94 protein-coding genes and 2 pseudogenes (1 of these 96 only partly in view) are annotated in these 115,343 nt (G+C 46.1%); 38 read left to right on the plus strand and 58 right to left on the minus strand.

What is annotated here, in order from left to right; all coding sequences use genetic code 11:
* On the minus strand, nucleotides 1-927 hold the 5' portion of the coding sequence (locus FFM79_RS05700; protein WP_137642512.1) for a mannitol dehydrogenase family protein. 690 nt of this gene lie to the left of the window's left edge; only the first 927 of its 1,617 coding nucleotides appear in the window; its start codon is at nucleotides 925-927; its stop codon lies off the left edge, out of view.
* A 177-nt stretch (nucleotides 928-1,104) separates the two neighbouring features.
* On the opposite strand from FFM79_RS05700, the gene FFM79_RS05705 reads away from it, so the two are divergent.
* From FFM79_RS05705 to uxaC (FFM79_RS05720), 4 genes are all read left to right on the plus strand, one after another.
* Complete coding sequence (locus FFM79_RS05705) at nucleotides 1,105-1,770, plus strand: GntR family transcriptional regulator (RefSeq protein ID WP_137642513.1); 666 nt, start codon at nucleotides 1,105-1,107, stop codon at nucleotides 1,768-1,770.
* Nucleotides 1,771-2,015: 245 nt separating this feature from the next.
* Nucleotides 2,016-3,581 carry an MFS transporter gene (locus FFM79_RS05710; RefSeq protein WP_137642514.1) on the plus strand — a complete coding sequence of 522 codons (1,566 nt, stop codon included), beginning with the start codon at nucleotides 2,016-2,018 and terminating at the stop codon, nucleotides 3,579-3,581.
* 28 nt (nucleotides 3,582-3,609) lie between these two features.
* The gene (locus FFM79_RS05715) at nucleotides 3,610-3,978 is read left to right on the plus strand and encodes a hypothetical protein (RefSeq protein ID WP_137642515.1); all 369 of its coding nucleotides are present in this window, start codon (nucleotides 3,610-3,612) and stop codon (nucleotides 3,976-3,978) included.
* Nucleotides 3,979-3,984: 6 nt separating this feature from the next.
* Nucleotides 3,985-5,400: a glucuronate isomerase gene (gene uxaC, locus FFM79_RS05720; protein ID WP_137642516.1), complete on the plus strand. Its 1,416-nt coding sequence runs from the start codon at nucleotides 3,985-3,987 to the stop codon at nucleotides 5,398-5,400.
* A gap of 253 nt (nucleotides 5,401-5,653) precedes the next feature.
* On the opposite strand, the gene FFM79_RS05725 is transcribed toward uxaC (FFM79_RS05720), so the two are convergent.
* The 3 genes from FFM79_RS05725 to FFM79_RS05735 are packed head-to-tail and all read right to left on the minus strand — an operon-like array spanning nucleotide 5,654 to nucleotide 8,461.
* The gene (locus FFM79_RS05725) at nucleotides 5,654-6,502 is read right to left on the minus strand and encodes a sugar phosphate isomerase/epimerase family protein (RefSeq protein WP_137642517.1); all 849 of its coding nucleotides are present in this window, start codon (nucleotides 6,500-6,502) and stop codon (nucleotides 5,654-5,656) included.
* Nucleotides 6,503-6,536: 34 nt separating this feature from the next.
* On the minus strand, nucleotides 6,537-7,403 hold the full coding sequence (locus FFM79_RS05730; protein ID WP_137642518.1) for a sugar phosphate isomerase/epimerase family protein: 867 nt from the start codon (nucleotides 7,401-7,403) through the stop codon (nucleotides 6,537-6,539).
* 35 nt (nucleotides 7,404-7,438) lie between these two features.
* Complete coding sequence (locus FFM79_RS05735) at nucleotides 7,439-8,461, minus strand: Gfo/Idh/MocA family protein (RefSeq protein WP_137642519.1); 1,023 nt, start codon at nucleotides 8,459-8,461, stop codon at nucleotides 7,439-7,441.
* A 252-nt stretch (nucleotides 8,462-8,713) separates the two neighbouring features.
* Here FFM79_RS05735 and FFM79_RS05740 point away from each other — a divergent pair, with 252 nt between their 5' ends.
* Nucleotides 8,714-9,595 carry an AraC family transcriptional regulator gene (locus tag FFM79_RS05740; RefSeq protein ID WP_137642520.1) on the plus strand — a complete coding sequence of 294 codons (882 nt, stop codon included), beginning with the start codon at nucleotides 8,714-8,716 and terminating at the stop codon, nucleotides 9,593-9,595.
* A gap of 58 nt (nucleotides 9,596-9,653) precedes the next feature.
* Here FFM79_RS05740 and FFM79_RS12845 read toward each other — a convergent pair whose 3' ends face one another.
* Complete coding sequence (locus FFM79_RS12845; protein WP_137642521.1) at nucleotides 9,654-9,917, minus strand: DMT family transporter; 264 nt, start codon at nucleotides 9,915-9,917, stop codon at nucleotides 9,654-9,656.
* A 5-nt stretch (nucleotides 9,918-9,922) separates the two neighbouring features.
* Here FFM79_RS12845 and FFM79_RS05750 point away from each other — a divergent pair.
* From FFM79_RS05750 to FFM79_RS05770, 5 genes and pseudogenes are all read left to right on the plus strand, one after another.
* Nucleotides 9,923-11,097 (plus strand): annotated as a pseudogene (locus tag FFM79_RS05750) (IS256 family transposase).
* A gap of 636 nt (nucleotides 11,098-11,733) precedes the next feature.
* On the plus strand, nucleotides 11,734-12,237 hold the full coding sequence (locus FFM79_RS05755) for a DUF536 domain-containing protein (protein WP_033609920.1): 504 nt from the start codon (nucleotides 11,734-11,736) through the stop codon (nucleotides 12,235-12,237).
* 2,048 nt (nucleotides 12,238-14,285) lie between these two features.
* Nucleotides 14,286-17,090, plus strand: a complete 2,805-nt coding sequence (locus FFM79_RS05760; RefSeq protein WP_137642522.1) for a cation-translocating P-type ATPase — start codon at nucleotides 14,286-14,288, stop codon at nucleotides 17,088-17,090.
* Between the two features lie 59 nt (nucleotides 17,091-17,149).
* Nucleotides 17,150-17,404, plus strand: a complete 255-nt coding sequence (locus FFM79_RS05765) for a hypothetical protein (protein WP_137642523.1) — start codon at nucleotides 17,150-17,152, stop codon at nucleotides 17,402-17,404.
* A 56-nt stretch (nucleotides 17,405-17,460) separates the two neighbouring features.
* Nucleotides 17,461-17,916: pseudogene (locus tag FFM79_RS05770) on the plus strand (replication initiation protein RepA); the annotation flags it as partial.
* A gap of 358 nt (nucleotides 17,917-18,274) precedes the next feature.
* Here FFM79_RS05770 and FFM79_RS05775 read toward each other — a convergent pair.
* From FFM79_RS05775 to FFM79_RS05795, 5 genes are all read right to left on the minus strand, one after another.
* Nucleotides 18,275-19,444: a relaxase/mobilization nuclease domain-containing protein gene (locus tag FFM79_RS05775; RefSeq protein WP_137642524.1), complete on the minus strand. Its 1,170-nt coding sequence runs from the start codon at nucleotides 19,442-19,444 to the stop codon at nucleotides 18,275-18,277.
* Nucleotides 19,426-19,779 carry a plasmid mobilization protein gene (locus FFM79_RS12730; protein WP_170177393.1) on the minus strand — a complete coding sequence of 118 codons (354 nt, stop codon included), beginning with the start codon at nucleotides 19,777-19,779 and terminating at the stop codon, nucleotides 19,426-19,428. The genes FFM79_RS05775 and FFM79_RS12730 overlap by 19 nt, the downstream gene beginning before the upstream one ends.
* A gap of 467 nt (nucleotides 19,780-20,246) precedes the next feature.
* Entirely contained in the window at nucleotides 20,247-20,516 is a 270-nt protein-coding gene (locus tag FFM79_RS05785) for a helix-turn-helix domain-containing protein (RefSeq protein WP_001748276.1), read from the minus strand.
* Nucleotides 20,503-20,874 carry a type II toxin-antitoxin system RelE/ParE family toxin gene (locus FFM79_RS05790; protein ID WP_001748275.1) on the minus strand — a complete coding sequence of 124 codons (372 nt, stop codon included), beginning with the start codon at nucleotides 20,872-20,874 and terminating at the stop codon, nucleotides 20,503-20,505. Before FFM79_RS05790 ends, FFM79_RS05785 begins: the two co-directional genes overlap by 14 nt.
* Nucleotides 20,875-20,925: 51 nt before the next feature.
* Entirely contained in the window at nucleotides 20,926-21,513 is a 588-nt protein-coding gene (locus tag FFM79_RS05795) for a site-specific integrase (protein WP_039098794.1), read from the minus strand.
* A 76-nt stretch (nucleotides 21,514-21,589) separates the two neighbouring features.
* Between FFM79_RS05795 and FFM79_RS05800 the strand changes: the two genes are divergently transcribed.
* Both FFM79_RS05800 and FFM79_RS05805 read left to right on the plus strand, forming a co-directional pair.
* Nucleotides 21,590-21,868, plus strand: coding sequence for a type II toxin-antitoxin system Phd/YefM family antitoxin (locus FFM79_RS05800; protein ID WP_003586674.1), 279 nt, complete (start codon nucleotides 21,590-21,592; stop codon nucleotides 21,866-21,868).
* The gene (locus tag FFM79_RS05805; RefSeq protein ID WP_056986335.1) at nucleotides 21,868-22,224 is read left to right on the plus strand and encodes a type II toxin-antitoxin system YafQ family toxin; all 357 of its coding nucleotides are present in this window, start codon (nucleotides 21,868-21,870) and stop codon (nucleotides 22,222-22,224) included. Before FFM79_RS05800 ends, FFM79_RS05805 begins: the two co-directional genes overlap by 1 nt.
* A 122-nt stretch (nucleotides 22,225-22,346) precedes the next feature.
* Here FFM79_RS05805 and FFM79_RS05810 read toward each other — a convergent pair whose 3' ends face one another.
* The gene (locus tag FFM79_RS05810; protein WP_017866851.1) at nucleotides 22,347-22,805 is read right to left on the minus strand and encodes a hypothetical protein; all 459 of its coding nucleotides are present in this window, start codon (nucleotides 22,803-22,805) and stop codon (nucleotides 22,347-22,349) included.
* A gap of 265 nt (nucleotides 22,806-23,070) precedes the next feature.
* Here FFM79_RS05810 and FFM79_RS05820 point away from each other — a divergent pair, with 265 nt between their 5' ends.
* The gene (locus FFM79_RS05820; RefSeq protein ID WP_137642526.1) at nucleotides 23,071-24,246 is read left to right on the plus strand and encodes an IS256 family transposase; all 1,176 of its coding nucleotides are present in this window, start codon (nucleotides 23,071-23,073) and stop codon (nucleotides 24,244-24,246) included.
* Between the two features lie 35 nt (nucleotides 24,247-24,281).
* Here the strand turns inward: FFM79_RS05820 and FFM79_RS05825 are convergent, their stop codons facing one another.
* From FFM79_RS05825 to iolG (FFM79_RS05850), 6 genes are all read right to left on the minus strand, one after another.
* Nucleotides 24,282-24,605, minus strand: a complete 324-nt coding sequence (locus FFM79_RS05825; RefSeq protein ID WP_137642527.1) for a DMT family transporter — start codon at nucleotides 24,603-24,605, stop codon at nucleotides 24,282-24,284.
* Between the two features lie 79 nt (nucleotides 24,606-24,684).
* Complete coding sequence (locus FFM79_RS05830; RefSeq protein WP_137642528.1) at nucleotides 24,685-26,097, minus strand: sugar porter family MFS transporter; 1,413 nt, start codon at nucleotides 26,095-26,097, stop codon at nucleotides 24,685-24,687.
* 39 nt (nucleotides 26,098-26,136) lie between these two features.
* Nucleotides 26,137-27,174, minus strand: a complete 1,038-nt coding sequence (locus tag FFM79_RS05835; protein WP_137642529.1) for a Gfo/Idh/MocA family protein — start codon at nucleotides 27,172-27,174, stop codon at nucleotides 26,137-26,139.
* A gap of 22 nt (nucleotides 27,175-27,196) precedes the next feature.
* Entirely contained in the window at nucleotides 27,197-28,249 is a 1,053-nt protein-coding gene (locus tag FFM79_RS05840; RefSeq protein WP_137642530.1) for a Gfo/Idh/MocA family protein, read from the minus strand.
* 59 nt (nucleotides 28,250-28,308) lie between these two features.
* The gene (iolE, locus tag FFM79_RS05845; RefSeq protein ID WP_137642531.1) at nucleotides 28,309-29,214 is read right to left on the minus strand and encodes a myo-inosose-2 dehydratase; all 906 of its coding nucleotides are present in this window, start codon (nucleotides 29,212-29,214) and stop codon (nucleotides 28,309-28,311) included.
* Nucleotides 29,215-29,232: 18 nt separating this feature from the next.
* The gene (iolG, locus tag FFM79_RS05850; protein WP_137642532.1) at nucleotides 29,233-30,264 is read right to left on the minus strand and encodes an inositol 2-dehydrogenase; all 1,032 of its coding nucleotides are present in this window, start codon (nucleotides 30,262-30,264) and stop codon (nucleotides 29,233-29,235) included.
* A gap of 370 nt (nucleotides 30,265-30,634) precedes the next feature.
* Between iolG (FFM79_RS05850) and FFM79_RS05855 the strand changes: the two genes are divergently transcribed.
* The 5 genes from FFM79_RS05855 to rihA all read left to right on the plus strand — a co-directional run bounded on the left by FFM79_RS05855 (nucleotide 30,635) and on the right by rihA (nucleotide 35,903).
* Complete coding sequence (locus FFM79_RS05855) at nucleotides 30,635-32,104, plus strand: sugar porter family MFS transporter (RefSeq protein WP_137642533.1); 1,470 nt, start codon at nucleotides 30,635-30,637, stop codon at nucleotides 32,102-32,104.
* Between the two features lie 47 nt (nucleotides 32,105-32,151).
* Entirely contained in the window at nucleotides 32,152-33,177 is a 1,026-nt protein-coding gene (gene iolG, locus FFM79_RS05860; protein WP_137642534.1) for an inositol 2-dehydrogenase, read from the plus strand.
* Nucleotides 33,178-33,208: 31 nt separating this feature from the next.
* A complete protein-coding gene (locus FFM79_RS05865) occupies nucleotides 33,209-33,673 on the plus strand; it encodes a heme-degrading domain-containing protein (RefSeq protein ID WP_137642535.1) in 465 nt (154 codons plus the stop codon).
* A 24-nt stretch (nucleotides 33,674-33,697) separates the two neighbouring features.
* Complete coding sequence (locus FFM79_RS05870; RefSeq protein WP_137642536.1) at nucleotides 33,698-34,630, plus strand: NADP-dependent oxidoreductase; 933 nt, start codon at nucleotides 33,698-33,700, stop codon at nucleotides 34,628-34,630.
* A gap of 337 nt (nucleotides 34,631-34,967) precedes the next feature.
* Entirely contained in the window at nucleotides 34,968-35,903 is a 936-nt protein-coding gene (gene rihA, locus FFM79_RS05875) for a pyrimidine-specific ribonucleoside hydrolase RihA (RefSeq protein ID WP_137642537.1), read from the plus strand.
* A 94-nt stretch (nucleotides 35,904-35,997) separates the two neighbouring features.
* Here rihA and FFM79_RS05880 read toward each other — a convergent pair whose 3' ends face one another.
* From FFM79_RS05880 to uxuA, 3 genes are all read right to left on the minus strand, one after another.
* Nucleotides 35,998-36,744, minus strand: a complete 747-nt coding sequence (locus FFM79_RS05880; protein WP_137642538.1) for a TerC family protein — start codon at nucleotides 36,742-36,744, stop codon at nucleotides 35,998-36,000.
* Between the two features lie 187 nt (nucleotides 36,745-36,931).
* Nucleotides 36,932-38,227, minus strand: a complete 1,296-nt coding sequence (locus FFM79_RS05885) for a glycoside hydrolase family 28 protein (protein ID WP_137642539.1) — start codon at nucleotides 38,225-38,227, stop codon at nucleotides 36,932-36,934.
* 88 nt (nucleotides 38,228-38,315) lie between these two features.
* Nucleotides 38,316-39,389, minus strand: a complete 1,074-nt coding sequence (gene uxuA, locus FFM79_RS05890; RefSeq protein WP_137642540.1) for a mannonate dehydratase — start codon at nucleotides 39,387-39,389, stop codon at nucleotides 38,316-38,318.
* Nucleotides 39,390-39,606: 217 nt separating this feature from the next.
* On the opposite strand from uxuA, the gene FFM79_RS05895 reads away from it, so the two are divergent.
* A complete protein-coding gene (locus tag FFM79_RS05895) occupies nucleotides 39,607-39,792 on the plus strand; it encodes a hypothetical protein (RefSeq protein ID WP_137642541.1) in 186 nt (61 codons plus the stop codon).
* A gap of 237 nt (nucleotides 39,793-40,029) precedes the next feature.
* Here the strand turns inward: FFM79_RS05895 and uxaC (FFM79_RS05900) are convergent, their stop codons facing one another.
* From uxaC (FFM79_RS05900) to FFM79_RS05920, 5 genes are all read right to left on the minus strand, one after another.
* A complete protein-coding gene (gene uxaC / locus FFM79_RS05900) occupies nucleotides 40,030-41,451 on the minus strand; it encodes a glucuronate isomerase (protein WP_137642542.1) in 1,422 nt (473 codons plus the stop codon).
* 12 nt (nucleotides 41,452-41,463) lie between these two features.
* Nucleotides 41,464-43,041: a tagaturonate epimerase family protein gene (locus tag FFM79_RS05905; protein ID WP_137642543.1), complete on the minus strand. Its 1,578-nt coding sequence runs from the start codon at nucleotides 43,039-43,041 to the stop codon at nucleotides 41,464-41,466.
* Nucleotides 43,042-43,243: 202 nt separating this feature from the next.
* Nucleotides 43,244-44,248, minus strand: a complete 1,005-nt coding sequence (locus FFM79_RS05910; RefSeq protein WP_137642544.1) for a LacI family DNA-binding transcriptional regulator — start codon at nucleotides 44,246-44,248, stop codon at nucleotides 43,244-43,246.
* A 372-nt stretch (nucleotides 44,249-44,620) separates the two neighbouring features.
* On the minus strand, nucleotides 44,621-46,261 hold the full coding sequence (locus FFM79_RS05915; RefSeq protein ID WP_137642545.1) for a mannitol dehydrogenase family protein: 1,641 nt from the start codon (nucleotides 46,259-46,261) through the stop codon (nucleotides 44,621-44,623).
* A gap of 18 nt (nucleotides 46,262-46,279) precedes the next feature.
* Nucleotides 46,280-47,557 carry a glycoside hydrolase family 28 protein gene (locus tag FFM79_RS05920; RefSeq protein ID WP_137642546.1) on the minus strand — a complete coding sequence of 426 codons (1,278 nt, stop codon included), beginning with the start codon at nucleotides 47,555-47,557 and terminating at the stop codon, nucleotides 46,280-46,282.
* A gap of 290 nt (nucleotides 47,558-47,847) precedes the next feature.
* On the opposite strand from FFM79_RS05920, the gene FFM79_RS05925 reads away from it, so the two are divergent.
* The 4 genes from FFM79_RS05925 (at nucleotide 47,848) to FFM79_RS05940 (ending at nucleotide 52,695) form a co-directional block, all read left to right on the plus strand.
* Entirely contained in the window at nucleotides 47,848-48,693 is an 846-nt protein-coding gene (locus FFM79_RS05925; protein WP_137642547.1) for a sugar phosphate isomerase/epimerase family protein, read from the plus strand.
* 43 nt (nucleotides 48,694-48,736) lie between these two features.
* Entirely contained in the window at nucleotides 48,737-50,284 is a 1,548-nt protein-coding gene (locus tag FFM79_RS05930) for an MFS transporter (RefSeq protein WP_137642548.1), read from the plus strand.
* 41 nt (nucleotides 50,285-50,325) lie between these two features.
* Nucleotides 50,326-51,450 carry a glycoside hydrolase family 88/105 protein gene (locus tag FFM79_RS05935; protein ID WP_137642549.1) on the plus strand — a complete coding sequence of 375 codons (1,125 nt, stop codon included), beginning with the start codon at nucleotides 50,326-50,328 and terminating at the stop codon, nucleotides 51,448-51,450.
* Nucleotides 51,451-52,170: 720 nt separating this feature from the next.
* Complete coding sequence (locus FFM79_RS05940; RefSeq protein ID WP_137642550.1) at nucleotides 52,171-52,695, plus strand: GNAT family N-acetyltransferase; 525 nt, start codon at nucleotides 52,171-52,173, stop codon at nucleotides 52,693-52,695.
* Between the two features lie 207 nt (nucleotides 52,696-52,902).
* Here FFM79_RS05940 and FFM79_RS05945 read toward each other — a convergent pair whose 3' ends face one another.
* The 4 genes from FFM79_RS05945 to FFM79_RS05960 form a co-directional block, all read right to left on the minus strand.
* Nucleotides 52,903-53,139 carry a hypothetical protein gene (locus FFM79_RS05945; protein ID WP_137642551.1) on the minus strand — a complete coding sequence of 79 codons (237 nt, stop codon included), beginning with the start codon at nucleotides 53,137-53,139 and terminating at the stop codon, nucleotides 52,903-52,905.
* 142 nt (nucleotides 53,140-53,281) lie between these two features.
* Nucleotides 53,282-53,737 (minus strand): YueI family protein, encoded by a 456-nt coding sequence (locus FFM79_RS05950; protein ID WP_137642552.1) that lies wholly within the window; start codon nucleotides 53,735-53,737, stop codon nucleotides 53,282-53,284.
* 76 nt (nucleotides 53,738-53,813) lie between these two features.
* Nucleotides 53,814-54,836, minus strand: coding sequence for a sugar kinase (locus FFM79_RS05955; protein WP_137642553.1), 1,023 nt, complete (start codon nucleotides 54,834-54,836; stop codon nucleotides 53,814-53,816).
* A 70-nt stretch (nucleotides 54,837-54,906) separates the two neighbouring features.
* A complete protein-coding gene (locus FFM79_RS05960) occupies nucleotides 54,907-55,737 on the minus strand; it encodes a discoidin domain-containing protein (RefSeq protein ID WP_137642554.1) in 831 nt (276 codons plus the stop codon).
* 519 nt (nucleotides 55,738-56,256) lie between these two features.
* Here FFM79_RS05960 and FFM79_RS05965 point away from each other — a divergent pair.
* The 5 genes from FFM79_RS05965 to FFM79_RS05985 all read left to right on the plus strand — a co-directional run bounded on the left by FFM79_RS05965 (nucleotide 56,257) and on the right by FFM79_RS05985 (nucleotide 63,466).
* Complete coding sequence (locus FFM79_RS05965; RefSeq protein ID WP_170177394.1) at nucleotides 56,257-57,876, plus strand: heparinase II/III domain-containing protein; 1,620 nt, start codon at nucleotides 56,257-56,259, stop codon at nucleotides 57,874-57,876.
* A complete protein-coding gene (locus FFM79_RS05970; protein WP_137642556.1) occupies nucleotides 57,849-59,372 on the plus strand; it encodes an MFS transporter in 1,524 nt (507 codons plus the stop codon). The genes FFM79_RS05965 and FFM79_RS05970 overlap by 28 nt, the downstream gene beginning before the upstream one ends.
* Before the next feature lie 14 nt (nucleotides 59,373-59,386).
* Nucleotides 59,387-60,520 carry a glycoside hydrolase family 88 protein gene (locus tag FFM79_RS05975; protein ID WP_137642557.1) on the plus strand — a complete coding sequence of 378 codons (1,134 nt, stop codon included), beginning with the start codon at nucleotides 59,387-59,389 and terminating at the stop codon, nucleotides 60,518-60,520.
* Nucleotides 60,521-60,532: 12 nt separating this feature from the next.
* Nucleotides 60,533-62,371, plus strand: a complete 1,839-nt coding sequence (locus tag FFM79_RS05980; protein ID WP_137642558.1) for a DUF2264 domain-containing protein — start codon at nucleotides 60,533-60,535, stop codon at nucleotides 62,369-62,371.
* 120 nt (nucleotides 62,372-62,491) lie between these two features.
* The gene (locus FFM79_RS05985; protein ID WP_170177395.1) at nucleotides 62,492-63,466 is read left to right on the plus strand and encodes a LacI family DNA-binding transcriptional regulator; all 975 of its coding nucleotides are present in this window, start codon (nucleotides 62,492-62,494) and stop codon (nucleotides 63,464-63,466) included.
* Nucleotides 63,467-63,540: 74 nt separating this feature from the next.
* Here FFM79_RS05985 and FFM79_RS05990 read toward each other — a convergent pair whose 3' ends face one another.
* From FFM79_RS05990 to FFM79_RS06005, 4 genes are all read right to left on the minus strand, one after another.
* Complete coding sequence (locus FFM79_RS05990; RefSeq protein WP_137642560.1) at nucleotides 63,541-64,650, minus strand: glycoside hydrolase family 88 protein; 1,110 nt, start codon at nucleotides 64,648-64,650, stop codon at nucleotides 63,541-63,543.
* Nucleotides 64,651-64,751: 101 nt separating this feature from the next.
* Nucleotides 64,752-66,056 (minus strand): MFS transporter, encoded by a 1,305-nt coding sequence (locus tag FFM79_RS05995; protein ID WP_225424390.1) that lies wholly within the window; start codon nucleotides 66,054-66,056, stop codon nucleotides 64,752-64,754.
* Between the two features lie 21 nt (nucleotides 66,057-66,077).
* Complete coding sequence (locus tag FFM79_RS06000; protein WP_137642561.1) at nucleotides 66,078-67,943, minus strand: DUF2264 domain-containing protein; 1,866 nt, start codon at nucleotides 67,941-67,943, stop codon at nucleotides 66,078-66,080.
* A 17-nt stretch (nucleotides 67,944-67,960) separates the two neighbouring features.
* Entirely contained in the window at nucleotides 67,961-69,097 is a 1,137-nt protein-coding gene (locus FFM79_RS06005; protein ID WP_137642562.1) for a glycoside hydrolase family 88 protein, read from the minus strand.
* 183 nt (nucleotides 69,098-69,280) lie between these two features.
* Here FFM79_RS06005 and FFM79_RS06010 point away from each other — a divergent pair, with 183 nt between their 5' ends.
* A complete protein-coding gene (locus FFM79_RS06010; protein ID WP_137642563.1) occupies nucleotides 69,281-70,234 on the plus strand; it encodes a helix-turn-helix transcriptional regulator in 954 nt (317 codons plus the stop codon).
* 82 nt (nucleotides 70,235-70,316) lie between these two features.
* Here the strand turns inward: FFM79_RS06010 and FFM79_RS06015 are convergent, their stop codons facing one another.
* The gene (locus tag FFM79_RS06015; protein ID WP_137642564.1) at nucleotides 70,317-71,360 is read right to left on the minus strand and encodes a family 43 glycosylhydrolase; all 1,044 of its coding nucleotides are present in this window, start codon (nucleotides 71,358-71,360) and stop codon (nucleotides 70,317-70,319) included.
* 16 nt (nucleotides 71,361-71,376) lie between these two features.
* Entirely contained in the window at nucleotides 71,377-72,567 is a 1,191-nt protein-coding gene (locus FFM79_RS06020; RefSeq protein WP_137642565.1) for an MFS transporter, read from the minus strand.
* Between the two features lie 189 nt (nucleotides 72,568-72,756).
* Here FFM79_RS06020 and FFM79_RS06025 point away from each other — a divergent pair, with 189 nt between their 5' ends.
* Nucleotides 72,757-73,623: an AraC family transcriptional regulator gene (locus tag FFM79_RS06025; RefSeq protein ID WP_170177396.1), complete on the plus strand. Its 867-nt coding sequence runs from the start codon at nucleotides 72,757-72,759 to the stop codon at nucleotides 73,621-73,623.
* A 60-nt stretch (nucleotides 73,624-73,683) separates the two neighbouring features.
* Here the strand turns inward: FFM79_RS06025 and FFM79_RS06030 are convergent, their stop codons facing one another.
* The 4 genes from FFM79_RS06030 to FFM79_RS06045 all read right to left on the minus strand — a co-directional run bounded on the left by FFM79_RS06030 (nucleotide 73,684) and on the right by FFM79_RS06045 (nucleotide 80,515).
* A complete protein-coding gene (locus tag FFM79_RS06030) occupies nucleotides 73,684-75,366 on the minus strand; it encodes a polysaccharide lyase family protein (protein WP_137642567.1) in 1,683 nt (560 codons plus the stop codon).
* A 22-nt stretch (nucleotides 75,367-75,388) separates the two neighbouring features.
* On the minus strand, nucleotides 75,389-77,194 hold the full coding sequence (locus FFM79_RS06035) for an SGNH/GDSL hydrolase family protein (RefSeq protein ID WP_137642568.1): 1,806 nt from the start codon (nucleotides 77,192-77,194) through the stop codon (nucleotides 75,389-75,391).
* A 2-nt stretch (nucleotides 77,195-77,196) separates the two neighbouring features.
* Entirely contained in the window at nucleotides 77,197-78,876 is a 1,680-nt protein-coding gene (locus FFM79_RS06040) for a polysaccharide lyase family protein (RefSeq protein ID WP_225424392.1), read from the minus strand.
* Between the two features lie 79 nt (nucleotides 78,877-78,955).
* Nucleotides 78,956-80,515, minus strand: a complete 1,560-nt coding sequence (locus FFM79_RS06045) for an MFS transporter (RefSeq protein WP_137642570.1) — start codon at nucleotides 80,513-80,515, stop codon at nucleotides 78,956-78,958.
* Nucleotides 80,516-80,873: 358 nt separating this feature from the next.
* Between FFM79_RS06045 and FFM79_RS06050 the strand changes: the two genes are divergently transcribed.
* On the plus strand, nucleotides 80,874-83,051 hold the full coding sequence (locus FFM79_RS06050; RefSeq protein ID WP_170177397.1) for a helix-turn-helix domain-containing protein: 2,178 nt from the start codon (nucleotides 80,874-80,876) through the stop codon (nucleotides 83,049-83,051).
* A gap of 595 nt (nucleotides 83,052-83,646) precedes the next feature.
* On the opposite strand, the gene FFM79_RS06055 is transcribed toward FFM79_RS06050, so the two are convergent.
* From FFM79_RS06055 to FFM79_RS06065, 3 genes are read right to left on the minus strand one after another with little or no spacing between them, the layout of a single operon-like run.
* On the minus strand, nucleotides 83,647-84,627 hold the full coding sequence (locus FFM79_RS06055) for a hydroxyacid dehydrogenase (protein ID WP_137642572.1): 981 nt from the start codon (nucleotides 84,625-84,627) through the stop codon (nucleotides 83,647-83,649).
* Nucleotides 84,628-84,649: 22 nt separating this feature from the next.
* The gene (locus tag FFM79_RS06060) at nucleotides 84,650-85,978 is read right to left on the minus strand and encodes an enolase C-terminal domain-like protein (RefSeq protein WP_137642573.1); all 1,329 of its coding nucleotides are present in this window, start codon (nucleotides 85,976-85,978) and stop codon (nucleotides 84,650-84,652) included.
* A 39-nt stretch (nucleotides 85,979-86,017) separates the two neighbouring features.
* The gene (locus tag FFM79_RS06065) at nucleotides 86,018-87,352 is read right to left on the minus strand and encodes an SLC13 family permease (protein WP_137642574.1); all 1,335 of its coding nucleotides are present in this window, start codon (nucleotides 87,350-87,352) and stop codon (nucleotides 86,018-86,020) included.
* Between the two features lie 255 nt (nucleotides 87,353-87,607).
* Here FFM79_RS06065 and FFM79_RS06070 point away from each other — a divergent pair, with 255 nt between their 5' ends.
* Entirely contained in the window at nucleotides 87,608-88,534 is a 927-nt protein-coding gene (locus FFM79_RS06070; protein ID WP_137642575.1) for a LysR family transcriptional regulator, read from the plus strand.
* A 123-nt stretch (nucleotides 88,535-88,657) separates the two neighbouring features.
* On the opposite strand, the gene FFM79_RS06075 is transcribed toward FFM79_RS06070, so the two are convergent.
* The 6 genes from FFM79_RS06075 to FFM79_RS06100 all read right to left on the minus strand — a co-directional run bounded on the left by FFM79_RS06075 (nucleotide 88,658) and on the right by FFM79_RS06100 (nucleotide 96,017).
* The gene (locus tag FFM79_RS06075) at nucleotides 88,658-88,966 is read right to left on the minus strand and encodes a helix-turn-helix domain-containing protein (protein WP_137642576.1); all 309 of its coding nucleotides are present in this window, start codon (nucleotides 88,964-88,966) and stop codon (nucleotides 88,658-88,660) included.
* A 27-nt stretch (nucleotides 88,967-88,993) separates the two neighbouring features.
* Nucleotides 88,994-89,299, minus strand: a complete 306-nt coding sequence (locus FFM79_RS06080) for a helix-turn-helix domain-containing protein (RefSeq protein WP_137642577.1) — start codon at nucleotides 89,297-89,299, stop codon at nucleotides 88,994-88,996.
* 313 nt (nucleotides 89,300-89,612) lie between these two features.
* Complete coding sequence (locus tag FFM79_RS06085; RefSeq protein ID WP_137642578.1) at nucleotides 89,613-91,139, minus strand: extracellular solute-binding protein; 1,527 nt, start codon at nucleotides 91,137-91,139, stop codon at nucleotides 89,613-89,615.
* Nucleotides 91,140-91,252: 113 nt separating this feature from the next.
* Nucleotides 91,253-92,215 (minus strand): alpha/beta hydrolase, encoded by a 963-nt coding sequence (locus FFM79_RS06090; RefSeq protein ID WP_137642579.1) that lies wholly within the window; start codon nucleotides 92,213-92,215, stop codon nucleotides 91,253-91,255.
* A gap of 48 nt (nucleotides 92,216-92,263) precedes the next feature.
* Nucleotides 92,264-93,484 (minus strand): MFS transporter, encoded by a 1,221-nt coding sequence (locus FFM79_RS06095; protein WP_137642580.1) that lies wholly within the window; start codon nucleotides 93,482-93,484, stop codon nucleotides 92,264-92,266.
* A 115-nt stretch (nucleotides 93,485-93,599) separates the two neighbouring features.
* Nucleotides 93,600-96,017: a glycoside hydrolase family 2 TIM barrel-domain containing protein gene (locus FFM79_RS06100; RefSeq protein WP_137642581.1), complete on the minus strand. Its 2,418-nt coding sequence runs from the start codon at nucleotides 96,015-96,017 to the stop codon at nucleotides 93,600-93,602.
* A gap of 122 nt (nucleotides 96,018-96,139) precedes the next feature.
* Here FFM79_RS06100 and FFM79_RS06105 point away from each other — a divergent pair, with 122 nt between their 5' ends.
* Nucleotides 96,140-97,120 carry an AraC family transcriptional regulator gene (locus FFM79_RS06105; protein WP_137642582.1) on the plus strand — a complete coding sequence of 327 codons (981 nt, stop codon included), beginning with the start codon at nucleotides 96,140-96,142 and terminating at the stop codon, nucleotides 97,118-97,120.
* A gap of 448 nt (nucleotides 97,121-97,568) precedes the next feature.
* Here the strand turns inward: FFM79_RS06105 and FFM79_RS06110 are convergent, their stop codons facing one another.
* A complete protein-coding gene (locus FFM79_RS06110) occupies nucleotides 97,569-98,555 on the minus strand; it encodes an AraC family transcriptional regulator (protein WP_137642583.1) in 987 nt (328 codons plus the stop codon).
* A gap of 225 nt (nucleotides 98,556-98,780) precedes the next feature.
* Between FFM79_RS06110 and FFM79_RS06115 the strand changes: the two genes are divergently transcribed.
* From FFM79_RS06115 to FFM79_RS06125, 3 genes are read left to right on the plus strand one after another with little or no spacing between them, the layout of a single operon-like run.
* A complete protein-coding gene (locus tag FFM79_RS06115; RefSeq protein ID WP_137642584.1) occupies nucleotides 98,781-100,484 on the plus strand; it encodes a glycoside hydrolase family 3 protein in 1,704 nt (567 codons plus the stop codon).
* 16 nt (nucleotides 100,485-100,500) lie between these two features.
* Nucleotides 100,501-103,314 carry an alpha-L-rhamnosidase gene (locus FFM79_RS06120; RefSeq protein WP_137642585.1) on the plus strand — a complete coding sequence of 938 codons (2,814 nt, stop codon included), beginning with the start codon at nucleotides 100,501-100,503 and terminating at the stop codon, nucleotides 103,312-103,314.
* A gap of 20 nt (nucleotides 103,315-103,334) precedes the next feature.
* Nucleotides 103,335-104,888, plus strand: a complete 1,554-nt coding sequence (locus FFM79_RS06125; protein ID WP_137642586.1) for a glycoside hydrolase family 43 protein — start codon at nucleotides 103,335-103,337, stop codon at nucleotides 104,886-104,888.
* 273 nt (nucleotides 104,889-105,161) lie between these two features.
* Here FFM79_RS06125 and FFM79_RS06130 read toward each other — a convergent pair whose 3' ends face one another.
* The 7 genes from FFM79_RS06130 to FFM79_RS06160 form a co-directional block, all read right to left on the minus strand.
* Nucleotides 105,162-105,569 carry a PTS sugar transporter subunit IIA gene (locus FFM79_RS06130; protein WP_137642587.1) on the minus strand — a complete coding sequence of 136 codons (408 nt, stop codon included), beginning with the start codon at nucleotides 105,567-105,569 and terminating at the stop codon, nucleotides 105,162-105,164.
* On the minus strand, nucleotides 105,562-107,322 hold the full coding sequence (locus FFM79_RS06135; protein WP_137642588.1) for a glycoside hydrolase family 35 protein: 1,761 nt from the start codon (nucleotides 107,320-107,322) through the stop codon (nucleotides 105,562-105,564). Before FFM79_RS06135 ends, FFM79_RS06130 begins: the two co-directional genes overlap by 8 nt.
* Before the next feature lie 11 nt (nucleotides 107,323-107,333).
* Nucleotides 107,334-108,482, minus strand: coding sequence for a glycoside hydrolase family 88 protein (locus tag FFM79_RS06140; RefSeq protein ID WP_137642589.1), 1,149 nt, complete (start codon nucleotides 108,480-108,482; stop codon nucleotides 107,334-107,336).
* An 82-nt stretch (nucleotides 108,483-108,564) separates the two neighbouring features.
* The gene (locus FFM79_RS06145) at nucleotides 108,565-109,044 is read right to left on the minus strand and encodes a PTS sugar transporter subunit IIB (RefSeq protein ID WP_137642590.1); all 480 of its coding nucleotides are present in this window, start codon (nucleotides 109,042-109,044) and stop codon (nucleotides 108,565-108,567) included.
* 17 nt (nucleotides 109,045-109,061) lie between these two features.
* The gene (locus tag FFM79_RS06150; protein WP_137642591.1) at nucleotides 109,062-109,859 is read right to left on the minus strand and encodes a PTS system mannose/fructose/sorbose family transporter subunit IID; all 798 of its coding nucleotides are present in this window, start codon (nucleotides 109,857-109,859) and stop codon (nucleotides 109,062-109,064) included.
* Nucleotides 109,852-110,643, minus strand: a complete 792-nt coding sequence (locus FFM79_RS06155) for a PTS mannose/fructose/sorbose/N-acetylgalactosamine transporter subunit IIC (protein ID WP_137642592.1) — start codon at nucleotides 110,641-110,643, stop codon at nucleotides 109,852-109,854. The genes FFM79_RS06150 and FFM79_RS06155 overlap by 8 nt, the downstream gene beginning before the upstream one ends.
* Nucleotides 110,644-110,657: 14 nt before the next feature.
* On the minus strand, nucleotides 110,658-111,362 hold the full coding sequence (locus tag FFM79_RS06160) for a GntR family transcriptional regulator (protein ID WP_137642593.1): 705 nt from the start codon (nucleotides 111,360-111,362) through the stop codon (nucleotides 110,658-110,660).
* Nucleotides 111,363-111,563: 201 nt separating this feature from the next.
* Between FFM79_RS06160 and FFM79_RS06165 the strand changes: the two genes are divergently transcribed.
* Together FFM79_RS06165 and FFM79_RS06170 are read left to right on the plus strand one after the other, a co-directional pair.
* The gene (locus FFM79_RS06165; protein WP_137642594.1) at nucleotides 111,564-112,178 is read left to right on the plus strand and encodes a hypothetical protein; all 615 of its coding nucleotides are present in this window, start codon (nucleotides 111,564-111,566) and stop codon (nucleotides 112,176-112,178) included.
* 17 nt (nucleotides 112,179-112,195) lie between these two features.
* On the plus strand, nucleotides 112,196-112,738 hold the full coding sequence (locus tag FFM79_RS06170) for a plasmid pRiA4b ORF-3 family protein (RefSeq protein ID WP_137642595.1): 543 nt from the start codon (nucleotides 112,196-112,198) through the stop codon (nucleotides 112,736-112,738).
* A gap of 350 nt (nucleotides 112,739-113,088) precedes the next feature.
* On the opposite strand, the gene FFM79_RS06175 is transcribed toward FFM79_RS06170, so the two are convergent.
* Nucleotides 113,089-114,048 carry a sugar kinase gene (locus FFM79_RS06175; RefSeq protein ID WP_137642596.1) on the minus strand — a complete coding sequence of 320 codons (960 nt, stop codon included), beginning with the start codon at nucleotides 114,046-114,048 and terminating at the stop codon, nucleotides 113,089-113,091.
* Nucleotides 114,049-114,182: 134 nt separating this feature from the next.
* Nucleotides 114,183-115,178 carry a LacI family DNA-binding transcriptional regulator gene (locus tag FFM79_RS06180; RefSeq protein ID WP_137642597.1) on the minus strand — a complete coding sequence of 332 codons (996 nt, stop codon included), beginning with the start codon at nucleotides 115,176-115,178 and terminating at the stop codon, nucleotides 114,183-114,185.
* Between the last annotated feature and the right edge of the window lie 165 nt (nucleotides 115,179-115,343).

The raw sequence follows: 115,343 nt of genomic DNA on the forward strand, positions 1-115,343 counted from the left end.
TTTATCTAGCGCTGGCCGGCCATTTGGAAAACTATCTTCAATTACGAGGTAGTGGGTAACTTCCGTATTCCCAAACGGCGCAATGTTAGTGTGCTTAGCAGTATGGATAATGTCCGTATCGTCAAAACCACTATCCTTTAAGACCGTTGCGACTGATTCAGCTGGGTTAGGCGTAATCCGGTCAATCATGCTCCATGGGAAGCTAACCATTTCTGGATTTTGTAAGTAATCCACGAAATCTTGACTAACCGTTCCGTTAGCTAACCAACCCTTAGCAATGGTTAAAACGCCCTCTTCGAAGCGCTTCCCATTTTCAGAGAAGTTATCCGTCGAAACCATCGCGATTGGTAACTTACCCGCGTTAAACCGGGCTAACAATAACCGCGCAATCGCACCCATGTTAGTGGCTGCGTTTTCTGGGTCGCCAGCAATGTCCGCTTGGGCCGCAGCGTTTAAGTTGCCGTTAACGTCGCGTAAGGCGTAGCCCTTTTCAGTAATGGACATCGTTACAAATTGTAAGGATGGTTGTTCAAATACCTTCTTTAACTTGTCCCAGCCAGCTACGTTGGCTTTATTGTAATAAATTGCATCCGCAACACTTGCAATCAAAGTCTTGTCATAATTACCCGCTTCGTCCATGACAACTTGTAAGAATCGGTTGTCAAACGGTTCGTAAGCTTGTTCTACAACGCCATCATCGTAGGTTTCAGCAACAACTACACCAGCTTTAAGTTCGCCAGCGTCTAATAATTCTTGGGCAATCTTAGCATGGAAACAACGGAATAAGTTCCCACCACCAAAGTGAACCCAGACCGGCGCGTCCGCAGCCGCCTGCTTTACTTGTTGTTGATCAAATTTCGGTACCGCGATCCCCGCTTCTGCAAAAGCCTTTGAATCACGACGGTAATCATCTGTTAAGTGCACCATTGTGGTATACTCCCTTCAAGGATTCTTTTTTGAAATACTAATATATCAGTTTGCGTAATCACTGTATCACGGAATGAATCCGATTACAATCCTTTATTTCAATCTGTGACTACTTGGTCAAAATGATATACAATTAAATTATTAACGAACGAAAGAAAGCGCACGAGGATATCTATTATGGTTGAAGTATCGAGTTATCAAGACGAAGCATATATAAAAATTCGGGATAAAATTTTACGCATGAAATTCATTCCGGGCGAGCGAATCAATAAAAAGGCGCTCCAGAAAGAATTATCAATTGGCGCAACGCCCATGCGGGAAGCCTTCCTGCGGTTAAGTCGGGAAGGGCTCCTATTAGTGCGCCCACAAAGTGGTACATACGTTAGCAAAATTAGCATTGACGAAGTTTATCAGGCGCGCTTTGTTCGCGAGAGCATTGAAAAACTTGTTATTGCCGAAGCAATCACCCGCCTAACCTCTAAAGACTTAGACGAGTTTAAAAAGATTATTGCGCTCCAAGAACTTTACTTAAAATCTGGAGATTATGATCAATTCTTCAACTTAGACGAAGCCTTTCACCGAACTTTCTACAAAATTGATCACAAAGAATTCGTTTGGCAATGGCTTCAAGTGGTTAACCTACAATTCAATCGTTTCCGGTACTTCCGCTTGGAGGAAACCGATCTCGATTGGCAACAAATTTGTGACGACCACCGGGCCATCGTTAAAGCAGTAGCGGATAAGCGGACGCAGCGAGCCGAAACCGCCATTAGTCGGCATTTGCACATGGTTGATGAAGACATCAAGACCGCCCTGAAGCATCACCCTGAATATTTTGAATAACTCCTCACAAAATATATTAATATTTTTCTTTCACACAATTTAAATTCATTATAATCACTGCCGTTCCGCGCTTGAACGGCTTTTTTTTGCGGCTTTTTCCAAAAAAGTATGTGCTTTTATGTACAATCACTAATTGACTTTACAAACAAAAAGTTTAAAATGTAACCGTATTCAAATGTACTAATATTTCAGTTGTGCAAGTTTGCGATTACTTTTACACGTTATTGACGGAAGGATGATTCTGTATGAAGAATACCCGCTGGGTATATACCCCGAAAAAAATTAACGTGAAACGTGGTGTGGCCTACGGGCTAACCGACCTTATGGGTGGCGGTTGGAACAACATCGTTTCTGGGGTTATTTTTGCTTATTTAACACTATCAGTCGGACTCAACCCAGCGATGGCTGGGGCAATCACTGGGATTGCACGGATTTTTGATGCCATCTTTTCATTAGTCTTCGGGACCGTCACGGATGGTTTCTATAAAACTAGATTAGGTAAGAAATATGGTCGGCGGCACTTTTGGATGTTAGTCGGATTAATCGGGTTTGCGGTTTCCTTCTTAGCTTTCTGGGTACCAGCGACCGCAATCTTCGGTCCTGGTCACGATTTCTTCTACTACTTAGTTGTTTATACGTTAACCGAAATCTTTGTCGGTATGATTTTGATTCCTTGGGAAACGCTACCAACTGAAATGACTAGCGACTATACCAAGCGGACCATCTTATCAGGTTCGCGGATGTTCATTTCAGCTACTGGGACTTCACTCGTGTTCTTCATTTTAGCAATTTTGCAATCATTACCGAGTGCCCAAGCTAAAAAGAACGCCTACTTATTTGCCGGGATTCTCTGGACCATTTTGTTCGTTGCCGCTATTTTCATTTCCTACCGGATGACTTGGGAACGTCCATTAACTCAGAAATTCCTGAACGAACTTAATTCGCGGCCAAAATTAACGGTTGGTCAATACATTAAAAAGACCTTACACGATTACGGTCAAACGTTTACCAACTCCGCATTCCGGAAACATTTAGCTATTTATATCTTCTCGTTTACTGGTAAAGATTTCTACGCAACCTTATTACCAACCTTTATCATTGTCTGCATCGGTATGGCCTCCAACATTCCATGGGTCTTAAACGCCTTTGCCGTCTTCGGGATCTTATCAACGTTACTTGCTGCTAAATTAATGATTACCCACGGACCACGTTTCTTATACAGTGTTTCCTACATTGGGATTATCATTGCTTTAATCGCATACGGCTTGACTTACTTCTTACACATTAAAAACCCGATGACCATTTTGATCATCATTACCATCGTTTACCAACTTTCTCGTGGGATTCTTGAATTCGTTCCATGGAACGTTTTCCCATTCATCCCCGATGTTGATTACATCATGACGCGTGATGACAAGGCCGGGACTTATGCCGCCGTAATGACTTTCTTCCGGAAATCAACTGGGGCGCTTGCAACTTGGCTTGCCGGGATCTTACTTAGTGAACTAGGTTACGTTTCAACCGCAACCACTCAAGCTGCCGGAGTCACTGACCGGATTGCTTGGTTATTCATGATTGCGCCTATGGTTCTTATTTTTATCGCGTTAGCCGTTTCTTGGGGCTTCAAGCTCAACCGTAAAACTCACGATGTTTTACAAAAAGAAACTAAGCGGTTGGAAAACGGCGGTTCCAAGAAGGATGTTACGCCAGAAGCTAAAGTCGTTGCCGAAGAATTAACTGGACACCCTTACGAAAAACTCTGGCCTAAGGAAACTTACGAAGAGCTCGAAACGGAACACTCTAAAAAATAGTTGATCAATTCTAAAGAGGTGAACTTCATTGTCTGAGACAACACTCATTATTTATAACCAACCTAAGCAACAATTGCTTAACTTACCCGCAACCCAGGCAGCATTAACCAACGCCGATTTAACAACCATTGGCTTAGGCGCCGCCGTTGATTTAAGTCAAACGGCTACGGATGAGAGTTTTGCATTGGTTTATGACGGCTCAACTTGGCGTTCCCAAACCTATATGGAATGGGAAGACCTGCGGATCAACGAAGCGTTGGTCGCCGTTAAAGCCAATTACTCCGAAGCGACACAAAAAGTGCTAACCCGCTTCGTTGCTAGTATGGATGTTAAGTACCAAGGTAAGAAATCTTGGGTCGAATTATTAACTGAACTTGGTCAAGAAATCGAGGGATAATTTATTATGACTTTATTAAACAATGACTTTCTATTGAAGACGGACGTTGCCAAAAAGCTGTTCCACGAATACGCAGAAAACCAACCAATCATTGATTACCACTGCCACTTGGAACCAAAAGAAATTTACGAAAACAAGAATTATGCTAATATTTCGCAAATCTGGATCAACGAAGGCCTGTACGGTGACCACTACAAGTGGCGCCTCGAACGCGACCACGGGGTTCCCGAAGAACTAATTACCGGCGACGGCGATGACTACGAAAAGTTTGTCGCTTGGGCTAAGACGATTGACGATTCATTAGGCTCTCCACTCTACGAATGGTCACACCTTGAATTACGGCGTTTCTTTGGCATTAACAAGCGCTTAAACGCTTCAACTGCTAAAGAAATTTGGGATGAAGCTAACGCACAATTACAAACACCTGCCTTCACTCCCCGGGCGCTGGTCGCACGTTCAAACGTTCAAGTCGTTGTTACAACCGACGCACCTGAATCCGATTTAAAGTATCACGCCCTCCTCGCCAAAGAAAACTTGGCCTTTAAGGTATTACCAGGGATGCGTCCAGACGATGCTTTTAACATTAAGGCTGATAGTTTCGCCGACTACATGCAACGCCTAGGTAAAGCGGCAAACGTCACCATTGATAGTTTCAAGACCTTGACGGATGCCATGGCTCAGCGCGTTCAATTCTTTGCTGATCACGGTGGTAAAATTGCCGACCTCGGCTTGAACTCGTTCTACTACGCCGAAGCAACTGATGCCGAACTAAACGCTATCTTTGCTAAGGGCTTAGCTAACGAAGATTTGACCGCTGACGAACTGAACAAATATACGACGGCCTTAGTCGAAGTCATGATGAAGCTCGCACAACAACACGACTGGGTCTTACAATACCACGCCAACGTTGCTCGTTCCCAAAACAAGCCAATGTTTGACAAGATTGGGCCAAACACCGGTTTTGATTCCGTTGGGACTCAAGCAGACCTGACTGAACAAATCCGTAAGCTCTTCTACGACGCTCAGGCTAAGGGCATCTTACCAAAGACCATCTTCTATTCACTCAATCCAAACGATTGGATGGCCATTGCAACGTTATTGGGTAACTTCCAAGAAGGCCCAGTTCAGAAGATGCACCTTGGTGCTGGCTGGTGGTTCAACGATACCCGTGATGGGATGGAAGACCAAATGAAGCTTTACGCGAACGTTGGTATGTTCCCGAACTTCTTAGGTATGTTAACGGATAGCCGTTCCTTCTTATCCTACCCACGTCACGAATACTTCCGTCGGGTTCTTTGCGACATCATTGGCCAATGGGTCGAAAATGGTCAAGCTCCTGACGACTTGGAATACTTGGGTAAAATTGTTAAGCGCATCAGTTACGAAAATGCGCGTGACTACTTTGGCTTCTTGAAAGCTTAATTCATTAATTTACAGACAGACTAGTAAAGGCCGGTAACCCCCACTTCGGAGTTGCCGGCCTTTTCATTCCTAAAATCCAAACAACAGATCAAGATTTACATATCCATAGAATTACTCTAGATAAACTGATTGAATATAATCTCAGGGCGTTCCGTTACAGTACAGAAACACGACCAACTATATTTATAACCCTTACAAATATAGCCAGCCGCGTTTCAACATTTTATAAATACTCTGGTGCCCATTAATTAATTTAGCTTTGAACTAACTTAACACTATTTAATAGTTCAGATTTAACTTTAGTCAAATCCCACTGTTTTAAATCGTCTGAGAAGGGTTCGAAAGCATATAGTCCCTGATAACCTGCAGCCTCAATAATTTTTGCCCAATCTGCCGACTTCATAATATCTTTAGGGTCAAGCATGTAACGGTCTTGGTCGTCAAGTGCCTCACGCGCCTTGCTACCCATAACTGCACTTAGATGAACTAAGCCAATGTAATTGACATTGACTTTATCATTAAATTGCTGAGGTGTCACACCAGCAAGATAATAATGGAAGGTGTCGGCTACTAATGTAAAATTATCAACGCCAGCCTCATCAATCACTTTCTGGCCTTCCCACGGTGTTCTCAACGTACTGTCAGTGAAGCCAAGTGGTTCAATTAAACCGTCCACGTTGTATTGCTTTAATAACTTAGAATAATCTCGTACATTGGCAACAGCATCTGCTTGACGCTGAGTCGAGCTTCGATGGTCTTCCGTAGAGCGAACTGGGCAAAAAATAATTTTCCCTAAGTTTAAGCCCTTAGTCATTTCTAACATCTCTTTTAACGATGCTAGATTTTCATCAATCATTTGTCGATTATCCATATTACCAATAGCGTTAATTGTTTCAATATGAACATTGTTATCAGTTAATAATTTTTTGACGTCATCACTCGTCATATGATCTAAAATTGACTTGTTGTCAGGTGCGCCATACAAATCATTACGAACCTCAATGCTCTTAAGTCCTAACTTCGCAACCGCCGGAATAGTTTCTGACAAGGAAATTCCGGGCGCAGCTTTACGGTTTAAACAAAAACGATCAGTTGCAATCATTAGTTATGCCTCCTCTAACTAAATATTTTTTTAATCAGTCTAATCCCAGTCCTTTTTTAATCGTAGGCAAAGTCTGGTCGTTTGACCATTCCACTTTATCCGGCCATGCAAAGACGTTATTCGTGACAATTCCATCAAAGTGAATGTCCTTCAGGGCCTTATACATGGCGTCAAAATCAACTTCCCCTTCACCGGGATTTAAGTGTTGATGAATTGTAACCGGAGCAGCAGGTGGGTTAATAATATACCGTAGTCCAAAGTTGCTCTTAAAATTCAACGTATCTGCAATTAAAATGTGGGTTAAAACATCCTTACTATTCATAATTTGTTTGGTAACATCACCGACACCATCATCTGAATAGAAGGCGTGCGCAGAACACCAAACTTGAGAAACCCAATCTAAATCTAGAGAGCGAATTAATTTCGCCGCTTCATTACTAGATTCAATAAAATCATTCGGATGTGCTTGTATCTCCAACTTAATATGATTCTTTTCAAATTCTGGAATTAATTCTTCCATAGACTTGTACCATTGTCCTTCGGAAGCCACTGGATTATACTTATCGCCAGAAAATTCTGTGTTTAGTGTATCCACACCAAGTTCAGAAGTGATTTCAATCGTTCTCTTCATATTACGAACAGCGGCCTGCCGTTCTTGTTCATCTGGTGATGACCACTGTTGAACAGGTAAAACGGATGAAATTTCTATACCTGCATCGCGACACCATTTTTTAACATTGTTAATCATGCCAGTATTAACTTTAGGATACTGGTAAAACCAAATAAAATCTTGCCGCGGTGATAATTCCAAGTACTTGTACCCTAAACGGGCCGTCTTTTCAATCATTTCATGAAATGGCGTATTATCACGAAACATTGATGGATCATAAGCTAACTTCATTAAAATCCCTTCTCACAAAAATATATTTATGTTAATTAATCGTTATACATTGCTGGCTTGTTAGCTGGTAGCTTAATTGAAACACGTTCCGCATTATTATCACGTGACTTAGCTAGTGCATCACAAGTAACCATGGCAACTAAACCATCCCATGATGACGGACCCGTAACTTTATTTTGTTGAACATCATCTACCCAGTTCTGTAATTCATGATCATAAGCAACTTTGAAGCGTTCCGTACAATCAACAGGGATTTTAATTTGACGCTTCAAATCATTTGTTTTAACAGAGGTAACTTGTGGTGATTCAAGATTAATAATACCGTCTTCACAAACCACACTACAATTGATGTCATAACCAATCCGGTCATTAACAAACACTTCAAGGTCAATATGAACTCCTGACTTAGTATCCAAGGTAATAATCTGTGGATCATGCAGCTTGGAGTGCGTATATTTTGTTTGTTTCTTTGGTAAGAAAGTAGTCCCAGATTCGTAATCTTCCCCTAGTAACCAATGCAAAACATCAGCTTCATGAATCGCTGTTTCAATGATTGACATTGAAGTATCATAAGTTTCATCAACGGCTGTATTCCGGTGAGTAGCATGAATCAGTAGTGGTTCACCATATTCATGACTATCAATCGCTTGTTTCATTTCGATGTAGCCAGGGTCGTAACGACGCATGAAGCCAACTTGAACTAGCCGCTTGCCACCCTTAACTTCTGCATCGATTATTTTTTGACAACCTGCAGCAGTTAACGTTAATGGCTTTTCACAAAAAACAAACTTACCAACTTCAATTGCATGGATGACAAATTGTTCGTGCGTTTCGTGTGGGCGCGTAACAACCATAACAGCATCAATATCAGGTGAATCAATCAAATCCATACCATTATCAAAAACCTTAGCACCGTATTCCTTAGCATATTTCTCTGCGAGGTCTTTCTTTAAATCTGCCACCCCGCCTAACCGAGCGCCATTCAAACGAGTTGCAACCCGTTTAACGTGATCTGATCCCATAAATCCTAAGCCAATAATACCGATTGATAAAGTCATAATTAAAAACCTCCTAGTTCATATGTTCTTCATTTCACAATTAGAATACATCTAGAAAGCGCTATCATCAATGTACAAACATGTTAAAAATTTGTACATTACAACACTATTTAAAACGTTGATATATTAGCATTTAGATTATAAAATGTAGTTAAATATGTATATATTAACTTTAAACATTAGTAAAAATAGAAATCAGCAATTCCCAAAGATTGTGATTGTTATTTTTAATTAAACAAGGAGGCAATTATCATGAATGATTTTTCTGAATATATTCCAAATAACGAACAAGGCATGCACTGTTTACAAGGGCTCTATTTTAATAATCCTTCTAATAAAGCTAAGCAACTTTATTTTTATCCATTGTGGGCTGGAGAATACTTAGTCAATTATCCCTACCTTATCGACCGTCAATATATGAATTCCTTTATTATCTTTCTAATAAAGCGTGGCAAATTATCTTTTACTTTTGATAACCGTCATGACTTTATAGCCTCAGAAAACTCTGTAGTAATAATGGATTGTAAGCACCGCAATCACTATTTTGCTAATACATCATGTCAGTTTATCTTTTTCCACTTCAATGCTATTGATGCGCAAATGCTTTACGATTTTATTACGAAAAAAGGGATTAATTGTTTTAATGCTACCGACACTATTCAGCATCTCATTAATCAAATTTTTAATCTTCTAAAAACTCAATCATTTTCTGAACGCGAGACCACATTTTCTGAATTAATTTATAAATTACTCATCTCGTTAACAACTATTTCCGATACCATTCCAATGGATCACTCTGGATTAAAAACAACACCACCATTAATAACACAGGCTCTTGAGTACTTAGAGAAGCATTACAAAGAAAAGGTGACCATATCTACTCTTTGCCAACAATTATCTGTTAGCCCGACTCTTTTATCAAAACAATTCCACACTTATACCGACAGTACAGTCCACAGTTACCTGACCTCTGTTCGAATACTACATGCTAAAAAAATGTTAACGACTAACCCGGGACTAAGTATTTCAGTTGTGGCTGAAAAATGCGGATTTCACGACACTTCACACCTTAATAAGGTATTCAAGAAGGAAACTGGAATGACTCCAAGTAAGTTCAAGCAAATTTGTTTCTAAAATTTTATTTGCAATATTAGATTTTCAAATTTTAAATTAATCATCAAGTAGATATTACCTATTTTTTCACTAATACGACTCCTAAAACTAATAAGCAAACACCAAGAAGCCGACTTGGGCTTAATTCAACGCGATCAGCACCAAATAAGCCAAAATAATCAATTATAAGCGACATTATCAATTGACCACAAATAAATATTGTAAAAAAAGGAGAGCGTAAAATATCTTGTGTAAATGCATAAAAGATTTCTGAATTGTATAGAAATAGGGAATGCCTTCCCTTATGATATTTAGTAACCACAGAAAACATCACAGGAGGCATTCCCCATGAATGAACTTACCACAGAAATTATCGCTGCACTAGCCCAAAAGCAAGATTTGGACGAAGTTTTTCGTCACCACCTCGAAATTGCGATTAACCAGCTGCTTCAAACCGAATTGGTAGAGTTTTTGGGTTACGAACGCTACTCATACGCTGGGACTAACACTGGTAATAACCGCAACGGCAGTTATGAGCGCTCGTTTGATACGAAGTACGGCCAACTTAACTTAACCATTCCTCGAGATCGCAATGGCCGGTTTAAAAATCATACCTTGCCAGCCTACGGTCGGCACAGTGATAATTTAGAAACAACGGTCATTCAGTTGTATACCAAGGGAATTACCACTGCTGAAATTGCCGAACTAATTGAGAAAATGTACGGTGCTCACTACTCCAAAGCCACAGTTTCCAACATGACAAAGCCGTCAATGAACAGGTTCAAGCTTTCCAGCAACGTCGACTGGCTTCACAATATGCGGCCATCTTCTTAGATGCCACTTACTTGCCGTTAAAGCGGGATACCGTTCAAAAAGAAGCCGTTCATATTGCGATTGGCATTCGTCCAGATAGTACGAAAGAAGTGCTGAACTACCAAGTGGCGCCAACGGAATCGACTGGAATCTGGACTGAACTGCTGGGAACCTTGATCAAGCAGGGCGTTAAAGATGTGCTGTTGTTTGTGGCCGATGGGTTAGTTGGTTTGGATGAAGGCTTGAATCGGCATTTCCCTAAAGCCAAACGACAACGTTGCCTGGTTCATGTTGGGCGGAATCTGATGAACAAAGTTCGCGTAAAAGACCGCAAGGCCGTGATCAGTGACTTTAAACAAGTTCATCGGGCCGCCAACCGTGAAGCAGCCGAACTGAAACTGAATGAGTTCGCCAACAACTGGCATCAGACCTATCCCAAATTAATCAAAGATCTGCTTAAAATGCCGAATTTACTCACTTTCATGGACTTTCCACCAGCTATCCGGCAATCACTATACGCCACTAACCTGATTGAGAACTTTAATAAGCATCTCAAGCGCACCACCCACCGCAAAGAACAATTTCCAACGGAAGATTCACTGGATCACTTCCTGGTTTCTCAGTTTAATGTTTATAACGAGAAGTCTCTGAAGCGGATCCACCGAGGGTTCAAAGGACTCCAGGACACCTTGGAAGCATCATTTATTTAAGTTAGATACATATTATATGTACGAAGACATTTCATTTACACAAGATTCTTGACGCTACCAAATAACCAGAGTTATGTATTAAAAGATGTAAAAGAAAAAGGAAAATCAGAAGGTTGGGTTGAAGATTAAACGAATCCTAACTATTTAATAACTTTACATTTCGAAAGAAATTAATTAGCTTAAATACTGATACCACAGTGTTTTGAATTGACACTATAAAAATAGTGTGATAAATTTTAGACAGATAAAAGGCCGGTACGCTAATACCGACCTACATGGACTGCTTCAAAGGCAGTGACTAATTACAGATAGACTAAGCTACCCTATAACTCGCCAAAGTTATAAATAGGGTAGCTTTTTTTATTTGGTTTTGTTGTCTCGATAAATTTGGTAAGCAAGTCTTGCGACTGCTAGACCAAACCAACACCAAGCTAACATGGCTGAAAACCTTTCCTAGTATGGGTGCAGTATATTGCATACGCACCACCACCTTTCAAGCAAAAACAGCCACTACCCTTAAAACTCTCCACGATAGAATTATATCATATGTTGAGAGACGTGTTCTAAGCCCTCGTTCAGTGTTGAAATGGTATAATCTATCATAGTGAACATTCAAAAACGTTAGGAGAACGATTCATGAACAACAATGAACGATTATATAAAATATCTGAAATAGCTGATATTGCAAAGGTTAACAAAACTAAAGTGTGGCGGTACATTCGTGATAATAACATTTCAGAACGTTCAATGAAAGGAAACGCGAAACTATATTCCGAACACACTAAAGACGTTATTATAAAGGCGTTTTCAAGTGAATCCGTTCACCTTGCAACTGAAACGAAAGCAGATACGTCACGAATATTGCTTGAACAAATAGACATTTTGAAGGGCGAACTTGAACGAAAGAACGATCAATTAGATAAAATGCAGTCATTACTTGACCAGCAACAACAACTCAACTTGTCTACCAACCGTCAAAATGAAAAGCTACTCGATACCACTACGAACAACACCCCTTCACAGGACGATAGGCCTCTGCAAAACGACGATACAGACGTTTTAAAACCTACCGAGGGTAATTATGAGGGGAAAGAAACTAAGACGCCTAAAAAGGGCTTATTCGGCTGGCTGAGACGTTAAAAATACCCCTTTGTCATATTATCGGCAAAGGGGTATAATACTGTTTGTAACTAAATTAAATAGACAAAAAAATTCCCTCGGGGGCTAAGCCGGGGGAACACGTAAATCATTCAAGGTTATGTGTTCATTCTACCTACTATTGTAAGATTTTTCAAGTAGGTAGAGTTGAATTTTTCTGGATCACGGGGGAGCCAAGCCCCGTTACTAGAGTGGCAACATTCTAGCCAAGCCAACTAATCTTACCTTTCGGGGACTGACAGCCGGTTAGCGGAGCTAATGAAACAAGTCGACAGGTCAAGTGAGAGCCGCCGCTATAAACTCCCACTAGGAATTAATCTATACTTGTATTTAGGTTAGTTCCGAACGGCGGCCCCACGCACGGGGCGGGCGGTAAAGCAGTACGAAAGTACAGGGCTATTACGCAAGGCCAGTGATCCAAACAACTAAAAATAAATGATTGCTGGCACCTATAAAGGGTGCTTTTTTTATAGGCTAGATTAGTTAGGCTAATCTACAAGCGCAATAGTAACAATACAAGTGTTTTTACGTGACGGTGATTCGTGACGAACAACAAAAAGTTTTCTTCTTCGCAAAACAAGGGGAAAACTATATCCCGCTCAGGTTCAAGCGTTCTGAACAGCAAAGGGCAAGCGCACTAAACTGGTTTGACCTTGAGAGTTAAGATCACGTGGTTGCGTGCAGATAGGTTAAACTAGGGTGTTATTAATGTACTAATCGTCACGTAGACCACAAAACGTTAAGAACTAACTACTAACGATAGACACACTATTAATATTATATAGTCTCAGCCTAGGCGGGTTCTAAGCCGACATGTTTCGGACAATTATACATGAAACGTCATTATCACAAATTAACTTATATACGTAGAATAATAAACTTTCACAAATGTAAAATACTGGTATATTAACATTTACAAATTTACTCTATTTTCACAAAGTATCGTTATCGTATGATATCGGTAAATATATAGCTTGCTATCGTTGATATAACAAGGATTTACACACTTCACAAACTTTAGCTTTTAATACTAAGCGTTATGTTAACTTGATTGAATTGAGTGGCTGCACCGAGCTTTCATAGTGCTATACTGTAACCGTGTTGACATGACACGCTACTTTCATTTTTGAAATGGGTGTAATTGATCTGATTTGACACGGATTAATTCTTTCTAAAAGTATGTGACCTATCATTAATTTGATAGGCCTTTTTGTGTGCTTATAAGAAACCTAATCAGCTTTATACGCTAAAAGGTGTAAAAAACTAGTTAAAAGCTGTTAATTCCTTATGCTCCCACGCTTTGTTCGTCCGCTACCATTGACAGCAAACAGTTAGTTTTTCTGAATCTTAACAAGAATTTAGCGGCTATGTTCTTGTTAAGGGCCTTATTTTTCGTTTTTAGCGGTTTTGAGACTGTTTATATATATTTATACCAAAGCAAAAAGAAAAAGCCCTCAACAGGCTCTTAGAGGGCTAAATAACGAAGCCAGGACGATTAATAATATCTTCTTGTCTTTTTTTCAAAATATAAGAAGCTGTCTAGTATCTGCTGCTGGCGATTAAGCTGACAGTGCTGCTAGCCTGCGGCGCCGGTTACGTCCTGGCAGGCGACCACCCCCACAAGCAGTCGCGCGCTGAACGCTAGTCGTAACAGCGTCAGTAACCTTTTACCGCAAACAGCGGCGTCTTCGCGCTCCTGCGCAGGAGCCACTGTTTCGAGTTCAAATCACCGCTCTTTCTCTACTTCGCCTTCCTCCTCAATAGCAAAGGGTCCCCCGCTTATAGTTCATCTCCTTGCTCAGTTTTGCATTTAGCACGAGCATTGTTCACAGTTTAGCGACTAGAAAACGTGCACGTTGCCCACGCCACCGGCGGCCCGGGCCAAATCTTTTGACAGCAACATTAGGTATCCTTTAAACTAGCAATAAAAGGTAACTAATTCAAAAAATTCGGTTGGGCGGTGCTCAAGAAAGCTTTCTCGGGGAGGAAAGCGATTCTTGGGTGCGGCCTTTTCTTATTGGAGGAAACTTATGACCCCTTACAACGAACACAAAGCAGATGTCCTAAAGCGCTTGGCCACCAGCCGGCAAAGCGGCCTCACCAGTGAAGAAGCACAGGCCCGGCTCACCCAGCATGGCCCCAACGCCTTGGCCGCCAGCAAGCCCCTACCAGCCTGGCGCCAGTTTTTGGCCACCTTGAAAGAACCTTTGGTGATTATTTTATTCATCGCCGTGCTATTGGCTTGGGCCAGCGCCGGCTATGACTTCTTCGTGCGCCACGACCCCAGCCATGGTATGGCGGCAGTGTATGAAAGCATTGCGATTCTGCTGCTGATTTTCGTTAATGCCGGCCTCTCCTTCTGGCAAGCCAAAAGCGCACAAAAATCCCTGGACGCCCTGAAGGTGATGGCGGATCACCACGCCAAGGTCCTGCGCGATGGCGACTGGCTGACGGTGCCAGCCACCGAGCTGGTGCCTGGCGATATTGTCAGTGTCAAAACCGGCGACTTCATCGAAGCCGACGTTCGCTGGCTCCATGTCGCCGAGCTGCAAACCAACGAAGCCCACCTCACCGGCGAAGCGGAACCTGTGCAAAAACAAACCCACGCATTGGGCGCTGACGTGCAAATCGGTGACCGCACCAACATGGGCTTTTCTGGTGCGACAGTGACGCATGGTAACGGCCTCGGGGTGGTGGTTGCGACCGGCATGCAAACCGAGCTGGGCAAAATCGCCACCTTGCTGGATCAAGTCAAGGACAAAAAGACCCCGATTGAACGCACCATTGCGAGCCTGACCACCAAACTGATGATGGTGGCGATGGTGATTGTGGCGTTCACGTTGCTGGTGGAGCTCTTGAAAGCCTATCAGCAAACTGGCAGTCTCTCCTTCGCTGCGCTGGCCGAATCCCTCTCTACGGCGATTGCCTTGGCGGTGGCCGCGATTCCCGATGCGCTACCGGCGGTGCTGTCAATTGTGCTCACGGTCGGGGCCACGATGCTGGCCAAAAACAACGGTCTGATCAAGTCCCTGAACAGTGTGGAAACCCTAGGGGCCACCAGCTACATTGCCTCAGATAAAACTGGTACCTTGACCAAAAATGAAATGACTGTCACCCGGTTTTATGCCAATGGCGCCAGTTATGTAGTGGAAGGCGACGGCTATGAACCAGTAGGCGAAATCATCCCTGATGACGAAGCCGACACCCCCGGCTTTTCGCGCTTCATGATGGCCGCTGTCCTGAATAACGAAGCGGCGATTCAAACCGACGACGAAGGCCGCAGCCGCCCGTATGGCAACCCCACCGACGTAGCTCTGGTAGTGATGGGCCACAAATTTGGTATCGATCGCGATACGATTTTGAGCAAAGACCAGGCGCAGGACATCGACATCATTCGCGAACTGCCGTTTGACAGCGACCGTAAAATGATGAGTGTCGTCATTAAAGATGGCGACCAGTATCAGGTGCTGACTAAAGGTGCGCCAGACGTGATTTTAGCCAAAACTGATGCCATTCTGGACCACGACCAACTCGTAACATTGCCAGCTGGTCAAACTGCGGTAGAAGCGCAGGTCAACCGCTTTGCCGAACAGGCGCTGCGGACGCTGGCGGTGACGCTGCGTGACATCGACGAGGATCTGGCGTTGCATGGTAGCACCGCTGAGCTTGAGCAGCACCTGACCTTACTAGGCATTGCCGGCATCATTGACCCGCCGCGGCCGGAAGTGCGTCAAAGTGTGACCACCTTGCACCAAGCCGGTATTCAGGTCGTGATGATCACCGGCGATCACGCAGTCACCGCCCGCGCGATTGCCTTAAAGCTGGGCATTGTCACCGACCCTAGCGCCCGGGTAGTGGAAGGCAAGCAGCTGGAAGCCATGACCGATGAAGATTTGTTCCGGCTCGCGCCAAGCATCCGCGTATACGCCCGGGTGTCGCCGGAGCACAAGCAGCGCATCGTGCGCGCCTTGCAGCAGCATGGCGAAACCGTGGCCATGACTGGTGATGGCATCAATGACGCGCCAGCCTTACGCGCTGCTGACATTGGCATTGCCATGGGCATTAATGGCACCGAAGTCACCAAAGACGCCGCAGATCTGATTTTACTGGATGATAAATTCACCACCATCGAGCGCAGTGTCCGCGCCGGCCGCACCATTTTTGGCAATATCAAAAACTTTATGCGGCATGAGTTAACCACCAATGTCGCCGAGGTGTTGGCGCTGCTGTTCGGCGTGCTACTGATGACGCAACCCGTCGGCCAAGTGTCGGCCACCACCCCAACATTAACGGCGCTGATGGTGCTGTGGGTGAACATGATTTCCGATGCTTTACCGAGCTTTGCCCTCGGCTATGATGTGCCAGAAGCTGACCTCATGAACCAGCCGCCGCGCAATGTGAAACAATCCATTTTGCATGGCATGCTCGGGCGCATCTTCCTGCGCGGTATTGTGATGGGTGGGCTCGTGTATGTCGCCTTCATCTGGGCTGCCAGTCAAGGCATGAGCGGCGCAGAAGCGCAAACCCTCGCCTTTTTGACCCTGGTGTTTGGCCAGCTGTGGCATGTGTTCGACGCGCGTAGCACCCGCACTTTGTTCGCCCGCAACCCGTTTGAAAACTATCAGTTGCTGCTGGCAGTGGCTTTCGCGGCGGTGGCTTCATTACTTGTCACCATCATGCCGTTCTTCAACGAAGTGATGGGGACCGCGCCACTTTCTAGCACGCTGTATGCTGCGGTAGTCTTTATCCCGGCGCTACCGACCCTCATTTTGTCTGGAATCAAAGAACTGTGGCTGCGTTGGCATCGCCCGCCGGTAGCCCCAGAGCATGATTAAAGATTGTTTTTTCGTGCCAGATTGCCTACAATCGGGGTAACCATATCGAGGTGAGCCAGTTGAATGTTTATCATGCGCTGAAAATGATTCAGATCGAGCACCAGCCCCTCAATCATCGCCAGGTCGTGATCACCGATGAAAACGGCAAGCCGCTTTCGCAGCTGACCGATCTACTATGTGATTGTCTCAGTAAAATCGACCTTTTCGTTGATTTGCCCAGCACCGACACGGCCAGCGATGTCATCGATGACCTGCATTTACTGACGCCCTTGCCGAATGACGTGCTGGACGAATACCAAAAAGTCCTCGATTAGCCGATTTGAAGTGCCCTACAATTGTTAGACAAGAAGTCTAACGATTGTGGGGCATTTCTTGCACTAACTTTTCACCAGCTGAAATTGAAACCCAAAACCGGGATTTAGTAAAACATGCTGACGAGTTTTTAACCGATCCAGAAAGTGGCTGGGAAGTCTTCTTAGAACCCGAAGCCATTCAACTGCTCAGTTTCTGGTGTCGAACACCACAACAAATGCGACGCTTTATCCGCATCATTTTGAATGCTAAAAACAACCTCGAAAAAGAACATCAAGCCTTAGGAGTCAAAATTAATTTAGGTGACGATACGCTTAAACCACTGATAACTAAGACCTTGAGAAGATACTTTAACGTGCTCAGAAGTAACGAGAAGCATGTTAAGGACGTGGAAAACTATTTGTACGGGACCATGACGAATCTGTTCGGTATTTACTGGAATAAACTAGCTGGGGCTAAATATCGGGCGCAACACTCAGAAGAATTCAAAAATCAAGGGGTCATTTCAGATTAGCTCTAAAATCGTTTCTCAGCCGTTTTAGTTAACTGGCATATAAATACACCAGAGCTGATTTAAAATGGCTTAGAAACGATAAATATAGCCAATAATAAGCGAAAAAATACGCTAATTGGTTTCAAAATCCTAAATTCATGTCAATAAAACGCCAATTTGGTTTAACCCTGAAATAAAATTGTCAGCAATTGAGGACGCGGAAACCTGAAAGCTTAACTTGAACTAACCGAAATACTTGGTCAATAACCAGAAAATAAGGCCTGTCAGAATACCAGTCGGGATCACAGCCAGCAGATAATTCTTAATTTCATACCACGAGAACCGCTTTTTCGTGGTTTGTAACTGCTGATCCATTTGATCAGCGACTTGGGCCATCGTCTCTTGAATGGTCTGGTTCACTTGGTCGCTGAGTTGGCTGAGGCGCTGGTTGTTTTTGGCTTGTTCGGTTTGAATTTGTTTGAGCGCGGTCAGATTTTCCTGACTGATCAGGTTGGTCTGCTTTTGGAATGCTGCGTAGGCGCTTTGTAAGGTCTGTTTTAATTGGGCTTGCGAGCTGGCGTTGCTGCTGTCTAAGTTGTTTAAGGTCGTCTGAAACTGTTGGTTGACTTGTTGGGCGGTCTGTTCGATCTGATGAAGTTGTTGATCGAGGGACGTTTTGGCTGTGGCTTGCAGTTGAATCTGAGTGCCCTGGTAATTCCGGAGTTCGGCTATGGTCTGATTGAGCTGGGTCAATTGTTGGGTTAACGGTTCGTTCTGGTTGCTGGTTGGTTCTTGTTTGGTTTTGTCGGCTTGCCAACTCATTAAAAATCGTCTCCTTTTCATAATCAAGCCCGAGTTTGGTTCCCCGAGACTTGTAATTGGTCCCTAATAGCTGATAGGTGAGATTTTTGCCCCGTTCCCATACTTTAACTGCCTGTTGTTTCAAGTCGTCCTGAAAGGCCTGAAAATCGCGAATCAGGGGGTTCTGCATGGTGTGATCGACGGCTTGGCGGATTTGATCTTTCCAAGTGGGCTGCTGTTTAGCCCGGAGCTTAATTTCGGCCATTGAGCGTTTCTCGTGACGGTTAGGATCGGGCCGGGTGACCATTAAGCCATGTTCCTGGCACACTTGATCCGTGATGTGGACTAAGTGATCGCGATATTGGTGCCAATTACCGTGCATTTTTTGCCCGGTTTCCAGGTTAATCGCGCCAATGACGGCATGGACGTGTAACGAATCGGTATCGGCATGTTCATAAAGGGCCACCTGTTGATTGGGATAGGCTTTGGCATAAACTTCTTTGGCAACGGCTAAAACCGTTGTCTGATCATGAGGATCTTGCGGATTAAATTCCAACGGGCTAAAGGCAATCCGGCTGGCATACGCTTGGGTTTTACCAGGATTGCCATAGACGGCCCGCACTTGTTTAAATTCGCTTTTAGCGTACTGAATATCTAAATTGAGGCCATCTTTTTTGATGGCTCGTTTTTCAGCGTAATTGACTAACCTAGATGCACTGGTGGAACGTTTTATGTGAGTTGTTGCCATACGCGTTGCACCTCGTTTTGTAAATCCTTTAATGCTTGGGGATCGATTTGACCACCTTGATTAGCATGATGGGCCAATTGATTAAGATTACCGCCAATTTTAGCTAACTGATGAGTGATGTTCTGGGCATCTTGGGCAGCAATCTTAGGGGCAACTAAGCGCGCCCCCTGGGCCTTCTTTTTGACAAAAGCCGGCACGGACAGATTTAAAGTTTGCGCGGAACGCACCAGCTTTAAATAGTCCGGTTCACTCACCCGAAAATTAATTTGTTTGCTAGCCTGACGATGAACCTGAGTCGTCTTTTTTGTGCTAGCCAGATTTTGTGGTTCGTTCACAAGTCCCACCTCCGTTGCCCTGCGGGCAAAGTTATTCGAGATATCAAAAGTCGGATCAGCCGTCGGCTGATGACCTCCTAATGATAATCGAATAATAGAGGGTTGGCAAGCAACCCGCATGCTAGCCACAAGACTACGTTTGTGGCAGCTGCGGTGCTTGCAAGGGGGACAGCTAACGCTCCCCCTTGACCCCCAAGTTCGCTGTGCAATGCCAAAAGTGGTTAGCCGATTGGCTAGCCACTTTTTGTCAAAGCTTCGCGTTTTTACTCAAAATTGCTATCGGAATTTGAGTAAAAAAGTCTTCCAGACAGGGGCTGTCGGCCGAATGATTTTGCATCATGAGCATGCCTTCAGCAGTAGCCTTTCAGGCGGAGTTTTGCGCAAACGGCGCAAGCTAATTTAGCTTGATCAAAAAAGCAGCAGTTGATTTAATCAACTGCTGCCAAATACCTCTTTAAAGGTCTAACTTATTGAGTAAATTCAATTTTAATTGTTTTACCCATAGCATGGGCAATTTCAGCTAGTTTATCAAACGTTACATTATCGCCACGTTCGATTCTAGCAATGGTGGATTGAGGGACGTTTGCTCTTTCAGCTAAATCGGCCTGAGTTAGGCCAGCTTCTTCACGAGTATGATACAACGCTAAGGCACTGGCAGATTTTTCCTTGTCAGCATGATAAGCTTCAGCAAACTTAGGGTCTTTTAATTCCCGGGTTAAGATATCATTGATTTTCATTTTGACTATCCTCCCATTCAGTTCGTAATTCAATCGCATGTTTAATTTCAGCGGGTGGTGTTTTTTGTGTCTTTTTGGTAAACCCATGGGTAATCACATATTTTGGTCCCTTAACGTGAAAGTATAATGCCCGTTGAATATTACTGGATACCTTACTTCTTAATTCATATAAATTTTTAGCTGATTCTATTTTTTTAACCCAAGTCATGCGTTGAGCGACTAGTAAACCTTGATCCTGCGTATCTGTAATCACTTGCAGTAATTTAGCGCGATCTTTAATTGGCAGTTGCTGTAACCATTCATCGAATTCATCATGACCATTGGGACGTTTGTAAGTTTCAAATTCTGGCTTTTCCATATTTGAATTATACCATATATATTATTATTTTAAAGTTATACGCTATTGCATTCAACCAAAATCAATTTGATCTAGCATCGTTTCAGTACTAGCCTGGTCTAAGCCTAAATAAGCTAAAGTCATTGCTTCACTGGAATGATTGAGCAAATTCATGACCAAACCAATATTATAATTAGATTGTGTGTAGACGCGATAAGCCCCGGTTTTGCGCATCGTATGAGTACCCAGATAATTAATTCCTAACAGATCGCCAACCTTACTCATGATTTTGTAAAATTGTTTTTCTGTAATATGGCGCTCGGGGTGTTGAATGGAAGGAAAGAGCCATTCAGAGGCTAGTCTATGATCAAGTAGCCATTGACGGTACAATAAGAGCTCTGTTTGAACTGGTTTAAGATACAAGGTATTAGGCTTACCTGTTTTTCGGTCGTGAATGAACGCATTTTGTTTAATAGAACCGTCCGGATTAAAAATATCGGTTTGTTTTAAGCGCATGACATCACTGACTCGCAACAGTGTCGCTTTACCAACTTGAAAAACTGTATAGTTACGCCGGCCAGCTTTAAAGTTGTTGAGTAAGGTATCTTGAACCTCTTTGAGAACGTTTGAATCTTTGATGGGTAAGACAACTTGTTGCATAGTTTTAGCTCCTTAAAAAATTGATTTTTAGTACAAATTAAAGTACAATATTAAGTACAATGAAAGGGTGGTAAATATGACATTAGCACTAACACAGAGCGATTTTCGCGCTAACCTAAAAAAATATTTAGATCAAGTTAATGACGAAGACGAAACCGTTTATATTGCTCGTTCAAATAGTCGCGCAGTAGCCATCGTTTCACAAGAAAAAATGGACTGGCTAGAAAGAGCATTAAAAGCTAAAGAAGGTTCGTTAGAATATGCAATTGCACGTGATCAGTTAATTAAACGCCATGTTTTACCTGACGATGAAATTGTTGAATCAGATGATGATTATTGGGGTCAGTTTAAATAATGAAAAAACTAAGATTTAAACCACGTGCAACCTTTAATGCTGATCTAAAACGGTTAGCCAGTTTAGACCAATCTATTATTGATGAAGTTCGAGCAGCCATTGACCTGTTGCTTGAGCAACAACAATTACCATCAGAATTTGAAGATCATGAGCTTAATCGGCGAATGAGCGGTTATAATGAATTTCACTTACGAGATACCCCGAAAAACAAAACACCAAGCGAAACTAACGATGTCCTGGTGGTTTATACGATTGATAAAGATGAATTAGTCTTAATTGGCATTCGAGTCGGATCGCATGATCGTTTATTTCCTGGTCAAAATCGTTCCAAAAGGTATCGAAAAAATGACGAATAAGAGAAGTCATTTATACCATATAAAAACAAATAACCCCCAACATCTACATTATAGATATTGAGGGTTATTTTAACAATGATTTTGAGGGGCGATTTGTTAATAATAGACCCTAAAATGATTATTTAAAGTGTTGTGAAAGTTAAGATTCCTAATAAGAAACAGCAAGCACAAATACCATAAATAGAAATAGTCTTGTTTCTTTTTTCTTTATCTGTAATCTTTAATGCGTGGTCATACTGTATCTTTTTCCTTTGTATTGTTTGGTTTTTTAAAAGTTCCATAAAAAAAGCAAAGAATAATGCAAAAAAACCAATGGAATCTGTAAATCCAAGCATAGAAAAATCTCTTTCAAAAATAGCAGTATAAATACCAATTGTAAGACTAATTAATGCTAAGGCTCCAAATAAGAGGCGGAATTTATTAAACTTTTGAAAAGTACGGTAATGTTTTCCATATAAAATTGGTAGTCTACCAAGCTCAATAATGCTTGTTTTTTTTCTTTTTTCTTTTTTTGTAGTGTAAAGATAAGAAATTAAAAAAAACAACGTTAAAAGTAACAATAAATCAATAAAAAAGGTCATAAGAAGTCTTCTTTCATGGATTAAACAAATTTAGAGAACATTTTTTATAATTTTCTCATAAGTATAAAAAAAAACAAGGATTCTTTTGAATCCTTGTTTTTAAGTTTTAAGCGGCTATAGCCAAAGCTAGTATACCTACAAATATAATGAGAGCGTAAAATATCTTGTGTAAATGCATAAAAGATTTCTGAATTGTATAGAAATAGGGAATGCCTTCCCTTATGATATTTAGTAACCACAGAAAACATCACAGGAGGCATTCCCCATGAATGAACTTACCACAGAAATTATCGCTGCACTAGCCCAAAAGCAAGATTTGGACGAAGTTTTTCGTCACCACCTCGAAATTGCGATTAACCAGCTGCTTCAAACCGAATTGGTAGAGTTTTTGGGTTACGAACGCTACTCATACGCTGGGACTAACACTGGTAATAACCGCAACGGCAGTTATGAGCGCTCGTTTGATACGAAGTACGGCCAACTTAACTTAACCATTCCTCGAGATCGCAATGGCCGGTTTAAAAATCATACCTTGCCAGCCTACGGTCGGCACAGTGATAATTTAGAAACAACGGTCATTCAGTTGTATACCAAGGGAATTACCACTGCTGAAATTGCCGAACTCATTGAGAAAATGTACGGTGCTCACTACTCCAAAGCCACGGTTTCCAACATGACTAAAGCCGTCAATGAACAGGTTCAAGCTTTCCAGCAACGTCGACTGGCTTCACAATATGCGGCCATCTTCTTAGATGCCACTTACTTGCCGTTAAAGCGGGATACCGTTCAAAAAGAAGCCGTTCATATTGCGATTGGCATTCGTCCAGATGGTACGAAAGAAGTGCTGAACTACCAAGTGGCGCCAACGGAATCGACTGGAATCTGGACTGAACTGCTGGGAACCTTGATCAAGCAGGGCGTTAAAGATGTGCTGTTGTTTGTGGCCGATGGGTTAGTTGGTTTGGATGAAGGCTTGAATCGGCATTTCCCTAAAGCCAAACGACAACGTTGCCTGGTTCATGTTGGGCGGAATCTGATGAACAAAGTTCGCGTAAAAGACCGCAAGGCCGTGATCAGTGACTTTAAACAAGTTCATCGGGCCGCCAACCATGAAGCAGCCGAACTGAAACTGAATGAGTTCGCCAACAACTGGCATCAGACCTATCCCAAATTAATCAAAGATCTACTTAAAATGCCGAATTTACTCACTTTCATGGACTTTCCACCAGCTATCCGGCAATCACTATACTCCACTAACCTGATTGAGAACTTTAATAAGCATCTCAAGCGCACCACCCACCACAAAGAACAATTTCCAACGGAAGATTCACTGGATCGCTTTCTGGTTTCTCAGTTTAATGTTTATAACGAGAAGTCTCTGAAGCGGATCCACCGAGGGTTCAAAGGACTCCGGGACACCTTGGAAGCATCATTTATTTAAGTTAGATACATATTATATGTACGAAGGCATTTCATTTACACAAGATTCTTGACGCTACCAAAAAAAGACGCATAGCTAATCTTTTTGGGGATGATAATCATTGCAGAGACAATCAAAGCACTCAGAATACCACCCGTCCAGTTCCAAATGTGCCCATCTGATAAAGTAGGATGACGTATGCCGTCTTTTTCTAATGCAAATGCTAAAAGTACCATTAAAATTGCCCCAATAAAATTACTAATTGCCCCACTTAGATAAGTTGAATTTAAATCTAATTTCAGTTGTGAATTAATACCGCTCTGTATGGGTTGCATTAAACCAGCTAATATTGATAAGAGTAGAAAAAGGGCAAATTCCATGTTAATCACTTTCTTTCTAAAAAATCTCCAGTAGATTAAATCCTACTGGAGATCAGTGTACTGTTCTTAAAACATTGAGTTAACGATCATACTTGTTTCTAAAATATTTTTCAACATCTTCAAGTGGCACACCCTTAGTTTCGGGAACGCGCAATGCAACAAATATTATACCTAATACACAACATGCAGCAAAGATATAGAATGTGTTTGACATATTCCACTCAATTAATACTGGAGATAATAATCCAACCACAAAGTTACCAATCCAAAGGACAAAGATTGTGATTCCAGTACCTATTCCACGATACCGTTGTGGGAAAATTTCTGAATTAATTAACCATGTAACTGGTCCTAAAGTACCTTGGAAGAAAATGATATATAAATAAACTAGAATAACAATAGTAATGCCGGCCCAACTTGCATCTGGAGCTGTTGAATGAATAACCCCAGCAGTGACTAGAGTGATTCCGCAAATCGTCAATCCTGCAAATTCAAGTTTTCTACGACCAAGCCAATCAATCGTAAACATTCCAAGAACCGCCCCCACAATTGACAGGAATCCGTTCCCCGCATTTAGAATTGCAGCAACAGTAGTATTAAACCCTGACTCTTGAATAATTTTACCGCCGTAATACATAATGGAATTAATGCCTGCAAACTGTTGAATAATTCCTAACATCGATCCAGTAATTAATATTTGAACAACCCAACGTTTACTAACTAATTCTTTAAAAGTAGCCTGTTCAGCATTCTGTTCTTTATCAGCTCTATCTTTCTCTTTGATGTCTTCCAGCTCAGAATCAACGCTTGCTGCAGCACGAATTTTACGAAGTACTCCAAGTGCCTTATCCATCTTTCCTTGCGACACTAACCAACGTGGTGATTCTGGAATTAAATACATGCCTAACCAAAGAATAATTCCTGGAATGGTACCTAATCCAAGCATCCACCGCCAAATAGCTGCGTTTTGTGCACCAAGTGGCGTTAATGCAGCATTGACACCAAATGCAACAAACTGACCGGTCACAATCATCACTTGCGCAGTCGTAACCATTTTTCCACGAAGTTCAGTTGGCGCAACCTCAGCGATATACACTGGAACGTTTGCAGAAGCTGATCCTACGGCCAATCCCAAAATAAACCTAAAACCAATTAGTACACTAATATTTGTTGCAAAAGCACAGCCAAGCGCACCTACAGCAAAAATAATTCCTAAAATGGTTAGAATCTTTTTACGACCAATTTTATCAGCTAACGGTCCACCGATAATCGCGCCAAATGCGGCACCAAGAGTCAATCCGGAAGAAACAATTCCTTGCTGAAAAGCTGTTAGGTTTAATTGTCCTTTTTGTGCCATAAATTCAAGCGAGCCATTGACAACACCAGTATCGTAACCAAATAATAACGATCCCATTGTTACGATAATTGTTGCTAGCCAAAGAAAACCAGCATGGTTGTTCTTTGAATTTTCATTTTTCTCACTAACGTCCATGTTTAAAGCCTTCTTCCTTCAACAGGTAAATTACCTATTTTATAAATTAATCTCAACCAATTCACCCGTATCAGCAGACTTTTGACAAGCCTTAGCAATTTTTAAAGCTTTAATACCATCGTCAACAGTTACTTCTGGCTGAGTTCCCTTTGAAATATTATTAATGAAATCTTGTACTTCATCCGTAAATGCTGTATCAAAGCGCTCACCAAAACTCTGCAAGGATGGGCGTGTTACACCATTTTCATTGAAAACTGTGACACGATTTAAATCAGGATGTTCGCCAACTCTTAACCAGCCATTTGATCCCATAATTTCAAGTTCTACTTGATTGCCATGAGCAGCATGTCTGCCTCCGATTAGTGTCGCAATTACACCGCCATCCATCTTTATCTGAGCAACGCCGGTTTCAGATTCACCAATATCTTCTAATTGCGGTGCTGCTAAGTTACTAGTTAATCCATATACCTGAACAGGTTCTTGCCCACTAATCCAGCGTAACAGATCAACATCATGGATATTCATATCAACGAAAATACCACCAGAATCTGCCTCTGTAGCGAATTTAGTAAAGCTTTCCATTCCAGAGATTGGATCAATGCCATATCCGCGCATATAAATCACATCACCAATACCGCCTTCATCAACAATTTTCTTAGCGTATTGATATGATTCATCATATCGGCGCATAAAACCACTCTGAAAAATCTGGTTAGGATGCTGTTTGATGACTTTGGCCATCTCATCTACTTCTTTAAAGTCAAGACCAAGCGGCTTTTCACAAAAAACATTCAATCCGGCATTCATAGCATAGATGGTCATTTCGGGATGAAAAGGCGTTGGAGCAACAATAAAGATTGTATCGATATCCTCTTTTTTAATCATTTCTTTATAATCTTTATAAGTAGACTCAATACCCAAGTCATCATGCGCCCATTGCAACTGATCCTCATCTAATGCGCAAGCCGCAATTAAGTCCACGCCCTGGATCTTTTCAACTAAGTGTCGCGCATGCCGCGATCCTAGTCTTCCCAACCCAATAATTGCTGCTTTGACTGTTTTGGTGTCTGTGATCATTTTCGTAACCTCCTAACTAAGCTTATTCCGTTACAGATTCTGCTTCTTGATAAAATGCTGGCGTTTCTGGGAAATCAAGGTCTTGCTTTGCACCATCTTCAGCTAATGATTTCAATGCAGCATCGGCAGTAACGGCAGCAATATAACCATCCCATGATGAAGGACCAACTGGTGATTCATCTTTCGAAACATGGTTAATGAAGTCGCGGAATTCAATGTCATAAGCACTTTCAAAACGAGCTTTCCAGTCTGTAAGAATTGCAGTACTATATTGAGCATTTAGCCGAGTTGCAACTTGTGGTACCGTTGGTAATTCTAGAACTCCTTCTTCACCAATAACATCACACTTGATATCGTAACCATATTGGCAACGAACAAAGACTTCATTAATGATATTGATACCAGTCTTTGTTTCAATCATAACAATTTGCGGATCTTGAATTTTAGCATTTTGCACATGACGAGTTTGCTTTGGACTGAACACCCGAATATTAGCGTACGTATCATTAACTAGCCAGTGATCAATATCGATTTCATGAATGGCCGTTTCAATAATTGAGCGAGATGAATCGTATTCCTCTGGTTGAGTTTGGTTATAATGGCGTTGGTCCATCATTAACGGCTTACCAATCACACCATCATCAATCATTTTTTTCATTTGAACATACTCAGGTGCATAGTGACGCATGAACCCAACTTGAAGCATCCGCCGACCGAGCTTCTTTTCTGATTCAATAATGTCTAAACATTGCTTGGCGTCTAATGCAAGTGGTTTTTCACAGAATGTAAATTTACCGGCCTTTAATGCTGCCATTACAATTTCGTAATGTGCCTCATTGCTAGCTGTACATACCACTACCTCAACATCAGGATCATTAATTAAATCATGATAATCATCATAATCCTTTGCAGATAGCCCTAACTTATCCAGAGCCTTTTGTGCTTTTCCCGGAACAATATCACAAACTGCTGTTACATCTACATTGGCAATCGTTTTTGACAAACGATGCATATGATCAGAGCCAATAAAACCAATACCAACAATACCTACTTTTGTTACATGTGATTCAGTCATAATAAACAAGCCCCTCTTTATTTGTATTTATAAAATGTTTGCATGTTTCTAAATTAAAATTATTTACCTTCAATAACGTGTTCTTGAATATATTTGTGGGCAATTTGAGCCATTTCAAGTGGATTAGCTTTAGCTGGATCCTGTTCAGCTTCTACTACAATCCATCCCTTATAATTATTAGCAACTAACTTATCAAACACCGGCTTAAAGTCTAAATCGCCATCACCAGGTACCGTAAACATCCCATTTAAGAAGGAATCTTGGAAAGTTAAGCCTTTTTCACGGCATTCCTTTTCCTTGTTACGACGAACGTCCTTAAAATGAACGTGAACAACCCGATCAATGTGGTCATTAAGTAATGACATATAATCACCATCAGAAACGGCGATATGGCCTGTATCATAAAGTAATCCAACTAACTTAGGATCGGTATTGGCCATCAAACGATCAGTTTCTTCTTTAGTTTGAATCCCAGTTCCCATGTGGTGATGATAAGCTACTTTAATCCCATACTTAGCTGCGATTTCACCATAATGGTTCAAGCCCTTGCAAACTTCATCCCACTCCTTATCGGTGAAGTGCGGTTTATCAGTGAAAATATCAGCAGTATCTGAGCGTTGAATTGTATATGTTTGTTCAGAAACAACTGCAATCGGTGCATTTATGGCATGTAAGTATTGACAATGTTTTTCAAAAGCTTCGCTCGCCTTTTCAATTCCATCCCGAATGATAAAACTACTGAACCACTGACCTGCAATGTGTAAATCACGTAATTTCAATTCATAGTTCAATTCATCTGGACCTGGGAAGAAGCCACCAACCTCAGTGCCTTGGAACCCAGCAACTACGATGTCACTTAACAATTGTTGTAAGTTATTATCTTTCCCAATTGAAGGAATATCATCATTCCGCCAACCAATTGGAGCAATTCCCCATTTAATATCCTTTTCAATGTTTGAACTCATTTTCATAACCTCCTAGGTTTATTTAATATCCTTCACTTTAACTGGTCTCCCAGTATCTAACGATTTTTTAGCGGCTTGGGCCAATCGAATTGCCCTAATACCGTCTTCAAATGTACATTCGACTTCATGGTTCCCTCGTACTGCATCTAAGAATGATTCAAGCTCATCTTTATATGCGTCAATATAGCGTTGCAGGAAGAAGAACATTGGCTTGTCACCGCTTACAGAATCCTTTCCAGCAAACGTTGTAGTACTGTCATTAACGTTATCTGCGTGAGCCATCCCTTTAGAACCAAACAATTCGATTCGCTGATCATAGCCATAAACTGCTTGACGACTGTTATCGATGACACCCATCATGCCGTTCTTAAAAGATAAATTGATAATCGCTGTATCAATATCCCCAGCTTTACCAATTTCTGGATCAACTAAAACGTTCCCAGTAACAAATACTTGATCTACTTCGGCATCGGTAATGTAGCGTGCCATATCAAAATCATGAATAGTCATATCCATAAAAATCCCACCAGAACGCTTTACATAGTCCATCGATGGTGGCTCAGGATCACGGGAAGTGATTTTTAGGATTTGCTCATCGCCAATGTCCCCATTAACTCGATGATCAACAATCCGGCGAAAGTTCTTATCAAAACGGCGGTTGAAACCAACCTCAAATTTAACTCCACATTGTTTTACAACATCAAGCGCTTTCAAGATTTCCTTATCATCAAAGCCGACCGGCTTTTCGCAGAATATATCTTTACCTGCTTTTGCTGAATCAATTGTAAATTGTGGATGTAAATCAGTTGGCACACAAATTAGAACAGCTTGTACATCTGGATCTTCTAAAACCTCGTGATAGTCTGTAACAATATTTTGAGCCGCTTGATATTTTTCTTTCCAGTTATCCGTCGCAATTAAGTCACAAACATATTTAATAGTCACGTTCGAAATACGCATTAAATTTTTATAATGAACATTTCCTATACGTCCCATCCCAATAATACCGATTGTGATATTTTCGCTTGTGATATTATTACTTTTATCCATGTTGATGCCCCTTCCTGTATGATTTTGTTAGGTGAGCAATCACTTGTGAAATAATCACGCTATTGCGATATTTAGATTGATTTCATGCGCTCAGCTCATCGCCTTGTTCGCTTAAAGAATAACCGGTATCACTGACATTGTCAACCCAATAATAAATGTTTTTTTGAAAAATAAAACGCTTACTTCAAAAGCGTTGACATTCACAATCGCTAGTGAAATAATAGCAACTGAATTCAAATAATGCTTTGCTCACACAATAACTTTTGCAAAGAGTAAAATCATTTAGGCCGTGAATTACATCATCAATGTTTTTATATCGTTATAAATAAAAGTAGACATAGTTGATTGTTTTAATTTGGGAGGGATGATCATGTCCGAAAATAAGTTGGTCAAAGATGACCATACTCTACTGGTGAAAACGTCTACTGACGATGGGGTCAACCAGAAGGCTGGAAAAAATTTAAAAAATATTGCTCTGATTTCAACGCTAGGTGGTTTACTCTTCGGAGTTGACACAGGGGTTATTAACGGTGCAATTGGGTATATGGCTACACCGCAGGAACTCAATCTTTCATCTAGCAATGAAGGCTTAGTTACTAGCGGAATTACATTGGGGGCTGCATTTGGAGCTGTCTGGGCCGGTCGTTTATCTGATCGAATCGGTCGAAGGCGCCTACTCAAATATTTGTCAGTTTTATTTTTCTTATGTACATTGGCCTGTGCGGTTGCGCCCAACGCAACGCTTATGATTATCTTCAGAGCATTACTCGGACTAGCCGTCGGCGGTGCTTCCGTAATCGTACCGACCTACTTATCAGAAATTTCAACACCCGATATTCGAGGACGACTTGTTACTCAAAACGAGCTAATGATCGTTAGCGGTCAATTACTAGCCTTTATCGTTAATGCCATCCTTGGTAATTGGTTTGGGCACGTCTCACATATTTGGCGTTACATGATTGGCTTCGGAATGATACCAGCAATTCTCCTATTCTTTGGGATGTTAATTGTTCCTGAATCACCTCGTTGGCTTGTCATGGCCAATAAACTAGACGATGCCTTAGAGGCTTTAAAACGCATTCGTCCCAAAGAAAAGGACTGCAAAGACGAAATTAGCCAGATTCAAGATACCTTAAACCAAGAGAGCGAAATTAAACAGGCTACTTTTAAAGATTTAACTACACCCTGGATTCGCCGCCTAGTCTTTATCGGGATTGGACTAGGGGTCATGCAACAGTTTATCGGTATCAACATTATGATGTATTATGGAACTACCATCCTAACACAATCCGGGTTTGCACATAATGCTGCATTAATTGCCAATATTGGTAACGGTGTCGTCTCAGTTATTGCTACCTTTATCGGCATGTCAATAATGAATCGCGTCAATCGGCGCAGCATGCTAATGTCTGGAATTATCGGTACAACGGTTTCACTGTTGTTAATTGTTCTGATATCCGCATTTTTAAGTGATAGTCCTCAATTACCAATTTTCGTTGTATTATGCACGATGATGTTTCTTGGATTTTTCCAAGGTTTCATTTCGCCACTGGTCTGGTTACTCTTATCAGAAATCTTTCCACAAAATTTGCGGGGACTTGGCATGGGAGTTTCGACTTTCTTTCTCTGGTTTGCCAATTTCTTAGTTGGCTATTTCTTCCCAATTTTATTAAACAACGTTGGGATGACACGGACCTTCTTAGTCTTTGTTGGATTTAATATTCTTTCTTTTGTTTTCGCCTACAAATGTGCTCCTGAAACTCGGGGCAAGTCACTTGAATTAATTCAAATGGAATTTAAGTATGGCGAAACTTCTGGTGTTCAGCCAGAAGATAAATAATTTGTGTATAACTATTTTAAAAATATTACTAAAGGTGGTTTTAAATTATGGAAAAAGTACATGCAGGTATTATTGGTTTGGGACGCGCTGGTCAAATGCACCTAAAGAATTTGATGACTATTCCCGAAATTGAAATCGAACAAGTTGCAGACGTCTTCATCGAAAACGTTTCTGAACATTTAAATGACATTGGTATTACCAATCAAACTCGTGACTATCACGATATTTTAAATAATCCTAAAGTAGATACCGTTTTCATCTTTACTTCAACAAACACTCACGAAGAAATTGTAACCGCTGCCGCTAAAGCCGGGAAAAATATTTTCTGTGAAAAGCCACTAAGCATGAATACAGTAGAAGAAGCTAGTCTAAATGTTTTACGCGCCGTTAAAGAAGCCGGTGTGAAACTTCAAATCGGATTCAATCGTCGTATGGATCCACAATTCCGGAATGTCTACGAAGGCGTCCGTAACGGTAAAATCGGCTCACCGCAAGTTGTTAAGATTACTTCTCGCGATCCTGATTTATTACCACACGACTTAATTCAACGGATTGGTGGCTTACTATTCGACTTTACTATGCACGATTTTGATATGGCACGTTACATGATGAATAGTAACATCTCTGAAGTTTACGCTAAGGGTGGTACTTTAATCGATCCGACCTTAAAGGACATCGATGATATTGATACACTGGCTCTTGTTCTTCAGTTTGAAAACGGGACCTACGGGTTAATCGATAACAGTCGTCGTGCAGTTTACGGCTATGACCAACGGGTTGAAGTCTTTGGCTCTGAAGGTATGCTAAAAGCTGAAAATGTAAGTAATAGCACCGTTGAACTTTACAATAATAAGAACGAAGAATTACAAAAGCCACTACCAATTTTCAAAGAACGCTACCATGAAGCCTACATTGCTGAAATGCACGCTTTTGTTCGTTCGATTCTGAAAGATGAACCATTAGTGGCCGAGGGACGCGATGTTATCATGGCACAACGGGCCGCTGTTGCAGCTAAGAAATCCATTGAAACTGGATTACCGCAAAAAGTCGATACTTCATATCCATTAGAGTAATAACTAATTTACTGAAAGAAGGAACTATTTAATGCTAACGACTGAAGAAATTACCCAACAAGAACAGCAAGCTTTACTTTCACATTTCAACTTGGCCGACGTAGCCCCACTCGTAGAGAGCCTACGTGAAATTGGTCAGGAAGACTTTGAAAAGGTTTGTATCCTTATCACCATTAACAAACGAGAAGTTTTCTTCCGCGCCGGCACACAAACAACCCACGAAAACAATTTATGGATTCAAAAAAAATCGAACGTCGTTGACGCGTTCGATCATAGCTCCTTATTTGAAAAGGCTGTTTATGCAGATGACCCCGATAGTTTCTATAAAGGTAGTGGTTTAAGTCCAAAAGACTTTGCCATTGTCGGTGGCGGATTCCCAATTGGTATTAAAAATACTGGTATTATCGGAAGTCTAATTGTCTCCGGCCTAACGGACGAAGGAGACCATGAATTAGCATACAAAGCTTTGCTAGACTTGAAAGCACAGCAAGGTTAACTTTAAATTTGGGGGGGGATAGATTTGAAAGCCTTTGGATTTAATCAATATGGTAATTCTAACGTCATGGAAGAACTAACACTCCCAATGCCTAAACTAGGTCCAAACGAAGTACTAGTTAAAACTGACGCATTTGCCATCAACGCTTTTGATATTGCCGTTCGTAATGGTCAGTTTCGTAATAGCGTAACCATGCTATTTCCAACTATCCTTGGAACCGATGCCGTGGGACGCATTGTTAAACTTGGATCTAACGTACATGATTACGACTTAGGTGATGACGTTCTAGCCCGTCCTGGAATGGGAACTTACGCTGAATATTTCAAAGTTTCAATTGATCACTTAGGCTTACGACCAAAAAAGTATGATCCATATGAAGCCGCGGGGCTCCCCCTTTCTGGAATTACTGCGTACAATACTCTCGTCCACATTGCTCATGTCAAACAAGGGCAAACTATTGCAATCCTTGGGTCTTCCGGCGGAGTTGGCTCGATGTTGGTTCAAATGGCAAATGCGCTGGGACTTTATGTAATTGGTACCGATGCAGAATGCGCTCGAGAAACAGTCATAGGACTCGGTGCATCGGAGTTCGGTGGATACGATACTGAACGCGTTAGCGAAAAATTTGCTAATATGGCTGATATTTTAATTGACGCAACCAATGATGGTGCTGCTTCCGCAGGCTTAAGCATTGTCAAAGCACACGGAATTTACGTTTCCCTAACTAGCCTTCCTAAGGATCGTAAGCAAAAGCCATCCGTAAATTACAAACAAGTTATTCCTAGAAAAGAATACAGAGATAGTGATGCATTTGCAGCTATGTATCTGATGATTCAGAATGACCAATTGCACGTTTCAATTGACCATTTAGAATCGTTCACTCTTGATGGTATTAGAAAGGGACAAAACCTAGTCCAGGCCGGGAACCCTGATGGAAAAGTGATAGTAACACTTTGATTGCACGTCTTCTAGCAAGTATCTAGACTATCTTAAAACATGCAAGTCTTTTAGCACTCACAACACTCATGAGTATCATTCACATATCACCGATTTCTTATATAAACCACCTACACAACTCAGCGCTTTATTAATTATTAAAAGCGTTTTATAATAGTAGTATTAAGATTGATTCCTAATAGCCGGGAATGTCCACTGGGCTTCCTGACTAATGCCTAAAGAAGCTGGGAGTTATCTTTGAAATCTAGTTCAATTTAACGACAATCCGTTAATCTGAATTCGTTTAAAAAGATAGCTACCTGCTTCTATTTTGTTATATTCATTGGAGCTGATAGAATTGGAAGATATTATTTTAGATTGTGATCCTGGCCACGATGACGCCATTGCACTGATGATTGCAGTGGCGTCCCCGTACATTAATTTGTTAGCGGTTACAACTTCTGCCGGTAATCAAAAGCACAGTCAAACTTTGCGCAACGCCATGTCGCTACTAACCCTTATGAAGCGTCAAGATATTCCGGTCGCTTCTGGCAACGCCAAGCCGTTGACTCGCGACCTAATTTCCGGAGTTAGCATGCACGGTATCACTGGGCTCGACGGGGCCACCCTACCTAATCCAGATTTTTTCTCACAGGGAATCCCTGCTACCGAATTAATGGCTAAGATACTGACAGAACATAAGCAGAAGGTAACACTCGTCGTTACAGGGCCGTGTACGAATATTGCCCTGCTTCTTTCTGTACATTTCGAATTACGCTCTGCCATCAAGCAAATTGTCATTCTTGGCGGAGGAATGGGACTGGGTAACTGGGGACCAACAACCGAATTTAACATTCAAGTTGACCCAGAAGCAGCGAAAATTGTGATGGAATCTGGTATTCCAATTGTTTTAGCTCCCCTAAACGTTGACTTTGAAGCTCAACTATTACCTGAGGAGATTGAAAGCATTCGAAAAATTGGTAACCCAGTTGCCGATGTTATGGCCGGACTTTTAGATTTTTACGGTATGTCTTTTGACCATGAAAGATGGAACTTTAAAGGTGTTCCGCTTTACGACCCTTGCACTGTTGCGTGGCTCATCGACCCATCTAGATTTGAAAGTAAAAAATGTAATGTAGCCGTTGAGACCCAAGGCGAGTTAACTGCAGGTGAAACCGTAATCGACTATTATCACATTACTAATCGTAAGCCTAATGCTAATGTATTATTCCATATCGATCGAAAGTGGTTTGCAGACCTCGTCTATAACAGTATTGAATTCTTTAATAACTAATCATTATTAATTTGTTTTTACCATTAATGTATAAGGCAGGTGAACATCTTATTCGTTAAAGATGTTCACCTGCCTTTTTTAAGAAAATTCAATTTTATTTCGTCCGCTTCTTCGCCCGCATAAAATGCACGATAAACGTCGCCGCAAACGCAACCAGTACAAAAATACTAAAGAACGTATTTGAGACTTCAATGCCAATTGCTGGAATACTCAACCCTAATTTCAGCGCGATGAACCCAATTAAAACGTAGGCCATTACCAGAAGTTCTGGAATCTTCTTTAGCCAAACAATCATAATCGAAGCTACGAAGCGCATCGCTAAGATCCCAATCATCCCACCAAGTAGGACAATTACCGGATTATCGTCAAGTGCCAGCGCCGTTAAAATCGAGTCGATTGAAAAAACGATGTCGAGAAAGATAATTGCCGCTACCGTTCCCCAGAAGGATTTTGGCTTTACTTTAGCACTGCCCTTAGCGGCACTACCGCTTCGATTAGCACCCCGATGACGCTCGTAAAAGAAATGAAGCGACATCCATAACAAGTAGCCGGCCCCAAAAGCTTTAATTACCCAGAACTTGATTAAATAGCTCCCAATCCCGATGGCGATAAACCGGAACACGTATGAGCCCCACAGGCCCCAGATTAACGCGGCGTTTTCCTTCTTACGGTCCTTTAAACTCGACGTTTGGGCCGCTAAGACCACGGCATTATCAACGGATAACAGGCACTCCATAATGGCTAAGATGAGAATAGTCATTAAACCACTGGTTGTCATCACTGCGGCGTGCCAATCCGCCGCTTCAAAAAACGGTGCATATAATTTAACTAGTAAATGCACTTTGGGCCTCCTTCTTAATTACAATGAGTTCACGCGGATTCTCAGTTAATTGCGCTTATTTTCGCTTGCGTTTCTACCATTTTTTACAATGGGTTTGTTAACATTCTATCACTAATTACCAATCAGACGAACCCGGTCGACCAAAAAGCCCCCGCATCCGCGAGGGCTTCTTTAGCACTATTAACAACTACCGCGTATCAAATTTTTCCAACGCTTGGTCGTTGGCTTTCTGAACAGAAACGTAAACTTTATCGAATAAAAGGTCTTCAACCGCAATCAGGTGACCGAATTCTGAAGCCGCCAAGTGGCAATCTTCAAAGCGAATGTTTTGCATCGGCTTCTCTGGAAAGGCCTTCAGGTCAAACGCCCGGGCTTCCTTGGCATAGTCCGCATCAAGCGTTGCCGTGACGTTTCGAACCGTAATATCACGGACCTGCGTCTTCTGTAACGCCTCCGGAATTTGATCAGCAACCGCCGCCCACATTGGTTTCATATCGGGCGTAACCGCCATCGTCTTCTTATTATACTGGGTATGCCAGTTCATCAACCACGAGAATGGGAATTGAACGTTATGCATCTCCAGGTGCTCCGCCACGATATCCCGAATCACGCCGCCGCGGTCAGCCGACGACTTCATCCGGAAACCACAATCGGTATTCAAGAACGTCATGTGGTGAATGTGAACGTCATGAACGCCCGCAGAAACTTCACTCCCAATCGTCACACCGTAGCCAGAATGAACGACACAGTGGTCAATTTCGATGTGCGCGGCCGGCCGGTTTACCCGGTGGCCGTCACCATCTCGGCCCGACTTAACAACGATACAATCGTCACCACAGCTGAGCTCACAGTGGTGCACCCGGACGTTGGTCGACGAATCCACGTCGATACCATCCGTACTTGGACCGTTATTCTCTTTGACAATCAGATGACTAATATCAATTTGATCACAATAAGTGATTTGGCAATTCCAAAAACCAGACCGCATTAGTGTCAGGTCGCTGACTTGGCACCGCTGCGACTTATAGAGCAGAATCTCACGCGGCCGCTTTACTTCGTAGTCGACGATCCAGCGCAGATTTTTGGCATCGTACACCTTTCGTTGACCACCCTTTTGATCAGTTCCCCAATAACGCGCCCACCAAATGGGGCCTTGGCCGTCAATCGTGCCGGGACCGTCAATGGTTACATTTTCGGCCTCCAGAACGTTTAAAATAGCAGCCGGCCAGGTCATTTCGACCCCGGCCACCCGGGTCTCAATCTCACGATACTGGTCGAGTTCAGACGCACCCAACAACGTTGCCCCGGCTTCAAAGTGCAGGTGGGTGTTGCTTGCTAGGAAGAGTGACCCGGTCAGGTAGGTCCCCGCTTCCAGCACGAGTGTCGTCTGTTCGGCCGCCGCTTGATCCAGTGCCTGCTGGAGAATGGCGGTATCTAGGGTCTGACCATCCGCGTGCGGATGAAATTGGCTGATTGTTAGCATAATCGATACACCCCTTCAAAAATGATTGTTCAACTTTTCGGAGGTACTTAGCGTGACTGTTCAGTTCTAATCGAAATTCTCTTTGCGGTTAGTCGTTCTTTTCAAGTGCTTCCCAGAGACCGTTCAAGTACGCGATCCCTAAGGCCCGGTCGTACAAACCGTAGCCGGGACGACCATTTTCGCCCCAGATATCACGGCCGTGATCCGGACGAATGTAGCCGTCGAACCCGCTATCGTGGAGCGCCTTCATAATTTCATACATGTCTAACGAGCCTTCTGAAGACAAGTGGGCCGCTTCGTGGAAGTCACCCTCGTTACCCATGAATTTAATATTACGGGCATGGACGAACGGAACCCGGTCCTTCTTAACGAATTCGCGAATTAATGCGGGTACGTCGTTATTCGGGTTTTCGCCCAGGGAACCAGTACAAATCGTGAAGCCATTGTAACGGGATTCATGTAACTTTTCAATCGTTAACATGTCTTCGCGGTTCTTGTAAATCCGTGGCAAGCCAAACAATGGGCGTGGCGGGTCATCCGGGTGAATCGCCATTCGAACGTCACATTCCTCGCAAACTGGAATAATGGCGTCTAGGAAGTACTTGAAGTTTTCGGTTAACTTCTTCGCGTCAACGTCCTTATAAGCGTCAAATAAGCGCCGAACTTCGGCCAACCGTTCTGGTTCCCAACCAGGTAAAACGTAGCCATTCGAATTTTCTTGAACTGAACGGATAATGTCTTCGGGGTCCCCCTCGACAAACCGGTGTTCAAACGCCAAATCAGTCGAACCGTCTTCGAGTTTGAAATGTAAGTTCGTCCGTACCCAGTCAAAGATTGGCATAAAGTTGTAACAAATGACCTTAATGCCGTACTTAGCTAAGTTACGAATCGTTTGCTTATAGTTTTCAATATATTTGTCACGCGTTGGTAACCCAATCTTGATGTCATCATGAATGTTGACCGATTCGATGACTTCCAACTTGAGGCCCGCGTCTTCAACTTCTTTTTTCAGGGCCGCAATCCGGTCTTCTGGCCAAACTTCGCCTACCGGAATATCAAATAGTGCCCCGACAACTTGGGTCGTGCCTGGAATTTGACGAATATCTTGCAGACTAATTGAATCTGAGTTGGATCCATACCAACGGAAACCCATGTTTTTCATTAGAGTCACTCCTAGTTTTTATAATTAGTTGCATTGGAAATGAATTGCTTAACTTTCAAACTGCGAAAAGCTTACGAAAGCGCTTTAAATCAACGTTAATCGTACCAAATTTATATCATTCTCAATGTAACCGGTTGTAATTGATGAAATAATTTGACCTTATTTTCATAACGCGATACGATGTTCACGGTAACATAAGAGGAAAGAGGAATTTAGAATGAACGTATTTAAATCAATTATCGCTACAGTTGCAACGGTCGCAGTTTTAGGTGGTGCCCTTTACACCACGGCAACGGCCGCTTCCAAGACGACGCCGGTTCAAACCACGACGACTAAGAACACGACTAAGCTGCCTTCACTTTACAGCCGTTTGATCCAAAACCAAATCGGCCCGTTGCAATAAGCTGGCTTTAATCATTAACAGGAAATCCTGATTATCCCCCTGGGGGTAGTCAGGATTTTTTTGTTGATGTACTGCGTTAAACTGCCATTGAGAAGGGCGGCTTTCCTGCCTTATGGCCGAAACGTGTTCGGTCCGGCTGACGCCTGTGCCTACTACGCTAAGGGCACAATGCCAAAGCCCGGCATCATGCCCTTAGCTAGGTAGTGCTCGGCATCAACCCGCCGGCCCTCACACTCTTTATTTTTCAAAAAACCCAAAATACCGGTAAGCATTATTGTAAGCAATATCCTCAATCACCGGTCCAAGCACCTTTTCATCATCCGGTACCCGGCCCTTTTCTGCCAACTTACCGTAGAAGTTGCACAATACCCGACGGAAATACTCATGCCGCGGATACGACAAGAAACTCCGCGAATCCGTCAACATGCCTACGAAGTTCGGCAACAAACTTTGTTGCGCAAAAATCCGCAACTGCTTGTCCATGCCTTCCGCCGTATCGTTGAACCACCAGCCAGCACCGAGTTGTAACCGTTGCTGACCACCCTCTTGAAACGCCCCCATCATGGTTGCTAGTTGCATCCAATCGTTGTCGTTCAATGAGTAGAAAATACTCTTCGGAATATCGTGGGTTAACTGCATCTTGCTGTACAACTTCTGCATCTCACCCGCAATGTCCGGCTGAGTCCCAACCGCATCGTAACCAGTATCTGGTCCCAACTGGTCAAACATCGGCTGGTTCAAATCCCGAATCGAGTTAATGTGGAATTGCATCGTCCAGTTAAACTGTTTGTTCAGCTTCATCAAGCCTTCCAGCAACATCGTAATGTACTGGTCGTGCTCCGTCGCCGTCAACGGTTCGTTTTGAATCCCCTTCGCCACAATGGCGTCCAATTCCGCGTCACTGGCCTCAACGAAGTGGTAAGTCAACAGTGAATGGTCAGACAAGCGACCACCGTTCTCGTTAAAGAAGGTGAACCGTTGCTTGAGTGCCGCTAGCACGTCCGCAAACGTCTTGATCTCAACGCCCGCGATGGCACCCAATTCCTTCAAGTACGCCCCGAAGCCGTCCCGTTCAATCTGGATCAACTTATCCGGCCGCATTGCCGGGAGCGTCTTAAAGCCGTTTTCCGCTTCGTCGGCTTGAATCAACTTATGGTAATGCAAGTCCGACGCCGGGTCATCCGTCGTGCAAACCGCCTTCACGTTCGAGTTGCGGATCAAGCTCCGCGGCTTGAAGTCGTCGGTTTGTAACAACGCGTTCGCTTTCTTCCAGATGGCTGGCGCGGTCGCCCGCGTCAAGCGTTCATCAATGTGGAAGAAGCGCTTTAGTTCGAGGTGGGTCCATTCATAGAGCGGATTGCCGAGCGACTTTTCAATCGTTTCGGCCCACGCGAGGAACTTTTCGTACTCGTCACCGTCACCGGTGATCAGTTCTTCGGGCACCCCGTTAGCCCGCATTAGACGCCATTTATAGTGATCGCCATACGTACCTTCGTTGAGCCAAACCCGGGTGATATTCGGGTAATTTTTGTTTTCGTAGATCTCTTCCGGATTCAAATGGCAGTGGAAGTCGATGATGGGCATCTTTTCCGCGTAATCATGGAAGAGCTTTTTTGCCATTGAGTTTTCTAGTAAAAAATCTTGGTCTAAAAACGCCATCCTACTTACCTCCTACTGAATCGTGGGTTCGTACTTCGCTTGAACTTCGGCCTTGGTCTTCGCTAAGCCTTGTAACAAGTCTAAATGTTCCGCAATGTGCGCATTTAAGTACTTGTCGTAAAGCGCCTGGTGATCCTTCAAAATCTTGAAGAAGCGGTCGCGGTAAACGTAGCGGTAACTCTTTTGTAAGTTCAAGATTGACCCGTACATCGTGTGGAGCACTTGCCGGGCGTCGTCGTCACTCAATAGGGTCATGACGTTGTCCGTGTTAATCGTTTCAGGCTTTGGTGCGGTACCGTCAGTTTGAGCGTTGAAGACGTAGAAGGCTTTAACGTCGTCCAAGTTATCGTAGGAGAACTTGTAGAGTTCAACCATTAACTTCGGATCAACGTGGGCAATCACGCGAAGCGCTTCCAACCAGTTCGTGCCGGCGGTTTTAACGTGCCAGCCATGTTCCTTAGATAACCGACCGATAATTTCGTAAACTGACAGTTTGTCGGAACCAGAATGGATACTCAACTTGTAACCAAAGTGTTCCGCAATGGCTTCATGAACCACGTATTCGCGTTCGAAGCGGTCGATGTCACCAATGTAATCGATGGCCTTTTGGAATTCACCGTAGAACTTCGGGGCCAGCGTTTCGGGCGTGATTCCCTTCCGGTGTAATTCGTTCGCGAAGAAGTAGTGGTTGGCCGGTGTCGTTGGCACGATCGTTTCGTCCATCGAAATTTCGAAGTCCAAGTTGTACGGTACAACGAACTTATGGTAAATAAATTCAGCGTATTCCACGGCGCCAAAGAAAATCAGAACGGACTGTTCGACGTCCTTCTTACTGAAGTGAACGGACGCTTGGTCACTGATTTGGAAGTCCTTGTCGAGGTAAGTTTCGTTGAAATACTTAACCAGGTCAACGTCGAGGGCGTTAAACTTCGCGTCCAATTCGTCATCGGACAAGTCCGCAATTTCGTTATGAATCTTTTCCGTGCAATCCAACGTAATCATTGAGCACCCGGCCTTAACGGCGTAATCCACTTCGTGTGGGTTCTTAACGTGGTCCCCATCGGCAGCCCAGCCGTCGGTGTAGCCTTCTTCAAAGACGGCCCAGCCGGCATCCAAAACAACGTCAGTTTCGGTCCGGTTCGTTAATAGTAATTCCCGAATGGATTGTTGGGCTAAAACGGGCATGATCCCGCGACCCTTGAACAACCGTAAGTGGGCGTTTGAAGCGTTGCCAAGCCGGTCGCCCAGGCCAAAGGTATACTTGTAGCCGTGCCGTGAAGTTGGCTTAACCCAAGCAAACCGCTTAACCAATGCGTGCCAGTTCGTTTCGTTTAAGTCGCCAACGACTAAGGTCTTGTTAGCGTCCTGAACGCTTTCGCGGGCGTCGAAGTCAGCAACTTGCGCACGGTCTTCGTAAACGACCAACGACTTCGCAACTTGTTTGCCGTTTGCTTCGTGCAAAATAAAGTAAACGTTCTTGCGATCAACCTGAATCGATGGTTGGTAAACGGCCGCATCACTTAAGTTCGTGTAATCACCGTTTGCAGCTAAAATTTCATGAACATCTGTAACTAATTGTTGTAGTTCCATGTGAATTCCCTCCGATTTGATTCTTCACACTATTATGTTCTGGCACAAAGCCGGATTAATTTTTTAATTAACCCGTTAAACGCGCTGGCTTTACGGGTGCGTTTAACGAGGTTTTTCTAATGGTAAGCGCTTACCATCTGAACATTAATAAGTTTATCACAAATTTATGCACACGTTAACATTTTTTGGCAATAAAAAGAAATTACTTGCGTAACCTCTTTACTGAATCGCGGATAATCACCGTCGGATCAATGATTCGCTGTTCAACCGGTTGGTCGTCCCCCGTCAACTGTGCCGTCAACGCGGCCACCCCCGCTTGAACAATTTCATCGGTCGGCTTCCGAACCGTCGTCAACCTTGGCAACAAGTATTGGGCGTGGCTCATATCATCATAACCAATGACTGAAATATCAGCCGGTACTTGGTACCCCAAATCTTGGCAAGCCCGAATAGCACCGACCGCCATATCATCGTTGGTCGCAAAAACGCAAGTCGGAATTGAAGCCGCACTTAAGATTTCGCGCATCGCGTTGTAGCCACTTTCGGGTAAGTAATCACCAGCCCGCCGCCATTCAGGCTTAGTTACGCCGTTTTTAGCAGCTAAGACGTCGTCAAAGGCCCGTTCCCGGTCAACCGCCGACACGAACCCGGCTGCCCCGGAGATAATCCCGAATTCATGGTGGCCCATCCGCACCGCGTATTCCACGAGCCGCTTGGCCCCCAGGTAATCATCCGGCGCAAAGTTCGACACGTCCTTGCGGTCAATCCGCCGGTTCAAAACGACCAGTGGTAAGTGCCGCTGCATCAACGTTTCAATGAACGGGTCATCGGCACGTGACTGACTAACGACGATCGCCCCATCGTACTGTTGGCGCGAAACGCCGGCCTTACTGAGCGCTTCAATGCTATCGAGCGACAGCGAGTAGCCGGCGGGCAAGGCCGCCTTGGCCCGGTTGATCACGTCAACTAAGAAACTCGGGGAAGTCCCGTTTTCAAGTTCCGAAAAGAAGACCCCAATTAAAAATGAATGTTTTTCAACGAGGCCCTTAGCGTTTAAGTTGGGCACGTAGCCCAGCTCGTCGGCCAACTCCTGAATGCGCCGGCGCGTCGCCTCCTTGACTAATGGACTGCCGTTCAGCGCGCGCGAAACCGTCGTGTGTGAGACGTTGGCACGTTTGGCAATCGTCCGAATCGTTACTTCTTCCATGTTACTTCCTCCGTTTTAGCTTACTTTAATCGTTGACCCAGCGTTCAAAATCGCGGGTATCCTTGCCATGATAGCGCCTGCTATCAACCCCTTTACTCTATCACATGTCCGCGGTTGCGCCTATTTGAAAAAAAGACTTTCAACCGCAAAAGCGGGCTAAAAAGGGGCAATGGCAAAAGCCAAAGCCCCCAGTGAGTCTTCGAATGAGAATCGTCGAAACGTGCTCCAGACCAACTGACGCCTGCGCCTGCTACGACAACACCCCAACGCAAAACGCGCGTCGTGCCGTTGTCTAGGCAGTGCTCAGCATCAACCCGTTGGTCTTCCACACTCTCCGAATAATTTGTTCGTAACTGCCGTTATCTGCTTAGCTTAATCGCGGACCACTTGCGCGTGATCAGCCAACGCCTGCTTCAAGGTCGCCGTAACCGCCCCCGTACCAGCAATCATCTGCGTGAAGTACGCTTCGATTTTTGGTGCTAACCCGGCGGCAACGAGGTCCACACCGAAGATTGACGCGTTCTTTAAGACTGGTTGCAAGTGCGCGGCGACGTCGGTTGGTTGACCAAGCTGAATGTCAGCCACGTGCTTTTGGAGGTCAGCCAACAGCGGGTCGGGACTCGGTGTAAAGGCTTGGCCGTCGTCTTGAACCGCCATTAAGTAGCGGAACCAAGCCGCAATGACTAGCGGAATAAATTCGAGCTTTTGTGGATCTAATCCGGCCCGTTCTTGATAGTGTTTGATCGTAACGCCATAGCGAATTGCCATCTTTTGGGACGTATCCGTAGCGATTCGTTGTGGGGTGTCCGGGATGTACGGGTTCGGTAACCGTTGCTGTAAGAGTTGGTCGATAAAGGTCTTCGGGTCAATCACCTTCGGATCGGTTACAACCGGTAAGCCTTCTACGTAGCCAATTTGCTTCAATAATTTAACGAGATCAGCGTTTTGCAATTCACTTGCGATCGACTTATAGCCCAGCACGTTTCCTAAAATGGCTAGGGCCGTGTGCAGCGGGTTCAAGCAGGTCGTAACCTTCATTTCGTCAGCGTCGTTAACGGTCGCGCGGTCCGTCACGATCACACCGGCATCTTCAAACTTCGGCCGGCCGTTTGGAAAGGCGTCTTCCACGACCAGGTAGTGGACTGCTTCAGTATTAGTGAACGCGGCAATGTTGGTGTGCTTAGGAGTGTGCAAAATTTCGCTATCCTCAAAGCCCGCCGCGGCTAATTTGTCACCCACTACCTTGGCCGGGTTTGGCGTAATCCGGTCAATCATCGATAACGGGAAGCTGATTTTAGTTGGGTCTTGTAGGTAGGCTAAGAAGCCGTCGTCGACAAAACCGTTACTTAACCAGCCCTTAGCAATCGTCAAAACGCTATCCTTCAACCGGTCACCGTTTTGCGAGAAGTTATCGGTACTAAGCAACGCCAACGGTAACTGGCCGTGTTGGTAACGGCCGTAGAGTAAGGCCACTAAGCCGGCCATGTTGCCCTTCGGCGCCTTCGGACCAGCCACGATGTCGGCCTTTGTCAAATCGTTTAAGTCTCCAGCACCCGTCCGTAAGTTGTAGCCCTTTTCGGTAATCGAGAAGGTCACAACTTGTAACGACGCCTGTTCAAAGATGGCGAACATCCGTTGCCAGTCAGTTGGGTGGTCGGGACTAAAGAAGTGCGCTTCGGCCACCGACGCAAATAGTTCTTGCTCAAAGTTGCCGTCCGCCTTTGTGATCACCCGCAAAATCCGGTGATCGTACGCGTCATAAATATCCTTAACGACGTCTTCATCGTAGGTTTCGGCCACAATGACGCCCGCGTCTAGTTCGCCCTTTTCAATCAACCGGTTGGCGATCGCCGCGTGGAAGGCTCGGAACAAGTTCCCGCCGCCAAAGTGAACCCAGCGGGGGTGCGCCTGCGTGTCCTTTTTCAATTGAGCTTGGTCGTAAGTCGGCACCTGAATGTTGGCCGCCTGAAACGCGTCGGCCTGCGTTAAATAGTTATCCGTAATTTTTACCATTAGTAATGACTTCCCCTCTTAATTTTTGACCAATTGGTCGTTATTGCGTTCGTTGTAATAAAAGTCGCTGGCACCGCTAACCTGTACGTTTTGTAAACTGGCGTGGGCGGTGTTTTCGATGAAGACTCCGGCTTGGGCCAATTCGGGTGCGTCGGCAATCATCGCGGGTGCTTCTGGTTGCGCATCGGCACTGAGGCTAAAGTGGGCGTCACTCAAACTGACACTCTTAATTGGCATCTCCGGCAGGCCGTAAATAAAGGCGGCGCAGGAGCGCACGTTAGTCGCAAACAGGTGGCTAAAGCTCAAGTTTTCAAACTGCGGCGTCCGTTCGTCGACCGGCAACTGGTCCTTGGTCCAAACGTACGGTTCGCCCCCGTGCGGGCCACAGAAGTAGTAGGCGTTGACGATCAGCGGGCACAGTACGTTATCCATGACGATGTTGGTCACCATGATTTCGCTAATCTTGCCACCCCGACCGCGCCGCGTCTTAAAGCGAATCCCGCGGTCCGTGTCTTGGAAAGTACAGTTCGTGATGGTGACGTTGCGAATATCTCCACTCATTTCACTACCGAAAACCACGCCGCCGTGACCGTGGCTCATGTTGCAGCCACTAATAATGATATTTTCGCAGGCAATCGCTTCGGCCGCTTCCTCGGTGCCGGCCTTGATGGCGATACAGTCATCACCGACGTCGAAGCAACAGTTCGTGATTCGAACGTTGCGGCAGGATTCGGGATCCAAGCCGTCGGTGTTCGGTGAATTCTTAGGATTAATCACGGTCGTACCGTTGATCCAAACGTTATCACAGTCAAACGGGTGCAACGTCCAGGCCGGTGAATTCGTGAAAGTCAGCCCGTCAATCACGACCTGCTTAGAATGTTCAACTGAATATAGGTACGGACGTGGATATTCTAATTCGGCTTCGTGATTCTCAAAGCGTTGCCACCAGCGGGCGCCTTGCCCGTCAATAATACCGTCCCCCGCTAACTTAACGTGGGTCAGCTGGTTCCCGTATAAGCAGGCCCGATAAACCAAGCGGGTCGCGCCTTCCCAACGGGACTTAACGGTTGGGTACAAGTCGATTTGATTACTAAACTTCAGCCGGGCCCCCGCCTCTAAGTAGAGGGTCAGGTGACTCCCTAATTGGAGGGAACCGACTTCGTAGTCGCCGGCTTGTAAGGTTAATTGCCCGCCACCCTGCGCCACGAGGGCGTCAATGGCTTGCTGGATGGTCGCGGTTCGCGTTGCAACGTCAAGGTCGGCAACGGCCGCTGACGTGATAATACGTTCATTCATTGTTCTAGCCTCCCAAAAAAGAAAACGTTAACATTTATAGTTTCAGCTTAATAAAAAACCGTTAAAAGTCAAGATTCTTTTAATCTTGTAGCTCGGTAAACATGATTTATAACCGCTATAAATCAACGTTTATTCCACTTTTTTATATTTTTTTGCTAAAAAACATTGTATTTTGTGAAAAAATGAGATAATCTCTATGTAAGCGCTTAATTAATTAACTTTTTGGCTTTTAAACATCTGAACGCTCATCAAAATGCACACGTGTACATTTAAGAAAGGAGGTCTTCCACGTGTTAAATCTTCGGCTTGGCATTCGGGCGCATGATTTACCCGCTACGTCGCTCGACGAACTGCTCACGCAGGCCAACAAGTATCCCTTTACTAACTTTCAATTTGCACCACTCAAGTTAGCCGCGCTTGGCCTGGGTGACGTCCGGTTAACACCCGGTTTAGCTACTGCCATTTACAGTAAGATGCAGCAACACCAACTTGACGTTTCCTTATTAGGTTGCATTACAAACTTGGCCCATCCGGACGCCAACGTCCGCGAAGCGGAACTCAAGCGCTTCGAAAACTTCATGAGTGTGGCCCGCTACTTCGGTAACGCCATCGTCGCCACTGAAACTGGCAGCGTCAGCCCCAATGGCCGGACACTTGCGAACTTCGAAGAGCCCGTTTTCGAACGCGTCGTTAAGTCGACCGCCCGCCTTGCTCGGACCGCTGAAAAGCTCGGCGTCCTCTTCGCGATTGAACCCGGTGATAACCACCCGATTCATGATCTGAAAACGACCCGCCGCCTATTTGAAGCCGTCGATAGCCCGAACATGAAGCTTGTCTTTGATCCCGTTAATTTGATCACCGCTACGAATTACCAGCAGCAAGACCAAATCATCGATGCGTTTGTCCAAGAATTCGCCGACAAAATCGTCGCGGTTCACTTAAAAGATTTTGCAATTATTGACCAACATTGCCATGTTTGCGCCTTTGGTCAGGGCCAGTTGCATCGTGAACGGTTCATCAAACTCATTGCCAGTCAGTTCCCACACCTATTTTGTACCTTCGAAGGAATTCGACCGGCCGAAATTCCAACCGCCCTCACCGAGTTACAACGGTGGGTCGCGCTTGATACGTTTTAATTCAATTTAGATTGTTTTGTTAAACGAAGGAGGAACACCTATCATGCAAAATCAGACTTCTGCACCTGCTCCCAAGAAGCATAAAATCACGTTACTCACTCGACTCGCTTATGGGAGTGGGAACTTACTTGGTAGTGGGGCCCTCGGGATCTCCGGGACCTGGCTACTATTCTTCTACACCACTTTCTGTGGTCTTCCAGTTGTGCAAGCCGCGTTAATCTTCTCAATTTCAACTTACTTAGACGTTATTTTGAACCCATTGATGGGGTTCATCACCGATAGTTTCTATAACACCCGCTTAGGGCAAAAATTCGGTCGGCGGCGGTTCTTCATCCTCTTAGGGATTCCGCTGATGCTGATCTACCCAGCCCTTTGGGTTACCGGGATGAACTTCTTCTACTACTTAATTTCATACATTTCATTTGAAATCACTTATACGATGGTCATGATCCCTTACGAAACCTTAGCCGTTGAAATGACGGATAGTTTCGACGAACGGACTTATTTAACCGGTTTCAAAGCAATGTTCGGTAAGGTTGCCAACTTTATCGCCGCTGCGTTACCAGGGGTCTTCTTCACCTTACTTGGTAAGAACTCGCCATACTCATTCTTAGCAACTGGTGCCGTTTACTGTGCGATCATGTTAATCGCCTTAACGTTCTTATACTTCAACTCATGGGAACGTCCCGCTTCCGAAGTTGCTTCAGAACACGTTGAAAACATCTGGGAAGGTTTCAAGAAACTCTTCATCGATATCTTCTCAACCTTACGTTTAAAGACTTTCCGGGCCCACTTAGGGATGTACCTCTTCGGGTTCGGTGCTGAATGGCTGTTTACCGCGACCTTTACGTACTTCATCGTCTTCGTATTGGCACGGCCTTCAACCTTAGTTTCTGAATTGAACAGTTTCAGCAGTATTTTACAATTAATCTCAACCGCAATCTTCATCGTAATCTGTGCGAAGAAGGGCTTCACCCGTCCATTTAGTTTTGCCTTAGGGATTGTTATTACGGCCGTTATCTCATACGTCATTATTTACTTCTTCCACATTCCACACCTCACTTGGTTAGTCGTTGCCGTTACGGCCGTCTTCGGGATTGGTACCGGTGGTGTTTACTACATTCCATGGACCGTTTACACCTTTATGGCCGACGTGGACGAAGTTGTCACGAACCGGCGGCGTGAAGGGATCTACTCCGGTGCCATGACGATGGCCGGGAAGTTAATCCGTGCAACCATCGTCTTCATCTTAGGGGTTGTCTTAGCTGCCTTTGGTTTCAAGGAAGGTGCTTCCGTTCAACCACAAAGTGCCGTAAACGCAATCGTCGGTGTCTTAATTGTCGGTGTTATTGGGTTGGCTCTCTTAGGTCAATTCTTCTCTAGCCGGATGAAGTTGGACCACCGCACCCACAAGATCATCTTGGACGAACTTGACCGGATTCATGCTGGTGGTAAGAAGGAAGACGTTACCCCAGAAACGAAACAAGTTATCGAAGAATTAACCGGCTTCAAGTACGAACAATGCTTCGGTAATAACAACGTTGGTTACCAAGAAAAGAAGCATGAAAACCACACTGCTTCGCAAGCATAGTTAGCCCGTCATTTAGACAAAATCAATTAGGAGTGATAGTTGTGTATCGTCAATATGGAGACTTACAAACCGATTGGCCAACCAAAGGCGCCCAAACCATGCTCAATCGGGAACCCGAAATGAACTTAAAAGGTAAATGGGAATACGAAGACGGCTTGATGCTAAACGGCATGTACGCCATTTATAAGACGACCCATGAAAAAGCTTATTTTGATTATATTAAGCACAACATCGATGAATTTATCGATGATGAGGGTCACATCAAATCGTACCACCGTGACGAATGGAGCCTAGACTTCATCAATAACGGGAAGGCCGTTTTAGACCTCTACGATGAAACCCACGACCCGAAATACAAGGCCGTTGCTGACCGTCTTTATGATCAACTATTAAGTCAGCCCCGGACTGATATCGACGTTTTCTGGCACAAGCAAATCTACCCGAACCAAATCTGGTTGGATGGGCTGTACATGGGCTCCGTTTTCTACGCCCGTTACCAAAAGACGTTCGGTATTACCGACCACTTGGAGGACGTTGTCCACCAGTTCCTAGGTGCTTATAAGGCGACCTACGATGAAAAGACCGGCCTTTGCTACCACGCAACCGACGTTAGTCGCAAAGCCTTCTGGTGTGACCCTGAAACCGGGCATTCTCCGCACTTCTGGACTCGTAGTATTGGTTGGTTCGTCATGGCGATTGTCGACGTCATGGAATACTTACCAGCCGACCTGGATGGCCGTGAACAAATGCTCAGTAACCTCCGCGACTTGCTGAAAGCGCTTCGCAAGGTCGCTGATCCAAAGACTGGCCTCTGGTATCAAGTTACCGACGAAGGCGACCGGCCAATGAACTACTTGGAATCCTCTGGGAGTTTAATGATCTTAAACGCCATTGCTAAGGGCCTTCGGATGGGCTACTTGGACGAAGCTGAATGGTCAGACTTCCTGAAGAACGGCTTTGAAAACGCCCTGCAACAATTTATCTCGGTTGACCGCCACGACTACGTCAACGTCAACAAGATTGCCCACGTCGGCGGCTTGGGTGGTGCTAACAAGCGTGATGGTTCCTTCGCTTACTACATGAGCGAACCAATCGTCGTCAACGACCACAAGGGTGTCGGTCCATTCCTCCTGCTCGCTAATGAAATGCGCCAGCGATTGAATTAATTCCTAACCAGTTATCGTCAGTCGCTGGTTCAGTCAAGTACTGACACACTTCCTTCAATAACGGTGCCACCCGTCTATTGAACGACGTCCGCTCCGGATTTTTCCGGGCGGACGTTTTTGTTATAACCGACACTACTTTTACAAATACGTCTTTGTACCAATTAGTGCTGACCTTGCCGCCAGCAGCGGGTGTCACAGGTTGGCTGGAACACTGCGGTCATCGATTTGAGCTCACTCAGAAGCCCACTGAGCAATCTCAAATTCGAGCCTTATTCTAAGCCGGAAGAACCCCACTTCCGGCCAAGAATAATTTCGCAGTTGAGCCATGGTGACACCCGCTACTGGCTAAACTGGCTCTAATACTAAGTACCGTAGCTCACTTTAGTAAATCTCAGTTAGTAAGCTTTCTTGAAGGACAGCTTACAAAACCGCCCTGTACCAGCGTCTAATGAGCTTAGACCTGTAAATTGCCAAGCCCAGCATACCCGTGACTACAATACAGCTCAAAACATTCTAGCTAAAAGCTTTGATAATTAGCCCGTAAGACTCGTTTACGGGCAATCGCGTCTCTAAAGCACATTGTGGTCATTACGTCGTCAGGCGTGGTGCTTACAAACCCTTGATTTTAACCAGGGGTGGTTGGGTTGGACAAGCGCTTCCATATCCGTCATACTTAAGGTGAGTTGGTACGACTATTACTATTCATAAGGAGCATACTAAATGCAAATCAAAACGATCCAACCGGCTGACTACGACGCCGTTGATCAGTTAGTTCACGCAGCTTTCAGCCAAACCGAGCACGGCTACGACGGTGAGGTCGAACTCATCCACGCCCTGCGCCAGGACCCCGCTTACCAAGCCTACTTGGAAGTGGTCGCCTTCGACCCCCTGCAACGTCCAATTGGGGTCGGTTTACTGAGCCCCATCACGATTGGCGACAGTCCCATCACGGGCTTAGCCCTAGCACCCCTCGCGGTTGATCCCGCCCACCAAAAACAGGGTGTCGGTCGCCGTATCATTCAAAAACTCGAACAACGCGCCCGGATTTCTGGCGGGGCCTACATTAGCGTGCTCGGTTGGCCAGACTACTACGGTCAATTCGGTTACCGACCCGCAAGCGCGTTCAACGTGCAAGCGCCTTGGGATGACGTCCCTGAGGACTACTACCTACTTAAACCGTTAACTCCAAGCGGCTTAGAAGGGATTCACGGAACCGTTGGCTACTTGCCCGCGTTTCAGAACTAATTTTTAAACCAAAAAGCCCCAGTAACGGCCAATGATGGCTGGTACTGGGGCTTTATTAATCAGTCTTTTAAGAGGCACGAACGCATCACCGCACTATCTACCTGCTTGCGGCAATAATCAGCCTGTAAAAGCGCTACACTATCGCTACGTTACGCTACAAAAAGACGCCCCACAGCATCGCTGTGAGGCGTTTCATTTGGCGCTAGCTTAGTACATCTTAAGCTGGTCGAGCCCTTTCATTAAGAGCGCAAAATCATCAGTCTTCGAAAACTTCAATGATTCGCTTTCTAATTTATTGAACTTTTCAATTAAAACGTAGGCTGCTAAGTAACGCTTCAAAGCGTCCTTGCTGGCCCGAGTATCGTCTTCAGCCTTTAAGTTTGAGCCGCTAACGACGGCGCGTGCAAATTTATCTGGGTTGATTTGAATTTTTTGTTTTGCCATGCTGTACTCCTTATTGTTAATAGTTCGGTCTAAAGCAACAGCATCTATCATAGGCAAAACCAACCCGCGCTGTCAATCCTAATATAACTAATCAATATAAAAACAATAACGTTGTCGTATATATTGAATACTGTTTTAGGAATTAGCGGTTGAATAACTTTGCAAAAAAGCCTTGTTTGGGCTGCGACGTCTTTAACATCAACGGTTCCGGAAAACGTTCACAAATGTCGATGGTCGGAACCTCGACCGCCGATGTGGCGCACAGTAAGACGGCGGCGCTATTTCGTTCACAACGATAATAGCGATCATTGCGAATCGCAAACTGGGTTTGAAGTCGCTGGGCCAGGGCCACGTAGCGACTAAGAATATCCGCATCAAGTTTACCGTGAAACAGTAAGTACCGTTCCGGTTGCCGTTGGAGTTCGTAAGTCAACTCGTTTGAAAAGTCCCGGCGCAGGGCCTGCTCAAACGTAATTTTTAAATCAATTCTCTCATAAAAAGTGCCTAAACAGCGGTGCTGCTCATCAGGATGCAGTAACGGCATCCCCCACAACGCAGTTTGAAGCCGTTGTTCAAAATCGCGATCATTATTAGCCATTGGCGCTACCTCATTTTTAGCTGAGCACGGGGTGCTTGCATTCACTCGTAACGAACGTCACTTTTTATTGCGAAGCTTAGCGATTCATTGCGGAACCGCCGTCTTGCATGATGCTCCGAATTTCTGGTTCACTGACCAGATTCAAGTCACCACTGACCGTCAGCTTCAAGACGCTGGCTGCAATTGCGTAGTCGACTTGTTCTTGACCATCGAAGTTGTGTAAGAAGCCGTGCAATAACCCGGCCCCAAAGGCGTCCCCACTGGCAACCCCTTCGTAGACGTGTAATTGGTAAACGGCACTTTCGTAGAACTTACCGTCCCACAATAATAATGCGGACCACTTGCTGTCTTCAACGGAGTTAATGTTCCGCAAAATACTTGCAACGGTGTGGCAGTTTGGATATTGATCAACCACGGCCTGCATTCCGGCTTTGAAGCTATCCTTTTGGTCGATTCCGTGGCGCATATCACCGTCAAAGGCTTTGATTCCTAAGCTGGATTCGAAGTCTTCGTCGTTCGCCAAGACAACGTTAACGTAAGGCATCACTTTCTTTGAGAAGGCTTGCGCTTCTTCGGGAGTCCACATTTTACCCCGGAAGTTGGTGTCAAAAATCACGGTAATCTTGTGATCCTTGCAGTACTTCACAGCGGTCAGGATTGCGCTTTGTAATTCAGTTGAAATCGCAGCGGTAATCCCTGAGAAGTAGAAGTAGTCGACGCCGTCAAGGATGCTTTCCCAGTCGAATTCAGCGGCTTTAGCCGTTGCGAAGGAACTCCCCGCCCGGTCGTAAACAACGTTGGTTCCCCGGACACTAGCACCCTTTTCGAAGAAATAAATCCCTAACCGCGGGCCGCCACGGTGCAGTTTACTGGTATCGACACCGAATTTACGGAGGGTGCCAACCGCTGAGTCACCAAGTAGGTTTTCTGGAAATTTGCTGACGTAAGCGGATTCATCACCTTGTAACGCAAGGGAAACCGCGACGTTTGCTTCCGCACCGCCGTAAGTTGCTTCAAATTGATCTGATTGTAAAATTCGTTTGCTTTCACTTGGTTTGAGCCGAAGCATCATTTCACCAAAGGTTAATACTTTCATCAAGACACATCCAATCTAATTAATAAATACGCTTATGATATATACACTATCATAACCTTTTTCAAAAGCCGCGTTAAGCCTTATTGTAACCGTATACTTCAATTTGCGTGAGTGCTAAAAATCTGGCACTGTTTGCGGCTTTTTTCAAATTATTCAATACTATTTTAGTCGTTCGCCGTGCTGGGAATGTGAACGATTGCAAATCAGCCGTATCAACGGTCTTAAAGTCCATCGTTTCGCCGTCCGAAAAGCCAATTGTTACTTGGTCCCAGAAGCCGTCATGATCCCATTCAAGCCGGTCATGCCGTAAGAGTAACTTCACACAGTCAACTTCAACTTCCCGACCGAAGTCAATCGTTAAAGCGGCGTCCGCCTGTTCGTGAATGCCCCACGAACCGTACGGATAAGAACCGTGTGAAATGTTAGCGAGTTTACCGTCAATTGCGTTTGACGCTAAGAACGTCGGGTTCGTCTCCGCGGTTACGTTTGAGACCGCGTGCGGATAAACGCCGGTATCGACAGCTTGGTCGTGGGGGTTCAAAGCCAAATTGCGATAAGCTTTGATGTCCGCTTCCGAAGCTTTCCGCACCATAATACAATGCCGCTTGGACGCAAACGCCGTATCAATGTTGCGCTTATCCGGCGCAATCGTGTAAATCCAATGTTTATGTGCCATATAAACAAGGGTTGGCGCTAGCGTTTCGTCAAGCTGCACCCAAACGTATTGGTGCGCCTGATCCAATTTAACTTGAATCTTTTCGCCCGGCTGCCAAGTCATGTCCTTAATGCCGAGAACGGCTAAGTCCCGTCCAGTGGTCATGTAAGGCTTCACGATCTTGTCATAAGAAAAGACGCCGGTTTTGACGTGGTTATCTTGGTCTAACAATTGAATCGTAATATCCATATTACTTATCTCCTCTAGATGAAACTAGCCCGTATAATAATACTAATATCCAGTTTACACGGTTATTGGGATTTGAAAACCCTTTATTTTAGTAAATTTTTTCAACCACTTTTTTACTTAGTGCTATTTAGCCATAATTGCCCCTAACCAACACCCATAAAGACTATTCTTTTAGCTTGAAACACCTATTTTTATTACTTAAAAAGGGATTTAATTACTAAAAAAGCCTACGCCAATTTCGTAATCCAATTCTTTCAAAGCCTTATGTAATCAGGATAAAAGGCGGTATACCAATCATATCAACAATCGTGGATGCCTTATCTTTTATCAAAAAACGGCAAAAATGTAGTTAGCTAAAATTATTTTTACTTAATCTATTTACTTTTTAAGTAAAAATAATATAATAACGTTTGTAAACGTTTACAACTGATTTGAGGTGTATCCATGAATAACTATTTCAAAACTACTAATGTTCCGACTAGTAATGTTCAAAATCTAGTTAATGAAATAACATCGGTTGTGCAAGAGTCAGTTAACCAACCAATCCCACCAATTCTTGAAGCTGCTGATTACTTACAGTTCAAAGTTGACGGTGACCGGACTGCCTTTGAGCATCGTTATTTTGAACGTCGCAAATTATTAACTTGTTATACACTCTACTTACAACATAATTTCGACGAACCAGCATTTCATTACTTTGAGCAACTCATTACCTCTACGCTTGACGAAGTGTCGTGGTGCCTCGCTGCTCATTTAAACTATGATCATTTTGAATATGCTACCAAACACACGATTGACCTGTTCGCGGCCGAAACGGGGCAAACGTTGGTCGAAATTGAAACCATCTTTAATAAACGCCTATCCGTTGAGCTGCGGGATGCGATCAACCAGCAAATTGATCAGCGCTTAATTCAACCATTCCTTTCACAAGTTTGGGACTGGGAAACCAAACAAAACAATTGGAATTCAGTTTGTTCGAGTTGTATGGGCATCATTTTCCTATTAACACCCGAACTTAGCAACCGGGCACAATTATTGGACCGTATTAATCATAACTTGATCATTTACCTTGACAGTTTTGGTCAGGATGGTATTTGTACTGAAGGTTTGGAGTATTGGACCTATGGCTTTGGCTATTTTATTTATTACTTTGACCTTTTAAAGGCTTCTCAATCATCGGTCCCCTTCGACCTTCAGCAAATTAAACAAATTGCGGCATTTCCGGCAAGAATCCAACTGGCGAATAATGATTTCGCTAACTTTTCGGACGTTTCCGCTGACCAGCCAATTGCAACCGGTATCTTAGCTTACTGCCAGCAGCATTTTGACACGGCAATTCCAGTTGTTAAAAACGTTAGCCGCCTTGGCTTTGACCATTGTTTCCGCTACGCTCACGTGAGTCGTAACTTGTGGTGGTCAGATTTTAAAGCCAGCACCTTGCAGCCATACCGACACTTTTTTAAAGATGCTCAGTGGTTGATTGATCGCCATTCCGATTGGACCGTCATGCTTAAAGGCGGTAGTAATCAGGAGTCACACAATCACCGTGATATTGGTGAAATCATCCTGAACATTCATGGTCAACGCATCTTAACAGATATGGGTGCACCAATTTATAAAGACGGGTACTTTGGTGCGGAACGTTATCAAACCGTTCAAGCACAAAGCGCCTGGCATTCGGTGCCTTGTGTTGATCAACAAGAGCAACTGGACTCGGTAGAACGGGCAACCGTTGATACCTGTGACTTAAAACAAGCCGTTAATTTTCAACTAACGCTTAACAACGCGTACGGTCATGCCGTAACTCGTCATCTTAGCACTGATGAACACACGTTAAGATTAACGGATACCTTCCCAACCGTTAGGAAAGTTACCGAACATTTTGTGTTCGCTACCGAACCAATTCTGGTTGAAAACGGGTGCCTAGTGCCACTAGCCAATTCTCAACAAACGGTTTATTTCAACTGGACCGATGCATCATCATCCGTAACTAAAATAACCGTTCAGAATCACATTGAACAAAATGAAACATATTATCGATTGAATATTAACCTTAAAGAACCAATTTTTGAATTATCCATTCATTTAATAGGAAATCAGGAGGCTCAATCATGCAAACGCAAAAGCCAAGAAAATTAAAATGGTTTAACATCGCTGGATACGGTGCTGCCGATATTTTTGGTAACGGTGCCTTGACCGTTGCTTCTACTTGGATGTTATTCTTCTATACCAGTGTTGGGGGATTATCTCCTATCGCTGCCGGATCTATTCTCGGGATTGCCCGGGTCTGTGATTCCTTCATTAGCCCCTTAATGGGATACTTAACCGACCACTTTGGTAACACTTGGCTTGGTCGGAAATTCGGTCGCCGGCGGTTCTTCTTACTAGCAGCCGTTCCACTAATGTTTATTTACGTTATTATCTGGATTGCTCATATGAACTACCTCTTCTACTTAGTAACTTACTTACTAATGGAAGCCTTTACAGCAATGGTTATGATTCCATATGAAACCCTTGCTTCAGAAATGACGATGGATTATGACGAACGGACCAAAATGACTAGTTCCCGAATGCTCTGGGCTGCGATTGCAACCTTTCTCGCATCCTGGTTACCAGGTCGCTTCTTTGCCATCTTTGGTAAGAGTAGTCCTAAGGCTTTCCTCGCCAATGGTATTGCACTCTCGTTAATCTTTATCGTTACTTTACTTATTACTTACTTCACCACTTGGGAACGTCCAAACAATGCCGAAACTGACAATGTTCAAGAAAAGAAGGCTAAGAGTCAAAGTAACGGCGGTGCCTTAACTGGCCTCTGGCACGCATTAAAAGATATGGGTTCTGTTTTCCGTATCAAGAGTTACGCCTTACACTTGATTATTTATCTATTTACCTTTACCGCCCGTGATATTATCGGTGCAACTTACGTTTACTTCGTTGTTTACGCGATCCAAAGTAACTCAATTCAAGCGTCAAACTTGTTAACGTTCGGTTCAATTATCGGGATTCCTTGCAACCTTCTATGGCCTAAGATCATGTCTAAACTTGGACCTAGTCGGATGCTCCGGGTTATGTACATTATTATGTTTGGGACCACTGCTGCTTACGGGTTCTTATACTTATCACCACTCGTTGGGACTGCCCAAATCTTAATCTTTATGTACGTTCTACAAATTACTTGGGGGATTTCAAATTCCGGTACTGGTTATGTTCCGTGGACTGTTTATACCTTCATGCCTGACGTTGACGAAATTGTTACCAAGGAACGTCGTGAAGGTGTCTTCGCCGGAATCATGACTTTTGCTCGTAAGACGACTTCTGCTTTAGCACCATTCTTAACTGGGATTGTTCTTGAAGGTAGTGGCTTCGTTGAAAATGCGAGTCATCAATCCGCACACGCCTTAGATGGTTTAGTTCTCTGGATGGTCATTGGTGTCGGTGTCTTATTACTCGTCGCAACTGTCGCAACGTTCTTCTTCAAGCTTGATAAGCAACATCATGAAATCCTAGTTAACGAAGTCAACCGTCTCAAGAACGGTGGCTCGATGGCTGATGTTGAACCAGAAACGAAGAAAGTCGTTGAAAACTTAACTGGCTTCAAGTACGAAAAACTTTGGGGTCACAATAATTTACTATAAAAGTAGGTGTACGCATGACAAAGTGGTCATCAGAACTTCAAAATTCAATTAATCAAAAAGTTAAATCCATTAGCCAAACCATTGGCGATCGCTTTCCCCATGCTACTAATGCAGATGGAAACTATCAATTAGAAAAACCGCAGTGGTGGACTGCGGGATTCTGGCCAGGAATTCTCTGGCAAGTTTTCCAAACCACTCACGATGAACAACTTAAAGAAATCGCCATCCGTTGTGAAAAACAACTCGCAACCGTTTTGCAAGACCCTAACAAGGTTGATCATGACGCTGGCTTTATGTGGATGCTTAGTAGCGTGTATCAGGATCAATTACTGCACGATGAAACTGCTAAAACCCACGCACTGTTAGCAGCCAATCTATTAGCAGCTCGCTTTAACATCCGTGGTAACTACCTTCGCGCGTGGAATGCTTGGATTGGTCGCGAAGATAATACCGGGACGGTCATTATTGATAGTGTCATGAACTTACCGCTCCTTTACTGGGCAAGTGAGGTCACTAACGACCCCCGCTTTAAGCACATTGCAACTGCACATGCGGATACTATTTTGCAACACTTTGTCCGTGATGACGGTTCCGTTCACCATATGGTTATTTTTAATGCTGAAACTGGCGACGTTGTTGAAAAGCTTGGCGGTCAAGGGTTCGCCGAAAACAGTTCTTGGTCGCGTGGTTGCGCTTGGGCCCTGTACGGTTTTGCATTGGCCTACAAATATACCCATGCCGAACGTTTCTTAACCGCCAGCATGAAGGTTGCCAATTACTTCCTAATGCATACCGAAACAACAAAAATTGCGCTCTGGGATTTCAGAATTCCCGCAAATACCGCTGAACAGAAATATGATTATCCGGATTCATCCGCAAACGCCATCGCAGCTTGCGGTTGCCTCCTACTAGCTGATTTAGTTACGCCTGAAGAACACGACTTCTACTACCAAGGTGCCGAACGATTAGTCACCGACCTAGTTGAACAGGCCTCTGCGCTTGATGATCCTAATTGTCAGGGGTTAATTAAACACGGTACTGGGCATTTTCCAGAGCAAAAGAATCTCGACGTGTCCTTAATTTATGGCGATTACTTCTTCGTTGAAGCCGTCAATACTTTAAATCACGTTCAAACATTACATTGGTAAGGAGAATCTACAATGACTGAATTATTTAATCATGAGGTCGCCGTAAATCCGATTAAAACTAAAGCTGATGTTGAAAAGGCGTTAATCGACCTTTGCCGACCGATGTTAAAAATTATCCAACAACAAATTCCTGGTCGTGTTAGAAAAGGGACCAGTGGTTCTGTTTATACCGAAGACAAACGCCAAATCGAAGGTTTCCTGCGGCTCTTATGGGGCCTAGGTCCATTATTCAAGGACCCCCAAAAGATTAAGCAATACCCCGAATTATATCAAATGGCAACCGAAGGGATCCTAGCAGGAACTGACCCAACAACCGCCAGCTTCTGGGGCGCTGATTTAGCCGATTACGACCAATTATTTGTTGAAATGGGCTCACTAGGTGCATTCCTAATTGAAACTAAGCCGAGCTTCTGGGATACGTTAACCGCTCAGCAACAAAAGAATATCTATCAATGGCTAGATCAAATTAACAATAAGAAGATTCCACATACTAATTGGCTGTTCTTCCGGGTTCTCGTCAATTCATTCTTTAAGACCGCTGAGCAGCCCGTTGATCAAGCACTATTTGATCACGATCTAAAAGAAATCAACGATTATTACCTAGACCATGGTTGGTATTTCGATGGCTATATTAATCAAATCGATTACTACATTCCATTTGCCATGCACTATTATGGTTTGTTGTATAGCCAATTAATGGATGATTCTAAAAACAGTCCCCTCTTTAAGAAGCGGGCAATCCTGTTTGCAAATCAATTCAAAAACTGGTTTGCAAACAACGGGGCTGCGTTACCGTTCGGTCGAAGCCAAACTTACCGCTTTGCACAATCCGCTTTCTGGGACGTTTTAGCGCTGACTGGCCTTCAAGTACCAGGACTCAGTTTGGGCCAAATTAAACACTTAGCCTTAAACAACTTGCGCTACTGGTTTAAATTACCAATTTTCAGCACCGATGGTCTGCTCACTGTGGGTTACGGCTACGACAACTTAGTTATGGGTGAAGGTTACAACGCCCCTGGCTCACCTTACTGGGCTTTAAAAGACTTTATCCTACTAGCCATTCCTGACGACGCACCATTCTGGACGACGCAAGAACAAGCGGTTCATTTTGATGATAAGCAGTTACAACCTGAACCACGGATGTTGCTTGTGCACGGCGATCATGGCGACGAACTCCAGGCCTTCACCGCTGGTCAACATTCTCATGAACACGCTCACGCCGCTGCCAAGTATGAAAAGTACGTTTACTCGACAACCTTTGGCTTTAGCGTTCCTAAGGGGCAAGTCATGCTTAAACAGGGTGCGTTTGATAGTACTTTAGCCATATCAGAAACGGGCTTGAATTATCAAACCGTCTATGGTTATAAAGACTATCAAATCCACAAGGACTACGTTTATGCTGATTGGCAACCATTTGATGACGTTGAGATTAAGAGCTACATCGTCCCGTTCTATCCATGGCATATCCGGATTCACCAAATTAAGACGGGCCGGCACTTATTCTTAGCGGACGGCGGCTTTGCTACCCCAACTAGCGGCACTGCTCACGAAATCAAAAATGGGGTTTACCAACAAAATAACGTTGGTCTAGTTGGTGCCGTTAATTACCAAGGTGACTTAGTACCAGAAATGTTGACCGTTGAGCCTAACACCAACATGCTCTACCCACTGACCACCATCCCAACCTTAACGGGTGAAATCGATCAGGGTGAACATACGTTGATTGCTGGCTTTGTGGGTAGTCCAGCTTTGAAGACTCTCAAGGCAGCACCAACCGTTGAACTACAAGGTAACACGCTCACCATGCACTACCTTGATACCACTAGAATCATTGAATTAAAAGAAATTTAGTATTAAGTCAATTAACGCGAACATATTTTATCCATCTAGTTCAATAATATGGCTTATACTCTGAGTAAGGTATATCATTATGATATATCTTATTTTTATCTATTCGGAAAGAGGTATGTTGTGACAACTTTAAATGATATCGCTAAAGTAGCGCATGTCTCCGTAGCAACCGTTTCACGGGTTCTTAGTTATGATAAGTCGATGTCCGTTTCAAACGAAACCCGTAGCAAAATCTTTGAATTAGCTGAAACATTGAATTACACGAAGTACAAAACCAAAAACGAGCGCGTCAACGGCACCATCGGCCTCGTAACCTGGTATTCGCGTGAAGAGGAACTAAGCGATCTTTATTACCTATCCATTCGCTTAGGCATTGAAAATTATCTGCAACAAAATGGATTTCTAATCCAATACATTTCCCCACAAAAAATCGATGTAAAAAGTAAACACTTAACCGGGGTCATTGCAATTGGTAAATTTAGCCACCAAGAAATGCAACACTTGTCAGACATGTACCAGCAAATCGTGTTTATCGGCTGTAACAGCCTTAAAGTTCACCGAAGCTGCGTGATGACAGATGTTGAATGCGATTTTCAGGCTCTTCTTCAAGACGCCCTGTCTAAGTTCGACGCCAGCCGAATTTTCCTGTTAACCGGAAAAGAATCGACTAACGATCAAACTGAAATTATCCAAGATGAACGCGTCTTGCTGTTTGAAAAATACCTTAAGGGGACAACCAACGTTTATCAACAACACTTTACGGCTAACTCTGGCTATCAACTAATGACTGATATTTTAGACGCACATGATGCCTTACCACAAGTAATCTTTGCCGGTAACGACGCCATGGCAATCGGCATCATTAAAAAGTTATTGGAAGCCAATATAAAAGTTCCAGAGCAAGTTAAAGTGATCGGTTTCGATAATATTTCAATTGCGCAGTACGCAGCCGTTCCGTTAACGACCATCGACGTTAAAACAACGCAGATGGGAGAAATGGGCGCTAAATTATTGTTAGAAAATCTAAAGGCTACTCAGCCCCTAATTCAAAGAATTACCGTTGGCACAGAGCTTGTGTCTCGCCAATCTTATTAAGCGTTTAAAGCACGCTATTAATTAAAAACGACGATTAACCGCACCCAGTGTGATTAATCGTCGTTTTTTGATGTTTACCATAAAAATAAGGCTTGTCCTTCTAATCGCAACAGTGCTTCCGTAAAAAAGTAGTCTGAATAAATTAATGGAACTTCGTACGTCGCTGGCCGGTGGTAAGCCTCAGTACCGCCCCCGATAATTCCATCTTCAGTTGTTTGCCAGTTAGCATACTGGTCAGCCGTGGCCATCAGAATAGACTGAGCTGCTGACCGGTACGGCTTCTCCTCGGCACTAGGTAACCAGTCTGCTAGTTCCAATAAACCGCACGCCGCAATCATCCCCGCACTCGTATCTACTAATTTTGGGACCTTGGGTGCTCGGAAGTCTGCTAACGGAATATAATGATTGAGCTGACACTGCGCAATAAAGTAGTCAGCAATTCGCTGAGCCACAGCTAAATACGTTTGATCACGTGTATGCCGATAGGTAAGCGCAAAGCCATAAATCCCCCACGCTTGACCCCGACTCCAGGCCGAATCTGCTCCCACACCCTGACCGGCTAACTGAGTCAAAAAGCGGCCAGTTTCCGCATCAAAGCTTGCAATATGACCAACTGAGCCATCCGCACGAACCAAGTACTTCGCAACGGTCTTCGCATGGCGGTCGGCCATCTTCGCAAACCGCGGATCTCGGGTTTGCTCACTAGCCCAATACAAAAGTTGAATATTCATCATACTATCAATGATGACCCATCCCGGTTGGTCATTCCACGATACCAAAAAATTACCGTCAACGTTGAAACGCCCCGCTAATAAATTTGCAGCGTGTAGTCCCGTTCGCTGAGCTTGCTGATCACCAGTTACTTTGTAATGTGCGACCGCGGTTAACAACCATAAAAAACCAACATCATGATGAATATCCCGAAAGGTCGCCAAAGCATCATCTAACCGTTTTTCTTGAAAGATTGCGGCTTCACGTAGTTCTAACTTGCCCGTGTAGTTAAATAGCTGCCAGAGTAAGCCACCCCAAAAGCCATTTGCCCACCAATCGCTACCGCGCTCTAGCATAACGTCACTATAAAAGCCGTCATACGGGATATACGGCGTTTTTCCGTCTAATCGTTGATTCTCAGCCGCAACCTTCTCCATGACGCGTTGCAGCGTTGTTACGACCCAATTATTCATCCCGATTTCCTCCTACATTAAGCGAAAAGACCCATCTTGTGAGTCGTTTCAACAGAATCGTCTCATTCTAAGATGCGTCTTTCCTTATCAAAATTCAAGTTCTATTTAACCGAGCGAATGGCAGAAATGAGTAGCCCACCAATCACTTCCATGACAACTGAGAAGATGAAGATGGCTTCATAACCTAGCTCCGTTACAATCACTGAGGCCACTAACGCGCCCAGCATTTGGGCACCAGTTACCCCTAAATTGATTAGCCCTAAATCCTTACCAGCCGTTTCAGCGGATGGCAATACATCTAAGTTTAAGGCTCCGTCAACCGAATTATAAATCCCCGTCCCCATCGCGGCTAACACACCATATACGTACATCGTCCACGGATGAGCATCAAAAAGTGGGAATAATGCGGCTAATCCCAGTAAATAAGTGGCAATTGAAACGGGCAGCTTAACGCGTCGTAATTTATCTGCTAAAATCCCTGAAACCAGTGCGAAAGTTAGGCCGATAAAAAGCATAATCGATGAGAAAATTGAAATTGCTGCACCGGCCGATTTATCACTCATCATCATGTAATCAGTGAAAATATACAACAGATACGTCGTAATAATCGTATGTCCAAGCACCATGAAGAACTTCCCAAACAAGGCTAAGTAATAATCACGAGCCCCCTTTGTTGGTAACGAGAAATGGTGAACCATACTTTCCTTATCCAATTCCACTTTAGGTTCATCCATATTAGATTTTTCACCTGCTAGTAGAATGTGAACAATCATCAGTACCACGGCAATCGCGGCCATAACGTACAGTCCGACGCGAACATCACCTAAGAACTGGGCAGCTAAAATGGCAAACAATTGCGGAACAATTGTCCCCCCGACCCCGTAGAAGGTCGAAATCGTTCCCCGCCACTTAGGGGCAATTCGATCTGAAATTTGAGCATAAATTGATGCGGCAACGGCATTTTCAGCAGCCGCCGTAATGACCCAAATAACAATAATGGCGATAATTGATTGAATATTAGCAATCGCAATCAATGATAAAGCGGTTACAATCGTTCCTAAAACGATATAGGGCTTCCGCTTCCCCCAGCGCGTTCGCGTAACATCTGAAAACGCACCAAACATTAAATTTGCAATGGCAGCCGTTAGTGATGAAACCATACCTAAAATCCCAACGGCCCAGACCTTGTTTGCAGAATCAATTTGACTAAATAATTGCGGTAACAGCGTACTCCGCGTTGATGCCACGGGACCAATCCAAACGGCTGGCGACATAAACATCGAAATTGCGAATGCAATTGGTAATTTAGGTTGCTCCTCGTCTTTAACTTTAGCATTAATTTCTGGTTTCTTCTTTACCGCCGCCTTAGCTGCGTTTGTGTGTTGCTTTGGCTGATTGCTCGCCATGAAAATCCACTCCTTTCAAAACTAACTTAATTTAACTGTGACAATGTCTGCGCCTAATTGGATTTGAGCGTGATCAACGGTTAGCGTTACTTGGGGTTGTTCATCCCAACGCTCTTGCCCATAACTAGTTTCTTGGTGTGCGTAAACTCCCGTTACTAGCCAATGCTCCCCAGGTACCAACTTAGTTTGCCGGCCTGGTAACGCCACTACTTCTGGAGTCATTAAATTCGTGTTCGGAAAACCACCAATTGAACAATCCGCTTGCTGTGAATTTCCCAATAAGTCAACGATTCCAGAAAATCCACTTGGACCACTAAACGTACTTCCATGTGCACTCGTTTCAAACTTTCCAGGCTCATCCGGTGAGTTAGCAACACCAAAACCAGTCTCATAGGCTAACGTTGGCTGTTTAACGGTTACCCGGTGTAATCGAATTTGCCATCCCGCTAGGCCTACTAACCAAGTTCGAACGTTCATATTGTCATTAATCCGCCAAGTCGATGCGACCCACTGCTTCGTTTGAACCACATCAGATACATTATTCCGACTGTAAAACATTCCCGGTTCAACAACATCATGACCACCCCGGTTAGCGACCATCGTTGTATCACAAGTTTGGAGCCCTAACATCGAATCCATCACGGCTTCTTCTTTTAATTGGTTTTCGCGTGGAACTGAAAAGCCAAATTGACTAGAATACGCAAATTTAAAGTATTTTTCATTCGTTAGAGCGTGATAATTAGGGCCTGGCTGGCCCGCGTTGAGTAAGATGCTATGGCCCTTATCACTCATCGCTAACAGGTGCGGCGCTGCCAACAGTTTCGTTGGCTGACTGACTGACAACGGTGCTTCTAACGTTCGCCAATACGGGTCATCTGCTGGTAATGCTAATAACAAGAAAATCTTATTTGACCAGTATGGTGACGTTGGGCTGTTATAAGGCTCAGTCATCAGCAACTGCGCGTAGCCATAACCTAACGTTAGTAAGCCACTTTCATCAAAAATAGGGCGTTTGAACCACCACCGTAAGTTCCGGTTAATAATTCCTTTCATTTCAGCCGTTTTTTCCGGCCAAACATGGCCGTAAACCATCGCAACCCAAAATGCTACGGCCGCGTAGCGATACGTTAAGCTCCGACCAAATGGGACGTTAGCCCCATCCGCTGCAAAGAACGTAATAAACTGGGTTGCAAATTCTCGCGCACGTTTTCTAAAAACGGCACTCTGCGGATCATCAGGCAATAACACACTGTACAAAATACCGTAATATTGAAACGCAAACGGCGTATAATAATCCATCCGTCCACGAGCGCTATCTTGATACCAGCCATCTTGGACGTAACAGCGTTCAATTTTAGCCATTGCCGCTTGAACATCCGCTTGCTCTGCCGCAGTTAAACTAACTCCTAGTTGATCTAAAACATGATAAATCAAGATTTTAAAGAACTGCCAATTACCATCGGAACAACCATGGGCAAAAACCTGTCGTAACCAAGTCGCAATTTGATGTTGTTGCGCCGAATCGTAGGCCTTCCAGAGCGCATGCTGGTGGTGCCAAAGTGCAAACGCAATCGGCGGCATTTCAACCATTCGTTGATCGCGGTCATGTAAGTTGCCCCAGTAATCGGGACTTTCAGGATCCGTGCCTGCTAAGATACCGGCCTTAAGCTCCGCTTGCCAGCTAGCATCTAGGCGGTTAAACGCAGGACCTGCACCCCATAATAACCTTGCAAAACCTTCAACTCCCGCAATCCGGGTTCCATAACCAACTCCCGAAGAGCCAAACATGATGCGCGCCTTACCGTGATAGTGTTGCCGTAACGGCTGATTAATTTGCTCAAACAAATTCTGATAATCAATTGCCGTATTTAATTGCATCTGTGTCATCTAACGCCGTCCCCTTCCTAATAAATCGTTAAATCTAAGTTTAAGAAACGCAGAAGCGCCTCCACATAAAATGTATCGCCGTAGATAATCGGTACTTCCCGGTCGCTCGCCCGATGATACTTTGCCGATCCCTTAGTGACTAGCTCATCATGAGCCGTATCAAAATCACAAAAACGTTCAGTTAACGCGACTAGCATCCGATAAGCTGCTCCTTGGTACAATGGGCGTTCAGCCATTGGCAAATATTTCACCAATTCCAACAAACCACAAATTGCTATTGCCGTTGCCGTGGTATCATAATAAATTGGCGTTGCCGGGGCCCGAAAATCAATTAAAGATACGTTTCCAGTTGCAGCAACGTTAGCGATAAAGAATTGAGCGGCCGCTTTCGCCTTTTGCAGGTATGCGGTTTGATGATTATTTTTATAAACTAACGTTAACCCATAGAGCGCCCACGCTTGTCCACGGGACCAGGCCGAACCTTGACCATATCCTTGACCACCAAGATTGCCCTTGAACGCACCCGTCACCGGATCAAATACGGCAATATGATTACTGGATCCGTCTGCACGTAGGAGCGCTCGCGTGGCCGTTTGGGCATGGGCATTCGCAATCTGGGCAAAACGCTGATTACCCGTCTCCTGCGTTGCCCAATACAATAACCCCAAATTCATAAAACAATCTACGATTACTTGCCCCTGCTGTTCAGCACCGTTCCAAGCAACGAGGTAATGCCCCGCCGGATTATAGCGTCCAGCTAATAACAGTGCTGCTTTTAATCCGCGCTTTCGCGCCCGCACGTCACCCGTTAGGCGGTAATCTGTGACCGCTGCATTTAGCCACATAAAACCAACATCATGATCTAATTCATCAATCCTAACTAACGCATCATCAAGTCGCCGCTCAATCTGACGAGCAAGTTGCTGATAACTAGTTTGCTGAGTTGCTGCAGCAAGCTGCCATAACGTGCCGCACCAAAATGCATTTGTCCACCAAGTTGGATGCTGTTCACCAAAATCTTGGTACCGATGATTAGTGGCAATGTATGGCTCAGTTGCACCGATTCGCTGGCTCGTAATGGCTAACTTTGCTTGGACACGTTGCCAAGTGGCTTGTATGAATTGTTGTTCAGTTTTTGTTAAGTCATATTTCATTGAGCTTCCTCCAAGCAATATCGAAAACGTTTTCTTTACTCATTCATATTATCGATTTCACGAAGCCGACTATAGACAGATTCTGATAAATTGTGGTACAATTTCAGCCAAAAAGGTAAGCGTTTACGTATTCAGATAAAACAATGCACTTATTTTATACTAAATCGAAGGGGATGACCCACTTTGCCCGGTATTTTTAACTTTCCCTATTTACAAGTAACGGACATCTTGAACATTTCTGAACAAGACTATCCATTAAATCAATCCAATCGCTATCAAAAAAATGACACCAACTTATTAGTCTACGTTAAGCGCGGTCAGCTGCTTATCCGCAATCAGCGCGATTTCATCTTAAATCCACATGAATTATTAATTCTGCCCACTGATGAGCCGCTCACCCTAACAGCTACCGTTCCCCACACGACTGCGCTTCAGCTTATTTTTCAAGCAACTTCTAAGCACTTAACAGCCTTATACCGGCGAACCTTTACCTTTAATGATGAGCCACTCCTAACAGCAATTCATTCGGAAAGCCAAACCATTTTAGACCTGCGTCGCCGTAAACCCGAAATGTCCTACGACATGGAAATCGGTGAATATTTCATCGCGACAAGTGCCTTATTATACAGTCGAGCAACGGCACTACTCGTCAAGCTTTGCCAAATGGAAATCAAGAATCGACTACCGCAAGCCATTCGGCTAAAAAAAGCCGAACCGCAAACCGCCCCCGATCCAGCTGCGGTCCAGACTCAGCTTCACTATGCACATGCAACCTCTGGTGCACTCTATAAGCAACTGCTCGTTAACCAGATTATTGCTTACATGAAACTAAATCTCGAAAAACCGCTAACGATTGAAAAAATCGCCCAAGAATTCTTACTCGGTAGCTCCAACCTCAAACGCATTTTTAAAGCCGAAACTAGTACAAGTATCATGGCTTATTTCAGAACACTTAAAATGGCACGCGCTAAGGAACTAATTACAGAACACCATCTAAACTTCACCAAAATCGCTGCTAAGCTCGGTTTCAATTCGGTTCACCACTTCTCGGCAGCTTTTAAAAATTACACTGGTATGACACCTTCGCAGTATTATCAACGTGTCCGTCCTCAAGAGGAGCCGCGTGAGCAACCTTAATTATCTAAGGGCGCACAAAAAACGCCTTCCGATACCTTGGAAGGCGTTTTTATATTATTCAAATTCCATATAATCAATCTTATTATTCATAATCATCCAAAGACCATTCATCATGCCAGTCAATATATGGACGATCACCGACAAATCTAATTGGCAACCAAACATAGTCTGCAATTGATGTATTGGCAACGACAACATCGTCCAGATTATCCGGACGCGTATCTTTCATCTCAGGATTGAAAAATTGTTCAAATGTTTTAGCGTAGTCCTCATACTTTCTATCCATTTCGTTTGGTAACCAGCGATCCTGACAAGCAATGTACAAATCCTTTTTACCTTGTACTTTAAATACCGATGTCACTTGCGAATAATATGACGTTCTAGTTGTATCTTGAGGACTCGGATTTCCTAACACCGTGTATGGGCCATGCCACGTATCGGCAACCGCAACTTCTGACGGACTTGGAAAGTATCCCGTAGTGCCAGAAGTAAGTAGATAATGCTTATAATTACGAACAAAATGTGCAGTTGCTTCACGAACATATGGTGGGAATTTATGTGGAAAATGAGTTGAATAATACCCCGTTAAATCTGTATAGTCATCCGTTAAGTCAGCACAAATGGTTTCTGAATGAACCCGTTCAAAATAATAGTACCCCTTACCATCAGGAGCAACGGCTAAATCAAAGTCGCCCGCACTCATTCCTAATGGCGAAATATCTTCATTAACAATTGTGTACGGTCCAAGAATGCTATCAGCAGTTAAAACCGTTTCAGTTTGAGTATCATCTTTGTGCATTACCTTAACCCAGCAAACATATTTCTTAGTCTTTTTATTATAAATAATATGTGGTCGGTCCATTTGGTTCTTGTAGTAAAATGGTGATTCTGGATCGTCCGTATTAGCCGGAATAATAATTCCTTCACTCTTCCAATTATATAAATCTTGTGAACTGTAGCAACGGACGCCCCATTGCCAAATTCCATTTTTTCCATCCGATTTTTCTTTATTTTCACCATACCAATAATAAGTACCATCAATATACATCACGGAACCACCGTGTGCCTGAATCCGATTGCCATCTGTATCTAGCCAAACTTGACCTGGCCGAAATGAGTTATACATAGTTAAGATCTCCTCTTTAATTTAATTTTTTATTCAATGAGTTTTTATTTGCGTGCAGCATGTGAACCAATACAATCACTAAAACAACTGTCCCAACAACACCACTAATAATTAATGCAGCTACTGGTGTTTGAACGCCGATAACCGTTCCAATACCTTGCTGAATATACGGTGTTAGGAAAACGCTGATATTAATGAACACTAATGCCAAAGAATTACAAAAATTAGTTAAATCTCTTGGACATAATTCAGAAACTCTCAAAAACATGTACGGCGATAGGAACGTAAATGAGGCCGCCATTACAATAACCAAAGTTCCCGTGAAAAGTAGATTATTAGACAACGTAATCAAAACACTACTTGCACTTAAAATGAATATGAATAGCGGAAACATCTTTACGCCAAGTATTTGATGAACTTTACCAAACAAAACACCAACAATCATTCCCGTTAGAGATGTAAAACTTAAAATAAAACTAGCTGACGTTGCGGAACCATAACCCGCATCAGTAATAAGTAAGGCTAACTTAGTCATTAACGTCATAAAAATAAACTGCATGAAAAACATTGCAAAAAAGAAAGCATATGTTTTAGCACTTAACCGTTTTAAGTTTTTAACTATACTTATCTTTTTATTCTCCTGTTGGATATCCATCCTTGGTAAGAACAAGATAACCAACATAAGAACAATCAAGAGAATGAAATAAGTTAAAAAGCTAAAGCGCCAACTTATTTGTAATAACACACCTGCTAGCATCGTTAAAAGTGTACTTGCAAGATTGGAAACCGTCCCAATAAATCCGAACATTTGTGCTCGCTCATCACCATCATAAAAGTAAGATACAATACTGTATGACAGTGGATTTAATAATCCGATCCCCGCACCAAACATGAATCTGCAGACTAAAATTGCATATATACTATTCATGAAAACTGGTAAAATACCAGAAATAAACGAAACTAGCAATCCCAATGCAGCTGTGTTCTTATAGCCAATTTTTTTCGTTACCACTGGGCTAATTGCAACAAAAATCAAAATTGCTAAACTTGGTAAAGTCGTAATGGACTCAATCAGCGACGACGCAACCCCTGGAAAGCTTTGTCTTATAACCGGAATTGCTCCAGAAATAACGCCAGCGGCAGTCGTATCTATAGAAATCCCAAGAATCGAAGCTTTAAATATAAAACTATGTTTATCTTTTGTCATATTCTTGTCCCTTCTACATTGATCTATTAGGCCTAATGCATCCGTAAGTTGTTACCGCTTACATTTAATAATGTTACCATCAAAAAAAATAAAAATTAGTTATTAAATTGTCGTAATATTATACTTATATTTAGATTTTTAAAGAAGTAAACTATGAGTATAGGATTTCGTAGCTTTTGGAGGATGTTTATGACACAAACTGAACATAACGCAACCAATATTCATCACGAACTAATTAACTTACAACCAAACGTTCCGTTTAAAATTTATCTTAGTGATCAGCACCCTCGCTCAGTCAATGAATCATATATACTGCCGCACTATCATGCTGATATTGAAATTATTTATTTATTAAAGGGAACTGTAAATATTTACGACGATAATAACTTAACGGAACTACACACTGGTAGTGTGTACATTGTCAATTCCAACTCCATCCATTCAACATCTAGTTCGTCGTCCCATATCACTAACTATGTATTGCAAATTTCGTTTGATTTTCTAATGAACTTCATCCCCGATTTTCCAAAGTATCATTTTTTGATTAATAACGATGACACTATTGTTTCAAAACTCAAAAAAGATATTTCGTTAATTAATCAGTTTCACAATAAAAATAATAATGACAATTCCTATCTAATGAGTTTGTCCTCATTGTTTGATTTGATGTACATTCTAACTAATAATTTCGCTACTCAAATTTCCTCGAAAACGGCCCAAAAAACTGCCAAATATCACCAAAGAATTAGTACGGTGATTGGTTACATCGAAAGTAACTATTCTAGTTCGCTATCTTTAACAGACGTCGCCAATCAGATTCATTTATCACCAGCCTATTTTTCCCATTTCTTTAAATTACAAATGGGAATGACCTTCTATGAATATTTAACAAACGTGCGCATGAAACATGTAGAAAGCGAGCTAAAAAATACAAACAACGAAATACTTAAAATTATGGACAATTGCGGATTTACAACCTACCATCAGTTCAGAAAAGAATTTTATCAACGCTTTAATATGAGTCCCTCTCATTTTAGAAAATCAGCTATTCATTAAATTACATTTACACCAAAAAACGCCCGAGCCTAACTCGGACGTTTTTGCTTTCTCCTAATTCTATTCCGAACACGTCAACAAAATCGTATCATACATCATGTAACCGCCCTGCACCGCAAATGACAGGCGGTTACGCCCGTCGCGGCAGGCCCCCGCCGGCAGCTTCAGCTCCCAGAGGTGGTAACTGCCACACTTCAAAGCGTTGCGGTAAACCGCGTTATCGTCCAAGAAAGTCCGCTGGCCGAGTGGGTGGCCGTTCAGACTGACCGCTAACATTGGATCGCCGTGACCACGGTCGTTTTCGTGGTCGGCGACGCGCTTGCTAGCGCCGGCAAGCGCTACCACCAGCGTTAGCGGCTGGTCGGTGGCGACGGCACCAAACTGGACGTCCCAGGTACCACGTTCGCCCTGAATGCTGTACCAATCCTGCTCCGGTTGGCTCTTCCCGATTTCATAAACGAGGTGCCCCGGGGTCAGTTTGCGCCAGGTACTGTTCCGCAGGGCCTGCGAGAATTGGAATGGCACGGTCGTATGATTGGCCGGACCAATTTGCCAAAGCACCCGCCGCTGCGGCACGTTCCAGGTGATTGGTGGGAGCGTTTGGTCGCCAGCTTTTACCGTGACCTGGCTGGTAAAAGTGCCCGCAAGCGCCCCCTCCAAGGCGTAGGCCGACAGGGTATACTTGCCCGGCCGAACGTGTTTCAGCGCAAACAGCCCCTGCTCGTCGGTGTCGCCGTAATAAATGTAACCGCCAGACGCCTTATCGAAGGTCGTAGACCCCTGACTCAAAATGACCTTCAACTTAATTTTCTCCCCAGAGGACAGCTTCAACTGACCATAGACGTCCCCGCGGGCCAGCGGGTACAGGTCCTCCTGCATCCATTCGGCCGGCCAGGCGGCCTGTTGCCGTTGGGCGTACTGCTTCGCATCCGCCAGCTTATCGGGCCCGTCGTTAATGTAGACGTGCCATGGGCCGTACAATTTTTGCCAGCCCGGCATGATTTGAAAGTCGCCGGTCCCGAGGTGGGCACCGTTCAGGTAATTCAATAAGATCCCGTCATAGTGCACCATCAGTTCCTGCTTAAGCGGACCACTCGGATAATATTCCGTACTGCCTGGCACGAACCAGAAGCCGTATTCCGGGCCAAAGAAGCCCCAAAACGGATTGTCGGCAAAGAAGTCGGCGTAATCGTACTTGGAATACACCTTCGAGTTGGAATAGCGCTCACCGTTAGGCATCTCGTAGGTTTCGTCCTGCCACTTTTTAAACTGGTTCGTATAGTTACTACTTGGTTGCAGACCAATCCGCGCCGCCGTGTAACTATTCGGGAACAACCGCGGATCTAGCCGGTAGACCGTCCGCATCTCGTTAATCGTAAACGGGTGCTGTGAATTGCTAGTTGCCACCACGTAACCCGCCAATTCGGCGTCTTCCGAGCGCATAACCAGGTGATAAGCTAAGCCCAACTGGCTCTGATCATCAATGAAGGCTAGGTGCTTACAAGTGGCACTATCTTCGACCACTTCGACGCGGTTAAACTGCGGCGCCCGCGACTTCAAATCCTGGTGATAGTCCAGGTAAAACGAGTGGTGGCGGTCCGGGTCGACCACGTTGCCGTCTAAGTGTTCAATTAAATTTCGCCCGTGGTAGGCCAGGTACTGGGCCTTACCGTTTTGATCTAAGGTGAGCGTCATCGCCCGATTTTCAAAAGTATAACGTCCGTCTTCGTGTTTTAATAACATTTTTGATCATCACTTTCTGACTTTACTTGACGATGACCGCCTTGCTAAACAAGCGTTGGTTCAGTTCATCGTCCTGGCCCGCAATTTGGACCAACCAGACGCCGTCGTGCGGCGCTTGGTAACTGTGGAGCTGATCGACCTGGTTCGCGGGAATTTTGCCAAGTAGTTGCTTTTCATGGGTCCGCTGACTAATTAGGTAGACCCAGTAGCTGGTCACGTGTGGGTGCGCGATGAAGCGCAGTGAGAAGCCGACGTGCTGCGGGTCGGTCTCGCGGTCGACTTCGTAAACGTTGATGCCGGCGATTTCCGGCGTTTCGACGGCTTCACTCGTCAATGGCACTTGAATAACGGCACTCGCCAGCTCGTGACTCCCCCGATAAGCGCAAACCCGGTAAGTCGGGTTCTGGCATGGGGTTTCGTCGAGAAAACTAGGTTGAAGCGCGGTAAAACCGACCGCATCCGCCCCGTAACCCGTTCGCTGAACCCGATAAAAGTCCGCGTTCGTGACTGGTTGCCAGCGTAAGCGCACGTGGCGCTTTGGTTCGACCTCCGCACTCAGTTCGCTGAGCACCTTGGCCGCATCGGCGACCGGCGTCAATTGGTAGTCCGTCTGCAACTTGGCAAACTGCTCCGCAACTAAGCGGGCTAAGACGTGGGCGCCGTAACGGTTGAAGTGGGTATTATCGTGCACCCCACCCGGAAAGCCCGGGTACTGCCCGGCCGCAAACTGCATGTAAAGCGCCCGCCCGACGTCGGGCCCCATTTCGGTCAACACGTCGGCCGTCAGTTTGCCTAAATCGATACACGGCAACTGCCGTTCCTGTGCTAACTTCAAGACTTGTTCCCGGTACGGGCCAAAACCGATATGGCCGACCGTGCCATCGAATTTGTGCTGCGACGGCGGTGTAACGAGGATCGGGTGCGCACCGCGGGCCAAAGCGCTATCCACGAACTGGTTGAGATAGTTCGGGAAACGCTCCGGCGCGATGTAGCGCATTGGCCGGTAACTAGTGGCGTCGTTGTCGCCAAATTGAATCAGCAGGTAGTCGTTGGGCCGTAAGCCGGCCGCTAAACTTGCCAATTTACCCTCCGCGATGAATGACCGCGCACTGCGACCACCAATCGACTTATTTAAAATCGTGAATTTACCATGCTGGTAAATCCGCGCTAACGAGTAGGTCGCGTGGGCGTCCGGCGTAATCACCGCCTGCCCCTGCGGGAAGAGTGCGGCGGAAAGCACCGCCCCCCAGCCGGTTTGCGGGTACTCCGCCTGCGTATAGGTCTGGGCCGTTGAATCCGAGGCAATCACGACCCGCGGGTACGGCGCCGCGGCCAACGGCTGGCGCGTCATTGTCAGCGCCGTTAATTCAAAGCAACCGCCCGTTTCCGGCGCATCCAAATTCATGAAGGTCAAATCGAGCTGCGCCGTTGTTAACGCAACGTCGAGCGTGACGGTTTTTGCTTCGGTTCCCGCTAACGTAAAGGTAACCGTTTCGAGGTCGTTCACGATCGCCGTATAGGTCTGCGCGCTGGCTACCGTGTTTTGCAATCGCAACTTCAATTGATAGTTTTGCGCTTCGGCGGCTATTACCAAGTGGGTGCCCTGATAATAGGTAAAGGTCCCGACCGTGGCCGCGTCTTCGTTCAAGGCCGGGCACTGTTCGACCAACGTCTTAAAGTGTAGTTGCGGTTGGGCGCCCTTTTCCGGCACCGCCGGGGTCACTTCCCGCTTTCTTAACTCATAAACCTCACCGTGCCACGCCCCGCGCTGCGGATAGCGGTACGTTTTTAATTGGGCCCGAATGGCCGCTGCGTCTAACGTGGTCATGGTTAGTCACCCGCCTGTTCTAATTTGATCGTATCGTACATTAAGTAACCGTCAGTCTTGATGGCCAAAATATTTTTACCGGAATGAATCTGGTTAGCCGCCAATTCAATCGTCAGCAGGTTGTAATTCCCGCCCCGCACGGCTGAACGGTAGCCGGCACTGTCATTAATTTCGTAATAGTGGGTCGCCGCCGTCTGGTTGTTCAAGTCGACTTCGACGCGGGTCCCCATCGGTTCGGTCATAATCTTTTTGGTGACCGCGGCAAAGGCAATCGTGAGCTTAGCGGGCTTGTCCGGGTCTAACTGCCGACCGTTGAAAATGATCCGCCAAACGCCCCCGTCATTTTGGAGGTAATACCAGTCGTCGCTCGGTTCGCCAACGTGGTACGTTAAATTGTTAGGCACGAGGTCCTTCCAGATATGGTTCCGTAATTGGTCACTAAACTTAAACCCATCGGCGGTGTGGGTGCTGGTCCCGATTTGCCAAATTAACTTAGCGTGGTCGGTCGCAATGTCCAAAGCCCCGAGGTCGTTAGTGCCGGCCGCGACGGACTGGTCGTCCCAGTGGTAGGTCCCAACTAGCCGGCCGCCCTTGGCGTAAGCATAGGCGGTGTAGTTGTCCGGCCGCACGTTGTTAATTTCAAAGTGCCCCTGGTCGTCAGTTTCAGCGTAGTAAATGTAGCCGGTTCGCTGGCGCATGAAGGTTTCGCCGTTTTGGCTCGGTTGCGCCAAAACAACTTCGTAGTGGTCCTGCGGTGTTTGGCCGTCCACCGTCACTTGCCCGCTCGCCGTGCCAAGGGCCAACGGATAGTTGTCATCCTGAACCCACTGGTACGGCCAAGCCGCCTGTTCCTGCTTGACGCGTTGCTTAACGGCGGCCAGTGGGTGCGGTTGGTCGGTCACCAGCACGCACCATGGGCCGTAAAACTTATGCCAATCCGGGTCAACTAGGGTGTCACCGGTCCCAAAGTGGGAAGCGGTCAAGTAATTTAAAATCAACCCGTCGTAGTGCAACAACAAGTCCTGATTAAGCGGCCCACTTGGGAAGTAACTGCGGTCAGTTGGAATGAACCACAGCCCGTACTTCGAACCGTACTGACCCCAGAACGGGTTCTCGCTCAGGTAACCCGCGTAATCGTACTTCGAATAAATGGCGGAATTGGAATAGAAACTACCGTCGGTCATCCGGTAGGTTTCATCTTGCAGCTTTTCACCGGTCATCATGTGCGCACTACTTGGTTGGTGCCCAATCCGTTCGGAGTTATAACCGATATTAAAGAGGTCGTGATCCAAGCGGTAAACCGTCCGCAATTCTTGAATCTTTAAGGTTTGATCCGAATTGTTCCACGCTTCCACGTAACCGTAAATGGCCTTGTCGTCACCGCGGACAATTAAGTGGTAGCGCAAGCCCAGGTCACTTTGATCATCGGTGTAGGCCACGTGCGCAATTTCTGGCGTATTTGCAATGACTTCCATCTTAGTAGGCCGCATGTTCACGGTCTTACTATTCATGTGGTAATCCAAGTAGAAACTGTGATCCTTATCGGGGTCACGCGGTTCGCCGGTCAGGTTATTTAACAGTTCTTGACCATCCAACTTTAAACTACCGACCATCGCTTTAGCGGTCAGTTCCACCTCGAGGTGGGCGTTTGTAATCTTGGCCGTCATTTTATTCGTTGTCATTTTTAACAAAATAATCGCTTCTTTCTAAATCAGTCTAATAATCAAAAAGGTATCGCCGTAGCAATACCTTTTGATGAAACTATGCTTGAGGATGGGGCGTGTGGTTAATAGTATCTTGTTTCTTTGCACGCTTACCTTTACCTAAATTGATAATGTTGTTATGACCCCAGCACTTTTCATAAGGTAGCCCAGTTAATTCTTCAACAATGGTCTTGGTCTTTGGATCAACGTCGTCCATGTTACCGCCATTCCGGAGACGAACCACTTCGTCCAAGAGGATCTTGTGGTTTGGAACCGATAATTTGAAGCGGTATGACAAGAAAATACCGAGTAAACAGAAGACAATTGGCACAATCGTGTAAATAATTAACAATGCGTTGACCGTAGTTGCGGATTGGGTGGCTGATTTTTCAGCGAAGCCGGTTGCCGCTAAGACGGTCCCAATTAAAATGGTTTCAATCGAACTGAAGATAACGTCCAAAGTGGAGTTAACACCGGAGTATTGACCTTCACGACGCTTCCCAGTTACGATTTCGTCAACGTCCGGGATGTTCGTAAAGATAAATTGCGTTGAGTTAACCACCCCAGTTTTACCGAAGTTCAAGCAAATCGTCAAAACAATGAACCATACGGCTAAGTGGTCCGGACGGAAAATCGCAATGGCTAACATCCCTAACATTACGGCAATCGTACCCCAGCTACCAATCCGGTAAGTGAAGGGACCATCCGTCTTCTTGGTCAACCACATGTAGAATAACAGGAAGCCGATCCCGAAGATGAACCCAACTGAAGTGGAAACCGCAACGTCGGATGATTGGAGTAACAGCACGAAGATAATGAAGTAAGTGTTAATGGTCCCTAACAGCGAACGGAACATTTGTTCGCATAGGTACATTCCAAGGTAGAGCCGGTAACTTCTAACTTTGATGGTCGACATAAAGTTCCAGAAAACTTGAACTAAGTTTTGACCAATCGACAGCTTTTCTTTGAAGACCGTGGATTCGTCAACGGGCCGTTCGTAAACGCTGAAGTAGAAGACAATCAGTAAGACGAAGGAAATAATGTCGTAAACAATGGCTAAAGTGAAGTAAGTGCTCCAGAGCTTGTCGCCCAAGAACTTGAAGAAGTAGACGGAACCAAAGGCTGCCAAAATTCCTGAAAAGGCGGCACCAATTTGGTTACCGGCAACTAATTGCGCCCGTTCGCCAGAATCTTCAGTCATTTCTGACATGAAGGTCAATTGCATGGTTGAAACCATTGGTGACAAGATGAAGTATGCCAAGAAGAAAATGTAGTAAACCGGCGTACTCATGCCTGGAATCCATAACGTAATGAATAAGAGCGTTTTGATGGGGATCCCAATAACCAGCATGGCTTTCCGCCGACCAAACTTCTTACCGAAGCGAGTTTGATATAACCGGTCGGACATGTACCCGTAAATGGGGTTGATAATCCCGCCGACGATCTTCGACAACGTGAAGAGGAAGGTAACGGTTACTAACGGCATCCCGATGAAGGTCGTATAGTAAAACATCAACCAGGTGTTAATCATATATTCTGCAAATTGCGCTAATTGGAAACAGGAGAATCCAATTTTATTGAACCAACTTAATTTTTTATGTTCAGCTTTCGCATCCATGAATTTCACTTCTTTCTAAGTATTGTTAACGCGTCTCCCCCGCTGAATGGGGAAATTATTAAACCATATTGCCAGCCACCTCACTAGTTTGTTTATTGGTAAACATATGGTTGAAGTTGTCTCACAACCGCAACCGTTTCTGCCGGGTGAACCTGACGCAGGTCCGCCTTATCAAGCACAAGTTTATTATTAATCGCACTTTAAATTTCCACAATTAGACTTTCTTGCCGATTTATTGGGTGCGGTTACTTCGTCTCAATTGTTCTTGATTTCACATATTTCCCGGGAAATAATCTGTAAGCGCTCACATTATTCTGTTACAATGGACGTATTCGAGTTGGCGAAAGCGGGGACCAAGATGCACCGGTTACTAGTTAAATGGACGTTCAAACGTAAGATGATGGCGGTTGGTGGGTTAATTATTCTATCAATCTACTTAATTGTCATTGCCTTTAACTTATTGCTACAAGGACCGATTCAAAATCATTTGATGAGTCAGTCCGCCACCAGCATCAAACGCCAAATTCAAACAGCCAACACCCAGGTCAGCAACCTCGAAACGTACGCCTACACACTTAGCACCGCGCTAAACGCTAATCAGCTCCCCGCGTCGCTTCAAACCGTGCCGACGAGTTTAGCGCCGTTGAACCAGGCCAGTAACCAACTTTTCCTATTAGAAAACGATTCAACCTTAATTAACGCGGCGGTAATCTTTGTCGCGACCGCCCACCCCTACGTGATTAATTCCAGTGGGACCAGTCAGAACACCCTCTCGACTTACCAGCCACTAGCCCAAGCCAGTCAAACTCGTCAGTGGCGCTACTACCATCACCAATTATTCCTCCTGCAACCGGTTGGGAGTACCCAAAGTAACCGCCAAGCCACCCTGATTATTCAAGTGGCGACTGACAAACTGATCAGCCGCTACACCCCAACCGTCGGGCATAACCACTCGTCGCTAGTCGTGGCCGGCCACCAGCCGTTTGGCGACGACCTCCGCAAAGTCTTACCCGCCGCTAAGAAATCAGTGGTGTGGTACGGCAACCGCCGTTATCGGGTCTTGAAATACCAGGTCAGCCACCTCGGTCAAATTTGGACTTACTATAGTTTGCTCTCACTCAGTAACATCTTCGACGCGATCAGTGACGTTTCAATTTGGATCATCATCATTAGCTTCATCGTTTTCGGGCTCTTCACCGCCCTCGTCATTTGGTTCCGGCAAAACTTCTACACCCCGGTCCAAACGATGATGCGCTTGGCGGGGACGCCGACCGATGAACTACAAGCCCTGCAATACCAGTGGGAGCGACTCCTCAATCAGCAAAGTACCGCCGCCGTTACGGCCGCTCAGGACAAAGAACGCCTCCAAACCAACTTTCTCGTGCAGGCGATTCAGGGACGGTTGGCCTACCTCGGCACCGCCGAAATTGACCAAAAGGCGCACCACCAAGGTTTGGCGTCGATCACTAGCAACCCGGTCTGCTTTATTCGGATTCAAATCACCGATACGATCAGCCCGACCAGTCACCGGGTCACCGACGACCCCAACCTGGCCAACTTTATGTTCAACAACGTCGTCAGCGACCTCGCTAAGCAGCACCTCAAATCCGCTTATACGATCGATAACGAAGAACACGCGGTCACGCTGCTGACACCGGCCGTCGATGCGGGCGTTTTGCATCAGTTTTACCGCCAAGTCAGTGCCAGTCTGAATCACCTGCTGGCCCGCTACGTCACGGTGATCATCGGCATGCCCGTGCACGACTGGGCCCAGTTAAAGCCCGCCGCTAACCGCATTCAGGCCGCCGCCAGCTACCAGCAGTTGCGGTTGGCCAATCAAGAACTCCTCCTGGCAACGATTGATGTGAACACCTTTAATGTCCACCTACCAATTGCCGATGTGAGTGAAGCACAGCTCTTAACCGCGCTCAAAAATCTGGACGCTGCGCCACTGGCGCCCGCGCTTGACCGCTTATTAGCGAATTACTTTGAAGCGCAGCGCCCGCAAATCGTTCTCTTTAACAGCCTTGAAAAATTGTACTTCGACGTCCGGAACTTAATTCAAAACTACGGCTTACCACTCGCGGCCTTGCCGACCGAGCAGGAGCTACTCGCCAGTGCCGCGCCGCTTTTCCGTCAAGCCGACCTCGCACAACTGATCAATGCGAGTTTGTTGCAGCCGACCCTACACCTTTTGCAGACGACCCACCAGCAAACGGCTCAGGAAAAGATGCAGCGCATTCTCAGCTATTTAAAGGCGAACTTTAGCGACCCGACGCTGTCACTGGAGCAGACTGCCGACCAATTCAATCTGGACAGCTATACGCTCAGCAAGGTCTTTAAGACGCAAACTAATACAACCTATACGGATTACTTGACCGGGTTGCGGCTCAATTTTGTCAAGGAGGCGTTGCGTAGTAGTACTAAGTTAATTAACGTGATTGCGACGGAGGCGGGCTATCAACCGAGCTATTTCAACCGGGTCTTTAAGCAGCATTTTGGGATGACGCCGGGGCAGTATCGGAAGCAGGCGTGAGGGAAAGAGTGTGAGGCCCAGCGGGTTGGTCTGAGGATTAGCCTAGCCACCGGCATTACGTGGGTTGGGCGTGGTGCCGGTGGCGTAGCTAACCGCAGGACCATGCTGGGCCAAACACGTTTCGACTAGATTGCAGAGGAGCGCCGGATTAGACCTAAGACACTGCCTAGACAGTGACATGACGCGGGTTTGGCGTTGTGTCGCTGTCGTAGCAGGTACAGGCGTCAGTTGGTCTGGAACACGTTTCGGCTAGGCCGCAGAGGAGGAACGAACTCAAACCATTGCCTAGCTAAGGCGTTATCGCGGGTTGTGCGATGGCGCCTTAGCGTAGCAAGCGCAGAGGTCAGCTGGGCCAAACACGTTTCGACTAGATTGCAAAGGAGTGCCGGATTAGACCTAAACTTATAACGTAGACAACCCAATTCAATTTGTTAATGCTTAATCGCTTCGATTGATACTAATCTGCTGGGTATTTTCAGCTTTCACATCCACATCCGTGGAATAAATAAATAGTGTCAATCGCCATAAAACAGCGATTGACACTATTTATTATTTTAAATTTTCGGGTTTTACCCCAAATTGTTTGTCACGTCGATTAATGCTTAATTTTATCGTAGTTAACCGTAAATTCGGGTTCCTTACCGTTTGCATAATCGATTACGGCTTGTGCAGCTCCCTTAGCAACCGCGCGCATTGCTTCAACCGTCGTTCCACCAATGTGCGCCGTCAGAATAGCGTTCTTAGCAGTAAACATTGGGTTATCGGCTTTTGGCGGTTCAGTCGCAAAGACGTCCAGTGCGGCGCCGGCAATCTCACCAGCGTTAAGCGCAGCGGCCAAGTCCCGCTCGTTCACGATACCACCACGCCCCGCGTTAATGACGAAAGCAGTTGATTTCATTTCAGCTAACTGTGTCTTACTAATCATGTTTTTAGTTTCCGGTGTTAGTGGCATGTTGACTGAGATAAAATCGCTAGTCCGATAAAGTTCATCAAGGTCGGTCATCATTGGAATGTCAGCTTTCTTAACGTACGGATCGTAAGCTACAACGTCCATCCCGAGTGCTTGCGCTAAGCCCTTGATTACCCGACCAATTCGACCTAGACCGAGAATAGCGAGCCGCTTACCACGAACTTCGTGACCGTTTAAATCATTTTTAACGGCTAGTCCTGGTAACGAAGCCCCCTGTTCATTGGTAATTTTACCCGCTTGAAAGGCGGCATTCGACTTCAAAATTCGCCGACTCAGAGTCAAAATTTGGGTAATAACGTATTCGGCAACTGAATAGGCATTGGCCCCGTTAACACGGGCAACCAGCACCTGGTGTTTAGTGGCATCGTCAATATCGACGTTATCCACGCCAGTACCCGTCCGCGAAATAATCTTTAACTGGTCTGCCTGGTCGATGACCGCGTTCGGCAATTTACTGGAACGTAGGATCAAGGCGTAAGCCCCCTGAATTTCTTTCGTCAACGTTGCCTCGTCAACACCAGACGCCACTTGGACGTCGAACCCGGCCTTAGTCAACATATCACTAGCCGTCTGATCAATTTTTTCACTAATTAATACTTTTTTCAATTGGTGCCAGTCCTTTCGAAAATTAACGCACAAGTGCCGGACGCTTTGGATCAAATTTCCAACCAGGGATTAAGAATTGCATGGCCGCCGCGTCATCACGAGCACCTAAGTGTTTATCGATGTACAACTGGTTTGCTTTCTTAATCGCATCCAAGTCGATATCGATTCCGAGCCCTTCGTTGGTTGCCGAAACCTTAACTTGACCATCACGAATTTGGTAAGGGTTCTTGGTCAAGTTTTGACCGTCTTGCCAGATCCAGTGCGTATCAATATCAAAAACGTCACCAGGGGCAGCGGCAGCAGCGTTCACAGCCATCGCTAATGAGATGTCAAAGTGGTTGTTAGAGTGAATTCCCCAATTCAACCCAAATTCGGAACAAAGTTGCGCGACCCGAACGGCCCCTTCCATCGTCCAGAAATGCGGATCAGCTAACGGAATCGAAACGGCGTTTAAGGCAATTGCGTGTGACATTTGCCGCCAATCGGTATCGACCATATTTGTCGCCGTTGGCATGTGGGTCTTCTTCTGGAATTCAGACAAAATTTCACGACCAGAGAAGCCGTCTTCCGCACCACACGGATCTTCAATGTAATGGAGTACGTCCTTCATTTCATCCGCATACTTCAAGGCTTCCTTCAATGACCAGCCACCGTTTGGATCCAAGTCTAATTTGGCATCTGGGAAGGCTTTATGGAGCGCCTTCATCACTTGAACTTCGTCTTCACCTTTTAAGACACCGCCCTTAAGTTTGAAGGTCTTGAAGCCGTAGCGATCGTAGGCCGCCTTAGCTAATTTCACAATTGAATCCGCGTCCATTGCTGGCTTACGGCGTAACTTACCCCAGTCATCCGAGTTATCATCGTTTTGCAAGTAAGGCAAATCCGTTTTGTTGGCATCACCAACGAAGAATAAGTAGCCTAACACACCAACGTTTTCTCGTTGTTGCCCATCACCCAACAAAGCAGCAACGGGAACGTGGAAATGCTTCCCAATCAAATCAAGAAAGGCCGTTTCAACGGCAGTTACGGCGTGAATCATCTTCCGTAAATCGAAGGTTTGGTTACCACGACCACCGGCATCTAAGTAACCAAACTTAGTCCGCATATTTTGCAAGATACCCTTGTATTCGCCCAACGTTTTACCAATCACTAAGTCCTTTGACTTTTCCAAGATATCGGTAATCGCTTGACCACCAGGGACTTCACCAACCCCGACTTGATCCTCATTAGTCGTTAGCACAACGATATTACGGGTAAAATACGGGCCGTGCGCCCCACTTAAGTTCAGTAACATGCTGTCATAACCCGCAACGGGATAAACGTCCATTTTAACAATTTTTGGTGTACTCATTTTAATACGCTCCTTTAATAAATAATTAGCAGTTTCAAGTTAACGGAATGCACCTAGTGCCAATCCAATTAGTGTCCAAGCGATACTTAGACCCCAAATTGGCAACATGCATTTCTTAATAAATTCTGGTACTGTGATGGCATCGCCCGTCATGTTAGTCCCAATGTAAATTTGCGGTTGGGCAATCGGAGTTAACATCGCTCCCATATTCATGAATAGCGTAACAACCACAATTTCACCAGGTACGTTGTAGGCTTTCATGATTGAGATTACGATTGGTAGCAAAACGTAGTACCAAGTATCGTTGGTGAACAGGAACATCAATGGCGTTGAAAGTAGCGCGATAATGATGTAGACCCACGGACCAAGTGATGACGGAATGACGTTGAGTAAGACATTGACCATTGCCTTCATCATGCCACTGTACTGCATGACCCCGACAACGACCCCAGATAATAGAATTGTTGGCATAACCGGCATCAGCGACTTGGCGTACTTTTTTAATAGTTTATTTTGCATTTTAATGTTCGGGTAATTGTAAGCAAACGCCACGACTAACCCAAACGCGAAGACGTAATAAGACGGAACGGTCGGAAACGCAACCAGACAAAATACTAGAAAAATCGTGAATAGGACGTTTATCCAGAACAATTTTGGCCTAGCAAGTTCGGGATCGTCGTGAATACTTTCGGCAGCGTCCTGAGTATTGCCATCATCCGTAACCGCTTCCCCGGACTTCTTATTCTGGTGCTGAATCCGTAAACCAATAATGATCGCAATCACAAATAATAAAATTGTGAAGACAACCTGAGTCGGAAACATTCGTGAAAACAGGCTAATCGGACCACCCTTCACTTCGGGAACCAATGAAGCCGCCCGTAACATCCGTGAACTCCATGGTACATCGAAGGTGTTGATCACCCCGAGAGTCGTAAAGAACATCAGTAGCATCGGACTCATCTTTAACTTCTTATAAAACGGTAACAAGAGTGGAATAGCAATAATATAAATTGACGTTATGCTGACGTCCAGGCCAACAATCATAGCGACCAAGATGGTCAAGCTCGTCAAAACTGGCGGCGTAATCGTGACGTGCCGTAAAATCTTACGGACAATCTCGTTAAACAGTCCAGTATCCGCCATCATCATGAAATATGGTAGTGAGAATAACATGATCAAGGCAACTGGTGTCGTCATCCCAAGTCCCTTTTCGAGCGCGTTACCAAGGGCAGTCGGTGACATCCCGACCAAAATCGCCCCAATAATCGGGACAACAGAAAACGCAAACATCGTGCTGACTTTCTGTTTCAACAAGAGATAAATAATGATAAACATCATCAAAAAACCGATTAAAGCAATGTATGAAGTGCTCAAGCGAATCACCTCCGTGCAATCAATTTGACATTGAATTATAATGAGCAAGCGTACTCAGACAAATTCTGGCCGTAAGCCTTGCGGTGTGACCACCGCTTAATGAATTAGTGAGCATGTGTCGGTAAACTAGTTTGCCTTGTAAAAACGTTTTCAATATCATTGTAGGTAGCTAAGCCGGATCTGAACAGTGACTAAATGGACCCCAGCTGAACCGATTGTTCATTTCAACACAAAATTGATGGGAGAAAAAACACTATGGAAACCACGAAATTAAAGACTTTTCTCGCAATTGCCACCTATGGTAGTTTTAAAGCTGCCGCTGATAAATTATTTCTTTCACCACGAGCTGTCTCCAAACAAATGAACCAAATTGAAGCCGAATTGGGAACGACCCTATTTACCCGTGAAAAAAACAATACCGAATTAACACCGATGGGCAAACAGTTTCTAGTCAGTGCCCAGGACATCGTCAACAGCTACAACACAGCGGTCAACCGGATTGCGCTCGAAAAGCATCAAAAAAATAGCAACCTCCAAGTTGGCTTTTCATCCGCCAACCAGGCGCTACTATTACAAGAACTATTACGTGATTTTGTGAACGATCACCCCAAAATCAAACTAACTTTCAAGGAAGAAAACGGCCAGCGCTTAGCTGATCACGTTTCCGACGGATCACTAGACTTCGCATTAACGCCGACCTACGACAAAACATTGAGTTTAGAAGACGCCAACCTCTACTCACAATCAATTGTTAAGGGCAACCTAGTCGTTGGCGTCAGCCAGTTAAATCCCTTGAGTCAGCAAGATACTTTTGATTTGCACCAACTGGGATCATTAAAAATTCTCTATTATAGTCCGACCGATTCGAACTTTCTTCAAAATATCTTTATGGAAAAATTCGCTGATCAGATTGACCGTGACCAAATTCGCCGGGTCGCTACCTTAGAACAACGCGACGTACTAGTCGCCTTTAACTACGGTGTCGGCTTTTACCCGAGCGTTTTCTTAAAGCGGGAACGTACCAACAATCCATTAATCACCTACTTACCAGTGGCGGGTGTCAGTAACGCCGCCTATTCTGCGGATGTTATATATAATCAGTACAATGATAAGGCCGCGCTTAAAACCTTTTTGAACTTCTTAGCAGATTGGCTCAAGCAGCACCCGGCTTCTAGTAATTAAAAAAATTGGGTGCAAAGCCTTCGAATCTAAAATAAGCGGACTAGAAAGTACGCATGCAAATACTGCATATTACGGCGTAAAAAAGCGTTGGCTCAAACGAGTCAGCGCTTTTCTGAATCATATTCAAACCAGTAACTGCTTCACACTCGGTTGCTTGTAGAGCACTTCTAACAACCGCTCCGCAACCTTACTAGGATGAGAGCGGCCGGCTTCCCAGTCCTTGATTGTCCGGAGCTTAACCCCCATGACAGTCGCAAAGGTCTCTTGGTTAAAGGTGAGCGTTTCGCGCAGCTCACGAATTTCACGGGGTGAAAACGCGGGCTTGTCTGTAAGTTTAACGCGATTGACAGTCATTCCCGTATAATCACCATCCTCAAGGGCGGCCCGCATCTCTTCCAAGCTCCGCTCCAAGTCCGTCTTTTTTTCAGCCATTTTTAAAACTCCTTCCTAAGTTAACGTTTAAATCAGCAACGTTTTCACACTCGGTTGCTTGTAGAGCACTTCTAGTAACCGCTCCGCAACCTTACAAGGATGGGAACGTCCGGCTTCCCAGTCCTTGATTGTCTGGAGCTCAACTCCCATAACAGTCGCAAAGGTGTCCTGATTAAAGGTGAGCTTTTTGCGTAACTCGCGAATTTCGCTTGGGGTAAAAGCGGGCCCGTCCGTAAGTGAACGCCGGTGGACGGTCACGTGCGAATAATCACCGTCAAGCGCTGCTAAGAGTTGCTCTGCGCCGATTTCGATATCAGATTTTTTGTGTGCCATGTTGTTCCACGCTCCCTCTAAATAAATTAACCACGGTTTCAATTTAAGTTGTTTGTGACGCTCTATATTTATTATTAATATTATATCATTTTTTCTATTATTAACCATCTTTTACGCGTTTAATACAAAATAGGAAGAGTGTGAGGCCCAGCGGGTTGACCTTGAGCATTGCCTAGCTAAGGCGTTATCGCGGGTTATGCGATGGCGACTTAGCGTAGCAAGCACAGCGGTCAGCTGGGCCGAACACGTTTCACCGCACTTCCCCATAAAAATAAGGCTCGAAGCAACCGCTCCCAACCTTAATCCATCAATTCTATTCACTTGACCGCTGCTGATTCAGCTGACTATACTCACGAATAACTTGCCGCCCACCTGCATCAAGCCACTTATCAATCGCCTGCTGCCACTGCTGGTCGTCAATTTCACCAGCCATGTATTGCACCTGAGCATCCGTAATAATTTTATCAAGCACCGCCCCGTTGCGCGAATAGGTGGCCGACACGTACGGCGCCGCTTCATTATTCACGGCATGCTTTTGATCTGCCGCCATTGTCGCATAGCGTTTATCCGCAATTGGTTGTAGCGTTTTTGACACAATGCGGTAGGCCTCGTTGTTGGCATTCACGCCCGTCTTGACTTGAGAAATCGCAATCGTATCGTTTGTAATTTCTCGGTAGCGTTTTGAACCCGGTTTCAACGGTGTCCCGTACTGCCGGTCATCCGGATCGACCTTAAAGTTTTGGTTAGCAATCCCGTTATTCATCAACACTTGGCCCTGCTTACTGTCCGCCTGGTCCAGAAACTTTAAAATACGATTCAATTCGGCCTTCGTTTTAACACTCGCCTTCGGAATCGCCAACAAACCACTGTAACCACTCGTCGCCCAAGAATGCTGCGTGGCCGAAGCACTCGCCTTTAAGTTCCCCGTGAAGGCGTAAATTTGCTTGAGTTGCTGGTCATTCAAGCGCTCACTTAACTCGGCCATCCCGTAAGCGGGCTGAATGAAGCTCCCGCCACGTTGATTAATAAACGACGTAATCAGACTATCGGTCGAAGTCGCAAAATCGGGATTAATGTAGCCCTTTTGGATGGCTTGACGGAACCACTTCAGGGACTTCAAATAGGCCGGCGACATAAAGGCCGGGTACAACGAACCGTCCTTCCGTTCACCCCAGCCATTGGGGGCGCCTAACCAGGTCGCTACAATTTCCCACGGGGCTCCGTTATTTAAGCCGTACCATTTATTGACTAACATCCCGTACGTATCATCCTTGCCGTTTCCATCCGGATCATCCTCAGTGAACGCGCGCATCACGTTCTCCAACTCCGGTAACGTCGTTGGCGTCTTGAGCTTTAATTTTTTGAGCCAGTCCTTCCGGAGGGTCACCGACGCGCGCATAATGTCACGCGAGCGGTAAATCCCATAAATTTGGCCGTTAATGCTCGAGTTACGCAACACTTGCGGGTTGGCCTTCGCCAAATTAGGATACTTCTTCAAGTACTTCGTTAGGTTCCAAAATTCGCCCGACTTAGCGTACTTAATGAAGCTGGCGTCCTTTTCCTTAAAGACAATAATGTCCGGCAACTGGCTCGCCGACATCGCGACGTTGACCTTATCACTATACGAGTCATTGGTATACCAGCGAAAGTTTAGGTGCGTCTTGGTCATCTTTTCTAGCCGCTGCGTTACCGGCCCCTGCTTAGCGGGGGCGTTACTCGTTAAGTACGGCGCCATGATGGTAATCGTCGGCTGCTTGGTCTGCTTAGCCGTTCGCGCTGAACAGCCACTTAGTAATAGGCCGCCCAGTACGACCACGATTAATTTAAACCACCGTTGCATTGCCAACGCCCCTTTCGTCTACGTTTAACGATAAACTAAAAAACCGCTTTTTGAAAGCGGTTTTAGTCAAGTCAATAATTATCATTACTATTACCAAGGAAAAACGGTGGTGGTTACCGCAATCCTTGTTGCATCCGTTCAAAGTCTGACAACGCCGGCAAATGCAGCGAAAGCCGCTTGGCAAGCCAGCCGGTGCAAGCCGTCATCCACTGCGCCACGTCCGGTTTGATTTGCGACCGCGACTCACTGCTTGCTTGGGTGGCCAAGCTTAAGCCATGCGGGCCGTCTTCAAACACGTGCAACTCATATGGGACGTGGTGCGCGGCCAACGCAGCCGCCATCCGTAGCGAATGCCGACTTGAAAGGAGCTGGTCGCCAGCCGTTGTCCAAATAAAACACGGTGGCGTTTGATCCGTTACTTGGCACGCTGGACTAATCTTGGTGAGGGTGGCATCGTCCGGCTCAGCTTCACCGACTAGCGCGACGTTCGACGCCTTAATAAAAGCCAGGTCCATCGGGTCGGCTTTATGCTTCAAGTCTTCCATAATCAAGTGGTAGTCCGTCAACGGATAGCCCATGATAACGGCCAACGGCTTTAATTCAGCTGGCGTCACGTTCAGATAGTCCGTCAAGATAGGCTGGTTCCAATTAGTCGCGTACAGCCCAACGTTGTTACCGCCCGCCGAGAAGCCACATAGTACCAGTTGGTCGGGATCAACCTGCCAGTCCTGCGCGTGATGCTTAACCGTCAGCACGGCCCGCCCTAAATCTCTTAGAGCATGCGGGTACAGCCGATCAGCTTTAACGGGTAAGGGCTTCGATAAGTCTGGAAAGCTCAGGGTCCCGTCTTGATAGACCGTGTAGCGTAACACGAAAGCGTGGTAGCCCAACGCATTAAACTGAAGCGCAATTGGCTCCGCCTCCCGATCTGAGCAACTAAAGTAGCCGCCACCGGGACAAATCAGCACCGCGGGTCGGGGCTTACCCTTCACCGTTTCCGCAGAATCAGCCAGTAAGTACGCCGTTAGGGTGACGTTCGGATTCTGTTCGTCCAGTTGAATTTCTTTAATTTGCATTTGCGTCTCAACCTTTCTTATTAATCCGCTTACATTTTTCTTTGGCCGTTACGCGCCTTGATTGACGGGGCTTTGACCATGGCCGCTTTTGCGGTTCCGGCTAATTTTTTCAATCCGGGAACCGAAGCGGGAAATAAAGAGTAAGCCAGCCGCAGCCACGCTAATTGCGATTCCAGCAATGAAGGAAGCGCCACCAGCACTAATGTTAGCAACCGCCAAGAGAACTGGGGTCATCACACCAGCAAACGAAGTCACCAGCGTATTCATCGCAATCACAACTGGGAATTGCTTTTGATTAGCTAAAATCGATAATTCATATGGCACCGTTGCATTGACCATCACGATTCCCATTCCGGAGAACATGTTCCCAATGACGTGCATAACGGGGTTAGCGAAGAAGACCACGAAGACAAATGAGAGGGCAAAGGCGATAAAGCCCCAGGCCATCGTATCTTGGCGAGTCAGCTTCCGGAGATAGGTCAGGCCAAACGCGGTCAAGATCCCACCGACGTTGCCAATGGCGGTAACAATCGCAGTATAGGCCGTCCCGTTACCCTTCGCAGCTAATAGAATCGATTGGTTTGACATGAAGATCATCATTGCTAACGAAGTCACAAAGGTAACGAGGAGGAGCACGTAAACGTACCCGCTCAAGCCTTTAATGCTACTAAGAAAACTCGTTTTTTCATTATTGGCGGCTTTATTAGTCAGTTTAGGACTCTGTGGCACCATGAAGTACACGACAAGGAAAATCACAACGGCCAGTAGGTAAATCCAGAATAAGTTGCGCCAGTTTGCGCCACCTAACACCCCGCCAATCGCGGTAAAGGCCATCATCCCAATGTTATTGAAACCAACGGCCCAGCCCATGACGGTTGCCCGTTGTTCACCTTCAAAGTGTTCTTGAAGTAATACGGGGCCCACGTTACTGATTAAACCTAACCCAAAACCCATGGCAACCATGCAGGCCAAAATCATATTTAAGCTACTATTGAAGAAGACTGGTAGCAACCCGCTGACCGCTACGAACGCAACGGACAGTAGCCCAATGTTTTTACGAGTGATCTTGTAAGTTAACCAAGTGAAAATTAAGGTCGCAATCAATTGGCCTAATTGGGGAATCGTACTTAACATTTGGACCTTTGAAATTGGTTCGTCTGGGAATGATTTGCTGATGGCGGCAATCGCTGCTCCAACCACGGATCCGGACATTAACAATAGGTTCATACTCAGGATTCCGAAAGCCAGTGCTAATTTTTTCTTCGTCATAATCTGCGCGTCCTTTCGTTTTTTTAATTATGTTTGCGCTTTCATTCAACAATTAAAGTATATGGTGAATGATTTCACTCCACCATATTCAAAAATCACTTTCACTATGTCTATTTCACTGGTGCACAAATTCCGTTTGTAAGTGGGCCCGCAACTGAGTCGGCTCGTTTTGACTGTTTGCACGGAGGATGACCAAGGCGTGACCGTTAAACAAAGTGACTTGGTCAGCTTGACTTAACTGTAAGTTAGCCGGATTCCCATTACCCGTGGCAACAAATTGACCAGCTAAAATTTCAAGCTTCACGCTATCGTTGGCCGTTGCGACTGGTTGATTAGCCGCATCCAGGGCGGTTAACCGGTATAAATCAGTCGCGTTTCCGTTAAAAATCCGCTCAACCGCAACCTTAACGGCCGGACCACTGGTGATGCGTTGATCCTGCGCCACAACTTGGTTAGCTTGATAAGCAATGACCGTCAGTGTGCCCGCTTCGTATGGGACCTGCCAGTTAACTTGGCAATCTTGAACCGTTTTACGGCCATAACTGTGGTCATTAACCAGTAGCTCTACTTCGGCCGCGTTGCTAAAAGCGCGCACCCGCGTTTGACCATCCGCCGTCAATTCCAATCCAGTTTGGTTCCAGTGCGGCATGACGTGGACCATCGGTGTCTTAGTCCAGTGAGCCTGATAGTAGTAATAGTAGTCCTTAGGGAAACCGCATAGGTCGGCGATTCCAAATTGGGAACTAATCCCGGGCCAACCAAATGGCGACGGTTCACCGTAGTAGTCAAAGGCCGTCCAAAGGAAGACCCCGCCCATGTACGGGTGAGCTTGCAGGTACGCCATCACCGTTTCTGGGGTGGCCGTACCACCAACGCCGGGGTCGCCCGGCTGCCGCTTGCCTGGTAAAACCATCGAATATAGCGAACCAAAGTTATTAGTCTGGCACTGGTCACCATCATCTTGGTAGACGCCCCGCGTTGAAAAGTAGGAGGCGTTTTCGGTACTCATCATTGGTAAGTCGGGGTAGTGTGCTTTAATTAGCTTCGCCCCCGGACCCATGACGCCGGCTTCGGGATAGTTCACCCCGAGAACGTCCAAGTTAGCGATGTATTCTGGATCAACCTTTCCCTCTGGTGTTAATAATTCGGCTGAAATCACGAGGTGTTCGTGGTCCAACTGCTTAATCGTCTGAACGAGTTGTTTCGCGATGCGGCTCCCAACCGACGTATTGCCACTCACTTCTTCGTTGGCAATTGACCAAAAACCGATTGATGGGTGCTGGCGACTCTTACGCACCATCCGCTTCAAATCAGCTAAGCGCCACGGCGTACTTTCCAGCAAGCGGTTCTCGTTAATTACAATGACCCCGTACCGGTCACAAGCCCGGAGCAGTTCTTCGGCCGCAAAGTGGTGGGTACTACGCCAAGCGTTCACACCCATTTTCTTCATTTGTTGAACCTTGTAGTCCACGATATCTTGGTCTAAGGCGATTCCGACGCCCGCAAAGTCTTGGTGTTCACAAACACCGTGTAATTCGTACGGTTGACCGTTTAAATAAAACCCAGTCGTCGTATAATCAAACGTATGAATCCCGACAGTTTTGACCACTTCGTCACCGTCAATTTTAAACTTAGCGGTGTAGCAATCGGGATGTTCCGGCGACCACAGCTTAGGCGAATCCAACTGGAACGATTGTTCAAATTGAACCGTCTGTTGTGGCGCAATTGTTTGCGTTTCAAACGCCAGCGCTTGGCTGGCTATGACCAGTTGTGGCTGGACCGTTACGGCCGCGGCACTGTTATTTTTAACCGCCACTTCCGCTTGCATGGTTGCGTTGGTCGCATTGATTTTTTGTGTATAGACGTAGGCCCTGTCTGGATCTAACGCCACTAGTGGTTGTGCTTCCAACCAGACCGAACGGTAAATACCCGCACCCTCATACCACCAGCCTTCAGGACCAGTGGTCGTATCCGTCCGCACGAGTAAAACGTTCGTCCCTTCGTTGCCATAACGCGCCATCGCCGTCACATCAAACTCAAAGGCCGTGTAACCACTATTGTTATGCCCGAGGTAGCTGCCATTCAACCAAACGTCCGCCATCCGCATCACGCCATCAAAATGTAAAACGTAACGTTGATGCTGATAACCAGCCGCCGGCAAGTCAAACGTGCGGCGGTAATAGCCAACCCCGTCCGGTTTGGACCCACTCATTAAATTTTGCGGGTCGTTGACGTAGGGCTGCGTCATTTTCCAATCGTGTGGAAGTGTTACTGTTTGCCAGTCGGCATCGACCGTACTCGTTAAGTCCGTTCCGGCCAGATTTCGCAGGCCCTGTTCAACGTGGCCTTGCGAAATCAACTTTAAGAAGTGGGTGCCCCCCGGGCTCACGGGTACCCGCGCTCCCGCTTCATCCGGCATGGGCGCCGTTAAACCGCCAAAGGCCTGCGCCTTCTTAGCCGTTTTTAAGACCGGGGTTGCCAATTCGCCCCGATGAAAAAGCCAATTTTGATTTAAATTAATTTTTGTATGCATGCTCGTCAATCCCTTCGATAAGTTCAGTCTACTGAAATTTAGGCTGTGCTATAATGCACATAAACGACATTTAGAAACCGCTTACTGTAATTTTCCAACTTAGCACGAAAGGAGGCAGTTCCATGACCAATTCCGCTTTTGACGACCTCACTAAACGAACGGCTACCGACGACGCTGAAATTACAACGCACGCGCCCATGGCCATCTTTTATAAGAAAAGGGTTACCGCTCAAGTCTTGTACACCCAGGTTCAGGCCGGGAACGTCACGACCTTTGAAGCCGCGGATTATCAAGAAATGCACCGCGACCGCGACTTCGAATTGATGTACGTGCTCGCCGGGCAAATCACGAACCATTTGGAAGACCAAACAACGACCCTGATTGCCGGCGAGGGCTGCCTACTGAATCCGCAAATCATCCATTCTGAGCAACTAGCGCCCCATACGACCGTGATGTTCATCAACTTATCCCGGACCCTATTAACGCAATTATTAACGGGCGTGCCACTGGACGGACCAATTTTCAGTTTTCTGAACCACAACCTCGCGGAAAATAATGCTTGGCAACGCAACTACCTGGAATTCTCGCGGAGTATTCCGTATACCAACCAGACCTTTAAAATTATCTTGGACTCCCTGCAACAGGAAGTTGCGACCCGTAAAATTGGCGCGGCCTACTTTCAAGCGGGTCTCGTTTTACGGCTTTTAAACGCGTTAGAAGATACGGCGCGCTTCAGTTTAACGACCGTTTCACTCGACCTATCCAAGGATGATTACCTGGTTAACCGAACGATTCGCTTAATCGAAAACCATTACGGCAACATCGCCCGTAAGGATATTGAAGCCGCACTCCATTACAACGCGGAGTACCTTAACCGCCTACTTAAAAAGCAGACCGGGAAAACCATCAGCGCTTATGCCCAACACGTTCGAATTCATAACGCCCAGCAACTCCTCATTACGACCGACTTGACGGTTCAAAGTATCGCGGAACGGCTCGGCTTTTCAAACGAGGTTTACTTTTACCACTACTTTAAAAAGCACGTCCAACTCTCACCAAATACCTACCGGCAACAATTTAAACTGACTAATTTACCAAAGTAAGTGACCATCACCGGCTTAATGCTGACCGGGGACTGCGATCGGTTAGCGAGCATCAAATGCGATTATCGCTCTAAAACAGTCGTATTTAATTAGTTTTCAAAAATGTCCACAACGTACGACAACAACCCGGGTCCTAAGAAAATATGAATTTCTTAGGACCCGGGTTGTTTAATCGTTTTATTTTGATTCTATTATATGTGGTGTTGGTTTATTAAAGTCAGCCGAAAAGCCTCGTATTAAAGCAAAATTAGCCAGTAGCGGGTGTAACCATGGCTCAACTGCGAAATTATTCTTAGCCGGAAGTGGGCTGCTTACGGCTTAGAATAAGGCTCGAATTTGAGATTGCGGGGTGGATTTCCCCGTGAGCTCAAATCGATGCCCGCAGTGTTCCAGCCAACCGGTTACACCCGCTGCTGGCGGCAGATTAACACCAACTGATACAGAACCTTTATTTTTGCTCCCGGTACTCGGTCGGCGACACGTTTAAGTGTTGACGGAAAACTTTATAAAAGTAGGACGGATTTTCATAGCCAACTTTGACGGCAATTTGCTCAATCGGTGCGCTGCTATAAGTCAGGTATTTCGCGGCGACGTTAACGCGTTGCAAGTGGACCAGTTTAATAAACGTTAGACCGGTCGCCCGCTTCAAATAGGACGATAAGTAATTCGGGTTAAAGCCAAAATAGGCCGCCATATCGCGTAGGGTAATGTCCGCATAATGCTTTTCAATGTACAGCAGTAACGCCAGCAAGTCGGTAGTCCGGTGTGCCGCGACCTCAACTTTGGTTGTTCCCGCCACCCGGATTAACCGTAAGAAGAGCGTCAAAATCTCCAAGCGGATAATTTGGCTGGTTTGGTTGTCCGCATGGTAATACTCCTGAATAACGTCGTATAACGTATCCACGATTTTAGGATCATGTTGAATTTTGAAAAGGCCATAATTCGCCTCGCCATGATTCTCGTTTGATAACAGTGAAAAGAGCATCGTCGCCACGCTGGGGGTCGCGCTTTCGGCCAACATAAAATCAAAATCGTTCATCGTAAACGCCGATTGCTTAAGCGCCAAGTTTACCACGATGGCCCCGGTACTAATTGGTTCCACCCGGTGGACCGCATTATTTCCCATCACAATAATATCGTCTTGCGCTGCGTGTAGTTTTTCCCGCTTAGTCACGACCGTGCAGTCGCCCAATAACGGAATCATGATTTCGACATAGTTATGCTTATGAAACGGAATGTAAGAATTCACCGGTTGTACCGAAATCGCAATCGACTGCAAGCTCTCTTCAAGCGAATCGTCCAGCGTGTGATAGAACTCATAAACCGGTTCCGTACCAACGGAGCCCGCTCGTTTGGGCCGCATGGTTGGTTCCATCTTTTGCCAGTCACGGGGCTGATTATTACGGTGTAAGAGTTCCAGAATTTCAGTATTCATCCGCTTCGCTTCCCTTCATCAAGTTGGTTTTTTACAGGTTCTTTTTTCCGGAGTTGTTTCCACTCATTGTAACCGTTTTTATCTTACCTTAACCTTAATAGTGTGATAAGGGCTTTTCACTAACACCTACGAAATCGACACAGAATTACTTGGTTTTAGCAATAGTTTCCGCGGGGCCGTTAAGTTAGCATGTAAGCGTAATCATAAATTTGGAGGTTTTAAATTATGGTAGATTTAAAACAGAAACCGTACAACCTTAACCAATCACAAATTAACTACGTTGAAAACAAAGTTAAGCAAATGACGCTTGACGAAAAAGTTGGCCAACTCTTTTTTGTCATTGGTCAGGATGAAGACAGTGTCGATATCAAAGCTTTCATTAAAAAATACCAACCTGGTGGGATGATGTATCGGCCCGACCAAGCGCAAAAAATAAAGCGTGAAATCGCAACGGCGCAAACCAGTAGCCAAGTACCGCTTTTCTTTGCGGCTAACTTGGAGTCTGGTGGTAACGGCATTATCAACGAAGGTACCTGGTTCGGAATGCCGCTGGAAATGGCGGCAACTGATGACCCGCACAACGCCTATGAACTCGGGAACGTTGCCGGCTCCGAAGCCCGGCAAGTCGGCGCCAACATGTCGTTTGCACCGATCGTCGATCTCGACCAAAACTTTCGTAACCCGATTATGAATACCCGGACCTTCGGTGATAACCAGCAGCGGGTCACTAAGATGGCCGACGCGCAAGCACAAGGCTTAACCGAAAACGACATTATCCCGGTCATCAAACACTTTCCGGGTGACGGCGTTGACGAACGTGACCAACACCTGTTAAGTTCGATCAACTCGCTGTCGACCGAAGACTGGATGACCTCTTACGGGCAAATCTATCGCCACTTTATTGATCAGGGCGTCTCAAGTATCATGATTGCTCACATCATGCAACCCGCCTGGGAACGCCAACTTGATCCTGGCATCGCTGATGAAGACTTACGGCCCGCTTCAAGCTCAAAATTATTGATTGACGGCTTGCTACGCAACGTTTTACATTTTAACGGACTGACCATTACCGACGCCACCCCGATGTTGGGTTACAACACCGCTTTACCGCGTAAAGAACTCTTGCCGGCCACGATCAACGCCGGCATCGACATGATTCTCTTTAATAAAAATATTGATGAGGACTACGCCGCTATCAAAACGGCGATTCAAAACGGTACGCTGACCATCGAACGCGTCAACGAGGCCGTCACCCGCATCCTCGGTACAAAACTCGCGCAGGGGGTCATGGACAGCGACGAACAAACCTTGATCACCGCCCCCGCTCAACTCGACTTACACCAAGCCGACCACTTAGCAGCGGCGCAAGCTGCGGCCAAGCAAGCCGTTACGCTCGTCAAGGACCGCGACCAGCTACTCCCAATTACCCCTAAAAAGTACCCGCGGATTCGGCTCGTCGTCCTCGGCGACACCGACGACGGCGGTTTCAAGGAAGGTGGGCACGTCACGGATGCGTTTAAGACCGGCCTTGAAGCCCAGGGGTTCCAAGTGACTTTGTTTGACCAACGTCACTTAGATTTCCACGAAGTCTTTGAGGAGGGCGTTTCGGACCTTCAACAAAAATTTGATTTAGCGCTCTACGTCGCCAACGTCGAAACCGCCAGCAACCAAACGACGACCCGGCTGAACTGGGTCCACTTAATGGCGGCCGATGCGCCGTGGTTCCTCAAGAGTATCCCGACCGTCTTCGTTTCGACGGCCAACCCGTATCACCTATTCGACATTCCGAGCGTTTCGACCTTCGTCAACGCCTACACCGGCAATCAAGCTAGCATTGACGCCACGCTCCGCAAGCTGAGCGGCCAGGAACCGTTCTTGGGTAAGAGCCCCGTCGACCCATTTTGTGGCGACCTAACTGCCAAACTGTAAAAAAGGAGTTAACATCATGCAAATTTCAGATATTTTAGTCAATCACATGCACGCGCCGTTGGGTTTTCAATTGGACAACTTGCGCCTCGAATTCAAAGTCACCGCCGCCAAAGCAGGCCAGATGACGAAGCAATTAACGATTTGGGCGACCGATGCGAACCAGCCGCTGTATCAAACGACTAAGTTACCTTATGACAACAACTACTTTGACGTTGAAATGGCGCTTCAACCGCGAACCCAATATCACGCCGAAATTACGGTGCAAACCGCCGCTGAACAAACTAGCGCAACGACCACTTTTGAAACTGGTAAAATGGCCGAAGCATACAGCGCCAAATGGATTGCGAACGCCGATAAGGACCTGCAAAACACACTCTTCAAGCGCAATTTTGAGACGGCTAAAGCCATTCAATCAGCCCGGCTGTACGTCACCGGCCTTGGCGTCTACGAAGCGTACTTAGATCACCAAAAAGTTGGCGACGAGTACTTAGCCCCGGGTTCCACCGACTACCGTAAGTGGGTCCAAGTTCAAACTTACGACGTAACTGAACCCTTACAAACCCAAACCAACCACGAACTCCTCATTTCAACGGGTGATGGGTGGTATAAGGGGACCTTTGGCTTTGATGGCGGTCAGGAGTGTATTTACGGTGACCAGCAAATGGCACTCGCCGAACTACATTTAACCTACACCGATGGGACGCAGGCCGTCATTAACACCGACGACCAGTGGCAAACCACGCGCGGCCGCATCACTAAATCCGCCATCTACTACGGTGAAGACTTAGATGATACATTGCCAATTGGTAACTGGCAACCCGTAACGGTGCTTACCAAGGCCACGACCATGCTCGAAGACCGGTTAAGCTTACCAATTAAAATCCAAGAAACCTTACCCGCAAAAGAACTGATTGAAACGCCCGCCAAGGAACAGGTTTTAGATTTTCGGCAAAACCAAGCGGGCTGGTTAGAGTTCTATAACACCGAACCTAAGGGAACAAAATTAACTTTCCAAATGGGTGAAATTTTGCAAAAGGGTAATTTCTACCGCGATAATTTACGCGCTGCCCGTGCCAGCTTTACTTACGTTTCGGATGGTCAAGCTAAGTGGGTTCGGCCCCACTTCACCTACTTTGGTTACCGCTACGTCAAAGTAACTGGCAACACCCAACCACTCGAATTGAAAAACTTTCGGGCCGCAGTGATGTATTCCGATATGGCGCTAACCGGTAGCATTCAAACCGACAACGCCAAGGTCAACCGGCTGTTCCAAAACGTTTTGTGGGGGCAAAAGAGTAACTTCTTTGATGTCCCAACCGACTGCCCACAGCGGGATGAACGCTTAGGCTGGACTGGTGACGCGGACATCTTCTCCAACACCGCCGCTTTGAACATGAACGTCTACCCGTTCTTCAAGAAGTACGCCAAGGACATGGCCGTCGAACAAGCTCAGCACGCTGGCATGCTGACGATGTACGCCCCCGCGATGGGAGTCGACGATGGCGGCGCGGCCGTTTGGGGCGACGCGGCCACGATCATTCCGTGGAACATGTACCAGACATACGGTGACCCGGCGATCATCAAGCAAAACTACGCTAGCATGAAGGCCTGGGTCGACTGGATTACGGCCAATACCAAGACAGCCAACCTCTGGACGGGGATGTTCCAATTTGGTGACTGGATTGCCTTAGACGGTGAAAACCCAGCGTTACCAACTGGAAAGACCGACGAAGACTTTATCGCCTCCGTTTACTACGCATACTCCAGCGAAATTGTCGCTAAATCGGCGCAACTGACTGGGCACAAAGCGGACGCGGCCCACTACGCCCAACTCGCTGCTGATATTCGGGCGGCCATTCAAAATGAGTACATTACGGCTAACGGACGCCTCTCAATCGATACGCAAACGGCTTACGCCTTAACGCTCTACTTTAAGCTCGTCCCAGAATCACAGTTAGAACGGGTCGTCAGCGACCTCGTCGCCCGCTTGAAGAAGGATAACGACCACTTGCAAACCGGCTTCGTGGGTACGCCGTTTATTTGCCAAGTCTTATCCAAATACGGTCACCACGACTTAGCCACCAAGATTTTCATGTTAGAGGACTTTCCAAGCTGGCTGTACGCCGTTAACATGGGCGCCACCACCGTTTGGGAACGTTGGAACTCCGTGGAAACGGACGGCTCGATGAATCCCGACGGCATGAATTCGCTGAACCATTACAGTATTGGGGCCATCATGGAGTGGGGCTACAAGTACTTACTCGGAATTGACGGTCACACGCCAGGCTACCAAGAAGTGACGTTGAAGCCGAACTTTAACTACCGGTTGAAGCAAGTTGCTGGTCACTTTGATACGCCGTATGGCGATTTACAAGTGGCTTACCAGGTTGAAAGTGACGCCGAACACCGCATTCAACTAACGGTGACGGTTCCGGTGGGTGTTACGGCCCACGTCGACTTACCGCGGGCAACTGACCAAGCGGTTCAAGTTAATCAGCAAGCGCATCAAGGCGGACAGTTCGACTTAACCGCGGGCACTTACACCATCAATTACGTCCCGACCCAGGATTACGTCGGCCGCTACAATGCTGAAACCCCGGCAAAAGTCATTTTACAAGACGCAGAACTGACAAAGCAGATTGATCAAATCGACCCGGTCCTCGACTTCTTCCGTAATGATCCAAGCGCTGCGGAAGGCGGCTTAGGTACCATGTCGTTAACGAAACTGAATACCTTGTTGCCGTTTATTAACGTTAGTGCCGACCACTTAGCCGCCATTAACCAGTTACTGGCCCAAACACCACTACTTAGTGAACGGACCAGTAAGTAAGCCCGGAAGGAAGCGTTCAAATGATAACAACTTATCAAAATCCAATTTTACGCGGAATGATGCCCGATCCTAGTATCGTTCAGGTGAACGGCGTCTACTACCTCGCTAACAGCACCTTCGAGTATTATCCAGGGATCGCCATTTCAAAAAGTACCGACCTCCTGAACTGGGTGCGTCTCCCGGGCGTTATTCAACAACCGGCGCAAGCCGATTTAAGCCACTCGAAGTCCAACGAAGGGATTTTCGCGGTTTGCCTGCGTTACCATCAAGGCCACTTCTACGTCATCACGACTAACTTCGCCGAGTTCAAGACCTTCATTATTCGGGGAAGCTTAGCGGCGGATGGCGCCGCAATTGACTGGGAGACCCAGCGTACCATCGTTGACGTTGCCGGGATTGACCCCGACCTCTACTTTGAGGATGGCCGGACCTACGTTCAATTCACCGGCTACTTAGATGATCACGGGACCAAGGGTATCCAGCAAGTTGAAATCGATCTAACCACCGGCGCCGTGTTGACCGGACCGCAACTATTAACGTACGGAACCGGCGGCCGCGACGTCGAGGGACCGCACATCATCAAAAAGGCCGGTTGGTACTACCTATTGATGGCGGAAGGTGGCACTGGAATGGGCCACATGATTACCATGATGCGTAGCCGCTCGCTGTGGGGCCCGTTTACGGCGCCCAACGCGGTGAACCCGCTTTTCACCAACCGCGACCGGGCCAATGAACCGTTACAAAACATTGGGCACGCCGACCTCTTTCAAGATTCCAATGGCCACTGGTGGTTAACTTGCTTAGGCACGCGCCCCGCAAGTGTGGGCTTCATGCAAATCACCAACCTCGGCCGTGAAACGTTGCTTTATCCGGTTGACTGGCGTGGCGACTGGCCCGTAATTTACACCGGCACGCCAACCCAGACCGTTGACCTCCGTCAGTGGCCGAACCACGCGGCCAGTTTAACCCAACCGCAAGCGTTACCTGATTTTGAGGATAACTTCAAAGGTGCCAGTTTGCGGCCCGAATGGTTGACGCTACGAGCCAACGTACCGAGCTTAACGGTTGGCCCCGCCGGACTACGACTCGGGGGTAACGCTAGCCGCTTAACCGACTTAGGGACTCCGGCTTTCGTGGGCTTACGGCAAACGGAACCCGACCAAACGTTCCAAGCGACCGTAACGGCAGCCACCGCTCTAAACAGCGGCCAAGCCGGGATTGTCAGTCTCATTAACGTTGACCACTACGCCGCCCTCCTCCTTCAGGCGGACTCGACCGGCCAAATTCTGGTCATTCGTGATCAACGCGTCGCCGACGTTCACTACCGCCAGGTGCTGGGAAAATTAGCGGCCCTACCGCAAACCCTCAGTATCACGAACCACGCAGCGACTAAGACTTTCACGGCCACGACCGCAACTAATGAGCAACTTAGCTTTACGACTGACGCGCTCAACCTCTCTAATGAGGCAATCGCCGCCCTCAATACTGGCGACATCCAGGGGCTCTACGCATTCGATGACGCGCAGCTGGTCATTGACCACGCGGAACGCCACCGGTTAGCGCCAGAAGCCTGATAATTAAAAAGTACGATGAACGATGCGATTTTGCTCGCGGTTCATCGTACTTTTTTAATGTTTAACTGCCGCCGACTGGGTGACTGGATAGCGCGTTTATCTGAACAGTTTGAACAAACTAGTCAATCAAATATCATCATTAATAAGGACCTTGCAACCTTTGCCATCGCAATCTGATCCTAATCAATACGTTCATGTTGAATCTTGTTAAAAATACTGATTAGTCAACAAAAAACGCTACCCCTTTTCAGAGTAGCGTTTTATCCTCAACCCCTATTCATCATCCTCATCATCCGTCGCCGCCAAGCGCTGCTTCACGTCAAAGCAGTTCCCCGCCGCCGTTTGGAGGGCCGTTGCCAGTTGATAATCGGGATTATCTAAGTTTAAGTAAATCTCTAATAACATCGGTAAGTTTAAACTTGCTAAAATGGTGACCTGATCGTCCCGCAAGTAATTTTCTAAACAGACGTTGCACGGCGTACCACCCGGCAAGTCCACAACGATCACCGTTTCGTGGTCCGGATTAACGCTAGCCTGCACGTTGCGAGCTAGTTCGTCCTTACTGATTTCACCATCAAAGGTCACCGCTTGCACGCGGTTGTGCCCGCCAGCAATCATATCTAAACTAGCCAAGTAACTTTGCGCCAATGGACCGTGGCTAACTAATAATAAATCACGCATTTAAATTCTCCTCCTGAGTGGCCGCAAAACTAATTTCGTCGCTTGCGGTTGCCGTTGTTTCTAAAATAACGATTTGGTTGGTCCCTAACCGTAGAAAGTCCTGCGGAATGTAGAGCCGCTGGGTCGGACCGTCCTGCCAGAAGCGCCCGAGGTTGATGCCGTTGATGAACGCAACGCCCTTACCGAACCCACTACAATCCAAGTAGGTCGCGTGGCGGTCACTGACGTCGAACGTAAATTGTGACAACGTCGGGCCGTAATTCGACGGACTGGGCGTCTGCCAATTTAGTTGCGCCAACTGGCTAAAGTCCAGTGCCCACTGGTCCCAGCCGTAGTGCAAGTGGCGGTCGACCATCATCCCGGTCCGCAACCCCTTTTGTTGGGTTGGCGAGAGCAGCCGCGCGCCGTAGTTGACCCGGCCAGTATTTTCAACTAGTAGCTGAACGGTGCTCGTAGGCGTTAACGGCGTCTCAATCGGTGTTCCGAGCGTCGCCTGGTACTGAGTAGTGACCAGTTGATGGTCCACGTAGACGTCCACGCGGTCGTTCACGTCCAGCAATTGGAGCTTTTCGGGCTGATGATTACCGGCCACCTGAGTTTGATAAAACAGGTAACCGTACCCGGAGCCGAGCGCAAACGTCTGCGGTTGTGCGCTGTGGCAATGTTGGCCGAGGGCGTCGAGGACGTCGACTAGGTGCAGTTGCGCGGTGCGGTGCACACTGGCCAAAGGACGCGGAAGCGCCCCCGTCGGTGCGGGCGTGGTCACGTTGAGGACCCGCTGTAAGGCCGCGTACTTGGCGCTCGGCTGACCATCTTCGTGGAGGACGGCGTCGTAGTCGTACGAGGTGATTTGCGGGTAATCGATCCCAACCCGCGACGAAGCCCCGTTGTAGAAGCCAAAGTTAGTCCCGCCACGGAACATGTAGAGGTTAAAGTTGGCGTCGGCGTCAACCAGGGCTTGTAAGTCCTGCTCAAAGCTAGCCGCATCCCGCTTGGTGATTGGTTCCTGCCAGCGGTTAAACCAGCCGTCCCAGAATTCCATGCACATTAATGGCCACTGCTTGTGATGAGTTTGCATGAAGACCTGCAGGGCCGCCAAGTTTTCCGGTGAATGGGACCCAAAGTTAGCGGTGACAAAAACGTCGTCGTCAATTAAACTACCGGCCTGTAATGCCTGTTGCCAGCTTCCATCGGACGTAAATAACGGGACGTCGACTCCGTTGGCTTCCATTAAGTGTTTAATTGCTCGCAAGTACGCCTTGTCATTACCAAACGAGCCGTATTCGTTTTCGACCTGCATCATGAGTACCGGGCCACCGTGGGTAATTTGGAGTGGGACGAGTTCCTGAAAAAGGCGGGCGTAGTAAGCTTCAACCTTCGCCATAAACCGTGGTGTATTCGTCCGCACCACCATGTCGGGGTACTTCAGTAACCAGGCCGGCAAGCCGCCAAACTCCCATTCCGCACAAATGTACGGGCTGGGCCGTAAAATAACGTAGAGCCCGAGTTCCTGCGCTAACTCAACGAAGCGTTGCACGTCATAGCGACCACTAAAATCAAACTGACCCTCTTCTGGCTCGTGAACGTTCCACGGAATGTAGGTTTCAACCGTGTTCAGCCCGGCCGCCTTAAGTTTTAGGAGCGTTAAGCGCCACTCCGACGGTGCGATGCGAAAGTAGTGGACCGCGCCCGAGTAAATTTTGAACGGTTGACCGTTCAGTAAAAAATGTTTTTTAATCTCAAATTTTTCCATAGTCCTCACTCTTACCAATAAGTTTGCCAGCTAGGCCGTGCGAGCCGCATCAGGGCTTCCATGTAGAAGTAGTCGCCCCATAAGTTGGCCTCGTCGACGCCCTTCCCAATTGAATAGGCGTACACGCCGTGTTGTAGGAGCCCTTCCTGTCCCGGTTCAGTCCGGTACGGGTCGAGCGCTTTGAGCAAGCCGCGCGCGACGGCCTGACCATCATCCCAATAACCGCGCTGTTGCGCTTCTAACGCCCCGCAGGCCACGATGGCCGCCGCCGAACTATCCTTCGGTTGGTCGCTCTGGTCATCAAAAATCAGGTCCCAATACGGAATTAAGTCCGCCGGCGTGCGATCTAAGTAGTAGCCCACTAAATGTTGGTACAGCGCCCGTTCGTCGGTTTCTTCAAAGAACCGCTTATACAACGGCATCCCTAGTAAAATCCACGCCTGACCGCGCGCCCAGCAAGAATCGTCTGAATAACCTTGCGCCGTCGCACCTTTTAAGGGGGCCCCGGTTTGCGGATCGTAATAGAACGTGTGGTAAGTGGAGTAGTCCGGCCGCACAATGTGACTCAAAACTTGGTGATAATGTTTTTGACCCACTTCGGCATACTTGGCATCGCCGGATAACTTCGTCGCCTCAAACAACAACGGTAAGTTTAACAAGGAGTCAATAATTAGCCGGTATTCGTCGGCCGCGCCCTTCACACCCCAGGCTTGAATGAACTGGCCCTTCGGTTGGTAGCGGTTTAACAAAACGTCGGCCGCCTGCAACACCATCCGTTGGTAATCGCCCGTCACCCGGTAACCCGCGACCGCAGACAGCGAGTAGAGAAAGCCAATGTCGTGGTGATCCAGTACAAAGTGATCATCCAGGCGTCGTTGGAAACTCGCTAGCTGGGCTTCGGCTTGCGTCTTAAAGATTTTTTCCCCGGTAACTTCGTAACTCATCCACATCATTGCGGTCCAAAAGCCATTCGTCCAATCATCGTTCGCCTTAATCCGGTAACGCATGGCCGTCGTACAAGCCGACGGAAACTGACCATCAAAACGCGGAATCTGGGCCCTGACCTTTTCAATTGCCGTACGTAGCCGGTCGTCGACCCATTTCTGATCAACGGTCGCACCCAGCGCCGTTAACTTCGTCGTTGCTTCAGCTCTTAACATCCGTCCAATCCCTTTCTCTTGAAAAACGAAAGCCCATGTCACCACCGAACTTGACCGGCTAGTAACGTGGGCTCCCCATCACCTACTTCAAATATTTCGTCATCGGTACTTCGGCGTCATCCGGAACCATTTGGGCCGTCACTTCAACGCCCGCCGCGATCAACGCTTCAATATCGGCCCGTTCTTCAGCAGTTAAACTAACCGACTTCTTCACTTGCACGGTGTCTTCGCGGTTCGACATGTTCCCGATGTTAATCTTGGTAATGTCGAGACCAGCGTTGACCAAGTCAAGCAACACTTTCGGCCGCCGCACCACGAGTAAGACCCGTTGTTTCGCGTACTTCCCGGCCTGAATATTATGAATCGCCTTTTCCTCGGTAATGATGGAAGTGGCAATCCCCGCCGGCGCCGCCATTCGGAGCACACTCTTTTGTACGTCGTCGTTAGCGACCGCGTCATCGATCACCATGATCCGGTTAACCCGCAGGCCAGTTGCCCAGCGCGTTGCGACTTGGCCGTGAATCAAGCGGTCGTCAATTCGAATATTTACAAACCCTTGCATGTTTATCGCTCCTTAAATTAAGCAAAAATCTTCAAGTTATAAGCTAAAATCCCAACTAGGATCAAAATGAATGTAACCCGTGTCGAGTTCATCTTCTTGCGTCCAAGTAACCAGTAAGCCATTAAAACGACTAACGCCGGTGCTAAACCTGGCATAATTTGATCCGCCAAGTCCTGAAGCGAAACTTTAACGCCCCCATTATGGTACTTATACGCAAAGGTTGCCGTAATGACCGACGGAATCAAGGCTCCAATCACCGTCATCCCTAACACGTTGGCCGCGCTGGTAATCTTCTTCAACCGGTCGCCTAAAGAGTCAATCAACTTAACCCCTTCGCGGTACCCCATGTAGAAAAAGCTCCGCATAATCCCAAGCCGTAAGAAACCGTAAGCAATCCAGAGAATCAGGCCAACCGGGTTGCCCTTCAACGCCATGTAGGACGCAATCGAACCGATAATGGTGTTTGGAATAACCGCAAACAGCGTATCCCCGATCCCGGCCATGGGTCCCATCATCCCTGTTTTCAGGGAAGCCACGGTATCCTTGGCCGCAATCCCTTGGTGTTCTTGGATCGCGCCGTCGACCCCTAAAATGATCGGCGCCATCGAGTTATTCGTATTAAAGAATTGTAATTCGTTTAGTGACGCTTCCGCTTGAACGTCCACGTTCCCGTAAATTTTCTTGAGCAACGGGTAAACACTGTAGTAGTACCCGAGACCCTGCATTTTTTCGTAGTTCCAACCGGCTTGGCCGAAGAAGTACCAACGCCAGAAGACTTTTTTCATGCTTGCGTTTAATTCAACTTTTTTACTCATCTTCCATATCTCCTTCGTCGTCATCGCTTGCACCCGTCGTTGCAGCTTCAGCTTGAGCTGGTTTACTGTCATGATTAAAGGCAACTAAGGCCATGGCTAACCCAATGATAGCGGCTCCAATTACCGGCACCTTGAGGAAGGCCGCCAAGAAGAACCCAATTAATAGGAAGGCCACGTTTTGTTTTAATGGTAAGTAGCGGAGCAAAATCGCAATCCCTAACGCTGGTAAAATCCCACCGGCGGTCTTCAAACCGTTCATTAACCACATTGGCAAGTTGTTAACCACGTTTTGAACGAACTGGGACCCAAAGATCAACGCTAAGAACACTGGAATCATCCGTGATAGTGACGTTGGGATAATCCCGTACAAGTTCATGTGGGTCGCCGACTTAAACTTCCCGTCCTTGACCAGTTTTTCAGCCCGGTGTTGCAGGAAGGTATTGCAGAACCGTGCCAAAACGTCTAATTGAATCATCAGTAAGCCAATCGGAACGGCTAAAGTGGCCCCGAACTGGGCGCCCTTCCCACTTAAAACTGCGAAGGCCGTCCCAAGGAGCGCCCCAGTCATGTAGTCGGGCATTGAGGAACCCCCGAAGTTACCGACCCCGAGAACTAACAAGTTCAAGGTCCCACCGACAACTAACCCGGTTTGAACGTCCCCTAAGATTAAGCCGGCGAAGAACCCGGCCATCGTTGGCTTAACAGTCCCAAACGTTGTGTTGTTACCATCATAAATTGCAAATCCTGAATAAAGCGTAATTAATAATATTTGCCACCATTGCATGATGTCACTCCTCCTCAGACGGTTTTGATCTGAATTTCAAAATAATCCCATCGTTTATAACTTTCAACATACTCAATCACGGTATCATCGAAAAGGTAACTGTGCCGCCGAATAAAGGCAGCTGGCTGCTGCGCGTTTTCCAGTTGTAAGAGCTCGCGTTCTGCGGCTGGTACCGGAAAGGCAATCGCCGTGGTTTCATCAATTTGCGTACTGAATAAGTCAATACCACTATCCTGACGAATGCGTTCATAGACCGATTCATAATAAGTTGGTTTTTTAAGGGCAATTGGATTAAAGTAATCCGCCATCAAGTACGTATGTTGTAACTGGACCGGAACCGTGTTCGCCCGCCGTAAACGAATAATATGATAATAGCTGTCACCCGCGGTCAACTTCAGTTCGGCCAGAATGCGGGGATCGCTTTCGCGCTTAATGGATAGGACCGTCACGGTTTCGTCAGCGTCGTTGTCCTTTTCACGATCAAAGAACTTAACGAGCTGGCCGCGGCGGGCGCGTGAAACAAAGGTGCCCTTCCCCTGCTGGCGAACCAACAACCCCTTAGAAACGAGTGCGTTGATTGCCTTGATGACCGTTGCGGAGCTGACGTCAAAGCGTTTCTTCAACTCGGCTTCCGAGTAAAACTTGTCGCCCTCCTTAAAATCACCGTTTTTCAATTGATACAATAAAAACTGTTCGACTTGTTGATATTTTAATGGCATGTTCCTTACCTCCAGTTAACCGGTTAACCTGATAAGGAAAATATAACACGCTTTCAAACGGCTGTAAACGATTACAAAACATTCTTTTTAAATTCTAATTAATCAAAAAAAGCGGGCTTGCGCTACCTAACTTGCACTAGGTACAATGGAAAAAAGATGCTTAGTCAATTGAGTCTCAATCAAAGCTAAGAAGGTAATCACGTGTCAAATTCAAAATACGAACAGGATTCCAATTTAGAAGCACTTGCCGACATTGCTACCGATCACGAAAAAATGCTCGCAGTCGCTCGGATTTACGATCCCGACCCCGAGGAACGCTACTTACACACCTCGGGACACCTTGATAAACGTGGCGATATTCAATGGAACGAAGAAACTGCTAAACAAGTTCATCTGGATGGCACGGCGTACGGCTTGCAGCTCTGGTTACAGCGCCAAAATTACCCACTTCCGCACTGGGACGCCCCGGCAATCACCGCACTCGGCCAGCAAATGTTTGATCTGTTCTACCGGGAACACTTACAAACGGCCGTACATTGGACGGCTCAGGCTTGGGCCGGGTTCATCCAGTGGACGTTCCCCCGTCAGTCCGAGCAGCAACATCGCGAATTAATCCAAGCTTTAACGGCCCTGTTCAACCTACTCGCCGATTCGCAAGTCCTTTCCGTCACGCGCCGCGATCAACTGATCGACGTGTTGGAGACGACCCAACCCGCAGAAGACCCGTTCGCAGCCGAAATAAGCATGGAACACCGTAATGAACACGTTTCAAACAAGCGTAGACTTAAACGCCTAAAACGCCGTCGTAAGCGCTAGCCAAGGAGGGCCTCGCCATGAAAAATCCAACCGTTGCAATGGAAATTAAAGTTAAACTATTAGACGTGCAACCCGCAGCGTCTCGAACCTTACAAGTTCCCCTATCTTTGCGGTATGATCAGCTCCACACCTTAATTCAACTAGCTTTTGACTGGGAAAACTACCATATGTACGCGTTTCAGCCTAAGGGGACGACCGACCAATACCTCGCCCAACCCGATCCCTTTGCGGATAGTTTTGGCGAACCGGCTAAGTTGGCCGCGGAACACTTTGTTTATCCCGATTTGGCTAACGGTCCGGTGACCTACACCTACGACTTCGGTGCGGACTGGCGCCACGAAATTACGCTTAACAGGCTCCTAACGTTTTCAGATTTAGATACTGCCCAGTTACCAATTTGCAAATCTGGTCGCGGGAACAACCGGGTCGAAGATGATGGCCAGCCGGGAACGCCTTATAACCGCAAACACATTAACCGGTTGTTTGCCTTGTGGGCTCGCGCCGGCGAGCAAATGATTATTGGTAGTAGTCTTGGGTTAATGCCTCAGGATCGGCAGTAAGATGTTTCATGTGGAACATCTGATTATTAGTAAGAAATGAAACGCTAGAACACAAAGAAGCACTTAGGCCTGCGTTGGTCTAAGTGCTTCTTTACTAACTTATAATTTTGAATTTACTACTATCATTACGTGCGGCCGCTGGGCGTTATGGTTGAAACGTGCTCGACCAAGCTGGTATCTGCGCTTGCTACGCTAAGTCGCCATTGCCAAACCCGCTTCCCTGCTTTATAGCCGAAACGTGTTCAGGCCAGCTGATGCCTGCGCCTACTACGCTAAAGGGCCCATCGCAAAGCCCGCGATAATCCCTTTAGCTAGGTATTGCTCAGCATCAACCCGCTGGCCTTCACACTCTACAATCTTGCATACGCCGCCATAAACTGGTCCAACTCCTCACGCGTCGGGTAACCATCATTATCTCCCGGCGCCTGGACGCCGAACGCACCAACCGCGTTACCGCGCAACGCCGACGCCTCAATTGATAAGCCTTCCAACTGACCCGTAATGAAGCCCGCCGCAAAACCATCACCAGCGCCAACCGTATCCACGACCTTCGCCACCTTATAGCCCGGCACACTATACTTCTGACCATCCTTGGTCTTAATAAAGGCCCCTTTTGGCCCGACCTTAACGACGACAGTCTTCGTCTGACTCCCATTTTGCAAGAAGAAGTCCGCAATTTTTTCCGGATCACGCGACCCCATCAAAATTTCGCCTTCCGTAATTCCTGGCAACACCACGTCCGCCCGGGCCGCCAAGCCGTTAATCGTCTTAATCATCTTTTCGCGACTTGACCACAGTGTTGGCCGCAAGTTCGGGTCAAACGTCACTGGAATTGCGTGTTCGTGGGCCTTCGACATCAAGTAACCAAACGTTTCTAGCGCTTGATTAGACGTTCCCGGGAAAATCCCCGTCATGTGGATGAGCTTTAATTCATCAAAGTTAATGTGATCAATCGTAGCCTTTTCCAAGTGTGACGCTGCCGAACCCTTCCGGAAGTAGAAAGTGGCCGGGCCCCCTTCCGTTACCCGCTCCTTCATCTGAAAGCCCGTTAAATACGCATCCGTCGAACGAATATAGCTCGTCCCCACGTGATTTTCATCCAACTGGTCCTTAATGTAGTCCCCCATCGGGTCCGCCCCGAGCTGGGTGACGTACTCAACGGAGTGGCCTAGACGGGAGACCCCGATGGCCACGTTTACTTCGGCGCCCGCCAAAAACTTTTGAAAATGGGTGGCGTCCTTCAACTTCGTATCTGCATCTTGGGAGGCGAATAATGCCATTGGTTCGCCGACCGTTAAAAATTCACTCATGATATCGCTCCTAAATCTCTCAAAATTCTTAGTAACAATTATTTTTATATTTAAAGTTTGTAAACCGGTTTCCTAAAACTTAGGTTACTGGTTCAATCATCGTTTGTCAATCGCTTACAGCCGATATTAATAATTTAAATCGACTGCCGGAATTTAACCGACGCTGGTAGCGTATGAATGGCTGGCTTGGGCTTTTTTTCGTGCGGTTGCACCAGTTTCATCAACATTTCGCCCGCCAAATAGCCAATTTTATCGGGATGTTGTTCGACCGTCGAAATACCTGGTCCAACAAGTCCGGCCCAGTTCCAGTCGTCATAGCCTGCAACCCCCACGTCACGCGGAACGCTTAACGATAGCGCCTGCAGGGTTTTTAACACCACCGCGAGTACCTTCCCGTTGTTCGCAAAGACGAGTGGGTGCTCGTTGGCTGCCAGGAGGGTTTGCAATTTCTGGGTGAACGCCGCGTTAGACGCATCCAGCTCAACCGTTTGAACCGGCAGTGGCGCGACGCCATTGATAAATCCGGCTAAGCGTTGCTCCCGCGTTGAAATTGCGTGAACATCTTCACTAACGACTAGCCCGACCGTATAGGCCTCCGCTGATTGGTGCACTTGGGCGCTCAACCGGCTCGTCGCCTGGTAGTTATCGGTCTCAATCGTATCCCAGCGAAAAGGCGCGGTCTCGCGGTCGACCAACACTAGCGGCACTTCTGCATCCGCGATGAACTGGTAAGTGGCCGACAAGCGCGAGTTGGGCTGCAAAATAATCCCCTCAACCGACTGATCCAGCATCTGATCAAGCTGCTGGCGCTCCTGTTCAACTGAATTCCCAGACTCCATAATCAACGTCTGGTAATCATATTGTTTTAAATAGTTAGTAATTCCCTTTAATAGTAGGGAAACGTACACGTTAGAAATATCCGCGATCATAATACCAATCAGACGGCTCCGTTTCGTCTTTAACGACTGCGCCCGGCGACTGGGCCGATACGCGAGCGCCTTAACCGTCTTCTCGATGCGTTGGCGGGTACTCACCGACATGTGCGAATAGTTTTGATTGAGGTAGCGCGACATCGTCGATTTCGAAACGCCGGCCGCCTCCGCGACTTCTTGAATAGTCACTTTTCGCATAGCGTGACAATCCCTTCATAATTAATCTAATATTTGATTTACCCTTCTATTTAAACCCAACTTGCACAATTTGTCACGAGGATTCCCTGGTAAGTGTAACCGTTACCATCTGCCGCGACGCAAAAATCCGCTCCCAACCGTTTCAAGGGGGTGCGTTGCAACGGC

Origin of the sequence: Lactiplantibacillus modestisalitolerans, from assembly GCF_005405425.1 — a bacterium.
Classification (GTDB): Bacteria; Bacillota; Bacilli; order Lactobacillales; family Lactobacillaceae; genus Lactiplantibacillus; species Lactiplantibacillus modestisalitolerans.

Excerpts from the sequence above, each read along its gene's own strand:
- FFM79_RS05705 (WP_137642513.1), top strand. The coding sequence starts at position 1,105 with ATGGTTGAAGTATCGAGTTATCAAGACGAAGCATATATAAAAATTCGG.
- FFM79_RS05710 (WP_137642514.1), top strand. The coding sequence starts at position 2,016 with ATGAAGAATACCCGCTGGGTATATACCCCGAAAAAAATTAACGTGAAA.
- uxaC (WP_137642516.1), top strand. The coding sequence starts at position 3,985 with ATGACTTTATTAAACAATGACTTTCTATTGAAGACGGACGTTGCCAAA.
- FFM79_RS05725 (WP_137642517.1), bottom strand. The coding sequence starts at position 6,502 with ATGATTGCAACTGATCGTTTTTGTTTAAACCGTAAAGCTGCGCCCGGA.
- FFM79_RS05730 (WP_137642518.1), bottom strand. The coding sequence starts at position 7,403 with ATGAAGTTAGCTTATGATCCATCAATGTTTCGTGATAATACGCCATTT.
- FFM79_RS05735 (WP_137642519.1), bottom strand. The coding sequence starts at position 8,461 with ATGACTTTATCAATCGGTATTATTGGCTTAGGATTTATGGGATCAGAT.
- FFM79_RS05740 (WP_137642520.1), top strand. The coding sequence starts at position 8,714 with ATGAATGATTTTTCTGAATATATTCCAAATAACGAACAAGGCATGCAC.
- FFM79_RS12845 (WP_137642521.1), bottom strand. The coding sequence starts at position 9,917 with ATGCCTCCTGTGATGTTTTCTGTGGTTACTAAATATCATAAGGGAAGG.
- FFM79_RS05755 (WP_033609920.1), top strand. The coding sequence starts at position 11,734 with ATGAACAACAATGAACGATTATATAAAATATCTGAAATAGCTGATATT.
- FFM79_RS05760 (WP_137642522.1), top strand. The coding sequence starts at position 14,286 with ATGACCCCTTACAACGAACACAAAGCAGATGTCCTAAAGCGCTTGGCC.
- FFM79_RS05775 (WP_137642524.1), bottom strand. The coding sequence starts at position 19,444 with ATGGCAACAACTCACATAAAACGTTCCACCAGTGCATCTAGGTTAGTC.
- FFM79_RS05785 (WP_001748276.1), bottom strand. The coding sequence starts at position 20,516 with ATGAAAATCAATGATATCTTAACCCGGGAATTAAAAGACCCTAAGTTT.
- FFM79_RS05790 (WP_001748275.1), bottom strand. The coding sequence starts at position 20,874 with ATGGAAAAGCCAGAATTTGAAACTTACAAACGTCCCAATGGTCATGAT.
- FFM79_RS05795 (WP_039098794.1), bottom strand. The coding sequence starts at position 21,513 with ATGCAACAAGTTGTCTTACCCATCAAAGATTCAAACGTTCTCAAAGAG.
- FFM79_RS05800 (WP_003586674.1), top strand. The coding sequence starts at position 21,590 with ATGACATTAGCACTAACACAGAGCGATTTTCGCGCTAACCTAAAAAAA.
- FFM79_RS05805 (WP_056986335.1), top strand. The coding sequence starts at position 21,868 with ATGAAAAAACTAAGATTTAAACCACGTGCAACCTTTAATGCTGATCTA.
- FFM79_RS05810 (WP_017866851.1), bottom strand. The coding sequence starts at position 22,805 with ATGACCTTTTTTATTGATTTATTGTTACTTTTAACGTTGTTTTTTTTA.
- FFM79_RS05820 (WP_137642526.1), top strand. The coding sequence starts at position 23,071 with ATGAATGAACTTACCACAGAAATTATCGCTGCACTAGCCCAAAAGCAA.
- FFM79_RS05825 (WP_137642527.1), bottom strand. The coding sequence starts at position 24,605 with ATGGAATTTGCCCTTTTTCTACTCTTATCAATATTAGCTGGTTTAATG.
- FFM79_RS05830 (WP_137642528.1), bottom strand. The coding sequence starts at position 26,097 with ATGGACGTTAGTGAGAAAAATGAAAATTCAAAGAACAACCATGCTGGT.
- FFM79_RS05835 (WP_137642529.1), bottom strand. The coding sequence starts at position 27,174 with ATGATCACAGACACCAAAACAGTCAAAGCAGCAATTATTGGGTTGGGA.
- FFM79_RS05840 (WP_137642530.1), bottom strand. The coding sequence starts at position 28,249 with ATGACTGAATCACATGTAACAAAAGTAGGTATTGTTGGTATTGGTTTT.
- iolE (WP_137642531.1), bottom strand. The coding sequence starts at position 29,214 with ATGAGTTCAAACATTGAAAAGGATATTAAATGGGGAATTGCTCCAATT.
- iolG (WP_137642532.1), bottom strand. The coding sequence starts at position 30,264 with ATGGATAAAAGTAATAATATCACAAGCGAAAATATCACAATCGGTATT.
- FFM79_RS05855 (WP_137642533.1), top strand. The coding sequence starts at position 30,635 with ATGTCCGAAAATAAGTTGGTCAAAGATGACCATACTCTACTGGTGAAA.
- iolG (WP_137642534.1), top strand. The coding sequence starts at position 32,152 with ATGGAAAAAGTACATGCAGGTATTATTGGTTTGGGACGCGCTGGTCAA.
- FFM79_RS05865 (WP_137642535.1), top strand. The coding sequence starts at position 33,209 with ATGCTAACGACTGAAGAAATTACCCAACAAGAACAGCAAGCTTTACTT.
- FFM79_RS05885 (WP_137642539.1), bottom strand. The coding sequence starts at position 38,227 with ATGCTAACAATCAGCCAATTTCATCCGCACGCGGATGGTCAGACCCTA.
- uxuA (WP_137642540.1), bottom strand. The coding sequence starts at position 39,389 with ATGAAAAACATGGGTTTCCGTTGGTATGGATCCAACTCAGATTCAATT.
- FFM79_RS05895 (WP_137642541.1), top strand. The coding sequence starts at position 39,607 with ATGAACGTATTTAAATCAATTATCGCTACAGTTGCAACGGTCGCAGTT.
- uxaC (WP_137642542.1), bottom strand. The coding sequence starts at position 41,451 with ATGGCGTTTTTAGACCAAGATTTTTTACTAGAAAACTCAATGGCAAAA.
- FFM79_RS05905 (WP_137642543.1), bottom strand. The coding sequence starts at position 43,041 with ATGGAACTACAACAATTAGTTACAGATGTTCATGAAATTTTAGCTGCA.
- FFM79_RS05910 (WP_137642544.1), bottom strand. The coding sequence starts at position 44,248 with ATGGAAGAAGTAACGATTCGGACGATTGCCAAACGTGCCAACGTCTCA.
- FFM79_RS05915 (WP_137642545.1), bottom strand. The coding sequence starts at position 46,261 with ATGGTAAAAATTACGGATAACTATTTAACGCAGGCCGACGCGTTTCAG.
- FFM79_RS05920 (WP_137642546.1), bottom strand. The coding sequence starts at position 47,557 with ATGAATGAACGTATTATCACGTCAGCGGCCGTTGCCGACCTTGACGTT.
- FFM79_RS05930 (WP_137642548.1), top strand. The coding sequence starts at position 48,737 with ATGCAAAATCAGACTTCTGCACCTGCTCCCAAGAAGCATAAAATCACG.
- FFM79_RS05940 (WP_137642550.1), top strand. The coding sequence starts at position 52,171 with ATGCAAATCAAAACGATCCAACCGGCTGACTACGACGCCGTTGATCAG.
- FFM79_RS05945 (WP_137642551.1), bottom strand. The coding sequence starts at position 53,139 with ATGGCAAAACAAAAAATTCAAATCAACCCAGATAAATTTGCACGCGCC.
- FFM79_RS05950 (WP_137642552.1), bottom strand. The coding sequence starts at position 53,737 with ATGGCTAATAATGATCGCGATTTTGAACAACGGCTTCAAACTGCGTTG.
- FFM79_RS05960 (WP_137642554.1), bottom strand. The coding sequence starts at position 55,737 with ATGGATATTACGATTCAATTGTTAGACCAAGATAACCACGTCAAAACC.
- FFM79_RS05970 (WP_137642556.1), top strand. The coding sequence starts at position 57,849 with ATGCAAACGCAAAAGCCAAGAAAATTAAAATGGTTTAACATCGCTGGA.
- FFM79_RS05975 (WP_137642557.1), top strand. The coding sequence starts at position 59,387 with ATGACAAAGTGGTCATCAGAACTTCAAAATTCAATTAATCAAAAAGTT.
- FFM79_RS05980 (WP_137642558.1), top strand. The coding sequence starts at position 60,533 with ATGACTGAATTATTTAATCATGAGGTCGCCGTAAATCCGATTAAAACT.
- FFM79_RS05990 (WP_137642560.1), bottom strand. The coding sequence starts at position 64,650 with ATGAATAATTGGGTCGTAACAACGCTGCAACGCGTCATGGAGAAGGTT.
- FFM79_RS05995 (WP_225424390.1), bottom strand. The coding sequence starts at position 66,056 with ATGGCGAGCAATCAGCCAAAGCAACACACAAACGCAGCTAAGGCGGCG.
- FFM79_RS06000 (WP_137642561.1), bottom strand. The coding sequence starts at position 67,943 with ATGACACAGATGCAATTAAATACGGCAATTGATTATCAGAATTTGTTT.
- FFM79_RS06005 (WP_137642562.1), bottom strand. The coding sequence starts at position 69,097 with ATGAAATATGACTTAACAAAAACTGAACAACAATTCATACAAGCCACT.
- FFM79_RS06015 (WP_137642564.1), bottom strand. The coding sequence starts at position 71,360 with ATGTATAACTCATTTCGGCCAGGTCAAGTTTGGCTAGATACAGATGGC.
- FFM79_RS06020 (WP_137642565.1), bottom strand. The coding sequence starts at position 72,567 with ATGACAAAAGATAAACATAGTTTTATATTTAAAGCTTCGATTCTTGGG.
- FFM79_RS06025 (WP_170177396.1), top strand. The coding sequence starts at position 72,757 with ATGACACAAACTGAACATAACGCAACCAATATTCATCACGAACTAATT.
- FFM79_RS06030 (WP_137642567.1), bottom strand. The coding sequence starts at position 75,366 with ATGTTATTAAAACACGAAGACGGACGTTATACTTTTGAAAATCGGGCG.
- FFM79_RS06035 (WP_137642568.1), bottom strand. The coding sequence starts at position 77,194 with ATGACCACGTTAGACGCAGCGGCCATTCGGGCCCAATTAAAAACGTAC.
- FFM79_RS06040 (WP_225424392.1), bottom strand. The coding sequence starts at position 78,876 with ATGACAACGAATAAAATGACGGCCAAGATTACAAACGCCCACCTCGAG.
- FFM79_RS06045 (WP_137642570.1), bottom strand. The coding sequence starts at position 80,515 with ATGGATGCGAAAGCTGAACATAAAAAATTAAGTTGGTTCAATAAAATT.
- FFM79_RS06050 (WP_170177397.1), top strand. The coding sequence starts at position 80,874 with ATGCACCGGTTACTAGTTAAATGGACGTTCAAACGTAAGATGATGGCG.
- FFM79_RS06060 (WP_137642573.1), bottom strand. The coding sequence starts at position 85,978 with ATGAGTACACCAAAAATTGTTAAAATGGACGTTTATCCCGTTGCGGGT.
- FFM79_RS06070 (WP_137642575.1), top strand. The coding sequence starts at position 87,608 with ATGGAAACCACGAAATTAAAGACTTTTCTCGCAATTGCCACCTATGGT.
- FFM79_RS06075 (WP_137642576.1), bottom strand. The coding sequence starts at position 88,966 with ATGGCTGAAAAAAAGACGGACTTGGAGCGGAGCTTGGAAGAGATGCGG.
- FFM79_RS06080 (WP_137642577.1), bottom strand. The coding sequence starts at position 89,299 with ATGGCACACAAAAAATCTGATATCGAAATCGGCGCAGAGCAACTCTTA.
- FFM79_RS06085 (WP_137642578.1), bottom strand. The coding sequence starts at position 91,139 with ATGCAACGGTGGTTTAAATTAATCGTGGTCGTACTGGGCGGCCTATTA.
- FFM79_RS06090 (WP_137642579.1), bottom strand. The coding sequence starts at position 92,215 with ATGCAAATTAAAGAAATTCAACTGGACGAACAGAATCCGAACGTCACC.
- FFM79_RS06095 (WP_137642580.1), bottom strand. The coding sequence starts at position 93,484 with ATGACGAAGAAAAAATTAGCACTGGCTTTCGGAATCCTGAGTATGAAC.
- FFM79_RS06100 (WP_137642581.1), bottom strand. The coding sequence starts at position 96,017 with ATGCATACAAAAATTAATTTAAATCAAAATTGGCTTTTTCATCGGGGC.
- FFM79_RS06105 (WP_137642582.1), top strand. The coding sequence starts at position 96,140 with ATGACCAATTCCGCTTTTGACGACCTCACTAAACGAACGGCTACCGAC.
- FFM79_RS06110 (WP_137642583.1), bottom strand. The coding sequence starts at position 98,555 with ATGAATACTGAAATTCTGGAACTCTTACACCGTAATAATCAGCCCCGT.
- FFM79_RS06115 (WP_137642584.1), top strand. The coding sequence starts at position 98,781 with ATGGTAGATTTAAAACAGAAACCGTACAACCTTAACCAATCACAAATT.
- FFM79_RS06120 (WP_137642585.1), top strand. The coding sequence starts at position 100,501 with ATGCAAATTTCAGATATTTTAGTCAATCACATGCACGCGCCGTTGGGT.
- FFM79_RS06125 (WP_137642586.1), top strand. The coding sequence starts at position 103,335 with ATGATAACAACTTATCAAAATCCAATTTTACGCGGAATGATGCCCGAT.
- FFM79_RS06130 (WP_137642587.1), bottom strand. The coding sequence starts at position 105,569 with ATGCGTGATTTATTATTAGTTAGCCACGGTCCATTGGCGCAAAGTTAC.
- FFM79_RS06135 (WP_137642588.1), bottom strand. The coding sequence starts at position 107,322 with ATGGAAAAATTTGAGATTAAAAAACATTTTTTACTGAACGGTCAACCG.
- FFM79_RS06140 (WP_137642589.1), bottom strand. The coding sequence starts at position 108,482 with ATGTTAAGAGCTGAAGCAACGACGAAGTTAACGGCGCTGGGTGCGACC.
- FFM79_RS06145 (WP_137642590.1), bottom strand. The coding sequence starts at position 109,044 with ATGCAAGGGTTTGTAAATATTCGAATTGACGACCGCTTGATTCACGGC.
- FFM79_RS06150 (WP_137642591.1), bottom strand. The coding sequence starts at position 109,859 with ATGAGTAAAAAAGTTGAATTAAACGCAAGCATGAAAAAAGTCTTCTGG.
- FFM79_RS06155 (WP_137642592.1), bottom strand. The coding sequence starts at position 110,643 with ATGCAATGGTGGCAAATATTATTAATTACGCTTTATTCAGGATTTGCA.
- FFM79_RS06160 (WP_137642593.1), bottom strand. The coding sequence starts at position 111,362 with ATGCCATTAAAATATCAACAAGTCGAACAGTTTTTATTGTATCAATTG.
- FFM79_RS06170 (WP_137642595.1), top strand. The coding sequence starts at position 112,196 with ATGAAAAATCCAACCGTTGCAATGGAAATTAAAGTTAAACTATTAGAC.
- FFM79_RS06175 (WP_137642596.1), bottom strand. The coding sequence starts at position 114,048 with ATGAGTGAATTTTTAACGGTCGGCGAACCAATGGCATTATTCGCCTCC.
- FFM79_RS06180 (WP_137642597.1), bottom strand. The coding sequence starts at position 115,178 with ATGCGAAAAGTGACTATTCAAGAAGTCGCGGAGGCGGCCGGCGTTTCG.